This window comes from Rhizobium sp. PK7-22 (genome assembly GCF_056530405.1).
This window is the reverse complement of sequence record NZ_CP096514.1, coordinates 2,427,034-2,540,360: the sequence shown is the minus strand read 5'-3', so window position 1 is coordinate 2,540,360 and position 113,327 is coordinate 2,427,034. Positions and strand designations below refer to the sequence as shown.

108 protein-coding genes, 1 tRNA gene and 1 pseudogene (2 of these 110 only partly in view) are annotated in these 113,327 nt (G+C 63.5%); 48 read left to right on the top strand and 62 right to left on the bottom strand.

From position 1 onward, the window contains the following. A protein-coding gene (locus tag M1E10_RS17165) for an ABC transporter ATP-binding protein (RefSeq protein WP_499174021.1) crosses the window boundary here: on the bottom strand, nt 1-443 show its 5' end (the start). The gene continues 1,129 nt to the left of window position 1, outside the view; 443 of the gene's 1,572 nt are visible here — the first part of the coding sequence; the start codon lies at nt 441-443; the stop codon falls past the left edge of the window. Between the two features lie 158 nt (nt 444-601). After that, nucleotides 602-1,291, bottom strand: coding sequence for a CDP-alcohol phosphatidyltransferase family protein (gene pcsA, locus M1E10_RS17160; RefSeq protein WP_499177215.1), 690 nt, complete (start codon nt 1,289-1,291; stop codon nt 602-604). 226 nt (nt 1,292-1,517) lie between these two features. Between pcsA and M1E10_RS17155 the strand changes: the two genes are divergently transcribed. Further along, the gene (locus M1E10_RS17155; RefSeq protein ID WP_499174020.1) at nt 1,518-2,720 is read left to right on the top strand and encodes a UbiH/UbiF family hydroxylase; all 1,203 of its coding nucleotides are present in this window, start codon (nt 1,518-1,520) and stop codon (nt 2,718-2,720) included. Here M1E10_RS17155 and M1E10_RS17150 read toward each other — a convergent pair. After that, the gene (locus tag M1E10_RS17150) at nt 2,697-3,659 is read right to left on the bottom strand and encodes an AEC family transporter (RefSeq protein ID WP_499174019.1); all 963 of its coding nucleotides are present in this window, start codon (nt 3,657-3,659) and stop codon (nt 2,697-2,699) included. The genes M1E10_RS17155 and M1E10_RS17150 overlap by 24 nt on opposite strands. 42 nt (nt 3,660-3,701) lie before the next feature. Beyond that, a complete protein-coding gene (locus M1E10_RS17145; protein WP_499174018.1) occupies nt 3,702-4,451 on the bottom strand; it encodes a cytochrome c biogenesis CcdA family protein in 750 nt (249 codons plus the stop codon). Nucleotides 4,452-4,647: 196 nt separating this feature from the next. On the opposite strand from M1E10_RS17145, the gene M1E10_RS17140 reads away from it, so the two are divergent. Beyond that, a tRNA-Lys gene (locus tag M1E10_RS17140) sits at nt 4,648-4,723 on the top strand. A gap of 43 nt (nt 4,724-4,766) precedes the next feature. Here the strand turns inward: M1E10_RS17140 and M1E10_RS17135 are convergent. After that, nucleotides 4,767-5,957 carry an IS481 family transposase gene (locus M1E10_RS17135; protein ID WP_499174017.1) on the bottom strand — a complete coding sequence of 397 codons (1,191 nt, stop codon included), beginning with the start codon at nt 5,955-5,957 and terminating at the stop codon, nt 4,767-4,769. A 194-nt stretch (nt 5,958-6,151) separates the two neighbouring features. Between M1E10_RS17135 and M1E10_RS17130 the strand changes: the two genes are divergently transcribed. Together M1E10_RS17130 and M1E10_RS17125 are read left to right on the top strand one after the other, a co-directional pair. Beyond that, the gene (locus M1E10_RS17130) at nt 6,152-6,331 is read left to right on the top strand and encodes a hypothetical protein (protein WP_499174016.1); all 180 of its coding nucleotides are present in this window, start codon (nt 6,152-6,154) and stop codon (nt 6,329-6,331) included. Between the two features lie 258 nt (nt 6,332-6,589). Continuing rightward, a complete protein-coding gene (locus tag M1E10_RS17125) occupies nt 6,590-6,787 on the top strand; it encodes a hypothetical protein (protein WP_499174015.1) in 198 nt (65 codons plus the stop codon). 52 nt (nt 6,788-6,839) lie between these two features. Here M1E10_RS17125 and M1E10_RS17120 read toward each other — a convergent pair whose 3' ends face one another. Genes M1E10_RS17120 through M1E10_RS17080 form a run of 9 tightly spaced genes read right to left on the bottom strand, consistent with a single transcriptional unit; the run spans nt 6,840 to nt 16,453 of the window. Continuing rightward, a complete protein-coding gene (locus M1E10_RS17120; protein WP_499174014.1) occupies nt 6,840-7,598 on the bottom strand; it encodes a class I SAM-dependent methyltransferase in 759 nt (252 codons plus the stop codon). A gap of 2 nt (nt 7,599-7,600) precedes the next feature. Further along, nucleotides 7,601-8,635 (bottom strand): UDP-glucuronic acid decarboxylase family protein, encoded by a 1,035-nt coding sequence (locus M1E10_RS17115; RefSeq protein WP_499174013.1) that lies wholly within the window; start codon nt 8,633-8,635, stop codon nt 7,601-7,603. 12 nt (nt 8,636-8,647) lie between these two features. Continuing rightward, nucleotides 8,648-9,763: a CgeB family protein gene (locus tag M1E10_RS17110; protein ID WP_499174012.1), complete on the bottom strand. Its 1,116-nt coding sequence runs from the start codon at nt 9,761-9,763 to the stop codon at nt 8,648-8,650. Then, nucleotides 9,760-10,848, bottom strand: coding sequence for a CgeB family protein (locus M1E10_RS17105; protein ID WP_499174011.1), 1,089 nt, complete (start codon nt 10,846-10,848; stop codon nt 9,760-9,762). The genes M1E10_RS17110 and M1E10_RS17105 overlap by 4 nt, the downstream gene beginning before the upstream one ends. Beyond that, on the bottom strand, nt 10,845-11,975 hold the full coding sequence (locus tag M1E10_RS17100) for a CgeB family protein (protein WP_499174010.1): 1,131 nt from the start codon (nt 11,973-11,975) through the stop codon (nt 10,845-10,847). The genes M1E10_RS17105 and M1E10_RS17100 overlap by 4 nt, the downstream gene beginning before the upstream one ends. A 2-nt stretch (nt 11,976-11,977) precedes the next feature. Next, nucleotides 11,978-13,051, bottom strand: a complete 1,074-nt coding sequence (locus M1E10_RS17095; protein WP_499177214.1) for a glycosyltransferase family 4 protein — start codon at nt 13,049-13,051, stop codon at nt 11,978-11,980. A gap of 35 nt (nt 13,052-13,086) precedes the next feature. Next, the gene (locus M1E10_RS17090; protein ID WP_499174009.1) at nt 13,087-15,132 is read right to left on the bottom strand and encodes an NAD-dependent epimerase/dehydratase family protein; all 2,046 of its coding nucleotides are present in this window, start codon (nt 15,130-15,132) and stop codon (nt 13,087-13,089) included. Continuing rightward, complete coding sequence (locus M1E10_RS17085; RefSeq protein WP_499174008.1) at nt 15,129-16,235, bottom strand: NAD-dependent epimerase/dehydratase family protein; 1,107 nt, start codon at nt 16,233-16,235, stop codon at nt 15,129-15,131. The genes M1E10_RS17090 and M1E10_RS17085 overlap by 4 nt, the downstream gene beginning before the upstream one ends. Nucleotides 16,236-16,258: 23 nt before the next feature. After that, nucleotides 16,259-16,453, bottom strand: a complete 195-nt coding sequence (locus M1E10_RS17080; RefSeq protein ID WP_499174007.1) for a hypothetical protein — start codon at nt 16,451-16,453, stop codon at nt 16,259-16,261. A 107-nt stretch (nt 16,454-16,560) separates the two neighbouring features. On the opposite strand from M1E10_RS17080, the gene M1E10_RS17075 reads away from it, so the two are divergent. From M1E10_RS17075 to M1E10_RS17060, 4 genes are all read left to right on the top strand, one after another. Next, on the top strand, nt 16,561-17,544 hold the full coding sequence (locus M1E10_RS17075) for an MDR/zinc-dependent alcohol dehydrogenase-like family protein (RefSeq protein WP_499174006.1): 984 nt from the start codon (nt 16,561-16,563) through the stop codon (nt 17,542-17,544). Beyond that, on the top strand, nt 17,541-18,569 hold the full coding sequence (locus M1E10_RS17070; RefSeq protein WP_499174005.1) for a Gfo/Idh/MocA family protein: 1,029 nt from the start codon (nt 17,541-17,543) through the stop codon (nt 18,567-18,569). The genes M1E10_RS17075 and M1E10_RS17070 overlap by 4 nt, the downstream gene beginning before the upstream one ends. Before the next feature lie 122 nt (nt 18,570-18,691). Continuing rightward, nucleotides 18,692-18,817, top strand: a complete 126-nt coding sequence (locus tag M1E10_RS17065) for a hypothetical protein (RefSeq protein WP_268871296.1) — start codon at nt 18,692-18,694, stop codon at nt 18,815-18,817. Between the two features lie 25 nt (nt 18,818-18,842). After that, complete coding sequence (locus M1E10_RS17060) at nt 18,843-19,061, top strand: hypothetical protein (RefSeq protein WP_499174004.1); 219 nt, start codon at nt 18,843-18,845, stop codon at nt 19,059-19,061. A 29-nt stretch (nt 19,062-19,090) separates the two neighbouring features. Here the strand turns inward: M1E10_RS17060 and M1E10_RS17055 are convergent, their stop codons facing one another. Beyond that, a complete protein-coding gene (locus M1E10_RS17055) occupies nt 19,091-19,351 on the bottom strand; it encodes a DUF2171 domain-containing protein (RefSeq protein ID WP_499174003.1) in 261 nt (86 codons plus the stop codon). Between the two features lie 62 nt (nt 19,352-19,413). Further along, nucleotides 19,414-19,752, bottom strand: coding sequence for a hypothetical protein (locus M1E10_RS17050; protein WP_499174002.1), 339 nt, complete (start codon nt 19,750-19,752; stop codon nt 19,414-19,416). A 204-nt stretch (nt 19,753-19,956) separates the two neighbouring features. Between M1E10_RS17050 and M1E10_RS17045 the strand changes: the two genes are divergently transcribed. Genes M1E10_RS17045 through M1E10_RS17035 form a run of 3 tightly spaced genes read left to right on the top strand, consistent with a single transcriptional unit; the run spans nt 19,957 to nt 23,186 of the window. Continuing rightward, on the top strand, nt 19,957-21,270 hold the full coding sequence (locus tag M1E10_RS17045; RefSeq protein WP_499174001.1) for an efflux RND transporter periplasmic adaptor subunit: 1,314 nt from the start codon (nt 19,957-19,959) through the stop codon (nt 21,268-21,270). Between the two features lie 7 nt (nt 21,271-21,277). Continuing rightward, a complete protein-coding gene (locus M1E10_RS17040; protein WP_499174000.1) occupies nt 21,278-21,994 on the top strand; it encodes an ABC transporter ATP-binding protein in 717 nt (238 codons plus the stop codon). After that, nucleotides 21,984-23,186 (top strand): ABC transporter permease, encoded by a 1,203-nt coding sequence (locus M1E10_RS17035; RefSeq protein WP_499173999.1) that lies wholly within the window; start codon nt 21,984-21,986, stop codon nt 23,184-23,186. Before M1E10_RS17040 ends, M1E10_RS17035 begins: the two co-directional genes overlap by 11 nt. A 50-nt stretch (nt 23,187-23,236) precedes the next feature. On the opposite strand, the gene sufA is transcribed toward M1E10_RS17035, so the two are convergent. The 8 genes from sufA to M1E10_RS16995 all read right to left on the bottom strand — a co-directional run bounded on the left by sufA (nt 23,237) and on the right by M1E10_RS16995 (nt 30,704). Further along, nucleotides 23,237-23,629: an iron-sulfur cluster assembly accessory protein gene (gene sufA, locus M1E10_RS17030; protein WP_499173998.1), complete on the bottom strand. Its 393-nt coding sequence runs from the start codon at nt 23,627-23,629 to the stop codon at nt 23,237-23,239. A 76-nt stretch (nt 23,630-23,705) separates the two neighbouring features. After that, entirely contained in the window at nt 23,706-24,086 is a 381-nt protein-coding gene (locus M1E10_RS17025; protein ID WP_029618244.1) for an SUF system Fe-S cluster assembly protein, read from the bottom strand. A gap of 10 nt (nt 24,087-24,096) precedes the next feature. After that, a complete protein-coding gene (locus M1E10_RS17020; RefSeq protein ID WP_499173997.1) occupies nt 24,097-25,338 on the bottom strand; it encodes a cysteine desulfurase in 1,242 nt (413 codons plus the stop codon). Between the two features lies 1 nt (nt 25,339). Then, on the bottom strand, nt 25,340-26,617 hold the full coding sequence (gene sufD, locus M1E10_RS17015) for a SufB/SufD family protein (protein ID WP_499173996.1): 1,278 nt from the start codon (nt 26,615-26,617) through the stop codon (nt 25,340-25,342). A gap of 20 nt (nt 26,618-26,637) precedes the next feature. Then, entirely contained in the window at nt 26,638-27,393 is a 756-nt protein-coding gene (gene sufC, locus M1E10_RS17010; RefSeq protein WP_499173995.1) for an ABC transporter ATP-binding protein, read from the bottom strand. Between the two features lie 113 nt (nt 27,394-27,506). Then, nucleotides 27,507-27,848, bottom strand: a complete 342-nt coding sequence (locus M1E10_RS17005; RefSeq protein ID WP_499173994.1) for a GIY-YIG nuclease family protein — start codon at nt 27,846-27,848, stop codon at nt 27,507-27,509. Nucleotides 27,849-27,928: 80 nt separating this feature from the next. After that, entirely contained in the window at nt 27,929-29,398 is a 1,470-nt protein-coding gene (gene sufB, locus M1E10_RS17000) for a Fe-S cluster assembly protein SufB (RefSeq protein WP_499173993.1), read from the bottom strand. A 139-nt stretch (nt 29,399-29,537) separates the two neighbouring features. Further along, nucleotides 29,538-30,704 carry a cysteine desulfurase family protein gene (locus M1E10_RS16995; RefSeq protein ID WP_499173992.1) on the bottom strand — a complete coding sequence of 389 codons (1,167 nt, stop codon included), beginning with the start codon at nt 30,702-30,704 and terminating at the stop codon, nt 29,538-29,540. Between the two features lie 231 nt (nt 30,705-30,935). On the opposite strand from M1E10_RS16995, the pseudogene M1E10_RS16990 reads away from it, so the two are divergent. After that, nucleotides 30,936-31,614 (top strand): annotated as a pseudogene (locus M1E10_RS16990) (alpha/beta hydrolase). A 50-nt stretch (nt 31,615-31,664) separates the two neighbouring features. Here the strand turns inward: M1E10_RS16990 and M1E10_RS16985 are convergent. Beyond that, complete coding sequence (locus tag M1E10_RS16985) at nt 31,665-32,804, bottom strand: anhydro-N-acetylmuramic acid kinase (protein WP_499173991.1); 1,140 nt, start codon at nt 32,802-32,804, stop codon at nt 31,665-31,667. 93 nt (nt 32,805-32,897) lie between these two features. Here M1E10_RS16985 and tyrS point away from each other — a divergent pair, with 93 nt between their 5' ends. Continuing rightward, nucleotides 32,898-34,151, top strand: coding sequence for a tyrosine--tRNA ligase (gene tyrS / locus M1E10_RS16980; protein WP_499173990.1), 1,254 nt, complete (start codon nt 32,898-32,900; stop codon nt 34,149-34,151). A gap of 45 nt (nt 34,152-34,196) precedes the next feature. Here tyrS and M1E10_RS16975 read toward each other — a convergent pair whose 3' ends face one another. Then, nucleotides 34,197-37,586, bottom strand: a complete 3,390-nt coding sequence (locus M1E10_RS16975) for a YhdP family protein (protein WP_499173989.1) — start codon at nt 37,584-37,586, stop codon at nt 34,197-34,199. A gap of 108 nt (nt 37,587-37,694) precedes the next feature. Between M1E10_RS16975 and M1E10_RS16970 the strand changes: the two genes are divergently transcribed. The 4 genes from M1E10_RS16970 to M1E10_RS16955 all read left to right on the top strand — a co-directional run bounded on the left by M1E10_RS16970 (nt 37,695) and on the right by M1E10_RS16955 (nt 41,674). Further along, complete coding sequence (locus M1E10_RS16970; protein WP_499173988.1) at nt 37,695-38,159, top strand: peroxiredoxin; 465 nt, start codon at nt 37,695-37,697, stop codon at nt 38,157-38,159. A 98-nt stretch (nt 38,160-38,257) separates the two neighbouring features. Next, nucleotides 38,258-39,532, top strand: coding sequence for a M23 family metallopeptidase (locus M1E10_RS16965; RefSeq protein WP_499173987.1), 1,275 nt, complete (start codon nt 38,258-38,260; stop codon nt 39,530-39,532). A 189-nt stretch (nt 39,533-39,721) separates the two neighbouring features. Next, nucleotides 39,722-41,251, top strand: coding sequence for a DEAD/DEAH box helicase (locus tag M1E10_RS16960; RefSeq protein WP_499173986.1), 1,530 nt, complete (start codon nt 39,722-39,724; stop codon nt 41,249-41,251). A gap of 6 nt (nt 41,252-41,257) precedes the next feature. Next, entirely contained in the window at nt 41,258-41,674 is a 417-nt protein-coding gene (locus M1E10_RS16955) for an NUDIX hydrolase (RefSeq protein WP_499173985.1), read from the top strand. A gap of 10 nt (nt 41,675-41,684) precedes the next feature. On the opposite strand, the gene M1E10_RS16950 is transcribed toward M1E10_RS16955, so the two are convergent. From M1E10_RS16950 to M1E10_RS16920, 7 genes are read right to left on the bottom strand one after another with little or no spacing between them, the layout of a single operon-like run. Then, nucleotides 41,685-42,005 carry a TfoX/Sxy family protein gene (locus M1E10_RS16950; RefSeq protein ID WP_499173984.1) on the bottom strand — a complete coding sequence of 107 codons (321 nt, stop codon included), beginning with the start codon at nt 42,003-42,005 and terminating at the stop codon, nt 41,685-41,687. 3 nt (nt 42,006-42,008) lie between these two features. Continuing rightward, entirely contained in the window at nt 42,009-43,640 is a 1,632-nt protein-coding gene (locus tag M1E10_RS16945) for an NTP transferase domain-containing protein (protein ID WP_499173983.1), read from the bottom strand. Nucleotides 43,641-43,642: 2 nt separating this feature from the next. After that, entirely contained in the window at nt 43,643-44,338 is a 696-nt protein-coding gene (locus M1E10_RS16940; protein ID WP_499173982.1) for an XdhC family protein, read from the bottom strand. Further along, nucleotides 44,338-44,664, bottom strand: a complete 327-nt coding sequence (locus M1E10_RS16935; RefSeq protein WP_499173981.1) for an XdhC family protein — start codon at nt 44,662-44,664, stop codon at nt 44,338-44,340. The genes M1E10_RS16940 and M1E10_RS16935 overlap by 1 nt, the downstream gene beginning before the upstream one ends. Next, nucleotides 44,642-45,919 (bottom strand): vWA domain-containing protein, encoded by a 1,278-nt coding sequence (locus M1E10_RS16930; protein WP_499173980.1) that lies wholly within the window; start codon nt 45,917-45,919, stop codon nt 44,642-44,644. Before M1E10_RS16930 ends, M1E10_RS16935 begins: the two co-directional genes overlap by 23 nt. 4 nt (nt 45,920-45,923) lie before the next feature. Further along, entirely contained in the window at nt 45,924-46,853 is a 930-nt protein-coding gene (locus tag M1E10_RS16925) for an AAA family ATPase (RefSeq protein WP_499173979.1), read from the bottom strand. A gap of 19 nt (nt 46,854-46,872) precedes the next feature. Then, nucleotides 46,873-47,367 (bottom strand): flavin reductase, encoded by a 495-nt coding sequence (locus M1E10_RS16920; protein WP_499173978.1) that lies wholly within the window; start codon nt 47,365-47,367, stop codon nt 46,873-46,875. 168 nt (nt 47,368-47,535) lie between these two features. Here M1E10_RS16920 and M1E10_RS16915 point away from each other — a divergent pair, with 168 nt between their 5' ends. From M1E10_RS16915 to purB, 3 genes are all read left to right on the top strand, one after another. After that, entirely contained in the window at nt 47,536-48,612 is a 1,077-nt protein-coding gene (locus M1E10_RS16915) for a branched-chain amino acid ABC transporter substrate-binding protein (RefSeq protein ID WP_499173977.1), read from the top strand. 58 nt (nt 48,613-48,670) lie between these two features. Beyond that, nucleotides 48,671-49,336, top strand: a complete 666-nt coding sequence (gene rpe / locus M1E10_RS16910) for a ribulose-phosphate 3-epimerase (protein ID WP_499173976.1) — start codon at nt 48,671-48,673, stop codon at nt 49,334-49,336. 84 nt (nt 49,337-49,420) lie between these two features. Then, nucleotides 49,421-50,722, top strand: coding sequence for an adenylosuccinate lyase (gene purB / locus M1E10_RS16905; protein ID WP_499173975.1), 1,302 nt, complete (start codon nt 49,421-49,423; stop codon nt 50,720-50,722). Nucleotides 50,723-50,777: 55 nt separating this feature from the next. On the opposite strand, the gene M1E10_RS16900 is transcribed toward purB, so the two are convergent. After that, on the bottom strand, nt 50,778-51,581 hold the full coding sequence (locus M1E10_RS16900; RefSeq protein WP_499173974.1) for a DUF2189 domain-containing protein: 804 nt from the start codon (nt 51,579-51,581) through the stop codon (nt 50,778-50,780). 248 nt (nt 51,582-51,829) lie between these two features. Between M1E10_RS16900 and M1E10_RS16895 the strand changes: the two genes are divergently transcribed. Next, the gene (locus M1E10_RS16895; protein WP_499173973.1) at nt 51,830-52,384 is read left to right on the top strand and encodes an RBBP9/YdeN family alpha/beta hydrolase; all 555 of its coding nucleotides are present in this window, start codon (nt 51,830-51,832) and stop codon (nt 52,382-52,384) included. 78 nt (nt 52,385-52,462) lie between these two features. On the opposite strand, the gene M1E10_RS16890 is transcribed toward M1E10_RS16895, so the two are convergent. Continuing rightward, nucleotides 52,463-52,771 (bottom strand): DUF1476 domain-containing protein, encoded by a 309-nt coding sequence (locus tag M1E10_RS16890; RefSeq protein ID WP_499173972.1) that lies wholly within the window; start codon nt 52,769-52,771, stop codon nt 52,463-52,465. Between the two features lie 334 nt (nt 52,772-53,105). On the opposite strand from M1E10_RS16890, the gene purC reads away from it, so the two are divergent. From purC to M1E10_RS16835, 11 genes are all read left to right on the top strand, one after another. Continuing rightward, nucleotides 53,106-53,870, top strand: coding sequence for a phosphoribosylaminoimidazolesuccinocarboxamide synthase (gene purC / locus M1E10_RS16885; protein ID WP_029618272.1), 765 nt, complete (start codon nt 53,106-53,108; stop codon nt 53,868-53,870). 16 nt (nt 53,871-53,886) lie between these two features. After that, a complete protein-coding gene (gene purS, locus M1E10_RS16880; RefSeq protein ID WP_499173971.1) occupies nt 53,887-54,129 on the top strand; it encodes a phosphoribosylformylglycinamidine synthase subunit PurS in 243 nt (80 codons plus the stop codon). A gap of 17 nt (nt 54,130-54,146) precedes the next feature. Next, a complete protein-coding gene (locus M1E10_RS16875; protein WP_499173970.1) occupies nt 54,147-54,404 on the top strand; it encodes a hypothetical protein in 258 nt (85 codons plus the stop codon). After that, entirely contained in the window at nt 54,401-55,072 is a 672-nt protein-coding gene (gene purQ / locus M1E10_RS16870) for a phosphoribosylformylglycinamidine synthase subunit PurQ (protein ID WP_499173969.1), read from the top strand. The genes M1E10_RS16875 and purQ overlap by 4 nt, the downstream gene beginning before the upstream one ends. Nucleotides 55,073-55,127: 55 nt before the next feature. Then, nucleotides 55,128-55,526 (top strand): hypothetical protein, encoded by a 399-nt coding sequence (locus tag M1E10_RS16865; protein ID WP_499173968.1) that lies wholly within the window; start codon nt 55,128-55,130, stop codon nt 55,524-55,526. A gap of 169 nt (nt 55,527-55,695) precedes the next feature. Next, the gene (locus M1E10_RS16860; RefSeq protein ID WP_499173967.1) at nt 55,696-56,301 is read left to right on the top strand and encodes an acyloxyacyl hydrolase; all 606 of its coding nucleotides are present in this window, start codon (nt 55,696-55,698) and stop codon (nt 56,299-56,301) included. A 111-nt stretch (nt 56,302-56,412) separates the two neighbouring features. Further along, on the top strand, nt 56,413-58,620 hold the full coding sequence (gene purL, locus M1E10_RS16855; protein WP_499173966.1) for a phosphoribosylformylglycinamidine synthase subunit PurL: 2,208 nt from the start codon (nt 56,413-56,415) through the stop codon (nt 58,618-58,620). A gap of 51 nt (nt 58,621-58,671) precedes the next feature. Further along, nucleotides 58,672-59,370, top strand: a complete 699-nt coding sequence (locus tag M1E10_RS16850; protein WP_499173965.1) for a hypothetical protein — start codon at nt 58,672-58,674, stop codon at nt 59,368-59,370. A gap of 60 nt (nt 59,371-59,430) precedes the next feature. After that, nucleotides 59,431-59,664, top strand: a complete 234-nt coding sequence (locus M1E10_RS16845) for a BolA family protein (RefSeq protein WP_499173964.1) — start codon at nt 59,431-59,433, stop codon at nt 59,662-59,664. Nucleotides 59,665-59,815: 151 nt separating this feature from the next. Continuing rightward, nucleotides 59,816-60,151, top strand: a complete 336-nt coding sequence (gene grxD / locus M1E10_RS16840; protein ID WP_029618281.1) for a Grx4 family monothiol glutaredoxin — start codon at nt 59,816-59,818, stop codon at nt 60,149-60,151. Between the two features lie 119 nt (nt 60,152-60,270). Further along, complete coding sequence (locus M1E10_RS16835) at nt 60,271-61,476, top strand: multidrug effflux MFS transporter (RefSeq protein WP_499177213.1); 1,206 nt, start codon at nt 60,271-60,273, stop codon at nt 61,474-61,476. A 55-nt stretch (nt 61,477-61,531) separates the two neighbouring features. On the opposite strand, the gene M1E10_RS16830 is transcribed toward M1E10_RS16835, so the two are convergent. The 4 genes from M1E10_RS16830 to recA form a co-directional block, all read right to left on the bottom strand. Beyond that, nucleotides 61,532-62,356: an inositol monophosphatase family protein gene (locus M1E10_RS16830; RefSeq protein ID WP_499173963.1), complete on the bottom strand. Its 825-nt coding sequence runs from the start codon at nt 62,354-62,356 to the stop codon at nt 61,532-61,534. A 9-nt stretch (nt 62,357-62,365) separates the two neighbouring features. Next, on the bottom strand, nt 62,366-63,232 hold the full coding sequence (gene ttcA, locus M1E10_RS16825) for a tRNA 2-thiocytidine(32) synthetase TtcA (protein ID WP_499173962.1): 867 nt from the start codon (nt 63,230-63,232) through the stop codon (nt 62,366-62,368). 37 nt (nt 63,233-63,269) lie between these two features. Further along, the gene (alaS, locus tag M1E10_RS16820) at nt 63,270-65,933 is read right to left on the bottom strand and encodes an alanine--tRNA ligase (RefSeq protein ID WP_499173961.1); all 2,664 of its coding nucleotides are present in this window, start codon (nt 65,931-65,933) and stop codon (nt 63,270-63,272) included. A 153-nt stretch (nt 65,934-66,086) separates the two neighbouring features. Then, nucleotides 66,087-67,187 carry a recombinase RecA gene (recA, locus tag M1E10_RS16815; protein ID WP_499173960.1) on the bottom strand — a complete coding sequence of 367 codons (1,101 nt, stop codon included), beginning with the start codon at nt 67,185-67,187 and terminating at the stop codon, nt 66,087-66,089. A gap of 241 nt (nt 67,188-67,428) precedes the next feature. Between recA and M1E10_RS16810 the strand changes: the two genes are divergently transcribed. From M1E10_RS16810 to M1E10_RS16800, 3 genes are read left to right on the top strand one after another with little or no spacing between them, the layout of a single operon-like run. Then, the gene (locus tag M1E10_RS16810; protein ID WP_499173959.1) at nt 67,429-68,373 is read left to right on the top strand and encodes a carbohydrate kinase family protein; all 945 of its coding nucleotides are present in this window, start codon (nt 67,429-67,431) and stop codon (nt 68,371-68,373) included. A gap of 24 nt (nt 68,374-68,397) precedes the next feature. After that, complete coding sequence (locus M1E10_RS16805) at nt 68,398-69,339, top strand: pseudouridine-5'-phosphate glycosidase (RefSeq protein WP_499173958.1); 942 nt, start codon at nt 68,398-68,400, stop codon at nt 69,337-69,339. Between the two features lie 39 nt (nt 69,340-69,378). Then, a complete protein-coding gene (locus tag M1E10_RS16800) occupies nt 69,379-70,275 on the top strand; it encodes a DMT family transporter (RefSeq protein ID WP_499177212.1) in 897 nt (298 codons plus the stop codon). Nucleotides 70,276-70,317: 42 nt separating this feature from the next. Here the strand turns inward: M1E10_RS16800 and cckA are convergent, their stop codons facing one another. Next, nucleotides 70,318-72,906: a cell cycle histidine kinase CckA gene (gene cckA, locus M1E10_RS16795; protein ID WP_499173957.1), complete on the bottom strand. Its 2,589-nt coding sequence runs from the start codon at nt 72,904-72,906 to the stop codon at nt 70,318-70,320. Nucleotides 72,907-73,127: 221 nt separating this feature from the next. Between cckA and M1E10_RS16790 the strand changes: the two genes are divergently transcribed. Next, nucleotides 73,128-74,027 (top strand): flagellar biosynthetic protein FliO, encoded by a 900-nt coding sequence (locus M1E10_RS16790; RefSeq protein WP_499173956.1) that lies wholly within the window; start codon nt 73,128-73,130, stop codon nt 74,025-74,027. Between the two features lie 90 nt (nt 74,028-74,117). On the opposite strand, the gene dksA is transcribed toward M1E10_RS16790, so the two are convergent. After that, nucleotides 74,118-74,537, bottom strand: coding sequence for an RNA polymerase-binding protein DksA (gene dksA / locus M1E10_RS16785; RefSeq protein ID WP_499173955.1), 420 nt, complete (start codon nt 74,535-74,537; stop codon nt 74,118-74,120). 271 nt (nt 74,538-74,808) lie between these two features. On the opposite strand from dksA, the gene M1E10_RS16780 reads away from it, so the two are divergent. From M1E10_RS16780 to M1E10_RS16765, 4 genes are all read left to right on the top strand, one after another. Then, nucleotides 74,809-75,306 carry a SixA phosphatase family protein gene (locus tag M1E10_RS16780; RefSeq protein WP_499177211.1) on the top strand — a complete coding sequence of 166 codons (498 nt, stop codon included), beginning with the start codon at nt 74,809-74,811 and terminating at the stop codon, nt 75,304-75,306. 97 nt (nt 75,307-75,403) lie between these two features. After that, nucleotides 75,404-76,870: a YcjX family GTP-binding protein gene (locus M1E10_RS16775; protein ID WP_499173954.1), complete on the top strand. Its 1,467-nt coding sequence runs from the start codon at nt 75,404-75,406 to the stop codon at nt 76,868-76,870. Beyond that, nucleotides 76,867-77,940, top strand: coding sequence for a YcjF family protein (locus M1E10_RS16770; RefSeq protein ID WP_499173953.1), 1,074 nt, complete (start codon nt 76,867-76,869; stop codon nt 77,938-77,940). The genes M1E10_RS16775 and M1E10_RS16770 overlap by 4 nt, the downstream gene beginning before the upstream one ends. A gap of 108 nt (nt 77,941-78,048) precedes the next feature. Then, the gene (locus M1E10_RS16765) at nt 78,049-78,597 is read left to right on the top strand and encodes a hypothetical protein (RefSeq protein ID WP_499173952.1); all 549 of its coding nucleotides are present in this window, start codon (nt 78,049-78,051) and stop codon (nt 78,595-78,597) included. Nucleotides 78,598-78,617: 20 nt separating this feature from the next. Here the strand turns inward: M1E10_RS16765 and folK are convergent, their stop codons facing one another. Genes folK through folP form a run of 3 tightly spaced genes read right to left on the bottom strand, consistent with a single transcriptional unit; the run spans nt 78,618 to nt 80,390 of the window. Then, on the bottom strand, nt 78,618-79,124 hold the full coding sequence (folK, locus tag M1E10_RS16760; RefSeq protein ID WP_499173951.1) for a 2-amino-4-hydroxy-6-hydroxymethyldihydropteridine diphosphokinase: 507 nt from the start codon (nt 79,122-79,124) through the stop codon (nt 78,618-78,620). Between the two features lies 1 nt (nt 79,125). Next, entirely contained in the window at nt 79,126-79,494 is a 369-nt protein-coding gene (folB, locus tag M1E10_RS16755; protein ID WP_499173950.1) for a dihydroneopterin aldolase, read from the bottom strand. Beyond that, nucleotides 79,491-80,390, bottom strand: coding sequence for a dihydropteroate synthase (folP, locus tag M1E10_RS16750; RefSeq protein ID WP_499173949.1), 900 nt, complete (start codon nt 80,388-80,390; stop codon nt 79,491-79,493). The genes folB and folP overlap by 4 nt, the downstream gene beginning before the upstream one ends. Before the next feature lie 77 nt (nt 80,391-80,467). Here folP and M1E10_RS16745 point away from each other — a divergent pair, with 77 nt between their 5' ends. Next, nucleotides 80,468-81,088: a DUF922 domain-containing Zn-dependent protease gene (locus M1E10_RS16745; protein ID WP_499173948.1), complete on the top strand. Its 621-nt coding sequence runs from the start codon at nt 80,468-80,470 to the stop codon at nt 81,086-81,088. 28 nt (nt 81,089-81,116) lie between these two features. Here the strand turns inward: M1E10_RS16745 and M1E10_RS16740 are convergent, their stop codons facing one another. Together M1E10_RS16740 and M1E10_RS16735 are read right to left on the bottom strand one after the other, a co-directional pair. Continuing rightward, on the bottom strand, nt 81,117-81,437 hold the full coding sequence (locus M1E10_RS16740; RefSeq protein ID WP_029618301.1) for a 2Fe-2S iron-sulfur cluster-binding protein: 321 nt from the start codon (nt 81,435-81,437) through the stop codon (nt 81,117-81,119). A 129-nt stretch (nt 81,438-81,566) separates the two neighbouring features. Continuing rightward, nucleotides 81,567-81,947, bottom strand: a complete 381-nt coding sequence (locus M1E10_RS16735; protein WP_499173947.1) for an Hpt domain-containing protein — start codon at nt 81,945-81,947, stop codon at nt 81,567-81,569. 444 nt (nt 81,948-82,391) lie between these two features. On the opposite strand from M1E10_RS16735, the gene M1E10_RS16730 reads away from it, so the two are divergent. Beyond that, complete coding sequence (locus M1E10_RS16730) at nt 82,392-89,114, top strand: apolipoprotein A-IV repeat region-like domain-containing protein (RefSeq protein WP_499173946.1); 6,723 nt, start codon at nt 82,392-82,394, stop codon at nt 89,112-89,114. Between the two features lie 99 nt (nt 89,115-89,213). Here M1E10_RS16730 and M1E10_RS16725 read toward each other — a convergent pair whose 3' ends face one another. The 4 genes from M1E10_RS16725 to M1E10_RS16710 are packed head-to-tail and all read right to left on the bottom strand — an operon-like array spanning nt 89,214 to nt 93,221. Beyond that, nucleotides 89,214-89,828, bottom strand: a complete 615-nt coding sequence (locus M1E10_RS16725) for an ABC-type transport auxiliary lipoprotein family protein (protein WP_499173945.1) — start codon at nt 89,826-89,828, stop codon at nt 89,214-89,216. A 13-nt stretch (nt 89,829-89,841) separates the two neighbouring features. Beyond that, nucleotides 89,842-91,212: an MlaD family protein gene (locus M1E10_RS16720; protein WP_499173944.1), complete on the bottom strand. Its 1,371-nt coding sequence runs from the start codon at nt 91,210-91,212 to the stop codon at nt 89,842-89,844. Between the two features lie 4 nt (nt 91,213-91,216). Continuing rightward, complete coding sequence (locus M1E10_RS16715; RefSeq protein ID WP_499173943.1) at nt 91,217-92,044, bottom strand: ABC transporter ATP-binding protein; 828 nt, start codon at nt 92,042-92,044, stop codon at nt 91,217-91,219. A gap of 10 nt (nt 92,045-92,054) precedes the next feature. After that, nucleotides 92,055-93,221 carry an ABC transporter permease gene (locus M1E10_RS16710; protein WP_499173942.1) on the bottom strand — a complete coding sequence of 389 codons (1,167 nt, stop codon included), beginning with the start codon at nt 93,219-93,221 and terminating at the stop codon, nt 92,055-92,057. Between the two features lie 107 nt (nt 93,222-93,328). Here M1E10_RS16710 and dgcA point away from each other — a divergent pair, with 107 nt between their 5' ends. Continuing rightward, entirely contained in the window at nt 93,329-94,309 is a 981-nt protein-coding gene (dgcA, locus tag M1E10_RS16705; RefSeq protein ID WP_499173941.1) for a dipeptide epimerase, read from the top strand. On the opposite strand, the gene M1E10_RS16700 is transcribed toward dgcA, so the two are convergent. Next, nucleotides 94,261-95,478 (bottom strand): MFS transporter, encoded by a 1,218-nt coding sequence (locus M1E10_RS16700; protein WP_499173940.1) that lies wholly within the window; start codon nt 95,476-95,478, stop codon nt 94,261-94,263. The genes dgcA and M1E10_RS16700 overlap by 49 nt on opposite strands. A gap of 95 nt (nt 95,479-95,573) precedes the next feature. Continuing rightward, nucleotides 95,574-96,377 carry a UDP-2,3-diacylglucosamine diphosphatase gene (locus M1E10_RS16695; protein ID WP_499173939.1) on the bottom strand — a complete coding sequence of 268 codons (804 nt, stop codon included), beginning with the start codon at nt 96,375-96,377 and terminating at the stop codon, nt 95,574-95,576. A 216-nt stretch (nt 96,378-96,593) separates the two neighbouring features. On the opposite strand from M1E10_RS16695, the gene M1E10_RS16690 reads away from it, so the two are divergent. Further along, nucleotides 96,594-98,897 (top strand): NADP-dependent malic enzyme, encoded by a 2,304-nt coding sequence (locus M1E10_RS16690; RefSeq protein WP_499173938.1) that lies wholly within the window; start codon nt 96,594-96,596, stop codon nt 98,895-98,897. A gap of 78 nt (nt 98,898-98,975) precedes the next feature. Further along, nucleotides 98,976-99,656: a hypothetical protein gene (locus tag M1E10_RS16685; protein ID WP_499173937.1), complete on the top strand. Its 681-nt coding sequence runs from the start codon at nt 98,976-98,978 to the stop codon at nt 99,654-99,656. Nucleotides 99,657-99,659: 3 nt separating this feature from the next. On the opposite strand, the gene bluB is transcribed toward M1E10_RS16685, so the two are convergent. The 7 genes from bluB to rpiA all read right to left on the bottom strand — a co-directional run bounded on the left by bluB (nt 99,660) and on the right by rpiA (nt 106,140). After that, entirely contained in the window at nt 99,660-100,352 is a 693-nt protein-coding gene (gene bluB, locus M1E10_RS16680) for a 5,6-dimethylbenzimidazole synthase (RefSeq protein ID WP_499173936.1), read from the bottom strand. A gap of 87 nt (nt 100,353-100,439) precedes the next feature. Then, a complete protein-coding gene (locus tag M1E10_RS16675; protein WP_499173935.1) occupies nt 100,440-101,273 on the bottom strand; it encodes a TolB family protein in 834 nt (277 codons plus the stop codon). Between the two features lie 21 nt (nt 101,274-101,294). Then, the gene (locus M1E10_RS16670) at nt 101,295-101,696 is read right to left on the bottom strand and encodes a GFA family protein (protein ID WP_499173934.1); all 402 of its coding nucleotides are present in this window, start codon (nt 101,694-101,696) and stop codon (nt 101,295-101,297) included. A 158-nt stretch (nt 101,697-101,854) separates the two neighbouring features. Next, nucleotides 101,855-103,228, bottom strand: a complete 1,374-nt coding sequence (locus M1E10_RS16665) for a 3-deoxy-7-phosphoheptulonate synthase class II (protein WP_499173933.1) — start codon at nt 103,226-103,228, stop codon at nt 101,855-101,857. Between the two features lie 148 nt (nt 103,229-103,376). After that, nucleotides 103,377-104,765 carry a glutathione-disulfide reductase gene (gene gor, locus M1E10_RS16660; protein ID WP_499173932.1) on the bottom strand — a complete coding sequence of 463 codons (1,389 nt, stop codon included), beginning with the start codon at nt 104,763-104,765 and terminating at the stop codon, nt 103,377-103,379. A gap of 107 nt (nt 104,766-104,872) precedes the next feature. Then, nucleotides 104,873-105,424, bottom strand: coding sequence for a DUF2059 domain-containing protein (locus M1E10_RS16655; protein ID WP_499173931.1), 552 nt, complete (start codon nt 105,422-105,424; stop codon nt 104,873-104,875). A 20-nt stretch (nt 105,425-105,444) separates the two neighbouring features. Next, complete coding sequence (gene rpiA, locus M1E10_RS16650) at nt 105,445-106,140, bottom strand: ribose-5-phosphate isomerase A (RefSeq protein WP_499177210.1); 696 nt, start codon at nt 106,138-106,140, stop codon at nt 105,445-105,447. A gap of 133 nt (nt 106,141-106,273) precedes the next feature. Here rpiA and M1E10_RS16645 point away from each other — a divergent pair, with 133 nt between their 5' ends. Beyond that, nucleotides 106,274-106,978, top strand: a complete 705-nt coding sequence (locus M1E10_RS16645; RefSeq protein WP_499173930.1) for an HAD family hydrolase — start codon at nt 106,274-106,276, stop codon at nt 106,976-106,978. A 66-nt stretch (nt 106,979-107,044) separates the two neighbouring features. Here M1E10_RS16645 and M1E10_RS16640 read toward each other — a convergent pair whose 3' ends face one another. Beyond that, nucleotides 107,045-108,913, bottom strand: coding sequence for a L,D-transpeptidase family protein (locus M1E10_RS16640; protein ID WP_499173929.1), 1,869 nt, complete (start codon nt 108,911-108,913; stop codon nt 107,045-107,047). A gap of 394 nt (nt 108,914-109,307) precedes the next feature. On the opposite strand from M1E10_RS16640, the gene fumC reads away from it, so the two are divergent. Together fumC and M1E10_RS16630 are read left to right on the top strand one after the other, a co-directional pair. Then, nucleotides 109,308-110,699, top strand: coding sequence for a class II fumarate hydratase (gene fumC / locus M1E10_RS16635; protein ID WP_499173928.1), 1,392 nt, complete (start codon nt 109,308-109,310; stop codon nt 110,697-110,699). Nucleotides 110,700-110,970: 271 nt separating this feature from the next. Further along, the gene (locus M1E10_RS16630) at nt 110,971-112,041 is read left to right on the top strand and encodes a GGDEF domain-containing protein (RefSeq protein ID WP_499173927.1); all 1,071 of its coding nucleotides are present in this window, start codon (nt 110,971-110,973) and stop codon (nt 112,039-112,041) included. 3 nt (nt 112,042-112,044) lie between these two features. On the opposite strand, the gene M1E10_RS16625 is transcribed toward M1E10_RS16630, so the two are convergent. Both M1E10_RS16625 and M1E10_RS16620 read right to left on the bottom strand, forming a co-directional pair. After that, a complete protein-coding gene (locus tag M1E10_RS16625; protein ID WP_499173926.1) occupies nt 112,045-112,653 on the bottom strand; it encodes a pyridoxamine 5'-phosphate oxidase family protein in 609 nt (202 codons plus the stop codon). A gap of 70 nt (nt 112,654-112,723) precedes the next feature. Beyond that, a protein-coding gene (locus M1E10_RS16620) for an alpha/beta fold hydrolase (RefSeq protein ID WP_499173925.1) crosses the window boundary here: on the bottom strand, nt 112,724-113,327 show its 3' portion. 311 nt of this gene lie beyond the right edge of the window; only the last 604 of its 915 coding nucleotides appear in the window; its start codon lies off the right edge, out of view; it ends in the stop codon at nt 112,724-112,726.

The following is a 113,327-nucleotide window of genomic DNA, read 5'->3' as shown; positions in this document are numbered from 1 at the left end:
CCGACGGAAAGGTCGGCCACATGCGCCTTGGGATCGAGCGGAAGCCCGTAGACCTTCGAAAGCCTTGCGGCCTCGTCGGAAATCTTCGCCAGCGTGATCTTCGGATCCAGGGACAGGGCGATGTTTTCGGCAACCGTCAGCGCTTCAAAAAGCGAGAAATGCTGGAAGACCATTCCGATGCCGAGCGCTCGCGCCTCGCTGGGGGACGCAATGCTGACCGCGCGGCCATCCCAGAGTATATCGCCGCCGCTTGGATCGAGGATGCCGAACAGCATCTTCACCAGCGTCGATTTCCCCGCACCGTTTTCGCCGAGCAGCGCATGGATTTCCCCGGGAGCAATATCGAGATCGATGCTGGAGCAGGCGGCGAAGCTGCCGAAATACTTTGTCAGCCCACGGGCCGACAGAAGCGCATTGCTGGCTGATCCCTGCGTTACAGTCACTGAACCCCCTCGTTCATGCCGTGCCACCTTCTTCGAGGCTTGTGAGAGCACGGGCGCGTCCTGCCTGCGGGCGGCCGCCATCCGTCGGCGTCCGCTCTTGCGTCATTGATAGCGAATTTGCTGCCTCGCACAACAGGAAACATCCACCGAGGCAGGTGTCAGTCTCGCCTACCAAGGTTCGGAAACCATTGCAGGATTGCCCCGATGCAGTAGAGGTAGATGCCAGACGCCACGACGCCGTAAACGAGCCAGTCCGGCGACCTGAAGTGCAGCAGCAGCGAATAGCCGCTCAGCACGCACCAGAGGATGAATATCGCCAGATTGAGGGGCCGCAGTCGCTTGACCCGCACCGGATGCAGAAAACTGATCGGCAGAAAGGTCAGAAACACGGAGATCAGGACCACGATGAATGCGGTCATCTCGCTCGCCTGAATGACGAAAAGCGTGAAGATCACCATGTTCCAGACCACCGGAAACCCGGAGAAGAAATACTCGTCGGTCTTCATGCCCATGTCGGCATAATAGATGGCGCTGGAGACAACGATCAGGCCGGCGGCGACGAAGGACCATGGCTCGCCGATCATGCCGCTCTGGTAGAGCGCGAAAGCGGGCAGCAGGACGTAGGTGACGTAGTCGATGATGTTGTCCAGCATGTCGCCGGACCAGTTCGGCAGGACCTCCCGGACCCTCACCCTGCGGGCGATCGGGCCGTCGATGCCATCGACGAAAAGCGCAAGGCCGAGCCACCAGAACATGTCGACAAAGCGGTTCTCCCCGGCGGCGACAACGCCAAGGAAGGCCAGGAAGGATCCGGATGCCGTCAGCAGATGAACGGAGAATGCGCGCATCTCTGCGTAAGGCACTTTACGGTAGTTGAAGATTCGTCTGATCACGTGCCGTTCCCGTGCTTTTGTCTTGCCGACCTATGAGGGGAAACCGGGGCCATTGCAACCGGCTCAGCCGTTGGGCCGGCGTGCTTACGCAAGATTTACTGCCTGCGCTACCTAGTCCCATGGATAACGGCAGGGGAAGGCTCTACATAGCGCAGAACCTTTTGCCGACGAGGATTGAGACATGCAGCATTATGAAATTGCCGTGATTGGCGGTGGTCTGGCTGGATCCATCGCAGCCTTGGCCATGGCGCGGGGCGGCCGCAAGGTTCTGCTCGTCGCTCCCGGTCCGGCAAATGGCGATGAGCGCACGACGGCGCTGATGGACCAGTCCATCCGCTTCATGCAGCGTCTCGGTCTCTGGGACACGATTGCACCGAGTGCGGCTCCCCTCTCCGTCATGCAGATCATCGACGGCACCGACAGGCTGCTTCGCGCACCGACGGCGCAGTTTCGCGCTGCCGAGGTGGGGCTCTATGCCTTCGGATATAACATTCCCAACAGGGCGCTTCACGAAACGCTGCAGGCAGCGGTGGACAGCGAGGCAAACCTGACGCGGGTCAGCACGCCGCTCGCCGCCATCACTTTTTCCGATGATCAGGCGCTGCTGACGCTCGAAGACGCTGAGACCATCACCGCCTCCTTCGTGATCGGCGCCGATGGCCGCGCGTCCAAGGTGCGCGAGAGTGCCGGCATCGGCACCCGTCGCTGGGCCTACCCGCAGACGGCCGTCGTTCTCAATTTCAAGCACAGCCTGCCGCACGGCAACGTCTCCACGGAGTTCCACACCGAATCCGGTCCCTTCACCCAGGTTCCGCTGCCCGGCCAGCGGTCCAGCCTCGTCTGGGTGGTGAAGCCCCAGGAGGCGGAGCGTCTGCTGTCGCTGTCGCCGCAGGAACTGTCGGTGGAGGTGGAAACCCGCATGCAGTCAATGCTGGGGGAAGTCACCGTCGAGCCGGATCCGCAGTCCTGGCCGCTCTCCAGCCTGATTGCAGATCGCTTCGGCAAGGCACGCGTTGCGCTCGTCGGTGAAGCGGCGCACGCCTTTCCGCCGATCGGAGCCCAAGGCCTGAACCTGTCGTTGCGCGATGTCATCGAGCTCGTCGAGATCCTGACGGCCGCGCCAGATCGCGCCATTCCGTCCGACGCAGGCGACCGCTTCAACCGCCGCCGTCGCGCCGACATCATGAGCCGGACGCTCGGCGTCGATCTGCTCAACCGGTCGCTGCTTTCGGATTTCCTGCCGGTACAGATGGTGCGGGCCGCCGGCCTGCATCTGCTGACGGCCGTGCCGCCGCTTCGCAATCTGATGATGCGCGAAGGGGTGGAGCCGGGTCGCGGCCTCCGCGCCTTTGTCGGTTCGCTACGGGAAGAGATCCGGCGGTAGCAGTCCCGTCGTGATCAGATAGAGCAGCATTGGCAGCGTCACCACCGACAGTACCGTCGTGATCAGTACGGTTGCCGAGGCCCGTTCCTGCCAGACGCCATATTGCTGGCTGATGACGAAGACGTTGGTGGCCGTCGGCAGCCCCGCGAGCAGCACCGCCGAGTAGACCCAGACCGGATCGAAATCGCCCGTGAGCGACAGGACGACATAGACGGTGGCCGGCAGCAGGACCAGCTTGGCGATGACGAGATACCCGATCTCGACGGGCACGCGGTTCAGCGGCCGAAGTGCCAGCGTCACGCCCATGGCAAACAGCGCGCAAGGGGCCGCCGCCTGGGCGAGATAATCCACCAGCCGCTGACCGGCCACCGGGACCGCGACCCCGCTGGCCGCCACGACGAAACCCAATGCTGTCGAGACGATGAAGGGGTGGAGCGCCACCTTGCGCAGCACCTCGCCGGCCAGTTGAAGCGGCGGGCGCCGGTCGCCACCGGCAACAGCCATCATGGCCGGTGCGACGATGAAATGCATGGCGTTCTCAAAGCACACGATAAGGGCGACCGGCACGGCGGCGGCTTCCCCGAAGGCGAGCAGCGCCAGGCCCGGTCCCATATAGCCGATATTGCCGTAGGCGCCCGCAAAGGACTGGATCGTGGCATCGCCGAAGCTCGCGCGCCGCACAAGATAGGTAAAGCCGAAGAGAACTCCGTAGACGAGATAGGTGGCTGCGATGTCGGCGACGATGAAGTCGATCCGCGCCAAGTCCTCGATGGGCGTGCGCGACACCAGCTTGAAGAACAGCGCCGGCAGGGCCGCATAGATGATGAAGGTGTTCATCCAGCCGAGCGCTTCGGCCGGCTGCTTCGTCACCCGCGCCGCCAGATAGCCGACCAGGATGAGGCCGAAGAAGGGCAGCAGCAGTGCGACAATGTCGGCCATGGTTCTTCCCCATCAAACGCCTCGCCGGAGCGAGGGTTCGCCTTAGCCGATTTGCATCAGGATTGGAAAGGTCTGCTGGAACCAGATGGCGACGCTGCTGACGAAGCCGAAGATGAAGGCAAGCCCGGTGAGGATGAGAAGAACGCCCATGATCTTCTCGACGGCCCCGAGATGGCGCCGGAAGCGGGTGAGGAAACGCATGAAGGCACCGGAAAAGCCCGCCGCGATCCAGAAGGGCACCGCCAGGCCAAGCGAATAGATGGCCAGCAGCAGCGCCCCGTCCCCGACCGTCTCGCGCGAGGCCGCCACGCCGAGGATGGCACCCAGCACCGGGCCGATGCAGGGTGTCCAGCCGAAGGCGAAGGCAAGCCCCATGACATAGGCGCCCGAAAGCGTCGCCGGCTTGCCGCCGCCCTGAAAGCGCGCCTCGCGCGCCAGAATGCCGAGACGGAAGACGCCGAGGAAATTCAGTCCCATGATGATGATGATCAGCCCGCCGATCTTCGACAGAAGATCGAGATGCTGGCGCAGGATGACGCCGATCGTCGATGCCCCTGCCCCGAGCGCCACGAAGACGGTCGCAAATCCCAGCGTGAAGAAGACTGCGGCCGTGAGTACGGCGCGCCTGGTGTTGACGATGGCCACCGACGGCCCCTCGCCCCGGAACTGGTCGACCGAAATGCCGGCCATGTAGCAGAGGTAGGGCGGCACCAGCGGCAGCACGCAAGGCGACAGGAAGGACAGCGCCCCGGCGAGCAAAGCGCTCAACAGCGAGATTTCAGCAATCGACAACACGCAACTCCAGCTTCGGGACCGGGCGCCCTCTGCGCCTGCCTAGATCACGTGCAGGCCCTGATGCCAATCACCTTTTCGCGCTCTGGCGCCAGCGCGTCGTTCCGCCGCAATTTTCCCCTTTTTTCCGATTGACCCGGAGCGGACCTCTGCCTATGTTCCGCGCACTTCCGCAGGGGGCCTTCTCCTGCCTTGGGAGAGCGTAGCTCAGCTGGTAGAGCAACGGACTTTTAATCTGTTGGTCGTGGGTTCGAGTCCCACCGCTCTCACCATCATCCCCCTGTACAGCCCGGAGACATTGGTAACAGCTTGTACCTAAGACATGGGTGACAACCTCGTGCCGAACGGGTTGTCGATGGTCTGCAAGGTTCTCTGTTCCAGGTCGATGTAACCCAAATCATAGTGCATGAAGCTGACGAGCCAAATGCCGTCGTCGACCTCCTTGATGCCTAGCCTCTGACCGGCGAGTACGGTGGAGAGGTTGATCTTCTTTCGTGCCATACAGATGCGTCCGCAGGCGGTGACGAGGACGTCCCTGTCGTGGAAGGGGTATTCGACGTCTGGCAGGCCTTCATAGGCTCTCGACGAGGGCGTATAGAGCTCGGCGGGTGTTTTCATGCCGATAGCCTCATGGGGGCGTTCCTCGTTGAACTCGCTGACGAATTGGTCGAAGCGGTCCTGCTGTTGCAGGGCGTTCATGCCCGGCGGACGCGCCGTCTCCTGCTTCAGGGTGCGGTGCATGCGCTCGTGGCGGCCGTTCTGTTGTGGGTGACCGGGTTTGATGCGCTCGATCGCAATGCCGAGCCGCAGCCACCACACCGACAGCTTCGACAGGTTGTAGAGCCCGTTGGGGCTGGCGAAGGGCAGGCCGTTGTCGCTCCTGATGGCGGCTGGCAGGCCGCGCTCCCGGAACAGGCTGACAAAGGTCTCGATGACTGCAGCCTCCTTCGTGCTCTCAAGGGCTTCGCAGCAGAGGATCATGCGCGAGGCCTGGTCCGTTACCGTCAAGGGGTAACAGTATCGGCCGTCGCCAAGCTTGAACTCTCCCTTGAAGTCGGCGCACCACAGATCGTTGGACAGGGCGGCCTGCGACAGCGCCGTGCCTGCCGCCTTGTTCGCCGTTCGCCTCTTGCGGGCGCGGCTCACGAGGCCGTGCCGGTCGAGCACCGCATGCACCGTAGACTTCGCCGGAATGCGCATGTCGCCGGCCAGCTTCCTGACCAGGAGCTCTCTAATCTTGCGGGCGCCCCAATGCGGCTTGTTGCGTTTGGTCTCGACGATCAACTGCTCGATCTGGGCGGGCAACTGGTTGGCGTAGCGCACCGGGCGGCGCGAGCGGTCGGTGAGCGCCTCCAGCCCTTCCTGCCGATAGCGATCCCAGATCTTGTAGCCAGTCTTGCGCGATATGCCAAACTGGCGGCACACATCGCTCATGCCTTCTCCATCGAGAAGACGAGCCACGAAGCGTAGACGTTCTTCCATCACCGAACACTCTCTCCACGGCATCAACACCTCCCGCAAAGCGAAAAGTGTTACCCATGTGTCCGGTACAAAACGTCACCTATGTCTCGGGTCACTCACCCACAAGCCCCAAAAGCCTCCTGTCCAAGTCTCCCGCAGCGAATCGGTTGTTCACTCCGCCTATTGACTTTCCTCGCTCCCTATGAGAACAAAAAGAGAACAAGTGAAGCGAGGCATCGATGAACCGCACCGAGGAAGTCATTGAACGGGCCATGGCCGCCGTTGCCGCGTCGCGGGCACGGCGCGAGCGGCAGGAGCGCGAGCGCACCCAGGCGTTCGAGCGAATCCAGATCGCCATGCTCAAGCGGCCGACAATTCCGAAAGGGATCCAGATCCAGATGCGGCTCGACCTGCATTGATGCTGCGACCGGATGCTCCGGCTTTTCGCATGCTGCGGATATCGCTGCTCGGGACGCGCCGCAGCGCTCTTCCGTCTCTGACCGAGGCATTGGTGGCATGGAACATTGCGACCGGAAAGCCGTTGTATTTCCGCGCTTACCCTTCCCGAGCGCCGGAACGCGCGGCATCATCTTTTTCTCGATGTGGCTTGCAACCCCGCCGCGCGTTCCACCCCTCATTCATCCTCAATTCAGGTCCCGCCGGTCATGATCGATGTCATGTCAAACCGTTCGCACAGGCACGACCCCGTCGATCCGATCGAACTCGCAATGCTTCAGCGGGTCTTCGACAGCATCTGCACGACCCGGAGCCTTTCCAAGAGCAGTCCGGATGCAGAACAGATGGCGGCGGTACTGGTCGATCTCTTCGCACATGGCATCCGCAGCGAGCATCATCTGACGACCATGGTCGGATAGCCGGACCCTCGTCCGGAAACTTCCCTCCAAGCGCGGAAGGAACGAGCTTGCTTCAGCCCGCCACGAAGGACGGCGGCTCGACTGCGTAATGGCGCTGGCCGCGCCCGAGAAGATAGACTTCGGGTTCCGGGTTTTCGCGGATCACGAAGCCGGAGCTGCGCAGCATCGCTTCCATCGCCGGCTTGTTGGGAAGAAACCAGTTGGTCGGGTCGCTCGCATAGCGCTCTTCGACGAAGAACAGCTTTGGATAGTCAGGCTGGCCGAAGATCGCCTGTTCTGAGAAATCGTAGTTCTCCTGCAGGTCCGGGATGCTTTCGGCGCCGCGCTGCAGGCATTGAAACAGCATCGTGTCATCGACCACATGCTCGTAGAGAAGGTCGAGCGCCAGCAGCGGGTGGCGCAGGTGGTAGAGAACGCCCATGAAGATCACCAGATCGAAGCGTTCCTTCAGCTTCGGCACCTCGTAGACCGACATCTGACGATACTCGATGTCCAGTCCCTCGTGCTCCGCGGCGAATTTCGCCTGATTGAGGTAGTGCGGATCGGAATCGATCCCAACCACCCGGCCGGCGTTTCGCCGCTTCATTTCCATCGTGTAGAAGCCGGCGTTGCAGCCGATGTCGAGAACGCTTCGCCCTTCGAGGTCATCGGGAACGATGTGCTTGAACCCCTGCCATTTGAAGCTTGGATAGTCCCCAAGGAAATGTTCCGGCGCCGTCTGAACGCCGCCGATCCGCATGTTCTGGAACCAGGGACCCAGTCGTTCGATCTGCTGCCTCAGGTCTTTCCCGCGATTGCTCTGTGCGTCCATACTCAGACCCTCATGCTCGTGTGTGCTGTTGCTGTGTTCTCCGTCATGGTCGCCGGACCTCCTGCCTCCGATGGCAGGCTGCCGGCAAACCAGTCGACCGTCTGCTGCAGGCCCTCTGTCAGAGGCACGGCAGGCTCCCAGTCCAGAAGCTCCTTTGCGCGCGAAATGTCAGGGCGTCGGCGCTGCGGATCGTCCATGGGCAGGGGATGCTGAACGAGCCCGCCCGCGCTGGGCACCATTTCCAGCACCATTTTGGCCAGTTCATTGATGGTGAACTCACCGGGATTGCCGAGATTGACGGGAGCGTCCGGATTGGGCGAGACCATCATCAGCCTGATCAGCCCCTCGACGAGGTCGCTGACATAGCAGAAGGACCGGGTCTGTTCGCCAGTGCCATAGATGGTCATGGGCCTGCCGGACAATGCCTGCACGATCAGGTTGGAGACGATGCGGCCGTCGTTCGGCTGCATGCGCGGACCGTAGGTGTTGAAGATACGGGCGACACGGGCATCGACGCGGCCCATCCTCAGAAGGTCGAAGCAAAGGGCCTCGGCTGCCCGCTTGCCCTCGTCGTAACAGGCCCGGGGGCCGGTGCAATTAACATTTCCACGGTAGTCCTCGCGCTGGGGGTGCTGCTCCGGATCGCCGTAGACCTCGCTGGTGGAGGCCTGCAGGAAGGAGGCGCCCTGCTCTTCGGCAAGCGTCAGGAGGTTGCCGGTTCCCACGACGCAGGTCATCATCGTATGCATCGGATCGGCCTGGTACTGCGGCGGGGAAGCAGCGCATGCGAGATTGTAGATGTAGTCGATCGGCTCCTCGGAGACGAGCTTGTCGCAGATGTCCTGCTCGATCATCTTGAAGCCGGGGTGGTTCATCAGCGGCCGGACGTTGGTCTCCGACCCCGTCAGATAGCTGTCGACGCAGATCACCCGATGTCCGCGCGCCAGCAGTGCGTCGCAGAGGTGAGAGCCGACAAAGCCGGCTCCGCCTGCCACCAGCGCCGTTCCCGACTGTTTTGAACCCGTCCTTTGGAGCATGTGTATTTTCCTCTATGCCGAAATGCGGTGTTGGCCGGGTTGTTCCACCCTCGCCTGCGGCTGCAGCGCCAGAAGCGCCGCCACCAGGTCCTGTGCCCGGGCAAGCCCCGTATGATCCGCCAGCACACGGCTGCGGGCGTTGGCCGCAAGTTCCTGTCGCCGGCTGTCGTCGATCTGCGACAGCGCCGCCACCACGTCATCTGTGCCATCGGCAATGATGATCGCCTCTCCGTCCGGCAAGAGTTCGGCGAGGCCGCGCCAGTGGTCGCTGATGATCGGCGTTGCGCAGGCGGCGGCTTCAAACAGGCGAACACTCGGCGACCACCCGGCCGCGATCATGTCGGCACGCGTGACGTTGAGGGTAAAGCGCTGGCGGCTGTAGAAGGAGGCATGCTCGGCCGGCGGCAGATGATCGATGCGATCGACGTTCTGCGGCCAGTCAATGTCTCCCGGATACTGCGGGCCGGCGACGACGAACCGCTTGTCCGGCAGCCGGCGGGCGACGTCGATCAACAGCCGTTCCACCGTCGGCTGACGATCAAGGCTGTAGGTGCCGAGGTAGCCGAGGTCCCATTGGTGCGGCTCGCCGGTATTGCCGTAGCGATCGGCGTCGACGGAGCAATAGAGCGCAACGGCAGCGCGGGAGCCGTAATTCTTCTCCAGCCGATCCAGCACTTCGCCGCCTGAAAATGAAAAGTAGGCGTCAAACTGCGGGATCTGCCGCCGTGCCAGGTATTCCTCGTCACCCGCGTCGAGCTTTGCAAGCGTCACTGGCGTGTCGATGTCGTAGAAGCAGAGGCGCTGCGGCGAAAGCGCCGCCACCGCGTCGATGACCGCAACGCCCTCTGGCACATAGGAGCCGATGATGACCGCATCCGCCTGCCGGATACGATCGGCATGGCTGGCGATCAGGCCGTCGATGCTGGCGTAATATTGCAGATCGCAGAAATCCGGGTTCGGCAGATCGCGTTGGCTGGCATACCAGGGCACATCCCGCTCGAGAAACAGGACACGATGCCCCCGCTCGTGAAGTCCGCGCAAGAGCGCGCGAAAGGTGGTCGCGTGCCCATTGCCCCAGGAGGAGGAAAGCGACAGGCCGAGAATGACGATATCCAGAGGCTTGCTCATTCCGCGGCCTCCCTCTTTTGCGCATGGCTCGTGAAGAGTGCATCCACGGCCTCGGCACGGTGGGCATAGGTGTGCTCCCCGAGAACACGCTGCAGCGCGGCGCGTCCGATGTTGTCGGCCCGTTCGTCGGTCAATCCGGCCAGGATGTCGGCCACGTCCTGGCCGTCACGGGCCACCAGGACTTCCTCGTCGGGCTTGAGGAAGAGCTCGATGCCCTCCCAGTGATCGGTGATCAGGCAACCGCCGGCGCCAGCCGCCTCGAAGACCCGGGTAGCGGGCGAAAAACCGTTCTCCGCCATGCTGGCCCGTGAAATATTGAGCACCGCCTTGGGCGTGACGTTGAAGGCATTGTGATCCCGCGTCGAGACATGGCCGATGTAGTTGATGTTGTTCGACATCGGTTTGTCCTGCCAGCCGGAGCCGCCCAGCAGGAACGTCTGGCCGGGAAGGCGCGATGCGGGCTCCAGGAAGAAATGTTCGACGCGAGCCTCGCGATCCGGCAGCCGGTTGCCGAGAAAGCCGAGATCGGCTCCGAAGCGCCGGTCTGCCGCCACCGGATGATGCGTCTGCGGATCGAGCGCATTGTAGACCGGGATGCAGTCCCTCGCCCCGATGGCGCGGTAGGCATCGACCACGGGATCGCCGCCGCCGTAGGTCAATACCAGGTCCAACTGTTCCAGGGCATGGCGCAGCGGGTGATCGGGAGCACTGCGAACCTCCGCCAGCGTGGCAGGAGCGTCGACGTCCCAGAAGATCTTCAGCGCGTCGCTGCTCGCGTTGCGCAGGACTTCCGCCAGCAGCAGGTCGTCCTCGAACCCGACTCCGCTCGCCTTGACCACGACATCGGCTCCGCCGGCCTGCGCGGTGACCGCCTTCAGGGCCTCGACCGTACCCTCGTAGACGACGACCTTGCACCAGTCCGGCGGGTCCATGTCGCGGTTCTTCTGGCGGTCGTAGACGTCGGGCTCATAGAAGGTGATGTCGTAGCCCTTCTCGGCCAGCGCCCGCAGGAGACCCCGATAGTAGGTTGCGGCGCCGTTCCAGTAGGCGGACACGAGGCTTGAACCGTAAAAGGCGATCTTCATTCTGCTGCCTCCGCTGTTTCGAGCTTGTGCACCACGCGCTGCGTGCCGCATTCGCCGAGCACCGCGAGAAGTTCATCGACGCGGTGTCGGCAGGTATGGCGCGACCTCACCGTTTCCAGACCCGATATGGCGAGTTCCCGCGCCATCTGGGGATCGGCAAGGATCTGCTTCAGGCGGTCCTTCATCTCGTCGCCATTGCGCGCAACCAGAAAGTCGGTGCCCGGTCGGAAGAGCTGTTCGGCATCGTCCCATGGCGCGGAGATCAGCGGGATGCCGCAGGCCAATGCCTCGAAGACGCGGATCGTTGGAATACCCGGCAGGTTCTCGACATAGGGCCGGCGCGGGATGTGCATCGTCACCCTGTGCTCAGCAAAGGCACGTGGCGCATCGGCATTGGCGATCCAGCCGCCATAGCGGATGCCGGCATTCTCCAGCGCCGCCAGCGCCGTGTCGGGATAACGGACGCCGCGCACGGTCGCGTCCAACCCCAGATCCTTAGCGGGCCGCACCAGGAACTCCGCGATCTCAGCCGTGCGTTCATCATCGCCCCAGTTGCCGATCCAGATGAGGTCTCCGGTCTTCTCCACTTCCGGCATCGGCTTGAAGAGCGACATGTCCGCGGCTTCATGCCAGGTAAAGACATTGCGCCCCCACCCGGCCTTCAGGTAGCGCTCGCGCAGCGTCTCGCCAAAAGCCAGCACCCCGTCGTAGTCGGCAAGATCAAGTCCTTCGATGTCGTCCTGCGCGGAAACGGCGCGGTGATGGGTGTCGTGAAAGAGCAGCGTGAAGTTCGCCCCGGCCCGACGGATCCGACCGATCTGCTCGACCAGCGAGGGCTCGGTCCACTCATGGACGATCACCACGTCGGCGTCGGAAAGCGCCGCACCGTGATCGAAATCCTGCCCATAAACCTCAGACTGGAGATCAGGGAACGTTGCGTGGAAGCGGTCGATTGCCCCCTCTCCCTGGTCGCGCACCAGATTGTCGCGGCTCCAGGCTCCTTCCGGCTCAAGGGCTAGCGCCTCATGGCCGCGGCGGATGAGATCTCGCATCACGCCGCGCAGGAAATGGGCGTTGCCGTGATTCCAGTCGGAGACCAGGGAATGGGTATAGAAGATGAAACGCATGTCTACTCCGCAGCCTTCAGGGTTATGCTTCGGTTGGCCAGTTGCTCGTAAATTGCGGTCATGGCTCTCGCCTGGGCAGAGATGGTGAAGCGCAACGAGCGCTCGTAGGCCTTCACCGCCAGTGTCGCCCTCAGACCCGCGTCCGCGGACAGCCGCGACATGGCAGACCGGAAGGCCTCAGGATCGCGCGGATCAGCAAACAGCGCGCAGCCATCCCAGAGCTCCCGATAGGTCGGAATGTCGGAAAGGACGAGAGCCGCGCCCGCGCGAGCCGCCTCCAGCGGTGCCAGCCCGAAGGGTTCATAGATCGACGGCGACACAACGATCTTTGCCTCTCTCATCAGGGCGACCGTCTCGTCGTGGGTGAGCTCCCCCTGGTGGGAAGCGTGGACAATGGGCAGATGCTGACCGCTCGGTCCGGCGTTCGAACCGGCCATGATGAGCGGCCACTCCAAGGAATGCGCCGCCGCATCGAGAACCGCACCGTTCTTTCCGTCGTCCCACCAGCGTCCGGCGGCAAAAATCATGTCCCGCTTGTCCGTCAGCTCGTTCTCGATCCGGCTGCCGTTATGGACGACCTGAAGATTCGGAATCGGTCCGTAGGCCTGCTCGAGCATCTCCGCATGGCTGCGGCTGGGAGATACGACCGCATCGGCGCGTCGGAAGCCTGACCGATTGAGATCAAGCTGCCATTCCCAGGCCTCGGGTACGCGCGACTGCCGGACGCTTGCAAACCAGGTGACGACGCAGGAATGCGAAACGGTGAGGACCGGAATATCCGTCTCCAGACCTGCGACCTGGGACGGCAGGTTCAGATGGAGCAGGTCCGCCCGCTCCCGCCGGCCCAGATCCGCGATGATCGAGGGCAATCCGGAGAGGGCTTCAGGGTTTTCGACAAGCCAATCAAGCGGAGCGTCCAGAACCAGAAGGCGACCGATCGAGTGGGCTTCTCGGACCTTCTGCTCTGTGGGCGCAGGCCCCAGACAGACGAAAACGGTCTCGACACCGAAGCCCTTTAGCTCGGTGGCGAGATCCATTGCATAGCGCCATACGCCGCCAATGGCATCCACGGTCATCAACAGCAGCAGGCCCGTCAGGGATGGCGCCGGTATCACGCCGGAACCCTCCTTTTGTCGCTGAGGCTCGGCTCTCCGCCGAAGCGATTCTCCACGAGCCACTCCGCCAGATGGCGCATGCCATCGCGCCAGCGCACCTTGGCCTGCCAGCCGAGTTCGCTTTCGAGCTTGCGGGTATCAGCGACGAAGAAGGCCTGGTCACCGGCACGCCAAGGCCCGAACGCCGTCTGCAACGGACGCCCGGTGAGCTTCTCGATTTCGCGCAGGACGCCAAGAAGACTTACGGAGTTGTGAGGGCCCCCACCGAGGTTGAAGACGCTGCCCTTCAGACCATCGATCGAGGCCAGGACGGCGCGGTAGGCAGCAACGGCATCATCGACGTGAAGGATGTCACGGACCTGCTTGCCGTCGCCGTAGACCGAGATCTCCTCTCCGGCGAGCGCGCGGATCAGGAAGTGGGCAACCCATCCCTGATCCTCGGTGCCGAACTGCCGCGGACCGTAGATGCAACTCATCCTGAGGACGGCGCTGGGGATCCCGTAGGACTTGGCGTAGTCGATGACATACTGATCGGCGACCCCCTTGGAGCACCCATAGGGCGTGCAGAAGGAAAGCGGTCGCTGCTCGTCGATGCCATGCGCGCGGACCGCCTCGTCTGCGGGAATGTAGCGGTCGTCGAGCTCCAGCATCGCGATGTCTTCGAGCGCGCCGTAGACCTTGTTGGTGCTGGCAAAGATGACCGGCGCATTCGTGTCCGCCTTGCGGACGGACTCCAGCACATTCACCGTGCCGCGGGCATTGGCCTCGAAGTCGTCAATCGGATGCGCCAGGCTGGTGGTGACCGCGGTCTGGGCGGCCAGATGAAAGACGGCCTTGGCATCCGTGAAGGCATCCTCGATCCCGCGCATGTCGCGAATGTCGGCAAGATAGGGATGAACCCGGTCGCCATAGCGATCCCGGAGCCATGCGAGGTTCTGGTCGACGCCGGGACGTCCCAGGTTGTCAAGTATGACAACATCCTCGCCGTCCTTCAGGAAGCTGTCAGCGAGATTTGAGCCGATGAAGCCGCTGCCGCCGGTGATGACGATCGGGGCCGCGCCATTGGCGATGTTGGGGGTGGGAAGAGCGGTCACCTCGCGGACGCGATCGACACCGCCCTCCATCAGCAAGCGCGCCAGCAGCTTGGGTTGCCGGTCGTGGGTCACCGCGCCGAGATGATAATGTCTTGGATCGAACCAGAGGCCCTCCTGGACAGCAATATCGGGCGGAACGTCTGCCCATGAATACCAATAGATGCGGTCGGCAGGCACATCGAGGGCATGGGAGAAGCGGCGCACCTGCTCGGTCTCGTCCTTGCGCCAGGTGGAATATCCGGTTTCTGTCACCCAGATTTCGGTTTGAGGGTTGTAGCGATCCAGAATGCGGCGCATCTCGCCGAGATGCATGTCCCAGCCGCCCCAGCTGCCCTCCTCGCTGTCCCAGGTGCCGGGAAATCCGTGGAAGCCGACCGCATCGACAACGCCCAGGACGCCGCGCTCTCCCATCAGGTTCAGCCAGAAGGGGTCGAAGGGGCACGGCCCGCCGAGTACCGGCTTGAAGCCGCGCTGCTGCGCCCAGTATGCAGCGCCACCCACCATTTCGCAGAACAGCTGAAAATCGCCGTCCTCGCGCCAGTCCCAGTCGAGCAGGTTATTCGGCTCGTTCCACAACTCGATGTGACGGAAGTGCTGGCCGTAGCGCGTCAGCACATGGTCGATGAAATCGGCATAGGACTTCAGGTCCTGCGGCGCGCCTGAGGACCGTCCCGTGCGGGACATCGACGGCGGTGTGTAATGCACGCATGGGAGAAGATCTATCTGCGAGCCGAGCTTGGGAATGAGCCAGTCGAACCACTCCTCGCCGCCCGGCGCCAGATATTCGGCCCAGGAGAGATGGGTTCGAAGATGGCTTGCACCGCTCGCCAGGATGGAAGGGAAGATCTCTTCGGTGCGCTCGTATTCTCCCGGACGAAACCATTCGACGAAGCCGAACTGCTTCTTCGCTGCTATTTTCTCAGAGGCTGCAGATCCGGATATCTTCATGATACAAGGCCCCGCTCTTCCAGGTGGCGGCGCATTTCCGCACCGCGATCGACGGCACCGGTCGTACGCACCCATTCGACGAAGGGTCCAAGGGAATTCTCGAGCTTGTACTGGGGCTTGAAGCCCAGCAGGTCGCGGGCCTTGGAGATGTCTGCAAAGCAGTTACGGATATCGCCGGAGCGGGCCTTGTGCATGATTTCGGGCTTGATCTCCGGCACGCCCATGGCGTCCGCAAGCAGGTTTGCCACCTCTTCCACCGTATAGGCCTGTCCGCTGCCGATATTGATGACATGGCCGTTGGCGCTCGGCTGCTCCAGCGCGAGCCGGAAGGCACGGGCGACATCACGGACATGCACGAAATCGCGACGCTGCTGACCGTCCTCAAAAATCGTCGGCGGCTGCCCGTTGGCAAGCCGAGACGCGAAATTGGCAAGCACGCCGGTATAGGGATTGGAGAGCGCCTGCCCCGCGCCGAAGACGTTGAAAAGGCGAAGCGCTACAGCCTCAACGTTGTAGGCTTCGCCAAAGATCAGCACCTGCTTTTCCTGAGCGTATTTCGTCAGCGCGTAGATCGACGCCAGGTCGACGGGCTTGTCCTCGTCGGTCGCCATCGGTGTGAGCGTCTCGCCGTTTGGATCCATCGGCTCCCAGCGCCCCTGCTTCACCTGTTCCGGCTTACGGCGGATGAAACCGGTCGTCGTGCCGCCGTCGGTAGCATACAGCCCCTCTCCGTAGACGCTCATGGAGGATGCAACGACGATGCGCCGGATCGGCAGACCGATCATCGCCTCCAGGAGGACTGCCGTCCCGAGATCATTGCCGCCGACATAGCGGGCGATTTCATACATTGACTGGCCGACGCCGACTTCGGCAGCTAGATGGATCACACCGTCGATGCCGACGAGTGCCTGGCTGACCGCTTCCTTGTCACGCACGTCGGCGCGGATGACTTCGGCCTGCTCGGGAACCTCGGCTTCGGCGTCCGCGTGAACCTGCTCGATCATCGCGTCGAGGATACGGACCTGGTAGCCCGCCGCAAGAAGCTCTTCGGCCACGTGGCGGCCGATAAAGCCACAGCCGCCGGTTACAAGAATTGTCGACATTCTGATTACTCTTTGCTGGAACATCACTGTAATGTGAGCTTCGAACAGCGGCCCCGACCAAAAGTTCCTTCTTCAACAACATCTTTGTCATCAATGTCTTCATCAACAACCGATGCGCTGTAAGCGGGAACCCGTTGATGGGGATCACTGTTTAATCGACGGAATAAAATGCAAAGTATCGCCCACGGTTCCCGGCACCCAGCGAGCTTCTTCTTCATCTTCTTCAGGAACTCTCCGGCAGGTCCATAGTTAGCGTCCAGAGCTGCCTGTCGTTGGCGAGAGGGCAGCCGGTTCCAGACGATGGAGAAATTTCAGGATGAATGTGATGACGATGCCGGATGCTGGCCTCATGATGGATGCCGCCATCATCACCGGACCCGGTACGATGGTAACCGAGACCCTGCCCCTTCCCGAACCCAGTTTAGGACAAGTTAGGATAAGGCTCGAAGGTTGCGGCGTATGCGCGTCCAATCTGACGCCCTGGGCGGGGCCGGAGTGGATGCAGTTCCCGACCGAGCCCGGCGGGCTCGGGCATGAAGGCTGGGGCGTTGTCGACGCCGTGGGTGAGGACGTCCAGGGCTTGAAGCTCGGCGACCGCGTTGCCGCCCTCTCCTTTCACGCCTATGCGACCCACGACGTGGCGGATGCCGACAAGGTCGTGCTTCTTCCCGCCGCGCTGGCCGGGCAGCCGTTTCCCGGCGAACCGCTCGGCTGCGCCATGAACATCTTTCGCCGCAGCGAGATCAAGGCCGGGCAGACGGTCGCCATCATCGGCATCGGCTTTCTCGGGGCGCTGCTGACGCAGCTTGCTACATCGGCGGGCGCACGCGTGATCGCCATCTCGCGCCGACCCTATTCGCTCGACGTCGCGCAGCAGATGGGTGCGGCACACCGTATTCCCATGGAGGATCACTGGCAGATCATCGAGGAGGTGAAGGCGCTCACCGGCGAAACGATGTGCGACTGCGTCATCGAAGCAGTCGGCAAGCAGTGGCCGCTCGATCTCGCCGCCGAACTGACCCGGGAACGCGGACGGCTGGTCGTCGCTGGTTATCACCAGGACGGTGCGCGGCAGGTCAACATGCAGCTCTGGAACTGGCGCGGCATCGAGGTCATCAATGCCCATGAGCGCGACCCCGCAGAATACATCCGCGGCATCCGTGACGCGGTCGATGCGGTCGTGGCCGGACGGCTCGACCCCTCCTCGCTCTACACGCACAGCTTTCCTCTGGAGCGGCTCGACGCGGCGCTGGATGCGACCCGCGATCGCCCGGACGGATTTCTCAAGGCTCTGGTGACCTACAAATGAACGAGATGATTGCAGATCTTGAGCTCCCTGCGACCACCAAACCGGCGCGGCTGGGTTTCCTCGGCGTCGGCTGGATTGGTCGCCACCGCATGGAGGCGATTCTCGCCTCAGGTGCAGCCGAGGCTGTTGCGGTTGCGGATCCCTCCCCGGACATGGCTGAGGAGGCGCAAAAGCTTGCTCCCGGCGCCAAGGTGGTCGGCGGCCTGGAGGAACTTCTGGCGCTGGATCTGGACGGCGTGGTGATCGCGACGCCAAGCGCACAACATGCAGCACAATCGATCCAGGCACTGGAGGCCGGCGTTGCCGTCTTCTGCCAGAAGCCGCTTGGCCGCAATGCGGGTGAAGTCGAAGCAGTGGTTGCCGCCGCACGCGGCGCAGACCGCCTGCTCGGGGTCGATCTGTCCTACCGCCACACCGAAGGCATGCGTCAGATCCGCAGCCTGCTGAAGACCGGAGAGCTTGGCGAGGTGTTCGCCGTGGATCTGGTGTTCCACAACGCCTATGGCCCCGACAAGCCCTGGTTCTATGACAAGACGCTGTCCGGTGGCGGCTGCGTCATGGACCTTGGCATCCACCTGGCGGATCTGGCTCTCTGGTCGCTGGACTTCCCCGAAGTGGCGAAGGTCACCTCGCAACTCTTTCATCAGGGACAGCGGATCAGCGGGACGGCCGAACAGGTCGAGGATTTCGCGACGGCCACCATCGAGCTTTCGACCGGCACCGTGGTGCGCCTGACCTGTTCCTGGCGCCTGCAGGCCGGCTGCGATGCGATCATCGGCGCAACCTTCTATGGCACCGCTGGTGGGGCCCAAATGACCAATACGCAAGGGTCTTTCTACGACTTCACGGCCGAGCGGTTCCACGGCACGAGCCGCGAACTGCTGATAGATCCACCTGACGACTGGGGTGGCCGCGCGGCAGCAGATTGGGCAGAACGGTTGCGGTCCGGCGGGCGGTATGACGCTGCCTGCGAGGCATTCATCACGACAGCCGAGGTGATCGACCGCATCTATCAGGCCGGATGAGTTTCCTGGACGACCACGAGGTCCCATCCCTATGACGACCGTGTCGATAGGTAATGAATGCATGGCAGCATCCCAGGAACCACTTCGCAGACTGCGTGTTATGTGGGCTTAAGGAGTTTCACATGCGGATCATCTTCGTCGTTATGCTTGCCTCGGTCTTGAGTATTCTTGCGTTCAAATATGTGGACCGGTCGATCGGAGAGTCCGACCTGATGGCCTCTCCAATGGAGATGTCTGCCGAGAACTAATGACGCTGGGCTGGAGAGCACATCCATGACCGGTGCAGGAGGATCAGCGATGAACCAAAGAGAAATCATACTGACATTCGTGCTGGCGATGGCTATCTACGTGGTGACTGTATTCCTGTGGCCTTCGAGCATCGGCGCTCTTGACAAGACTGCGCGGCTTGCAGGCCCTCCGGCGGAGACGGCCTTTCTTCTGGAGAGGTTCGGCGTGCCGTCGCCTGACCAAGAGACCACCCGGATTGAATGAAAAATGCCCCGCACTGCGGGGCATTTTTGTCAGAAGACGGTATTGCCGCTTTCTTCTTCCTCGTGCATCACGGCGACGTCGCCATTGGCGCTGAGCCTGACATTGTCACCTTCGATGTCCGCCACCAGATCGAGCGGAATGAAATGGTGATGGCCTTTGTGGTGGCCTTCGCCGGCGTCTGCCTTGGTCAGCTTGATGCGGCCATTCTCGACGCGATCGACCGTCCCGATGGGGACGCCGTCAGCTCCGATGACCTTCGCGTGTTCCTTGATGAGTCCTGAATCAATCATGTGGATCTCCTTTCGCACGGATTAAACGTACGAGGAGATGATTGGATGCAGGTTGATCTGTATCACTCGTGAATTTCGTAGGAACCCATCTTGCACAGGTTCTGCGTGTCTTCGGTGGTGTCCAGATCGGAGTCTTCGGAAAACTCGAACCGCATGTCGTACTCGCAGACGCTGCGTCCATCGGCGATGGTGATTTCAATGCTGTCGCCGGGGCTGAGGACGTCCTGTCCGAAGACATCATCTTCCCACTGATCGACCCCGGTCGGAGACGTGTAGAAACGCTCAAGGGTGGAGCTGGTAGAATTGGTCAGTTTGAAGACGAGATCTTCTGCCTGGGATGTAACTGCAGATGCCAAGAGGGCCGCCAGTGTGGTGACGGCAGCAACAGTAAGCTTGTTCACGTGAGAGTCTCCTGCCCATGATCGGACACTGTTCCATAGCAGGAAGCAAGACACTGGCAAGCTCCCGCGACCAAGGACTTAGCCCGTGTCGGACCTTTAGTTACAGAAGTTTAAGTTGGATTTGCCGCGGCCGCATGCGATGGCAGACCCCATGGGACGACAGCCCACTTGATCTGGCGCAGAGGCCATCCGATCTCAGACGCTATGGTAACTGTCGAAAGAGGAAAAAGCCAAGTGAAAGCCGAGACCGACATTGCCAGCAAGCAGGCAGGCAGCGTTCCAGATCTTGCCGCCATTCTCACCGATCAGGGTCGCAAGCCACGAGGGCGCAAGCTCAAGTTTGCCGTGCTGGCCCTTCTTCTGCTGGGCGCCGCGGCCGGGGGATACATCTACCTGCAGGGTGACGGTGCGACCTTCGACTACACGACACAGCCCGTACAGCGCGGCAACCTGCAGGTGATCGTCACGGCGACCGGCTCGGTCCAGCCGACGGATCAGGTCGATATCTCCAGCGAGCAGTCAGGCACGATCCGCGCCGTCAACGTTACCTATAATTCGACCGTCACCTCCGGCGAAGTTCTTGCGGAACTGGACACAAGCCGGCTCCAGGCAGATCTGGAGAATGCTCGCGCGCAGCTGGCCTCCGCTCGCGCCAACTTGTTGAAGGCCGATACCGATGTCGCCTCGACGAAGACAACCCTCGACAGGCTGACGGCACTTGCCGACCGTAACGTCACGAGCCAGCAGGATCTCGACGCCGCGCGCTATGCCCAGGATTCGGCGATCGCCTCCCGGGCCGTGGCAGAAGCTTCGGTCCAATCCGCAGAGGCGAGCCTTCGCCTCGCCGAAGTCAATCTCGGCAAGGCCAAAATTGTCTCTCCGATCGACGGCGTCATCCTGACGCGCGGTGCCGAGCCGGGCCAGACGGTCGCTTCCTCCCTGAATGCTCCCGTCCTCTTCACGATTGCCGGCGATCTGCGGCGGATGGAGCTGCAGGTCGCCGTCGACGAGGCGGATGTCGGCCAGGTCCAGGAAGGGCAATCGGCCACCTTTTCCGTCGATGCCTATCCGGAGCGATCCTTCCCCGCCACAATTCAGACGGTGCGTTTTGCCTCCGAGACCGTTTCCAACGTCGTGACCTACAAGGCCATCCTCACCGTCGACAACGACGACTTGCTGCTGCGTCCCGGCATGACGGCGACCGCCGATGTGGTGGTAGAGTCGGTCGAGGACGCCCTGCTTGTCCCCAATGCTGCCCTACGCTACTCACCACCCGCCGCGGCGGGCCGCAGCAGCGGCAGCGTTCTGACGCGTCTGTTCCGGGCGCCGAGAATGGGCGGCAATCGCCAAGCGGCCGGTGATAGCGCGAACCGCGGCGTCTGGGTCCTGCGCAATGGCATCCCCGAGCGCGTCGCTCTCCAGACAGGTCCCTCCGACGGTCAGTCCACGGTCGTGCGCGAGGGAGAGCTCAAGGAAGGCGACCTGGTGATCAGCGACGCCACGGCCCGCAATGGCTGAGGCTCCCATGGCTCCGGCCCCCCTCATCGAGTTTCGTCAGGTATCCAAATTCTACGGAAGCGGGGAAGCCACGATCCGGGCTCTCGATCGGGTTGATCTCTCGATCGAAGCCGGCGAGTTTGTCGCCATCATGGGACCGTCGGGTTCGGGCAAATCGACCTCGATGAATGTCATCGGCGGCCTCGATGTCCCCTCGTCCGGCGAATACCTGTTCCAGGGCATCCCGACCACCAACTTCAACCGGACGCAGCTGACGCTGCTGCGCCGTCACATGCTCGGCTTCGTCTTTCAAGGTTTCAACCTGCTGGCGCGCACCTCGGCCGTCGAGAACGTCGAGCTGCCGCTGGTCTATCGCGGCATGGCGGTGAGCGAACGCCGGGAGCGCGCAAAGCTCGCGCTCGAACAGGTGGGCCTCAAGGGCCGCGAAGGTCATACGACTCAGGAGCTGTCGGGTGGCCAGCAGCAGCGCGTGGCGATCGCCCGCGCCATCGTCACCGACCCCGCAGTCCTTCTCGCCGACGAGCCGACCGGCAATCTCGACACCAAGACCAGCCGCGAAATCATGGAGCTGATCTCGCGGCTCAACCGGGAGAACGGCATCACCGTCATCATGGTCACCCATGAGGAAGACATTGCCGCCTATGGCCGACGGCTTCTGCGGTTCGTCGACGGGCGACTGGCCGGCGACGAGGTTCAGGCAAGGGAGCCGGCACATGTTCTTTGAGACAGCAAAGCTTGCCTGGCGCGCGATCAGCCGCAATCTGCTGCGCTCCTTCCTGACGGTGCTCGGCGTGGTGATCGGGGTCGCGGCAGTCATCGCCATGGTGACGATCGGCAATGGCACAACGGCGCAGGTTCAATCGGAACTGGCGCGTCTCGGCACCAACACCCTTTTCGTGCGCCCTGGACAATGGGGACCCGGCCGCGCCAGCACGGAAGCCAAGCGTTTCGAGGACCGCGACGTGGAGGCCATGCGCGACCAGATCGCCGGCCTTCGCGCCGTCGCACCGATGAACCGCGGATCCGCGACCGTCATCGCCGGCGGCGAGAACCGGTCGTCGAGCGTCATCGGCACCACCAACGACTATCTCATCGCCCAGGACTGGGACCTTGCCGCCGGCCGCACCTTCCTGCCTGGGGAGGAACGCGGCCAGGCCGCCTGCATCGTCGGCGAGACGGTGCGGCGCGAACTCTTCGGCGCGGCCGATCCGGTCGGTCAGACGATCCGGGTCAGCAATATCTCCTGCCCGGTGGTCGGGCTTCTCTCGGCCAAGGGCCAGTCCGGCATGGGCGACGACCAGGACGACACGGTGATCATGCCGCTGAAGCTGCACCAGCGGCGCATCGGCGGCACGAACACCATCTCCAGCATCATCCTCTCGGCGCAGGACGGGGTATCGACGGCCAAGGTGCAGTCCGATGTGGAAAGCCTGCTGCGGGAGCGCCGGCGCATCGGCATCGGTCGCGACGACGACTTCTCGGTCGCCGACATGTCGCAGATGGCCGCTGCCATGACCGGCACCACGACGCTCCTGACGGGACTGCTCGGCGCGGTGGCCGCCGTCAGCCTGCTCGTCGGCGGCATCGGCATCATGAACATCATGCTGGTCTCGGTGACGGAGCGGACGCGGGAGATCGGCATCCGGCTTGCGATCGGCGCCCTCGAACGCCAGGTGCTGACGCAGTTCCTCGTCGAGGCCGTGATGCTGTCGATCTTCGGCGGCGTGGCCGGCATCCTGACCGGGCTCTCGCTGGCCTATGGCGTCGTGTCGCTCTTGAACGTGCCCTTCGTGACGAGCCCGATGATCATCTTCGTGGCCTTCGCATTCTCGGCCATCATCGGCGTCGTCTTCGGCTATTTCCCGGCCCGGCGTGCGGCACAGCTCAACCCGATCGACGCGCTCCGCCACGAATAGCCGGAGCACGCGCTAAGACAAAGATCACGGGATGAGGAGTGCGGTTGCGATCAGCCAGCGTGCGACTGCGCGTCGCGCTGCTTGGCAAGTGCCGCGAGATCGGCCGGCTTCAATTCGACGGATTCGCCGCAGCCGCATGCGGAGGTCTGGTTCGGGTTCACGAAGATAAAGCCGGAGCGCATCTTGCTCATCTCGAAATCCATCTGCGTGCCGAGGAGATAGAGGACGGCGGACGGCTCGATCCAGACCCTGGCGCCTGCATGCTCGATGAGGTCGTCCTTGGCGTTCGGCTCGGTCACCAGGTCGATAGTGTATTCCATGCCGGCGCAGCCGCCCTTCTTGATGCCGACGCGCACGCCCTTCGCATCCGGTCCGGAATTGCCGACGATCGCGTTGACGCGCTCGGCGGCGGCTTCGGTCATGGTCATTACTGCAAAGCCCATCGGCTCATGCTCCTTCTACAGCCGGGTTCAAGGCCCGGTGTTGTTGGACTGAATGTAAGGGCAGCCCGTAAACGGATCAATACCAGCCGACGGCGACCTGCGCCTCTTCGGACATACGCTCCGGTGTCCACGGCGGATCGAAGGTCATCTCGACCTCGACACCGGAGACGCCCTCGACGGCGCCAACGGCATTTTCCACCCAGCCCGGCATCTCGCCTGCAACGGGGCAGCCAGGGGCCGTCAGCGTCATGGCGATCTTGACCATGCGGTCGTCCTCGATGTCGATCTTGTAGATCAGGCCAAGTTCGAAGATATCCGACGGGATCTCGGGATCGTAGACGGTCTTCAGGGCGGCGATGATGTCATCGCTCAGACGCGCCAGTTCCTCCTGCGGAATCGACGACTGGACGATCCCCTCGCGGGCGTCCCATTTCAGTTCGCTGTCTTCCACGGCCATGGCAATATCCTCAGGCAAAGAATGTACGGGCATAGTCGAGCGCATCTGCAAGTGCGTCAACCTCGGCACGCGTATTGTACATGCCGAACGATGCACGGCATGTGGATGTGACACCGAAGCGCTTCAAGAGCGGCATGGCGCAATGGGTGCCGGCGCGGACGGCAACGCCGCGGCGGTCGATCACCATGGAAACGTCGTGGGCATGGATGCCGGCAAGCTCGAAGGAGAAGATGGCGCCCTTGCCGGGTGCATTGCCGATGATCCGGAGCGAGTTGATGGCCCGCAGCCGTTCCTCCGCATAGGCAGCCAGATCGGCCTCGTGCCTGGCGATCGCGTCGCGTCCGATCTTGTCCATGTAGTCCAATGCGTAGCCAAGCCCGATCGCCTGCACGATCGGCGGCGTGCCCGCCTCGAAGCGGTGCGGCGGATCATTGTAGGTGACGCCTTCCTCGGAGACGTCGACGATCATCTCGCCGCCTCCCTGGAAGGGACGCATCTCCTTCAGCCGGTCCATCTTGCCGTAGAGAACGCCGATCCCGGATGGTCCGTAAAGCTTGTGCCCGGTCATCACATACCAGTCGCAGTCGATGTCCTGCACGTCGACCGACATGTGGACTGCGCCCTGGCTGCCGTCGATCAGAACCGGAATGCCGCGCTCGTGCGCGATCCGGCAGACTTCCTTCACCGGCACCACGGTACCGAGCGCATTCGACATGTGCGTGATCGCGACGAGCTTGGTCTTTTCCGTCAGGCTCTTCTCGAACGCTTCGATGTGGAAGGCGCCGTCCTCGTCGACCGGGACCCAGACCAGCTTGGCGCCCTGCCGTTCGCGGATGAAATGCCATGGCACGATATTGGAGTGGTGCTCCATGATGGTGATGACGATCTCGTCGTCCTCGCCGATCTTCGGCATGCCCCAGCCGTAGGCGACGGTGTTGATCGCCTCCGTCGAGGATTTGGTGAAGACGATCTCGTCGACCGATCCGGCGTTCAGGAAGCGGCGCACAGTCTCGCGGGACGCCTCATAGGCATCGGTCGCGGCATTCGAGAGGAAATGCAGGCCGCGATGGACGTTGGCATATCCACTGGAATAGGTGTCGGAGATGGCGTCAATCACCACCTGCGGCTTCTGGGCCGAGGCGCCATTGTCCAGATACACTAGCGGCTTGCCATAGACCTCGCGCGACAGGATCGGAAAATCCCGCCGGATGGCTTCTACGTCGTAATCGGTCGCTGGTGTGATCTGGTCCATGTCAGGCGTGCTTTTCCAGCCAAGCCGAGATGATGCCTTCCAGCGCCTCGACCAGCTTTTCATCTTCGAGTTCTTCGACGACCTCGGCCACGAAGGCGTTGACCAGCATCGCGCGCGCCTTGTTTTCCGGGATCCCGCGCGACGTCAGGTAGTAGAGATGATTGCCGTCGATGTCCGACACCGTGGCGCCATGGCCGCAGATGACGTCGTCGGCAAAGATCTCCAGTTCCGGCTTGACCGAAAACTCGCCGTCGTCAGTCAGGAGCAGCGTGTTGCAGGCCATCTTGGCGTCGGTCTTCTGGGCATCCGGTGCGACCCGGATCATTCCCTGGAAAACGCCCCGGGCGCGGTCGAAGACGACGTTGCGGAAGATCTCGGTGGAATTGGTGTTCGGCACATTGTGGCCGAGCACCAGGGTCACGTCCGTGTGGGTCTCGCCGCCGAGCAGGTTGACGCCGCGAAGCGTCAGCTCGCTGCCTTCGCCGTCCACATCGATGCGCAGTTCCTGGCGCACCAGCTTGCCACCGGCATTGATGACGAAGAGCCTCAGCTTGGAATTGGTCCCGAATTTGACCCGGATCTGGCCGAGATGCGTGTCCTCCGCCCCTTGCTCCTGCAGGATGATCCAGACGGCCTCAGCCCCCTCTTCCAGGGTGATGTCGCTGATGCTGGAGACCAGGGCAGCCTCACCCGTTATCGAGCGGTGGCGCTCGATAACGGTCGCCCTGGAGCCGGCGCCGAAGGTGACCGGAAAGCGGGTGTGAACCTGCCCTGCCCCATGCAGCGCCTGCAGTTCGATCGGAGCATCAACGGTGACCCCAGCGGGAACGGCGATGCTGTAGCCGTCGCGAACAAGGCTGCCGTTGATCTTGCCGATCGCGTCATCCTTGTCGAGCGCTGCAAGACCCGCTGCCGCCGTGCCGTTGATGAGGCTTTCGGCGTAAGAAGCGATCCCCAGGCCCTCGATCGAGGCTGCCGCATCTGCAGCACCTTGCAGCACCGGCAGCACCTGGGCGCCCTCGACGAGAGGAGCAATGGTGACGAGCGAAGGGGCCGCCACCAGGGGTGCCGGAACGTTGCGCAGCAGTGTGCGCAGGTCCGTATAGTGCCAGGCTTCGACGCGGCGCGTCGGCAGGCCGGCGATCTTGATGTCGTTGAGCAGCCGATCGCGCGTGCCGGTAACGGCGCCGTCGCCCGGCAGGTCGCCGACCTGCGCGGTGTAGGCTTCCACCAGAGCCGTTTCGGCCGGTGTCAGGCGAATGGGCGTGTGAATGTTCATGTCTACGTCCTTTCCGGGAATCAGGCTGCTTTCCCGATGATGTCGGCGTAGCCGTTGGCTTCCAGCTCGAGCGCCAGATCCTTGTCGCCGGACCGGATGACCTGGCCCTTGTAGAGAACGTGGACGGTGTCCGGAACGATGTATTCGAGCAGGCGCTGGTAGTGGGTAATGACGATCACGGCACGATCCGGGGACTTCAGCGCGTTGACGCCGTCGGCGACGATCTTCAGCGCATCGATGTCGAGGCCGGAATCGGTCTCGTCGAGAATGCAGAGCTTCGGCTCGAGCAGTGCCATCTGCAGAATTTCGGCACGCTTCTTTTCACCGCCGGAAAAGCCGACGTTGAGCGGACGGCGCAGCATGGCCGGGTCGATCTTCAGTTCGGCAGCAGCTTCCTTGACGCGGCGGATGAAGTCCGGCGTCGTCAGTTCCTCTTCGCCGCGCGCCTTGCGCTGCTCGTTCATCGCCACCTTCAAGAACTGCATGGTCGCGACGCCGGGAATTTCTACCGGATACTGGAAGGCCAGGAAGATGCCCTTGGAGGCACGCTCGGCCGGATCGAGCTCGAGAATGCTCTCGCCGTTGTAGAGGATCTCGCCTTCGGTGACCTCGTAGTCCTCGCGGCCGGACAGGATGTAGGACAACGTCGATTTTCCGGAGCCATTCGGCCCCATGATGGCAGCGACTTCGCCGGCCCTGACCGTCAGGTTCAGGCCCCGAATGATTTCAGTGCCGTCTTCGGCAATGCGGGCATGAAGATTGCGAATTTCAAGCATGTTGTGTTCCTGTCCATCGAGCGGCACCACGGCCGCCTGTCGTTACTTTTTGCGCCGTTCAGCGCCTTCTCATTCCGTCATCCTCGGGCTTGTCCCGAGGATCTATTGCGGTGTCAGTTGTAGTCAGACCATTGCGGCGTGCTCGGTTGCGGTACGTAGATGTTCTCGATTTCATCGATACGCTCATAGAGATCCAGCCAAGTCGGGTTCAACCCTTCGATCAGCTTGATCTTCCAATCCCGCAAATAGCGCTTCAGCGATTTCTCGCGCTGGATCGCCAGGACGATGTTCGGATGCAACTCGAACCACACCAAAAGCTTCGCATTGTATCTGGACGTAAAACCCTTCCTCACTTCATTCCGGTGTTCCCAAACGCGCCCCTGCAGGTCGCTGGTCACGCCGACGTAGATTACTCCGCGCGGCTTGTCCGACATCATGTAGACGAAGCCGGACATCGCGGATCAGCCCTTCCGCCGGTAGATCCTCGGGACAAGCCCGAGGATGACGACCACCGCCGGCTGAGCGCGCCGTCTCATCAGCCCACGCTTCCTTCGAGCGAAATCCCGATCAGCTTCTGGGCTTCGACGGCAAATTCCATCGGCAGTTCCTGGATGACGTCCTTGACGAAGCCGTTGACGATGAGGGCGATGGCTTCCTCTTCGGGGATGCCGCGCTGCATGACGTAGAACTTCTGGTCGTCGGAGATCTTCGAGGTGGTCGCCTCGTGCTCCACCTGGGCGGACGCGTTCTTGACCTCGATGTAGGGCACAGTGTGAGCGCCGCACTTGTCGCCGATCAGGAGCGAATCGCAGTTGGTGAAGTTGCGCGCATTCTCAGCCCGGCGGTGGATCGAGACCTGGCCACGATAGGTGTTGTTGGAGCGCCCGGCCGAGATCCCCTTGGAGATGATGCGGCTCGAGGTGTTCTTGCCGAGGTGGATCATCTTCGTGCCCGAGTCGATCTGTTGATAGCCGTTCGACACGGCGATCGAGTAGAACTCGCCGCGGCTGTCGTCGCCGCGCAGGATGCAGCTCGGATACTTCCAGGTGATCGCCGAACCGGTCTCGACCTGGGTCCATGAGATCTTCGAGCGGTGACCGCGGCAATCGCCGCGCTTGGTGACGAAGTTGTAGATGCCGCCCTTGCCCTGGGCATCGCCCGGGTACCAGTTCTGAACCGTGGAGTATTTGATCTCGGCGTCGTCGAGAGCGACGAGTTCGACGACCGCAGCATGCAACTGGTTCTCGTCGCGCTGCGGTGCCGTGCAGCCTTCGAGATAGGAGACGTAGGCGCCTTCCTCGGCGATGATCAGGGTCCGTTCGAACTGGCCCGTGTTCTTCTCGTTGATGCGGAAGTAGGTCGACAGCTCCATCGGGCAGCGAACGCCCTTCGGCACGAAGACGAAGGAACCGTCGGTGAAAACGGCCGCATTCAGCGTTGCATAGTAGTTGTCGGTGGTCGGAACGACTGAGCCAAGATACTGCTTGATCAGGTCCGGGTGCTCGCGGATCGCCTCGGAGATCGACATGAAGATCACGCCGGCCTTCTGCAGTTCCTTCTTGAAGGTCGTGACGACGGACACCGAATCGAAGACGGCATCGACGGCGACGCGCGGCTTCTGGACGCCGGCGAGCATTTCCTGCTCCTGCAGCGGAATGCCGAGCTTCTCGTAGACCCGCAGCAGCTCCGGATCGACCTCCTCAAGGGACGTCGGCCCAGTCATGTTCTTCGGCGCGGCATAATAATAGAGCTCGTTGAAGTCGATCTTCGGATAATCGACGCGCGCCCAAGTTGGCTCTTCCATCGTCAGCCAGCGCTGATAGGCGTCGAGGCGCCACGCCAGCATCCAGTCCGGCTCCTGCTTCTTGGCCGAGATGAAGCGGATGATGTCTTCGGACAGACCCTTGGGGGCCTTGTCCACTTCGATGATCGTCTCGAAGCCGTATTTGTACTGGTCGACATCGATCTGGCGGACCTGATCGATCGTTTCCTGCACCGCAGCCATGGTGTTCTCCAACTCTCGCCGGCAGTCAGGCCGGCACCTCTTTTTTCGGACGGACGTTCCGCCGGTATGTAGGGGCCAAAAGGCGCTTTTCACACCTTCGGGCAAGCGGAAAATTGTCTTTCCGCAGGTTTATTGCCGCTTACGCGGCTTCTCCGGCCGAACGACGCCGGCCGGAAATTCTCTTGAACGCCGCCAGTGCGGCGTCGATGTCTGCCGAAGTCGTCGTCGGGCCGATGGAAATGCGCAGCGCACCGAGATCGGCGTCGAAGCCCATGGCCGTCAGCACGTGGCTCTGGCCGACCTTGCCGGACGAGCAGGCCGAGCCAGCCGACAGCGCCACGCCCTCGATATCGAAGGCGATCTGGCCGGTCTCGGATTTCAGCCCCGGAAGGGTGAAGAAACAGGTGTTGCCCACTCGCTCCACATCTCGCCCGTGGATGATCACGTCCGGTGCCAGGGCAGCCATTCCAGCTTCCAGCGCATCTCGCATCCCTCCAAGCCGGAAATGATTGGCACCCATATCCTCAAGTGGTGCCTCAGCAGCAGCCCCGAAGCCAATGATTCCATGGTAGTTCTCTGTACCAGAGCGATGCCCCTTTTCTTGCCCGCCACCGCGGATCAAGGCAGCTGGCAACAAAGCCTCGCCGCGCGAGATCAGGGCGCCGACGCCTTTAGGGCCGCCGATCTTGTGGGACGAGACAATCATGAAATCGGCGTCGAGCGCTGCGATATCGACCGGAATTCGACCCACCGCCTGCACCGCGTCGACGATCAACAGACCGCCGAAGTGGTGAACGAGGCGCGCCGCCTCCGCCACGGGCTGGACGATGCCCGTTTCATTGTTGACCAGCATCAGCGCCACAAGGGGCAGACCCTCGGCGCGATCATGCGCCGCCAGTGCGGCTTCCAGCATCTGGAGATCGAGGATACCCTGGCGGGTCACGGAGATCTCCGACACCTGCTCGGGCGTAAAGCGTCCGCCTTCGCGCACTGCCGGATGCTCGATGGCCGAGACATAGAGATGGCTGACGAGAAGCGGCGCCCGCCCCATTCGAAAATCCGGGGTCAGGACGTGGTTTGCCGCTTCCGTTGCGCCGCTTGTGAAGATGACATGGGCAGGCTCGGCAGCGACCAGAGCAGCGACCTGCCGGCGGGCCTTGTCGATACCGGCACGTGCCGCACGTCCCTCGGCATGTACCGACGAGGCATTGCCGGGCATGGCGAAGGCATCGACCATGGCCAGACGCGCCGGCTCGCAAAGCGGCGCGGTCGCATTCCAGTCCATGTAGACGCGTGTACCTACCATTGCCCGGCCTGCATTCCTTCCTAGATAGCCATCAAGTTCCATGCCATGGGTGCAAGCCGCATTTTCCTTGAATTTTCGAACGGCCTTGCCTTATGAGACATCAGCCGGGTCGCCAAGCGGCCCCTCAAAAGTTTCGAATGGTTCTAAACTGAGTTTTAGAAAAGCTGACCGACTTCGTCAAGTCTCGACTTGGCACTCAGTGAGCAACCTGAACATCTGACCGGAGTACCGATGCCCGAAGTCATCTTCAACGGCCCCGCTGGCCGCCTCGAGGGGCGATATCAGCCCTCCAAAGAAAAAAAACGCCCCGATCGCCATCATCCTGCATCCGCACCCGCAGTTCGGCGGCACGATGAACAATCAGATCGTCTACCAGCTTTTCTATATGTTCCAGAAGCGCGGCTTCACGACGCTTCGCTTCAACTTCCGCGGCATCGGCCGCAGCCAGGGCGAATTCGACCATGGCGCCGGTGAACTCTCGGACGCGGCCTCCGCGCTCGACTGGGTCCAAAGCCTGCATCCGGATTCGAAGAGCTGCTGGGTTGCCGGCTATTCGTTCGGCTCCTGGATCGGCATGCAGCTTCTGATGCGCCGCCCCGAGATCGAAGGCTTCATGTCGATCGCGCCGCAACCGAACACCTATGACTTCTCGTTCCTGGCACCCTGCCCTTCGTCCGGCCTGATCATTCACGGCAATGCCGACAGGGTCGCGCCCGAAAAGGATGTGGTGGGACTGGTGGAGAAGCTGAAGACCCAGAAGGGCATCCTGATCACCCATCGCACGATGGAAGGCGCCAACCACTTCTTCAACGGCCAGGTCGATGCCCTGATGGCCGAATGCGAGGACTATCTGGACCGCCGCCTCGAAGGCGAACTGGTCCCCGAGCCGGCTGCCAAGCGGATCCGCTGAGCTTAATCGAACAATCGAGGCGGTGACGTCCGTCGCCGCCTCGCTGCCCCTCAGACAGACTGCCCCGTTTTGCTCGGATAACTGATGCGGCCTCCAGAGATGGGCATGGCGACGCCGGTTGTGCCGGGGAACGTCAAAGGCAGGCCCTGCATCGAGCGCACCGCCAGGTAGGCCCAGGCCTCCGCTTCCATGGCATCGCCGTCCAGCTTGACTTCCTCGGCCGAGACCACCCTTGCTCCGCACGCTCCCGCAAGTGTTGCGAGATCCGCCATAAGAACGGTATTCAACCGCCCCCCTCCGCCAATGACAAAGAGCCCCGGCGCTTCCGGGAGGTGACCAGACGACCTGATGATCGCGGCTGCCGCCACATAGGCGAGCGTGCGTGCGCCATCCGCAAGCTCTGCCTGATCGCCGCGCAGCGGCAGGAAGTCGTTTCGGTCCAGCGACCGGCGCGTCTTTGCGGTGAAGAACGGCTGCGACAGATAGCTTTCGGCCAGCTCGGCAATCACCTGCCCTTCCGATCCGATCATACCCCCCTGATCGAAGGGGATACCCGCCTGCGCCTCTACCCATTGATCGATCAGGGTATTTCCGGGACCGCCGTCGAAAGCCGTCAGCACGCCGTCCCGACCGATGAAGGTGAGGTTGGAGATGCCGCCGATATTGACGAAACAGACCGGGCGCTCCGGCACATCGAGCCCCTCGGCAAGTGCCGCATGATAGGCCGGGACCAGAGGCGCGCCCTGCCCGCCATGCACCATGTCGTTAGCGCGCATGTCCGACACCACGGCAATACCGGTCAGATCAGCCAGCAGTTGTCCGTCCCCCAGCTGGACGGTCAAAGCCTCGTCCGGGCGGTGCAGCACCGTCTGCCCGTGGAAGCCGACGGCGTCGATATCGGATGACGACAGTCCGTTCTGCTCAAGGAATTTGCCGATGGCGACGGCGTGCCGCTCCGTCAGTTCCCGTTCAACAACCGCAAGAATACCTAGCCGTTCCGTCCGCTCGCGGATCGCGGTGGCATCCTGAAGCGCCTGCTTCAATCTCTCGCGGAAAGCCGGTTCGTAGGCAACGCCCAGAAAGGCGCCGCGCTGCACAAGACCTTGCCCGTCGGTGCGCACCAGAGCCACGTCGATGCCATCCATCGACGTCCCGCTCATCAATCCGATTGCCGTTTTCATTCCGTCCATTGATGACACTCAGAATCAATTTTGAAGTGATTAAGGTCAGAAACAGTGCTAGACGCCGCCTCGCAAATGAAAACACATCCACAGAGATAAGAGATGTCCAGGTTCAAGTCCGATTTCCTCCGTACGCTCGACGAGCGCGGCTTCATCCACCAGATCTCCGACGAGGCAGGTCTCGACGCGTTGTTCGCCAAGGAAACGGTAACCGCCTATATCGGCTATGATCCGACGGCGTCGAGCCTGCATGTCGGGCATCTCACCCAGATCATGATGCTGCACTGGATGCAACAGACCGGCCACCAGCCGATCTCGCTGATGGGCGGCGGCACCGGCATGGTCGGCGACCCCTCCTTCAAGGAGGAGGCGCGCAAGCTGATGACGGTCGACATGATCGAGGACAACATCACCTCGCTGAAGCATGTCTTCGCCAACTACCTCGATTACGACCGCCAGCCCAATCCGGCGCTGATGATCAACAACGCCGACTGGCTGCGCCCGCTCAACTATCTCGAATTCCTGCGCGACGTCGGGCGGCATTTCTCGGTCAACCGGATGCTGTCCTTCGACAGCGTCAAGACGCGGCTTGATCGGGAGCAGTCCCTGTCGTTCCTGGAATTCAACTACATGATCCTTCAGGCTTATGACTTCGTCGAGCTCTCCCAGCGCTACGGTTGCCGGCTGCAGATGGGCGGCTCCGACCAGTGGGGCAATATCATCAACGGCATCGACCTCGGTCACCGGATGGGGACGCCACAGCTCTATGCGCTGACCTCGCCGCTCTTGACCACCTCGTCAGGCGCCAAGATGGGCAAGTCGGCGTCGGGCGCGATCTGGCTGAACAAGGACCTGCTGCCGGTCTATGACTTCTGGCAGTACTGGCGCAACACCGAAGACGCCGATGTCATCCGGTTCGCCAAGCTGTTCACGACCCTGCCGATGGCGGAGATCGAGAAGCTTTCGAAGCTCGACGGCTCGGAGATCAACGAAGCAAAGAAGATCCTGGCAACGGAAGTCACCGCCATCCTGCATGGCCGCCAGGCCGCCGAAGAGGCCGCCGAGACGGCGCGCCGGACGTTCGAGGAGGGTTCGCTTTCCGACAACCTGCCGTCGATCGACGTGCCGCAGGCGGAGCTGGAAGCGGGCCTCGGACTGCTGTCGCTGATCGTGCGGGCAGGCCTTGCCGCGTCGAATGGTGAGGCGCGTCGCCATGTCCAGGGCGGTGGCGTGCGGATCAATGACGAAGCGGTCACCGACGAGCGCATGACCGTCGGTGATGGTCAGCTGATGGCTGATGGCGTCATCAAGCTGTCGCTCGGCAAGAAGAAGCACATCCTCGTGCGGCCCTCCTGAACCTTCGAACGACTTGCCTTCCAATAGGCCCGGTCACAGCCGGGCCTATTGGAACTCGAAGATCTGCCGGAAGATGCCGGGTGCGATGATCGACAGCGGGTTGATCGTCAGGCGGGGCTGATCGAACGGCCCCTCCATCTTGAAGGTGATGCCGAGCAGCCCCCTGTCGCGTCCGTTGCCAAGGATCACCCCGATGATCGGCAGTTCCGCAAACAGCCGGTTCAGGCCGTAGGCCGGCATGAACGTTCCGGTCATGTCCATGTTGCCGCGCGAATCGCGCAGGATGCCCTGGAAGCTTGCGCCGATCTGCTCCCCGCGGACGATGCCGTTCTCTACCGACAGTGCGCCCCCCTGGTATACGACCCGTGCGAAGCCACGTTGAAATTTGGCCGAACTCACGTCGATGTCCCGCTTGACCGCCGCGTTCAGGCTTTTCTGCTGCTCACCCACCGGCGTCGACACGAGCGACTGCAGCCGCTCCTCGTTCATCAACGCGAAATTGCGCAGGTCCAGCGAACCGCTCCAGACATTGTCGCGCTGCGGCCTGAGGCTCACGTTGAGCAGTCCCCCCTGGATTCGGTCGTAGAGATTTGCAAAGCGCGCCACCGCGCCGGCATCACCGCTGGTCAGGGAGATGATCTGCGACTGGTTCATGCGGCTGACGACGGGCGCGCCGCTTTGGGTGACGGCAGAGAAGTCAGCCTTGGAGATCGTGCCGTTGCGCGTCTCAAACAGCATCGTGACGTTCGCGAGCCGCTCGTCGCCGAAGCCGACCATCTGGCCGAGCTCGGCCTTGATCGTCGCGCTTCCGTCACCGCCGCCGCCCGACGCTCCTCCAGAGCGCAGGCGCGTCAGTATCGGGCGCATGTCCGCCGAAGCACCCGAGATGGAGACGTCGAAGCCGCCTTTTGTCTGATTCAGAGACGCCCGGAAGTCGTCGCCTGGCGAGAGCTGAACGCGCGACAGTTGCGCCGACTGAAGCTGCCCGCCAGCGAGCGTCATTTCGCCCTGGGCCCCGAATCCGTCCCCATCCAGACGAAAACTGCTGATGCTTTCCTGTGTGCCATCGCTCGCGATCTCGAAGTCGGCTTTCGTCGGGATACCATTGCCCTTGGTCCAGCCGATCCAGGGCACCGAAAGGGTCGAGCGGGTCAGGTCGAGGGAGACGCTCTGCCGGGTATCGTCAACACGGGTGATCTGCGCCTCGATCGTGCCATCGACGACGTCGGACAGACCCGGAACGAGCTTCTCGCGCTGCTGGTTGTCCAGGCTCGCCTTGATGATCCGCTCCTTGGGAACCGTCGACGATTTGCCGATCGGCTCGACCAGAGTCACCTCCGCGGGCACGCCGTCGATGGCGGCCTTGGCCGTCAGTCGGGCGGCCTTCCTGTCGACGTTCAACAGGCCGTTGACATCGCTGATCTGGTGACCGGAAAATGGCGGTCCGACGTCGACGTCGGCCAGTTCGATTTCGGCGCTCCAGTCGGGCTCCGGCGGGTTCTGGTCGGCGATCAGCCCCAGACGCGCCTTGACCCTGGCCGTGGCAGTTCCGCCGAAATCATCCGGCTTGAACTCGGTTTCCTTCAGCGCGTTCAGTGGACGGAAATTGGCCAGTTCGGCAACGGCATTGGCATCCCCGGACACCTGGATGGCAAGATCAGCCATCAGCGGCTTTGTATAGGTCGACGCGACGGTAAACTCACCATCGGCCACCTTTACCGATCGTCCTGACGGGAGATAGGAGGCGCCGCTTTCGATCTCCACTTTCAACAATTCGCCCTTCAGATCGAAGTTGGCATCCAGATCGCGCAGCGGCGGAATGTCGCCGGGCAAATTCAGCCGGGCGTCCTGGATATCGAAGGCAATGCGCAATTCATTGGCATCGAGATCCAGCGGATGGCCGGGCCCCTTCATCTTGCCGGCAGGAATGAACACGGCGATAGACCCATTGATGGCAGTGCCGCCGTAGATGTTTTCCAGCACCCATGTCCGAGGCTTGTTGGCCATCCAGAAGGGCCAGAATTGCTTGATCCCTGCCACTTCCATCGTCGGGAGTTGTCCGCCGAAGCTGATCTCCGGCGACGCGTCTCCCAGCTGGATCTTCAGCGAACCGGCCATTGAGCCCAGTGGGCTCGACAGCAGCATGTCGTTCACCTGCAGCTGACGGTCGGCCGACAGGTAGCGTCCCGAAGCCCTCAGGTCGAAGACGGCCGGCGCTTCACCGGAACCTGCCGCCGTCGCCTTCCCGCCGCTGACCAGCAGGCTAAGCCCGAATCCCGGCCGGGCATCTGCGGGGTCGAGCCGGTTGAGGTCGACCACGGCTCCGTTGAGCGGAAGGACGGTGGTTCCGAAGCGCACCTCCGAATCCAGGATCTCGAGAGAATTCTTGCCGAAGTCATAGGTCGCCTTGATCAACCCGCCGGAAAGCTCCTGGGCCAGGCCGTCGAAATAGAAGAGCCCGGTGGAGGGCCGCAGCGTCGCCTTGATTGAGGGCGTCGTCGATTCACGCGCCCGCACCGCCTCGACATCGAGATCGATCGTCCCCTGCACCCCATCACGGGGTGCCCCGTCGTCAGCCCGCCGCAGGAGAAAGGGCGTCGTTTCCAGTCCGGTCAAGGTGGCCTTCAGCGATGAGGAGACACCCTCGATCACGGCAGCGGTGGCCTGCAGCCGCGCTGGTTGTCCATCGAGCGCGACGTCGCCGATCACGGAGATCTCGCCCGGAGCGGTGCGGGTGAGGTCAAGGCCCGCCACTTCCAGCGCAATCGGCTTGCGCCCCGGCGCGGCAGGCATGAGTACCTCGATCCCCGCCAGGCTGATCGTGTTGGTGCCGGTGCGCTCCATCAGTCCACGCGCTTCGTCGAGACGTTGAAACGCCTGCTCGAGAACCGCCGGTAGAGCATCGACACGCACCTTTGCCAGCGCCATCGGATCCCCGGGCGGCAGAGCACCTGTATCGAGCTGGATGCCATTGGCTTCCATATGCCGGATGGAGATACGGCCCGCGGCAAGGGCAAGCGGATCGATCGCCATCCTGAGGGCGGTAGCCCGTGTCAGGTGCTGTCCCGACGCCTGTTCGACGATGTTCACGTCGCGCGCTTCGAGGGCGAGGCGAAAATCCGAATCGAAGCGGATGGCGGCGGAGCCCACCGTGGCCGTGTATCGCGGGCCGAGCGCGTTGTTCAGCGCATCGTTTGCCCGTGCCGACAGCGCACCGTCGACGGCACCGCCCTCGATGGCAAAAAACGCGCTTGCGACCGCCGCCAGAACCAGAAACGTCATGATCGTCAACATGCGCCAGAGCCTGCGCATGCGCGTACGCGGCAGCGGACAGTGAACGATCATCGGGTCTTCGGCCTGCGCCGAAGGCAAGGTGTGCAGCGGCGTAAATTCATTCCTGCCGAAGCTGACCTTTTCGCCGCGAATTTCCGCCATTCCTGAATAAACTCGCCTCTGGTGCGCCAATGATCTGGTCTGCGGCCAAATCAGTATACATGATTTGCGGCCTCATCCTTCAACATACTGGCGAAAGAAAGGACTACCATGACCGAATTGAAAGCTGGCGACGCTGCTCCCGCATTCACCTTGCCCACGGCGGGAAACGGATCGGTCGCCCTGGGCGACCTGAAGGGCCAGAACGTCGTTCTCTATTTCTACCCGAAGGACGATACGAGCGGCTGCACGACTGAGGCGCTTGCCTTCACCGAGCTGCTGCCGCAGTTTTCAGACGCCGGAGCCACTATCATCGGCGTCTCGCCCGACACGGTATCCAAACATGACAAGTTTGCCGCCAAATATGGCCTGAAGATCATTCTCGCCTCGGACGAAGACAATGCCGCGGCCCTCGCCTATGGCGTCTGGAAGGAGAAAAGCATGTACGGACGCACCTACATGGGGATTGAGCGTTCGACCTTTCTGATCGGGCCTGACGGCCGGCTGCTGGCTGTCTGGCCGAAGGTAAAAGTGGCCGGGCATGCGCAAGAGGTCCTGGCCGCCCTCACGAAGTGACAGGAGGTATTTTTCCGGGTCGCGAGAAAGGCTCCATTAACCTTAACCGGGTGTAATCCCCTGATCGAATACCAAGCGGAATCGGTCAGGGGACGATATTGACGCAGCCGGGAGACAGAAGAGGATTTGCTCAGAAGCGGCCCGAGCATGTCGTGATCCTCGCCAAAGGCGACAAGATCCGCCACATGACCTTCCGCCCCTGGATGGTTGGTGTGACGGTGTGCTTGATCGCGGTCCTCTCGATTGGCTATCTCGCTGCGACCGCCTATCTCTTTTTTCGCGACGATCTGATCCGTGTCGCCATCGCGCGGCAGTCTCACATCCAGCAGGAATACGAGGATCGGATAGCGGCGTTGCGCACACAGCTGGACAGCGTGACGTCGCGACACCTCATGGACCAGCAGGTCTTGCAGCAGAAGGTCGAGAAACTGCTGGAGCAGCAGGATGCCCTCTTTTCCCGCCATGGAAAGCTTGGTCCGCTCCTGGAACGCGCCCAGGAATCTGGCCTGATGCCTGCAGGCACTGACAATCCCGGCGGCAAAGATCCAGAGCGCCAGGCATCGGTCGGCGGTGGCGCACAGGCCATCGACGCCCTGCTGGGCACCCCGGGAGAGGCAAGTGCGCCCGGCCTCGCCTATGCTCCATTGCGTGAAAGCAAGGCGGAACGGGCTGACCTCATGTTCTCCAAGGTCGATTCGTCGCTCAGGGATATCGAGCAGGAGCAACTGGCGAAGATTGCCGGCCTCACGGTGGATGCGTCACAGACGGCCGATGCGATCGCCAGCATTCTGAAGAGGACCGGCGTCAATATCGATGCCCTCACCCCATCGAGCGTGGAAGGATTGGGCGGGCCGCTTCTGGAGCCGGAGACCGCCGTTGCAGCCTTCAACGATTCGGTAAACGACCTGGATGCGGCGCTCAGCCGTCTCGAAGCAGTTCGCGAAACCGCAAAGGCCCTGCCCTATGGCAATCCAGCGCCCGGACGAGCGGTGACGAGCCGTTATGGCAACCGGTTGGATCCTTTCCTGGGCAGGCTTGCTCTGCACGCCGGCATCGATTTTCGGGCCAGCACGGGCGAGAAAGTCTTCAGTGCCGGCGCGGGTAAAGTCGTGGCAGCGGAATTCTCGGGCGGTTACGGTAACATGGTAGAGATTGACCACGGCTACGGGATCACCACACGCTACGGACATCTTTCGCGCATCCTCGTCTCAGTGGGCGAGGCGGTTGCTGCAGGCGACGTGATCGGCAGGGCCGGATCGACAGGTCGGTCAACAGGTCCGCACGTTCATTATGAAGTCCGGCGCGATGGTCGCGCCGTTGACCCGGCCCACTTCCTGAACGCCGGCATGAAACTCGGCACCTATCTCCGCTAACCGTCTTGAAATAACGATTTTTGAAGAAACGCCTCCGCCTTGCCCCATTGTTCACCACCTGGCGGCAAAGGAGGCTGGGTTTCCTTGACTTTGCAGCAGTTTCCTCCTATTTGGCAGCCAACTGTCGGGCACACACTCTGCGCCGACGCTTGAGTTCTATGTAGAACCGGAACGGATACAGATTTCCCTTTGACAACATTCGCTGATCTTGGCCTGAGCCAGAAAGTCCTCTCTGCTGTCACCGACGCGGGTTATACTATACCCACGCCTATCCAGGCGGGCGCCATTCCCGTCGCGCTGCAGCGCCGTGACATTTGCGGCATCGCCCAGACCGGCACAGGCAAGACAGCATCTTTCGTGTTGCCGATGCTCACGCTGCTGGAAAAGGGTCGCGCCCGGGCGCGCATGCCGCGCACGCTGATCCTCGAGCCGACTCGAGAGCTCGCCGCCCAGGTCGCCGAGAATTTCGAGAAGTACGGCAAGAACCACAAGCTCAACGTCGCGCTGCTGATCGGCGGCGTCTCGTTCGACGAACAGAACCGCAAGCTGGAACGCGGCGCCGACGTGCTGATCTGCACCCCTGGCCGCCTGCTTGACCATTGCGAACGCGGCAAATTGCTGATGACCGGCGTCGAGATTCTCGTCATCGACGAAGCCGACCGCATGCTCGACATGGGCTTCATCCCGGATATCGAGCGGATCGCCAAGATGATCCCCTTTACGCGCCAGACGCTGTTCTTCTCGGCGACCATGCCGCCGGAGATCCAGAAGCTGGCCGATCGCTTCCTGCAGAACCCTGAACGCATCGAAGTGTCGCTGCCGTCCTCGACGGCGACCACCGTGACGCAGCGCCTCGTCGCCGCGCACAACAAGGACTACGAGAAGCGCTCTACGCTTCGCGATGTCATCAAGGCCCAGGACGACCTGAAGAACGCCATCATCTTCTGCAACCGCAAGAAGGATGTCGCAGACCTGTTCCGTTCGCTGGAGCGTCACGGCTTTTCCGTCGGCGCCCTGCACGGCGACATGGACCAGCGTTCGCGCACCACCATGCTGCAGAGCTTCCGTGACGGTGAGATCCAGCTACTGGTGGCGTCCGACGTTGCCGCGCGCGGGCTCGACCTGCCGGACGTCGGCCATGTGTTCAATTTCGACGTGCCGATCCATGCGGAAGACTATGTCCACCGCATCGGCCGCACTGGTCGCGCCGGTCGCTCCGGCAAGGCCTTCACGCTGGTGACACGTTCGGACACTAAGTATCTGGATGCGATCGAGAAGCTGATCGACAAGAAGATCGAGTGGCTGGACGGCGACATCGCGGCATTGCCGGCGCCCATGGAAAGCCAGGAGAGCGGCGATCGTGCTCGCAAGGGTCGTGGCGGCGGCCGCGACAAAGAACGCAGCAGCGGCAGCAGCCGAGGCAGACGAAGCGAGGCCGCCCCGAAGGCGCCAATCGAAGTCGAGATCGAGACACAGGAAGAAGTCGTCGTGGAAGCAATTGCGGAAAATGTCGTTCCCGAGCGTGAGCGCAAGTCTGATCGGCGCCCTGCGGCTCCTGCTCGCAACGTCCGCCAGCCGAACCCGAACCCTGCCAATGACGACCGTCGCGAACGGCGCAGCCGACACCGCGACCAGGACGACGGCGGCCCGACCCCGGTCGGCTTCGGCGATGACATCCCAGCCTTCATGCTGATCGTTGCAAGCGCCGGCAAGGTCTGATCTTCCGTGTCTGCCAAGCCGGGCATTGATTTTCCGGGTGTCGGCGCCGGTCTTCTGATCCGGCGCCAAGACGGCAAGGTACTGCTCTACCGGCGTCTCAACGCGCCTGAAGCCGGCCACTGGAATATCGTGGGCGGCAAGGTCGACCTCATGGAAACGGCCGCCGATGCGGCAAGGCGCGAGGCCGAAGAGGAAACCGGGCTGCGCATCGGGCGCGTCGAATTCCTCTGCTCGGCCGAAGGCATCATTGCGGCCGACGGCCAGCATTGGATCTCCTTCATCTACACGACGACCGATTTTTCCGGCGACCCGCAGCTGACGGAACCGGACAAGCTCAGCGACTTCGGCTGGTTTTCACCGGAAGCTCCACCTGCACCGCTGTCGACCTTCACGCGGTCCGCCTTTGCGGCACTGAAAGCCTGATAGTTGCTCTTCACTTCTGCGCGCGGACCGCAGCCTCATGGGCAAGCCGCAGCCATTTGACCATTTCTTCGGGATCATCGAGCGCTTCGTCCGGTATGCTCCAGTAGGGCATGGCGACTGGCTTTCCCTTCTTGCTCTCGTAGGACCATTGACGCGCGCCGGCTGATTGGAAATCCGGGGCCGTGACGCCATCCGCCTTCAGCAGGATCTCCCCGGAAACCTCCAGCGCCAGGATCAGGCCGTTGTGGTAGATGCCCTTGCCGCCGAACATGCGGCGGATCGAGACGGGTCCGAGCGGCTCGAACATCTCCTCGATTGCGGCATTGTCCATCCTCTACTCCTTCAGGATTCCACCCGCGGCCGTTACCGCATCCGGCGTGTCGACATCCAGATGCGCTGCCGGCCCGATGTCGATCTCGACGATCGGAAATCCGGAGCTTTCGATTATGGCCCGCGCGCCGACATCACCCTCCAGCTTTCGCACCGCCCCGAAGGTCGCCCGGGGCAGAATGATCGGGTTGCCGCGCTTGCCCTGGTAGGCCGCCCGCACGATCGCATGCCCGTCGGCTTCCCGGAAGGCCTGGACGAGCTGGTCGATGTGCGTCGTCGTGACGCCCGGCATGTCGGCCAGCATCACCAGGACGCCATCGCAGCCACCATGCTCGGGCGCGGAAAAGCCGCAGACCAGCGAACTGCCGAGCCCGGTCGGATAGTCGGGATTGAACCGGAACGTCAGGTCGAGATCGCTCAAAGCCGCCTCGATCTCGTCGCGGCGGTGGCCGCTGACGACGACGACCGGCTCGGCCTGTGACGCCTGCAGGATCTCAGCACTCCTGCGCACCAGCGGGACGCCCTGAAACTCGGCCAGCAGCTTGTGCGGACCTCCCTCTCCCATCCTGCGCGCCTGCCCGGCGGCCAGAAGCAGGCCGCCGACGCGCAGCGCGCTGGGTGGCCGGTCCGCGGCCTCGCGCGGCAGCGGTCGGCTGGCGATCTCCATCAACAGGCCTCCCACGCCCATGCCGGTGATATCGTGACTCGTCGGCCGTTCGCCGGCAAGGATGCGGTTCAGGATCCAGTCGAAGCCGTTTTCCTTCGGCGAGCGGGCGCAGCCAGGCGCGCCGATGACCGGCACATCGTCGACCTGCCCCAGAACCAGAAGGTTGCCGGGATCGACGGGCATGCCGACGTGCTCGACCGTGCCGCCGGCAGCGCGGATCGCCGCAGGGATGACATCCTGCGGGTCGGCAACAGCCGATGCGCCGAAGACGATCATCAGATCGAGCCGCTCCGGGCGGGCCAGACCCTCCACGAGTGCCTCGGTCAGTCGGTCCAGGTCATGGGGAATGCGTAGTTCCTCGATCAGCCGGCTTTCCGACGGATCCAGCCGACGCTGCAGAAGCTTCGCTGTCCGGTCCATGACCGACGTCTTCAGCGCCGGGAGTTCGGTTGCGATCAGCAGCACCTTGCATGGCCTGAAGGGGCTGACGGAAAAGGCCTTCCGACCTCTGAGCAGGTCTACCGCGGCTTCCACCGTCGCACCGGGCACAGCCAGCGGAATGATCTTGACCGTGGCCACCATGTCGCCGGCCTGTACCGGTGCGTGATCGGCGAGCGTCGCGAGGGTGATGGCTTGATCGACCCGGTTCAGCGCATCGACGACATCGCGGTCGACGACGAAGAGACCGCTCGCCGTGGCATGGACATTGACCCGTCCCGTCGCCGCCTCCGACAGACGGAGGGCGTCGCGCGAGAAGGCTGCGGCAATGGCTGCCGCCGCCTCGTCCTCCAGCAGATCGCCGTCCTCAAGCCGAACGACCGTGACCTGCTCGGCCCCGGCAGCGGCCAGCGTTTCGATATGCGCGGCGCTTAGAACCGTGCCCTTGGCGATGCGCCCACTCGGCAGGCGGATGCTGTGGACGAGCACGCATCCCATCGCTTCCTCGATCCCGACGTTGCAAAATTGCATTGTCACTCCGTGGTGACGATGTCGCGCAGCCGGTAGGCCTGCACGATCTGTGCCAGGATCGCCACCGCGATCTCCGGCGGTGTCGCAGCCCCGATGTCGAGACCAATCGGTGCGGCGATCCGGGCAATCGCGGCGTCGCTCAGGCCCTGTTCCTGCAGCCGGGCGATGCGTTTGGCGTGCGTCTTGCGGCTGCCCAGGGCGCCGACGTAGAAGCAGCCCTTGCGGAGCGCGTCGGCGATCGGGAAGTCATCGATCTTTGGATCGTGGGTAACGGCAACGAGAGCGCTATAGGCATCGAGCGGCCGGGCTGCCAGGACGTCTTCGGGCCAGTCGGCGGTCAGGTCGACATCGGCAAACCGCTCTGGCGTCGCAAAAGCCGTCCGTGGGTCGATGATCGCCATGTCATATCCGGCCACGGGCGCCAGCCGCGCCAGGGCCTGGCTGATGTGGACTGCGCCGATCACCACGATCCGCGGCGGCGGCAGATAGACGTTGAGGAAGAGATTGCGGCCGGCGACATCGACGGTACCGGCCTTGCCGGACCGGAAGGCTGCAGCGACATGATCGCCGAGGCTGCCGGCGACCACCTCCCCCTCGCGAATGACGCGCGAACCTCCGGCGTCGACGTCGGTCACCAGTACGGCGGCGTGCCGCCCCCTGCGTGCGGCATTGAGAGTGCGCAGCGATTCGGTATCCATCAGCCAAGCCTTTCCACGTAGACGCGGATCGTGCCGCCACAGGACAATCCGACCCGCCAGGCGGTCTCGTCCGCGACCCCGAATTCCAGCATCTTCGGCTCGCCGCTGCCGATGACCTCCTGAGCCTCGGCGATCACCGATCCCTCGACGCATCCTCCGGAGACGGAGCCCTCGAAGTTTCCGTTTTCATCAATCACGAGGTGACTGCCGGCGGCCCTCGGCGCCGATCCCCAAGTGTCGATGACGGTTGCAATGGCCACGGCCCGACCCTGCGACCGCCATGCCTCGGCGACCTGCAACGGGTCAAGCGGATCGAGATCGCTCATGGACGGAACTCCTGGAGAGAAAGCGGCGCGGGTCTGCCGCGGAAGAGATATGTTCGTTCAAGGCGGATGCAAGGTCCGCGACGGACTGGAGATTGTGGACAGGCCGCAGCTCGTGCACATGCGGAAGCATCGCCTGGACCCCGCGCGCACGGGGCTCGAAGCCGTCGAACCTCAGGAGCGGGTTGAGCCAGATCAGCCGCCGGCAGGACCGGTGCAGGCGTGCAACCTCCTTTTCCAGTTCCTCGACACCCTCCCGTTCAAGCCCGTCGGTGATCAGCAGCACGATGGCGCCCTGCCCCAGGACACGTCTTGCCCACAGCCGGTTGAAGTCCGCCAGCGCTGCGCCGATCCGGGTTCCACCTGACCAGTCTGCCACTGCCTCGGAGCAGGCGGACAGCGCCTCGTCGGGATCGCGGCGGCGCATCTGGCGGGTCACGTTCGTCAGCCGGGTGCCGAAGAGAAAGGTTTGCACCCGGGTCCGCTTCTCCGTCAGGGCATGCAGGAAGTGCAGAAAGATCCGGGTGTATTGATGCATGGAGCCGGAAATGTCGGCCAACACGACGAGCGGCGGCGGCGCTTGGCGGCGCTGCCGGAAGCGGGGCAGCATGAGGTCGCTGCCGCTTCGCATGGCGCATCGCATGGTGGCGCGCGGATCAATGCGACCGGGCTTCGCCGATGGCTTCCAGCGCCGCGTCGACGCTTCGTCCAACGGCATCACGAGGCGGGCAATCTCCCGCCGCGCCATGGCGAGTTCCGCGGCACTCATCTGCGCGAAATCTATCCGCTTGAACAGCTCCCGCGCGGACGCCGTCAGCCTCGCATCCACATCGATCTCCGGCGCAGCCTGTGACGTCGTCTGCGGCGCCTTTTCGGCCGTCAGTGCATCGGCAACACGGTTATGCCCGGGACGCGGCTTCTCCCGCTCGCGGTTGTCGGCGGCCTTCGGCGACATCAGCGCGATCATCTTGCCGACGAGGTCGCGCGAGCGCCAGAAGAGGTCGAAAGCCTCGTCGAACACCGCCTGGTCCTCGCGACGCTGCAGGAAGACGGCCGACAAGGCGGCATGAAACTCCTCGCGGGAGCCGATACCTATGGCTTTGACCGCCGCTATGGCATCGACACTCGCTCCCGTCCCTGTCCTGATGCCGGCGCGGCGAAGCACTCGGGAAAAATGGACGAGGTTGTCGGCAAGCCGCCCGTCACCATGTCCCTCTGCGGGAAAAACGTAGCCGTCGCCGGAACCGGTCTCCTGCATCGCCCTATCCTGCTGCCTGAAGGTCCGCCTTCACCTCGGACAGGACCCGCTCGCCCTCGCCGCCCATGATGCGCGCAATATCGTCCTGATATTTCAACAGCGTTCCCAGCGTATCGGCAATCGTTTCCGGATCGAGCGCGATCCGGTCGAGTTCGGTGAGAGCGGTCGCCCAGTCGATGGTCTCCGCAACGCCGGGGCTCTTGAAAAGATCGAGCGTGCGCAGCTTCTGCACATAGGCGACCACCTGCTGCGACAGCGCCGCATTGCAGCCGGGCACCTTGCGGCGAATGATCTCCAGTTCCTGCGCCGCATTCGGGTAATCCACCCAGTGATAGAGGCAGCGGCGCTTCAGCGCGTCGTGGATCTCGCGGGTGCGGTTGGTGGTGATGATCACGATCGGCGGCTCTTTGGCCTTGATCGTTCCCAGTTCGGGAATGGTCACCTGGAAATCCGACAGAACTTCCAGCAGGAAGGCCTCGAAGGCCTCGTCGGTGCGGTCCAGTTCGTCGATGAGGAAAACAGGGGCCGCCATGCCGGGCTGCCCGAGCGCCTGCAAAACCGGACGGCGGATCAGGTGGCGCTCGGAGAAAATATCGGTTTCCAGCCGCTCTCGATCATGAATGCCGGTGGCCTCCGCGAGGCGGATCTCCAGCATCTGCGCCGCGTAGTTCCATTCGTAGACGGCCGAGGAGACATCAAGGCCCTCGTAGCACTGTAGCCGGATCAGCGGACGGCCGAGCGCCCTGGACAGCGTCTTGGCGATTTCGGTCTTGCCGACCCCCGCTTCGCCTTCGAGAAACAGAGGCCGCCGCATGCGTAGCGAGAGAAAGATCACCGTCGCCAGCCGCCGGTCAGCCAGGTAATCCTGTAGCTCGAGAAGCTCCACCGTCTCGTCGATGGAACTCGGGATCGATCTTGCGATGTCGTCTGTCATGCCGCCTCCTGGCGCCAATCTAGAGCGTCCGGAACCCGCGGTCCAGATAGATGAGAGGCGGGCTTGGCGGGCCGAGGCGCATGTCGACAACCTCGCCGAACAGAACCAGGTGGCTCGCCACGGGCTTTACGTCGGTGACGCGGCAGTCGAAGGCGACCATCGCATCGGAAAGGATCGGCGCGCCGGTCGCCAGCGTCTGCCAGTCGGCGCCGGCAAAGCGGTCGTCTGCCGTCAGACCGCCCATTCCGGCAAAGCCTGCGGCCAGCGACTGGTGATGAGAGGCCAGCGCGTTGAGGGCAAACACGCCGCTTTTCAGGAAGATCTCGTTGTTCGGGTTGCTGCGGTTGAGGCAGACGAGCAGGCTTGGCGGATCGTCGGACACGGAACAGGCCGCGGTGACCGTGACGCCCCGCTTTACCCCGTCATGCTCCGTCGTCACCACCTGCACGTGACCTGCGTACCGCGCCATCCCGTCCCGATAGGCTATGGGATCGACCTGCTGCTTTTGCGTCAAAAACCTCTCCGTGGCACGCCGGTGTTGCCTTCAACGGATATGGATAAACCGGCTCGGCTTGTCTACGCCCTGATGGCGAATTTGGATTGTGTGCTCCCCTGGCCGATTCTCTTTGACGCCCGCGAGCAGGAGTCTAAATGTGTTCCACAAAGGAGAAACACCGGAAACATGTCACGCACCTGGTCCCTCGCGGCGACTGTCGCGCTTCCCCTGCTTTTCCCGCCGCTTGCCGCATCCGCGGCCACTATCGGCGTGGTGGCGCCGACGTCCGGCCCCTACTCTCTTCTCGGCGCCCAGGTGATTGCCGGAGCAAGAGCTGCTGCGGAAGCGACCGGCGACACGATCGTCGAGATCGCCGAGGATTGCGAAGCCGATGTGCCGACAGCCGTTGCCCCACAGCTGGTCGAGGCTGGCGTTGCCGCCGCCATCGGCTTTCTCTGCGGCGAGACCCTGATCGGCGCCCTGCCGCAGCTGGCGACGGCCGGCATCCCCGTCATCACCCTCTCCGTCCGCTCCAGGATCCTCATGGAGGACGCCCTTCGCGAGGACTGGCCGCTCTTTCGGCTTTCGCCGGCCGATGGCGACGAGGCCGAACGGATCAGCGAGATCATTCTGGAGCGATGGAGCGCCGAACCGATCGCGCTGATCGACGACGGCACGATCTACGGCCGGGAACTCACCAGCAGCATCCGCCGCCAGATCGAAAGCAGCGGGCTGACACCGGTCTTCGTCGACACCTACCGGCCCGGCCAGGAGCAGCAACTCGCGCTCGTGCGCAGGCTGGCGCAGGCGGGCGCGAGACGGATCGTCATCGGCGGCGACCGCAACGATGCCGCCATCATTGCCCGCGACGCCGCCCAGGAGAACGTCCCCCTTCAGATCCTCGGTGGCGATACGATGCGCGCCGCCGATCGTCCGGTTCCCTTGCCCGACGGCGCCATGGCGGTGTCCCTGCCTGACTATTCCGCCCTGCCTTCCGCAGCGGATGCCGTAACGACGCTCAGCGGACGCGGCGTCGTGCCGGAGGGGTACGCCCTGCCCGCCTATGCGGCGGTCCAGATCGTCGGTCAGGCCGTCTCTGCGGGTGGCTTACAGCCACTGGCGGATGTCCTTCTGGCAACGGAGTTCCAGAGCGCGATCGGCCCGGTGGACTTCGACGAGCATCACGAACTCGCCGGCAATCCTCTCCGCCTGCAGGAATGGCGGGGGGATCAGTTCGTCGTCATCGACGTGCCCACCGAATGATTGTTCCAACGGTGGTGCGGTGCTACAGGGCCACCAAGATGACAGGAGTTTAGACCTCATGACGCTGCCCATCCGTATCGCGCCTTCCATCCTCGCCGCCGATTTTGCCAAGCTCGGGCAGGAAGTCCGCGACGTGACCGACGCGGGTGCCGACTGGATTCACCTCGACGTCATGGACGGGCACTTCGTCCCAAACATTTCCTACGGTCCGGACGTCATCAAGGCGTTGCGCCCGCACACGGCAGCCTTCTTCGACTGCCATTTGATGATCACGCCCGCCGACCTTTACCTGGAAGCCTTCGCCAAGGCCGGTTGCGATGGTATTACGGTACACGCAGAGTCCGGCCCGCACCTGCATCGCTCGCTGCAGACCATCCGCAACCTCGGCAAGAAGGTCGGTGTGACGCTCAATCCCGCGACCCCGCTGTCGGTGATCGAGAACGTCCTCGACGACATCGACCTGATCCTGATCATGAGCGTCAACCCGGGCTTCGGCGGGCAGAAGTTCATTCCGGCGATGGTAGACAAGATTGCGGCCGCGAAGGCGATGATCGGCGACCGCCCCATCGAACTCGAGGTGGACGGCGGCATCACCGCAGAGACGATCGGCGCGGCAACCGCGGCCGGTGCCAATGTCTTCGTTGCAGGGTCCGCCGTCTTCCAGGGCAATAGCGTGGAAAGCTATCGGCAGCGCATCAATGCACTTCGTTCCGCCGCCGGATAGACCGCGCGCGACATGACATTGAGCTTTGTGCCGCTTCTTGATAAAGCGGCCTCAACTCCTTGTATCGATGGAAGGCTTAAGCCCATGATCCCCCGTTATTCGCGGCCCGAGATGGTTTCAATCTGGTCGCAGGAAACCAAGTATCGCATCTGGTTCGAGATCGAGGCTCATGCCTGCGACGCGCTGGCCGCGATCGGCGTCATCCCGAAGTCGGCCGCCGAGACGATCTGGGAAAAGGGCGGCTCGGCGACCTTCGACGTCGACCGCATCGACGAGATCGAGGCGGTCACCAAGCACGACGTCATCGCCTTCCTGACGCATCTTGCCGAGTTCGTCGGCCCGGACAGCCGCTTCATCCACCAGGGCATGACGTCGTCGGACGTCCTCGACACCTGCTTCAATGTACAGCTGGTGCGCGCCACCGACCTGCTGCTCGCCGGCATGGACAAGCTGCTGGAGGCGCTGAAGCGGCGTGCCTACGAGCACAAGGACACCATCACCATCGGCCGCAGCCATGGCATCCATGCCGAACCGACGACATTCGGCATCAAGCTCGCGCTCGCCTATGCGGAATTCGACCGCAACAAGACCCGCCTGATGGCCGCCCGCGAAGAGGTCGCCACCTGCGCCATCTCCGGCGCCGTCGGTACGTTCGCCAACATCGATCCGCGGGTCGAGGAACATGTCGCCGCGGCCATGGGCCTGAAGGCCGAGCCGGTGTCGACGCAGGTCATTCCGCGCGACCGCCACGCGATGTTCTTCTCGACGCTTGCCGTCATCGCCTCCTCGGTCGAGCGCCTCTCCATCGAGATCCGTCATCTGCAGCGCACCGAGGTGCTGGAGGCGGAGGAATATTTCTCGCCGGGCCAGAAGGGCTCGTCCGCCATGCCGCACAAGCGCAATCCGGTGCTCACCGAGAACCTGACGGGCCTCGCCCGCATGGTGCGCTCCTACGCGCTGCCGGCCATGGAGAACGTGGCGCTCTGGCACGAGCGGGATATTTCCCATTCGTCGGTCGAGCGAATGATCGGCCCGGATGCCACCGTGACGCTCGACTTCGCGCTGGCACGGCTGACCACGGTCATCGACAAGCTGCTGGTCTATCCGGACACCATGATGAAGAACATGAACAAGTTCCGCGGACTTGTTCACAGCCAGCGCGTCCTGCTGGCGCTGACGCAGGCGGGCCTGTCGCGCGAAGACAGCTACCGTCTGGTCCAGCGCAACGCGATGAAGGTCTGGGAAGAGGGCAAGGACTTCCTCGAGGAGCTGCTGGCCGACGAAGAGGTTCGTGCAGCACTGCCGGAAGAGGAAATCCGCGAGAAGTTTGACCTCGCCTACCACACCAAGCACGTCGACACGATCTTCAACCGCGTCTTCGGCTGAGCAGGCTCCACGCACACCGGCGCCGCCATGACTGCGGCGGCGCCTCACATGTCCGCTACCGGATCTCTGGAGCAACCAGCTTGCGGTAGAGATGCCAGGTCGAATGGCCGAGGATCGGCATCACGACCACGAGGCCCGCTAAGATCGGGATCGTGCCGATCGCCAGCAGCGCCGCCACGATCAGTCCCCACAGGGCAACCGGCAGCGGGTTGGCCAGCGTTGCCCGGACACTCGCATCCACGGCGGCGGCGGCTCCCACGTCACGGTCGAGCAGCAAGGGGAATGCCACGACCGTCGTCGCCAGTACGATCACCGCAAAGACGAAGCCGGCGAGATTTCCCCAGAGCATCATCTGCCGCCCTTCCTGCGTCGTCAGGACGTCGGACAAGAAAGCCGAGAGCGACGCCGGCGCCGCTTCCCCGAAGTGGGACGTGTAGATCGCCTGGGCAACCAGCAGCCAGACCGTGAAGAGTGCCAGCAGCATGAGGCCGACGGCGAGAATGGACGGCAGCGCCGGCGATCGGAACACCTCCAAAGCGTCTCGCCACGAAGGGTTCTCGCCCCGCTCCTCGCGGCGGCTGATCTCGTAGAGGCCGAGGGCCGCCAGCGGCCCCAGCAGTGCAAAACCCGACATCAGCGGGAAGAGCAGCGGCAGCAGGTTTGCACCGGCGCTCCAGACGGCCAGGAAGATACCGGCGATCGGGTAGATCAGGCACAGGAAGGCATAGTGCGACGGTCTTCGGTTGAAATCGGCAATCCCGAGTCTCAACGCGTCGCTCACGTCGCTTACGTCTATCCTGCGGACGACCGGGCGGACGAGCCGGCTCTCGGCACCGGCGATGACATGAAATCCAGCCATGGCATTCTCCTCATCGGCTGACTGCATCGCCTTATCCGGAAGGTCCGGACGTTGGGGCTACGCAGCGGCGGCTTTGGCCGCCTGGGCAAAAGCAGAGTGAAGTTCGGCAGGTTCGGGCGGCGGTCGCGGCATCGGTTCAATGGACGCGTAATGCTCACGGCAGCGGCACGCCTGATACTACCGAATTTCGGCACAACTGTCGCGTCTTTCCTTGACATCCGCCGCTCGGTTTCTCAAATCCGCACATCATGAAAGTATCAGACGCCGAAATCCTCATCATCCCCGGTTACACCAACTCCGGACCCGAACACTGGCAGAGTCGATGGGAAGCAAAGCTTTCCTCGGCGCGCCGCGTCGAGCAGGCGGAATGGTCGAAACCCGTGCGGGAAGACTGGGTCACAAGGATTGCAGAAGAGGTCAATGCGGCCACGCGCCCGGTGGTGCTGGTCGCGCATTCCCTCGGCATTCCTTCGGTCGTGCATGCGGTGCCGCTGTTTCGGAAAAAGGTTGCCGGCGCATTCTTCGTCGCCCCGCCCGAGGTGGACAATCCGGCCATTCGCCCGCGCCACCTGATGAGCTTCGGGCCCTACCCGCGTGATCCCCTGCCGTTCCCGACGATGATCGTCGCCAGCCGAAACGATCCCTTCGGCTCCTACGAGCACGCCGACGAGATCGCCAGTGCCTGGGGATCGCTTGTGGTCGATGCCGGCGAATCGGGCCACATCAACGCCGAGGCCGGCTTCGGACCCTGGCCGGAAGGGACCATGGTCTTTGCCCAGTTCCTGTCACGGCTGCAGCCCTAGTCGCACCGACGCGGCGGCAACGAAAAAGCCCGCGCCGAAAGACGCGGGCTCATCAGGTCGTCTCAAGCTGCAGGCTCGTTACCGGGCAAGCTCGGCAACAGCGTCCTGCAGGAAGGCGAACATCTTCTGGCGGATTTCCTCATCGGAGACCGAAACGCCGGCAGCGTCCAGATCGCCGCGCAGCTTGCGGAAGACGTCCTCGTCGCCGGCCTCTTCGAAGTCCGCCTCGACGACTTCCGCCGCGTAGGCTTCCGCATCGCGGCCCAGCAGGCCGGCGGCCCAGCGGCCAAGCGACTTGTTGCGGCGAACGAGGGCCTTGAATTTCTGCTCCTCGTCGAGCGCAAACTTGTTTTCAAATACCCGTTCGCGATCGCTCATGCTGGTCATGTCAAATTCTCCCGCTGTCCATTCGTGATGGGATCATAGAGCAAAATGGATGTGGATGCGCAATGCGCTTTGTCAAACTTCCGTGCTCCCGGCGTGTCATGAGGGCGCAGTCGTCCCCGCGATTCCTGCCCTCACCGCTCCAGCGCGGTCGCCGACGAAAGGGCATGACGCTATCGCCGCAGCATCCTGTATAGTCGACAGGTATGATTCTGCGCTCGCCTGTCCCTCGCCGTCCAGGGACCGTTGTCATTGTGAAATCCGTTCTTTTCCTTTATGGGACCGCTCAACCGATATTCCACTGCGCCCCAAGGGCGCCAACAACGAGACATTCAATATGAACCGTCGCCGCCGTATCTACGAAGGCAAGGCCAAGATCCTTTATGAAGGCCCCGAGCCCGGTACACTGATCCAGTTCTTCAAAGACGATGCAACCGCCTTCAACAAGAAGAAGCACGATGTCATCGACGGCAAGGGCGTGTTGAACAACCGTATCTCGGAATACGTCTTCACGCATCTGAACAAGATCGGCATCCCGACCCACTTCATCCGCCGCCTCAACATGCGCGAGCAGCTGATCAAGGAAGTCGAGATGATCCCGCTGGAGATCGTCGTTCGCAACGTCGCCGCCGGCTCGCTCTCCACCCGCCTCGGCATCGAGGAAGGGACCGTCCTTCCCCGGTCGATCATCGAGTTCTACTACAAGTCGGACCAGCTCAACGATCCGATGGTCTCCGAAGAGCACATCACTGCCTTCGGCTGGGCCAATCCGGCTGAGCTCGACGACATCATGGCGCTCGCCATCCGCGTCAACGACTTCCTGTCAGGCCTCTTCCTTGGCGTCGGCATCCAGCTCGTCGACTTCAAGATCGAGTGCGGCCGCCTCTACGAAGGCGACATGATGCGGATCATCCTCGCCGACGAGATTTCGCCGGACAGCTGCCGTCTCTGGGACATCGAGACCAAGGAAAAGATGGACAAGGACCGTTTCCGTCGCGATTTGGGCGGACTGGTCGAAGCCTATTCGGAAGTGGCCCGCAGGCTTGGCATCATCAACGAGAACGAACCGCTCCGTGGCACCGGCCCGGTACTGGTGAAGTAAGGACAAGGGGACTGAAGTGATCAAGGCACGGGTAACGGTAACGTTGAAGAACGGCGTTCTCGATCCGCAAGGCAAGGCGATCGAGGGCGCGCTGTCCAGCCTCGGTTTCGAGGGCGTCGGCCATGTCCGTCAGGGCAAGGTCTTCGACATCGAAGTGGACGGCGCCGACAAGGCCAAGGCCGAATCGGACATCAAGGCGATGTGCGAGAAGCTGCTGGCGAACACGGTGATCGAGAACTATACTGTCGCCATCGACTGACTGTTGCGGAGCCGGTGATGGCGGAAGTGACGAACGAGCTGATGTATGAACTGCTGAAGAAGCTGAATGTCCGATTCGACAGGGTCGATGCTTCCATCGGTGAGTTGCGTGCCGAAACCAACAGCTTGCGTGGCACCATGATCGCCATCCAGCAGGACATCCATAACATCTACACGACGCTCTCCAGGCACGAAACACGCCTGGACCGTATCGAAAATCGACTGGAGCTGCGGGAGCTCCAGGAAGCCCAATCAAGGTTTGAGCCACACCCATGAAATCTGCCGTTGTCCAGCTTCCCGGCCTCAATCGCGACCGCGACATGGTCGATGCCCTGACCAAGATCTCCGGCCAGGCCCCCGTCACCGTCTGGCAGACGGAGACCGAGATCCCCGATGTCGACCTGATTGTCATTCCTGGCGGCTTCTCCTACGGCGACTATCTGCGCTGCGGCGCCATTGCCGCGCGGATGCCGGTGATGCAGGCCATTCGCGAAAAGGCGGAACAGGGCGTCAAGGTGCTGGGTGTCTGCAACGGCTTTCAGATCCTGGTGGAGGCGGGACTTCTGCCGGGCGCCCTGATGCGCAACACCTCGCTGCGCTTCGTCTGCAAGGAAGTGCTGCTGGAAGTGGTCAACGCCGATACGGATTTCACCCGCGCCTATGGGCAGGGCCAGGTCATCCGCTGCCCGGTCGCGCACCATGACGGCAACTACTTCGTCGACGACGCCACCCTTGCGACCATGGAAGACAAGCGTCAGATCGTCTTCCGCTATGCCGGCGGCACAAATCCGAATGGCTCGCTCAGCGACATCGCGGGCGTCATCAATGCGAGAGGCAACGTCCTCGGCATGATGCCGCATCCGGAAAATCTCATCGAAGCTGCCCATGGCGGCACTGACGGGCGTGCTCTTTTCGCCTCCGCGCTGGATGTGATCGCCGCCTAACCTCAACCCGCAAGCGACGCCGGACGTGCGGCGAACAGCATCCAGGAAACATTTAATGGCGTTTACTCGCATCAGCCGCGGTCCCGTGGGGCTTGCCGCAGCGGCAGCCCTTTTGTCCGCTTGCCAATCCGCTCCGGTTTCGGCTCCTGCCCCCAACCGAACCGCCCTGGCAACGATGGAGCGCGTGGCGCTGAGCGCGAATGCCTGCTGGTTCAAATCGGGCGACCCGATGTTTGCGGCCTACCGGCTTGCGCCTGAGCTCAATTCGTTCTCCGGCCGCCCCCGCATTCTGGCGGTCCCGCGCAACAGCCCCGAATCGCGCCCAGCCCTTGTCGTTCAGGCAGAAGGCAGCCCCGCCAAGGTGGATGCCTTCGGACCGATGATGGCAGGCGCATCCGGCGAGCGGATCCGACGCGACGTCCTGAAATGGCAGTCCGGCGGCTCCGGCTGCTGATCTCCCTGCGTAGAAACGTTGTGGATTTGTCACGCCGACGCGTAGTAATTCTCCACGTCAACCACGCCCATTGCACGACCCAGATCTGTCAGCCTAGTTTCAGTATAGTTGCGACTCGGGGTTCGCGATAAGGTGTCCGCTTGCCCGGACAGGGGGCTTCTATACGGTCATGAGACATTTTATTTCCGCAGCAGTCATTTCCTTCTTGTTCTTCTCCACGTCCTCGTTCGCTGCAGATCCTGCCTCACCGGCATTGCCGGCGGAAGCTGCCACGCCGCTACTGCAGCCAGGCACCATCTTTGACGAGGTTCGGTTCGGCGTTCTCACATCCGTTGATAATTCCGGAGTAAACGAGGAAGACGGCCAGTTCATCACGGGCATGTTCCTCTTCGACCCATGGGGGCACAGGGAGGCTCAAGGCTTCGACCGGCTTCTTCGCCCGCGCATCCATGTCGGCGGCACGGTCGCCACCGAGGATGAAGCCAATCAGGTCTACGCCGGATTGTCCTGGACGGCGCACCTCACTGAGCAGTTCTTTCTGGAGCTCGGCTTCGGCGGAACGGTGCATGACGGTGATCTCGATGCCAATGACGTCGGCGACCATCCTAAGCTTGGCTGTCGCACCCTCTTTCACGAGTATGTCGCGGCCGGCTTGAACGTCACCGAGAGGTGGAGCGTGATTGCCCACATCGAGCATTCTTCCCATGCCAACCTCTGCGACGGTCCCAACAACGGCCTCTCGCGTGCCGGCGTCATGGTCGGATACAAGTTCTAGAGCTCGAACAAGAGGCGGCCGGAACCCGACGTGGCGGGAATTTTCCTGTCGCACCTTTGGCCTGCTTAGGCTAAAGAGACCGAAAAACGACGCCCTCAGCCAGAGTAGATCATGAACATTCCGAACCGTATCGCGATCACGCCCGAACTCGTTGCTTCGCACGGCCTGAAGCCCGAAGAATACCAGCGTATCCTGGACCTGATCGGGCGCGAACCGAGTTTTACAGAGCTCGGCATCTTCTCGGCAATGTGGAACGAGCATTGCTCGTACAAGTCTTCCAAACGCTGGCTGCGGACGCTGCCGACGACGGGCCCGCGCGTCATCCAGGGCCCGGGCGAAAATGCCGGCGTGGTCGACATCGATGATGGCGACGTCGTTGTGTTCAAGATGGAAAGCCACAACCACCCTTCTTACATCGAGCCCTATCAGGGTGCGGCGACCGGCGTCGGCGGCATCCTGCGCGACGTCTTCACCATGGGTGCCCGCCCGATCGCCGCGATGAATGCATTGCGCTTCGGCGCACCGGATCATCCGAAGACCAGGCATCTGGTCTCCGGCGTGGTGGCCGGTGTGGGTGGCTACGGCAATTCCTTCGGCGTGCCGACCGTCGGCGGCGAGGTGGAATTCGACGAGCGCTACAACGGCAATATCCTCGTCAATGCATTTGCAGCGGGCCTGGCGAAATCCGATGGGATCTTCCTGTCTGAGGCCAAGGGCGTGGGACTGCCGGTGGTCTATCTCGGGGCAAAGACCGGCCGCGACGGCGTCGGCGGCGCGACCATGGCCTCTGCCGAATTCGACGAATCGATCGAGGAAAAGCGTCCGACGGTGCAGGTCGGCGACCCCTTTACCGAAAAATGCCTGCTGGAAGCCTGCCTCGAACTGATGAAGACCGGCGCGGTGATCGCCATCCAGGACATGGGTGCGGCCGGCCTCACCTGCTCGGCCGTCGAAATGGGCGCCAAGGGCGATCTCGGCATCGAGCTCGATCTCGACAAGGTCCCCGTCCGCGAGGAGCGGATGACCGCCTATGAGATGATGCTGTCGGAAAGCCAGGAGCGGATGCTCATGGTGCTGGAGCCATCGAAGGAAGATGTCGCCAAGGCCATCTTCGTCAAATGGGGCCTCGACTTCGCCATCGTCGGCAAGACGACCGACGACCTGCGTTTTCGCGTGCTGCATCAGGGCGAGGAAGTCGCCAATCTGCCGATCAAGGAGCTCGGCGACGAGGCTCCTGAATACGACCGTCCGTGGGTGGCAACCGTCCCCCGCGCCCCGCTTGCCGCATCGGATGTGGCGGAGCCAGAGGACTATAACGCTGCGCTGCTGACACTCGTCGGATCGCCCAACCAGTCCAGCCGTCGCTGGGTCTGGGAGCAATATGACACCATCATCCAGGGCAACTCCCTGCAGCGCCCCGGCGGCGATGCGGGCGTGGTGCGTGTCGAAGGGCACCGCAGCAAGGCGCTGGCCTTCTCGTCCGACGTGACGCCGCGCTATGTGGAAGCTGATCCTTTCGAAGGCGGCAAGCAGGCGGTTGCCGAATGCTGGCGCAACATCACCGCTACAGGTGCCGAACCGCTGGCGGCGACCGACAACCTGAACTTCGGAAATCCTGAAAAGCCGGAAATCATGGGCCAGCTGGTCGGCGCGATCCAGGGCATCGGGGAGGCCTGCAAGGCACTCGACTTCCCGATCGTGTCCGGAAATGTCTCGCTCTACAACGAGACCAACGGCATGGCGATCCTGCCGACACCGACAATCGCTGGCGTTGGACTGCTTCCTGACTGGTCGAAGATGGCGCGCATCGGCGGAATGCAGGATGGCGACGAGCTGATCATGATCGGCGTCGACGGCAGCCACCTGGGGCAGTCGATCTACCTGCGCGACGTCTTGGGTTCCAGTGAAGGTCCTCCACCTAACGTCGATCTCACAGCCGAACGCCGCCATGGCGATTTCGTCCGCGGCATGATCCGCAACGGTCATGTCACGGCTTGCCACGATCTTTCGTCCGGCGGGCTGGTACTGGCGCTGGCGGAAATGGCGATGGCCGCCACCAAGGGTATCTCGGTTACCCTCTCCGACCAGCGGGGACCGGCGCATGCCCTGCTCTATGGCGAGGACCAGGCCCGTTACATCATCGCAGTGCCGACCGATCTTGCCGACTTTCTCGGTGCCAGTGCCGAAAGTGCCGGCGTGCCGTTCCGTCGGCTTGGATCCGTCGGGGGCGATCGGCTCCTGGTGGATGATCTCGTCAGCATCGCCGTCGTTGATCTGGTCAATGCCAGCGAAAGTTGGTTTCCTGCCTTTATGTCGTAGCATTTGCCCCCTAGTGAGCCACGTTTTTTCGGCTCTCTAGGATAAAATGGCATGTTGAAATTCCTGCTGGCTTGGCTCACCTCCGATGGGCCGCGTTGGTATTATAAGCGGATCTGGCTGCACGCCCTGCTGCTAGCTCTTGGTCTCACTGCGTTGATCTCGGTATCAAGCAGCGCGTTGGGACTGTCACGGTCCGAAATATTCGCGGAAAATGCGGCGCATGAGATGGCTCAATCGATCCTTCTCGCGTTCGCCGTCGTTATCGGTTGTTTTGCCGCCATTCGGTGCGGCGGTGTCAGCCGCTATGCCGCGCTCGTCACGACCTTGATCAGCTACATTGGCTTCGTTCGTGAAACGCCGGCTTGCCGGGGAGACATCGTGCACTTCTGCATGAGCTCTGATACCCACGGCACCCTGATTGCCATCGGCGTGGTTCTCATCCTTGTCGCGACGCTTGTGGTGGAGCTGCTTGCCCGGGGAACGGTGCTGAAGGCAATCCACCCGCGCGTGTCATGGCCGCTTGCATTGGTGGCCGTGTTGATCGCGGGAAGCCAGATCTCCGATGGACTGCACCTGGTGGTACTGGAAGAGACACTGGAGCTTTGCGGCTACGCAGTGTTGCTGCTAGGAGCGGCTTGGCTCTGGCTTGCGCCGTCAGTGCCGCATGGCGTCTATGTCGAGGTAGACCGCTGGCAGGCACCGGATAGTGGATCATCCCACCGGGTCCGGCCAGACCCTTTGACCAGATAACGCCTTTGAGGCAATGTCGAACAGCACCAAAAGACATATGTTTGACAGAAGGAAGACACGATGCCCATGAGCCCCGGCGACATTGAAGACATGATCAAGTCCGGCATACCGGGCGCCAGGGTGACAATCCGCGACCTTGCCGGCGACGGCGACCACTACGCAGCAGAGGTCGTTGCGGAAGCATTCCGGGGCAAGAGCCGGGTGCAGCAGCACCAGATGGTCTACGAGGCGCTCAAGGGCAACATGGGCGGTGTGCTGCACGCTCTGGCGCTTCAAACTTCGGCGCCCGAATAGCCCGAAATCGAAAGCGCCTGCTCCGGCCGCCGTCAAACCATCAGCGAAATTGATCCTCGAAACGCGCCGCGGCGCTGGATATTCGGCGATCACATGCTATCTAAGCGGTTAGTAATCTGGACCTTGAACCCGGATGTATAAGGATATCGACATGAGCGGAATCAACGAATTCATCGACAACGAGGTGAAAACCAACGATGTCGTGGTCTTCATGAAGGGTACGCCGCAGTTCCCGCAGTGTGGCTTCTCCGGCCAGGTTGTGCAGATCCTTGATTACCTGGGTCTCGACTACAAGGGCGTCAACGTCCTCGCCGATCAGGAGATTCGCCAGGGTATCAAGGACTATTCCAACTGGCCGACCATACCGCAGCTCTACGTCAAGGGCGAGTTCGTCGGCGGATGCGACATCATCCGCGAGATGTTCCAGTCCGGCGAACTGCAGAGCCACCTGACGGAGAAGGGCATCACCGTTCGCGGCGCGGCCTGAGGAAGACCTTTCGTACCTGATTTTTATTTCAAAGGCGCCGCGTTCCGGCGCCTTCTTATTTCTTTGGGAAACTCATCGTGACCGAGCATTCAAAAGCCACCGCCGCCCGCCTCGGCGGAATGGGCAAGGTTGAATTCATTGCATTGATGGCGGCACTGATGGCGCTGAACGCGCTGGCCATCGACATCATGTTGCCGGGACTGCAGCAGATTGGCGCGGCTCTTGGCGTCGAAGACGAAAATCAGCGGCAGTTCGTCGTCTCCGCCTATCTCTTCGGCTTCGGCCTGGCGCAGCTCGCCTACGGCCCGATTTCGGACCGGTTTGGCCGCAGGAAGCCGATGCTTTTCGGTCTTGTCGTCTACGTGCTGGCCTCGCTCGCCGCCGTCGCCGTTCCAACGTTTGCAGGCCTGCTGGCGCTTCGTTTCATCCAGGGTATCGGCTCTGCCGCCATGCGCGTCATTACCATCTCGATCGTCCGCGACGTCTATGGCGGCCGGGCGATGGCGGAAGTCATGTCGCTGATCATGATGGTCTTCATGGTCGTCCCGGTGATCGCACCGGGCACCGGCCAAGTCATCCTGTTCTTCGGCGACTGGCACCTGATCTTCCTCTTCATGGCGGTCATCGCCATCGCCATCGGCATCTGGATGTACATCAGGATCCCCGAGACGCTGAAGCCCGAGGATGTCCGGCCCTTCACCCTGCGGTCGGTTCTGGACGGCTTCCGAATCGTGCTGACGAACCGTCTGGCGCTCTGTTATGCGATCGCCAGCATGTTTATCTTCGGCGCCCTGTTCGGATTCATCAATTCGGCCCAACAGGTCTACGTCGGCATCTATGAGCTCGGCGCCTGGTTTGCCCTGGCGTTCGCGGCGATCGGCGCTCTGATGGCGGTGTCGTCCTTCGTGAATGCCACCTTCGTCGGCCGTTTCGGAATGCGCCGCCTGTCCCATGCCTCGCTGCTCGGCTTCATCGCGATCACCTTCCTGTGGCTGATCGTGCAGTACTTCGGACCGCAACCCATGCCATTCCCGCTGTTTCTGACCTTCTTCGGGCTGGCCATGTTTCAGTTCGGCTGGATCGGCTCGAACTTCAATTCGCTGGCCATGGAGCCGCTTGGCCATGTGGCGGGAACCGCATCCTCCGTCCTCGGCTTCATGGGAACGCTCGGCGGCGCTCTGATCGGCGCCATGATCGGGCAGGCCTTCAATGGCACGGCGCTGCCGATGGTCACCGGCTTTTTCGCCGTTTCCATCATCGGTCTGATCTTCGTGCTGATCGGGGAGCGCGGTCGCCTGTTCCGGTCTCAGAACCCTCCCGTCTGAGGATTGCTGCGAAGCGACAGACAAAGAAGCGGCCCTCGGGCCGCTTCTTCTCGTTCTAATGCTGGAGGATTTCCCGGCGCAGGATGTTCCAGCTCTCCTCGTCGGTCGCAACGAGAAGACCGCCTTCCACATGATGGGGGAGATAGGCTGAACCGTCGAAGCGGGCGACATAGCCGCCGGCTTCCTGTGCAATCAGGGTGCCGGCCAGATGGTCCCAGGGCATCAGCTTGTTGTACATCGCAAAATGGACGTGACCGCCGGCAAAGGTCCGGTACTCGTGGGCCGCGCAGCGATAGCTCGCGACGAAGCGCACCTTGGCGAGATTGGCAAGAACCCGCTCGCGCACCTCTCCGTAGAAATAGCCGGCCGATGCCATGCCCACCATGGAGCCGATCGGCGCCGGCCCGGCGACCGACAGGCGGATCGCCTCCCCGTCCGGGCGCCGCAGGTAGGCGCCTGCACCCTTCTCGGCAATCACCCAGTCGTCGCCCATCGGGTCATAGATGATCCCGGCGACCGTCTCGCCCTTCCAGACCACGGATGCCATGACGCCGAAGGCCGGTATGCCTGAGGCGAAATTGAAGGTTCCGTCGATCGGATCCACCACCACCGCCAATTCCGCCGATGCGAGCTTGCTCAGAAGGTCAGGATCTGCCGCAACCGACTCCTCGCCGATGAACAGGGCGTCCGGTGCGATTGCTTCCATCGCGTTGCGGATGAAGCGCTCGGCCGCTTCGTCCGCCTCCGTCACCAGGTCCGTCGGCTCGCTCTTGGAGCGGACATCACCCGCCCCGAGCCGGCGAAACCGTGGCAGCACTTCCGCCTTTGCAGCCAGGCGCAGGCAATCGGCGAGCTTGAGGACGTCGAGCGGCAGGGTCATGTGGAGCACTCAGGATCGGTTGTTGGCTGAAAGGCCGGAGAAATCGAAGAGGGCGGGGTCGAGCAGATGCGACGGGTTGACGTGCGAAAGCGCGCGCAGCATCGCCTCCTTGCGGCCCGGCATGCGGGTCTCGATGTCGGCGAGCATGGTCTTCATCGCATTGCGCTGGAGACCGTCCTGCGAGCCGCAGAGGTCGCAGGGGATGATGGGGAAGGCCATGGCGGTGGAAAACCGCGCCAGGTCGTCCTCGGCGCAGTAGGCGAGTGGCCGCAGCACGAAGAGGTCGCCCTCGTCGTTGAGCAGCTTTGCCGGCATGGCGGCAAGTCGACCGCCGTGGAAGAAGTTCATGAAGAAGGTCTCGAGGATGTCCTCGCGATGGTGGCCCAGCACGAGCGCGTCGCAACCTTCCTCGCGGGCAACACGGTAGAGATTGCCGCGCCGCAGCCGCGAACAGAGCGCGCAATAGGTGGCGCCCTCCGGCACCTTTTCTTTCACGATCGAATAGGTGTCGCGGTATTCGATGCGGTGCTTGATGCCGATCGACGAGAGATATTCGGGCAGCACGTGCTTGGGGAAGTTGGGCTGCCCCTGATCGAGGTTGCAGGCGATCAGTTCCACCGGCAGCAGGCCCCGCCATTGCAGGTCCATCAGGATGGCCAGCAGCGAATAGGAATCCTTGCCGCCGGAGACACCGATCAGCCAGCGCTTCTGGTCCTTCAACATCTGGAAGTCGTCGAGCGCCTGGCGGACCTGCCGCAGCAGACGCTTTCTCAGCTTGTTGAAAGCGACCGACTGGGGTGCATCGGCAAAGAGCGAGGGACGCAGCCCCTCGCCTTCCAGATCCAGCGTATCGTCTATCGGGCCAACCAGTCCCATGCCATCTCCTAGCGTTCCTGGCGGTCCGCGCCCCTGATCAGGCGCCGAGCGCTTCTGCGACGGCATCGACGGCCGCCTGCGCCTTCGTGCCATCCGGTCCGCCGGCCTGCGCCATGTCCGGACGGCCACCGCCACCCTTGCCGCCGAGCGCCAGCGAGGCGATGCGCACGAGGTCGACGGCGCTGAAGCGGTCCGTCAGGTCCTGCGTCACGGCCACGACGGCACTGGCCTTGCCGTCGGCGGAGACGCCGATGAGGCTGACGATGCCGGAACCGAGGGTGGCCTTGCTGTCGTCGGCCAGTCCCTTGAGGTCCTTGGCGTCTATGCCTTCCAGCACCTTGCCGAGATACTTGATGCCGGAGACCTCGCGGATGTCGCTCGCGCCGCCGTCCTGGGTGGCGCCGCCCATGGCAAGGCGCCGCTTGGCGTCGCCAAGCTCGCGCTCCAGCTTGCGGCGCTCGTCCATCAGCGCCTCGACACGCGATACGACCTCGGCCGGCTGCACCTTGAGGGTGGAGGCCAGCGTCTTCACCCGCTCGTCCTGTTCGGACAGATAGGCAAGGGCGGCAGCTCCGGTCACCGCTTCGACGCGACGCACGCCGGCGCCGACGGCGCTTTCGGAGAGCACCCGGACGAGGCCGATGTCACCGGTCGCATTCACATGCGTACCGCCGCAGAGTTCGATGGAATAGGCCTTGCCGGCCTTGTCACCATCCGTGGACACGCCCATCGACACGACGCGAACCTCGTCACCGTATTTTTCGCCGAACAGCGCCATGGCACCTTCCGCGATGGCATCGTCGACGCTCATAAGCCGCGTCGTCACCGGGGCATTCTGCAGCACGATGGCGTTGGCCATCTCCTCGACCCTCTGCATTTCCTCCACCGTCAGCGGCTTCGGGTGCGAGATGTCGAAGCGCAGGCGTTCGGGCGCCACCAGCGAGCCCTTCTGGGCGACATGCGTGCCCAGCACCTCGCGCAGGGCCTCATGCAGCAGGTGCGTGGCGGAGTGGTTGGAGCGCAGGCGCGAGCGACGGGCGTGATCGACCGTCAGTGCGACCGGTTCGTTCGTCTTCAACGTGCCGGAGACGACCTTGGCGATATGAACGAAGACGCCCTCGCCCTTCTTCTGGGTGTCGGTCACCTCGAGGCGGGCATGGTCGGTGCTGATCACACCGGTGTCGCCCATCTGGCCACCCGACTCGCCGTAGAACGGCGTCTGGCTGACGACCACCTGGACCGTCTCGCCGGCACTGACCGAATCGACCACGGCGCCGTCGCGCACGAGCGCCTGCACCACGCCTTCCGCCGATTCGGTGTCATAGCCGAGAAATTCGGTGGCGCCGTGCTTCTCGCGCAGCTCGAACCAGATCGTCTCCGTCGCCGTGTCGCCGGACCCGGCCCAATGGGAGCGGGCTTCGGCCTTCTGGCGCTGCATGGCATCATTGAAGCTGGTGAGATCGACGCCGATATTGCGGGCGCGCAGCGCGTCCTGCGTGAGGTCGAGCGGGAAGCCATAGGTGTCGTAGAGCTTGAAGGCGGTCTCGCCGTCGAGGCTATCGCCTTCGGAGAGATCGGCGGTGGCGTCGGAGAGCAGCGTCAGGCCGCGGTCCAGCGTCTTGCGGAAGCGGGTTTCCTCGAGCTTCAGCGTTTCGGACGTCAGCGCCTCGGCGCGCACGAGTTCCGGATAGGCGCGGCCCATCTCCTGCACCAGCGTCGGCAGCAGCGTGTACATCAGCGGCTCGCGGGCGCCGAGAAGCTGCATGTGGCGCATGGCGCGGCGCATGATGCGACGCAGCACATAGCCGCGGCCTTCGTTGGAGGGCAGCACGCCGTCGGCGATCAGGAAGGCGGACGAGCGCAGATGGTCGGCGATGACGCGGAAGCTTGCCGCCTGGTCGCCTTCCGCCTTCACACCGATAACCTCTTCGGTTGCGCCGATCAGCGTCTTGAACAGGTCGGTCTCGAAGACGCTCGAAACGCCCTGCAGGATGCAGGCCATGCGCTCCAGACCCATGCCGGTATCGATCGACGGGCGCGGCAGCGGCGTGCGCTCGCCCGGCGCCGTCTGGTCGAACTGCATGAAGACGAGGTTCCAGAACTCCAGGAAGCGGTCGCCATCCTCTTCCGGCGTGCCGGGCGGTCCGCCCCAGACATGCTCGCCCTGGTCGATGAAGATTTCCGAGCAAGGGCCGCAGGGGCCGGTGTCGCCCATCTGCCAGAAGTTGTCGGAGGTCGGGATGCGGATGATCCTGTCGTCGGAAAAGCCGGCGATCTTCTTCCACAGGTCGGCCGCTTCCTCGTCCTCGGAATAGACGGTCACAAGCAGACGGTGCTTGGGCAGGTCGAAACCCTTGGTGACGAGGTCCCAGGCGTATTCGATCGCCTGTTCCTTGAAGTAGTCGCCGAAGGAGAAGTTTCCGAGCATCTCGAAGAAGGTCAGGTGCCGGGCGGTGTAGCCGACATTGTCCAGATCGTTGTGCTTGCCGCCGGCGCGCACGCATTTCTGCGAGGTCGTGGCGGTGGAATAGGGGCGGCTTTCCAGGCCCGTGAAGACGTTCTTGAACTGCACCATGCCGGCGTTGGTGAACATCAGCGTCGGGTCGTTGCGCGGCACGAGAGGGCTCGAGGACACCACCTCGTGGCCGTTCTTGCGATAGTAGTCGAGGAAGGTCGACCGGATGTCATTCACGCCGCTCATGCTACGCCCTTTGTTCCGCCGAATGCGGATCCGTCACTGAAAACCACTGGCTTTTATCGCCCGTGCCGGTGACTGTCCAGCCAAACGCGGAACCGGCCGCGCATCTTTCCAGATGGCGGCCGGCCAGAACGTGCAAACGATGAGAGACTGGCCCTAGTTTTCGGCCGCCTCATCTGCGTCATCGCCACCATCACCCGCATCCGGGCCGGTGTTCTGCAGAAAACGGTCGGCAATCAGGCCGGCGTTCTGGCGCAGTGACAGCTCGATCTCGCGGGCCATCTCCGGGTTGTCACGCAGGAAGGTCTTGGCGTTCTCACGCCCCTGCCCGAGCCGCTGGCTGTTGTAGGAGAACCAGGCACCGGCCTTCTCGACGATGCCTGCCTTGACGCCAAGATCGACCAGTTCGCCGGTCTTCGAGACACCTTCGCCGTACATGATGTCGAACTCGACCTGCTTGAAGGGCGGCGCCATCTTGTTCTTGACGACCTTGACGCGCGTCTGGTTGCCGACGACCTCTTCGCGCTCCTTCACAGCGCCGATGCGGCGGATGTCGAGGCGAACGGAGGCATAGAACTTCAGCGCGTTGCCGCCGGTGGTGGTTTCCGGCGAACCGAACATGACGCCGATCTTCATGCGGATCTGGTTGATGAAGATGACCATGGTGTTGGAACGCGAGATCGAGGCGGTCAGCTTGCGCAGCGCCTGGCTCATCAGGCGCGCCTGAAGGCCCGGCAGGCTGTCGCCCATCTCGCCTTCGATTTCTGCGCGCGGCGTCAGGGCCGCAACCGAATCGATGACCAGCACGTCGATGGCGCCGGAGCGCACCAGCGTATCGGTGATCTCGAGCGCCTGCTCGCCGGTGTCGGGCTGCGAGATCAAAAGGTTCTGGAGGTCGACGCCGAGCTTGCGGGCATAGACCGGATCGAGCGCGTGCTCGGCGTCGACGAAGGCGCAGATGCCGCCCTTCTTCTGGGCTTCGGCAATGGTCTGCAGGGCCAGCGTCGTCTTGCCCGAGCTTTCCGGACCGTAAATCTCGATGATGCGTCCCTTCGGCAGGCCGCCGATGCCCAGGGCGATGTCGAGGCTGAGGGAGCCGGTGGAGACCGTCTCGACTTCAACCACGCTATCGTTCGCGCCGAGCTTCATGATCGAGCCCTTGCCGAAGGATCTCTCGATCTGCGAAAGTGCTGCGTCCAGCGCCTTGCTCTTGTCCACTGTTTTATCCTCTACGAGCCGCAACGAATTTTGTGCCATCTGATCCACCTTTAGGTTATTGACGCCCGGCAGGCAACGAAGCAGCCGATAAAGATTATGTACCCTTTTTGTTCTCATTGTGCAAGAGGTCGTCCTTCAGTTGATTTGTCTTCGTTTTCCGGGCCAAGTTCGCAATCCGTTCACGCCTCTGCCGGTGTGGATAAAGCATTGATCATCTCCCCCTCGTGTTTGGCGAGAAGCTTCGAATCGGACCCGCTATGACGCCCGCAAAGGCAACCCCATGAGCCGGCGCATTCTCGTCCTCGGTGGCGCCCATCTCGATCGCCGCGGGCGGATTTCCGGTGACACCGCCATGGGGGCCAGCAATCCGGGCGCCTGGTTCGAGGAGATCGGCGGCGGCGCCTTCAACGTCGCCCGCAACCTCGCGCTGCTCGGCCATCAGGTCACCATGGTCTCGCCGCGCGGCGGCGACGTGACGGCGGACAAGATCGCCGCTGCCGCGGAGGCCACCGGCGTCATCGATCGTCCCTTCGTCTTTCTCGACCGGGCAACACCGAGCTATACCGCGATCCTTGAACGCGACGGCAATCTCGTCGTGGCGCTCGCCGACATGGATCTCTACCGCCTGTTCAGCCCGCGGCGCCTGCAGGTGCGCGCGCTGCGACAGTCCATCGAAGAAGCGGAGCTGATCGTCTGCGACGCCAACCTTCCGGCAGAGACTCTGACGGCGCTTTGCGCGGCGGCCAGCCGGGCCGGCGTTCCGGTTGCCGGCATCGCCATTTCCCCCGCCAAGGTCATCCGCTTTTCCGCATCACTCGGCGCCCTCGGCTATCTGTTCATGAACGCGGCAGAGGCTGCCGCCCTGTGCGGCACCCAGGCGGCCACGGCCGCGACCTGGCCGGAGCATCTGCGGCGCAAGGGGCTGAAGGCGGGCGTGGTGACGGACGGTGGCCGCGAGCTGTCGGTCTACGACGCCACCGAAAGCCTGACTATGGCGCCGCCACCGCTCACCTATACCGCCGATGTCACCGGTGCCGGCGATGCTCTTGCGGCAGGGACGCTCGACGCGCTGCTGCGCCACAAGGGGCTGTCGGAGGCGATCCGCTCCGGCATCGCCGCGTCGCGGATCACGCTGCGCTCGCCGCATGCGGTGGCGCCCGACCTCACGCCCGATGCCTTGGACTATGAAACGACCCTTGTCGGGGCGCCGCAAAAGGTGTTCTGAGAGGCGATCATTCCGGAGACAGACATGACCCAGACCGTCACGACACAGACTGCCACCTCTGCCCTGCCCATCGTCTTCTCGCGCGAGGTCGAACAGGCCCGCGCCGCCGGCCTGCCGCTGGTGGCGCTCGAATCGACCATCATCACCCATGGCATGCCCTATCCCGGCAACATCGAGATGGCCCGCAGCGTCGAGGCGATCATCCGCAATGGCGGCGCCGTGCCGGCAACGATCGCCGTGCTGAACGGTACGCTGCATGTCGGTCTGGAAGAGGACGAACTCGAGCAGCTTGCCCAGGCGAAGAACGTCATGAAGCTCTCCCGGGCCGACTTCGCCTTTGCCTTGGCGACCGGCCGCACCGGCGCCACCACGGTCGCCGCCACGATGATTGCCGCGGCTCTCGCGGGCATCCGCGTGTTTGCGACCGGCGGCATTGGCGGCGTCCACCGCGGTGCCGAAGAGAGCTTCGACATCTCCGCTGATCTCGAGGAACTGGCCAAGACGGACGTCATCGTCGTCTGCGCCGGCGCCAAGGCGATTCTCGACATCCCCAAGACGCTGGAGGTCCTGGAGACGCGCGGCGTGCCGGTGGTGACCTATGGATCGACGGATTTTCCCGCCTTCTGGTCGCGCGTCTCCGGCCTGCCGAGCCCCCTCTCCGTCGATTCGGCCAAGGAGATCGCCAGGTTCGAGACCGCCCGCCAGGCGCTCGGCGTGCGCGGCGGCATTCTCGTGGCCAATCCCGTTCCGGCAGAGGACGAGATTTCGCGGGACGAGATGGAGGGCTACATCCAGATCGCCCTCAAGGCGGCAGCCGAGCAGCATGTGGCGGCAAAGGCCGTCACGCCCTTCCTGCTCGACCACATCTTCCACCAGACCGGCGGGCGCAGCCTGAAGACGAATATTGCGCTGGTGGAGAACAATGCTCGACTTGCGGCCGGGATCGCTGTCGCGCTCGCGGTCTAACGCGCGCGCCGCTCACCCTCGTCGGTTTTCCGGAGTAAGATCTTGCCTGCCATTCAGACCATCGTGCGGGCGCCAGAGCACCGTACAGCCCTTGCTGCCCTGGTGCTCGGCGGCATCGCCATCGGCGCTTCGCCGATTTTCGTGCGGCTGTCGGAGGTCGGGCCGATCTCCACCGGCTTCTGGCGCCTGGCACTGGCGCTGATCCCTTTGTCGCTGTGGAGCCTGCTGCGGCCCCAGGTGGACCCGAAGGTGGCGATCACCCGCCGCGACTGGCCGCTGCTCGTCCTGCCGGGCTTGGCGCTCGCCATCGATCTCGTGGCCTGGCACCTGTCGCTGCACATGACATCGGTCGCCAATGCCACGCTTCTGGCCAATCTGGCGCCTGTGTTCGTGACGCTGATCGGCTTCCTGCTGTTTCGGACGGCAGTGACCCGGATCTTCCTCCTCGGTCTCGGGCTTGCCATCGCCGGCGTCATCACGCTGAAGGGCGGCCCGGCTGCCCTGGGGGACGGCAATCTTGCAGGCGACGCCATCGCCACGCTCGCCGCCGTCTTCTACGCCTGCTACATCCTGGCGATCGGCCGGCTGCGCAGCCGCTTCGACACGGTGCGGATCATGATCTGGTCGACGGCCACGGCCGCTGCGGCGATCCTGCCCTTCGCGCTCTATTTCGAGGGCAATATCTTGCCCCCCAGCCTCTACGGCTGGGCGATCCTCTTCGGCCTTGCCTTCATCAGCCATGCCGGCGGACAGGTGGCGATCACCTATGCCCTGGCCTTCCTGCCGGCCGCCTTCTCGTCGCTGACGCTCTTGCTGCAGCCGGTGGTGGCGGCGATCCTCGCCTGGTTCATTCTGGCGGAAGCCATCGGTCCGCTGCAGGCGATCGGCGGCGCCATCGTGCTTGCGGGAATTCTCGTCGCCCGCCGCGGCGGCTAGAGATCTATAGCAATCGCCGCCCGAGCGGGCGGCGAGCTTGTCTCAGTTGTCCAGCATTTCCCGCACCGCGACCGCCAGCTGCTTCAGCGAGAAGGGTTTTGGCAGGAAGCCGAACTTGGCATCCGCCGGCAGGTTGCGGGCAAAGGCATCTTCCGCATAGCCCGAGACGAAGATGAACTTCATGTCCGGATAGGTCTTGCGCAGCTCTCCCAGAAGCGTCGGGCCATCCATCTCGGGCATCACGACGTCGGACACGACGATGTCGACCTTGCCCTCGAGCTCTTCCATGATTTCCAGCGCCTCGACGCCGGAGCCGGCCTCGTGGACGGTGTAGCCACGGGTCTCCAGCATCCGCTTGCCGCCGCGGCGCACCGCTTCCTCGTCCTCGACGAGCAGCACGACGGCGGAATTGCCGGTGAGATCGACAGGTTCCTTGGAGGCCAGCGCTTCGGCCGGCGGTGCGGCGTCCGGCGTCGGCTGCATTTCCTGCAGAACCAGTGCCTCCGGGATGTGGCGCGGCAGGAACAGGCGGAAGGTCGTTCCGCGGCCAACTTCCGATTCGGGATAGATGTGACCGCCCGACTGCTTGACGATGCCATAGACCATCGACAGGCCTAGGCCGGTACCCTTGCCCACTTCCTTGGTGGTGAAGAAGGGTTCGAAGATCTTGTCCATGATCTCCGGCGGAATGCCGGTGCCGCTGTCGGACACCTCCACCATGACGAAATCCTCTTCCGGCAGATCGGCCTGCGGGAAGTTGACCGTGTCGCTGGCGTCGACGTTGCGGGTCTTGATCAGCAGCGTGCCGCCCTGCGGCATGGCATCGCGCGCGTTGACGCAGAGATTGATCAGCACCTGCTCGAACTGCGACAGGTCGGTGCGCACGGTCCAGAGGTCGCGGCCGTAATCCACCTCCAGCTTCACATTGGTTCCGGAAATCAGCCGGTCGACCAGCATGCGCAGGTCACCGACGACATCGGTCAGGTTGAGCACCACCGGCCGCATCGTCTGCTTGCGCGAGAAGGCCAGCAGCTGGCGGACGAGGACTGCGGCGCGGTTGGCGTTGCGCTTGATCTCCATCAGGTCCGCGAAGCTTGCATCCGAAGGGCGCGCCTGGAGAAGCAAATGATCGGACGACAGCAGGATCGCCGTCAAGACGTTGTTGAAGTCGTGGGCAATACCGCCCGCCAGCGTGCCGACCGCGTTCATCTTCTGCGTCTGCGCCATCTGCGTCTCGAGCGCCTTCTGCTCGGTCGTCTCCACGGCGTAGACGATTGCCGCTTCCTCCGGCGCCTCGTCGCTCTCGTCGATGACGGCGTTGACGTAGAAGCGGACATAACGGCTGTCGTCGCCCGGATGGCGGCAGTCGATCGGAGCAATGTCGCCCTGGCGGTCGGTCGCCGCCGCCAGCGCCTGCATCAGCTGCGGGCGCGCCGTCTCGTGGACAATGGCTTCCAGATGGGCGCCGGCATCGACCTCGTCGCGCGACACGACGCCGGCAAAGAGGCGCAGGAAGGGCGCATTGATGCGCAGGATCTTGCCTTCGCCATCGACCGAGGCAATCGCCATCGGCGTGTTGTTGAAGAAGCGGGTGAAGCGCATGGCGGACGCCGACTGGTCGCCCTCGCCGCCCTTCGGACGGTTCAGCACGATGGTGCGGCTCTCCCCCGGCGCGCCGTCGCGCATTGAGGTCACGGAGTGGACGAGCCGCACCGGCAGGCTCTGGCCATTGGTGCGGCGAAGGTCGAGGTCGAGCGTTTCCGTGCGCTTCAGGCCCGGCGCCGCCTGCACCGACTGGATCAGCGCCATGCCTTCGCCGGCCACGAAATCGGCAATCGTCATCGACCGCGGCACGAACTTCGTGAGGTCGAGGCCAAGCCATTCGGCAAGCGTCGCATTGATATAGAAGACCTCACCCTTGCGCCCTGCCGAGAAGAAGCCGGCTGGCGCGTGATCGAGGTAGTCGATGGCGTTCTGCAGTTCCCGGAAGAAGCGCTCCTGGTCGTCCCGCTCCGAGGTGATGTCGGTCAGCTGCCAGATGTCGAGCTGATTGCTCGCGCTCTTTCCGGGCCGCAGGTGACGGGCCTTCAGCCGGTACCAGTGCGCGCCCGAACTGTTGCTCGCGCCGCGACCAAGCGGCTGGGCGAGGCGGAACTCCTCGTGGCCCTCGCGCCCTTCGCGAAGTCCGTTGGTCAGGCGATAGAGCGCCTCACTCGATTCGCGGTTGCGCGACAGAAGCGGTTCCAGCGCCTGCACATTGCTGCCCTTGCTGGCGCCCGTCAGGCGGCCGTAGGCGGCATTGGCATAGACAATCCGGCCGCGGGAATCCGTGACGAGGATGCCGTCCGGATGCGTTCCCAGGTAACCGCGTGCCAGCTCGTCCGAACGGGACTGCGGCATGACCTCGACGAAGCCGATGATCGACGACACCATGAAGAAGATGCCGACCATGGCCAGAACGCCGAGCAGCCCGAGCACGATCTCGTTGTCCAATGCCTGCTGGAAAAAGACGAAGGCGATAGCCACGCCGATCAGCACCAGGGCTAGCAGGAGGATCCGGATCACGGTTCCACCCCGCGCTCCGCGGTCGACCAGGGGCTCCTCGTAGTTGCCCTGCTGCAACCTCGTCATCAAGTCCTCGCTATTCGGCCGACCGAAGAAGGCACAACTCTGGAAACTGTCGGCAAACCGCCGCGATTCTTTCTTAGCAAGTTGCGGTTGATGCAAAAAGCGCCGAAGTGCAGAAAACCCGGGATAGCGACGCCTAAGCTTCCGCGATCCGGGTCCGCATCTTGCCGCGGTCAAAAAAAAGCGCACTTCTACCCGGGACAATCTCGCAGGAGCACTGAACGATGATCGATGGATTGATGGGCGAATATGGCCTTCGGCTGGTGATCGCGGTCGTCGGCGTCGGCGTCGGCTTTGTCTGCCTGATCGGCGTCCTCTGGCTCCTGCGTGGGCGCCGGGGTCCCTCGCCCTTCATCCGCGGCGGCCGCAACCGTCAACCACGCCTGCAGGTGCTCGATGCGGCAGCCGTGGACGCGCGCCGACGCCTGGTGCTGGTTCGCCGCGATGACGTCGAACATCTGATCATGATCGGGGGGCCGACCGACATCGTCATCGAAAGCGGAATCTCGGCACCTTCGGATACATCAGCGGAACCGACTGTCGCGGCGCAGCCCCGTCCGCGTGCGCAACGCGAACCGGTCCAGCCACCATCGCCGGCAGCGCCTGCGGCGGACCCTGTGCGGGAACGGGCGACGTTCGCCGGCCCCGCACTCGAGGCCCAGGCCGCAGTCAGGCAGCCGCCGCCCGTGGCTGTTGCACCCAAACCTGCGGCTCTACCGGTATCCCGGGCGCCTTCGACCGAACCACCAATTGCCGCACCACCAAAGGCCCCGCTGCCTGTCGAGACCAGGGACGTCCGTCAGGAACCGGCGCTGACGGAAGCAGCCGACATTCTGGATGCAGCCCGAGGCCGCGTGTTCCAGGGACCGACACAGCCGGTACGCCCTGTCCCGGCCAATCCCGTCGTGTCGGACGTGGCGCCGACGAAGTCGTTTGGGAGCGATTTCGAACGTATCCTCGAGGAGGAAATGGCGATCAATCTTGCCGCCGGGGAGACTGCGCCTCAGGCATTTGCCGCTCCGGCCGGGGATAAGCCGCGCGTCACCGGCGCCACACCCGAGCCGTCTTTGCAGGACGAAATGGCTCGCATCTTCGGGGAGATGTCGGTGACGCGCGACAAGTAGCGTTGCGGCTCAGCACCACGGGTGCGCCACCGATCAAAAAAATGGCGCGGCAATGCCGCGCCTCGAAAATCACCTGGAGCCGCTTTCCGCCTATTCGTCGCGGTAGACCTTTTCCCGACGCTCGTGACGCTCCTGCGCCTCGATCGAGAGGGTCGCGATGGGGCGGGCGTCGAGACGCTTCAGCCCGATCGGTTCGCCCGTCTCTTCGCAATAGCCGTAGGTGCCGTCCTCCAACCGCTGCAGAGCAGAATCGATCTTTCCGATCAGCTTGCGCTGCCGGTCGCGAGCGCGCAGCTCGATGGCCCTGTCGGTTTCGGAAGATGCCCTGTCGGCAAGGTCGGGGTGGTTGGCGCTTTCCTCGGCGAGATGACCAAGCGTCTCGCGCGCCTCCCGCAGGATGTCATTCCGCCAGGCGACAAGCTTGGCCCGGAAGTACGCCTTCTGGTTCGCGTTCATGAACTCGTCGTTTTCCGACAGAACATAATTGCTAAGATCGATCTTCTCACTCAACGCGATTCTCCCGAAGAACATCTCAAGGCGCGCTCTATATCCCATTCAACCACGCCGGTTCAAGCCCGTTGGACATGAGAAAACCATTTTTAAACCTGTCACAATATTAGGCTAAAGGGCTACAAATTCATCTTTATTCTAGGCTTGCGCCCTTATCGGCACTGGCCTGGCAGCCCATGGGCCCCTTTGCGCTGTGACGATGGTCATGGTTGACGGACCGGCCGGCAAAGAGCTACGCATCCGGCCAGCGCATTCCTTCGGCAGCAGAATGATGAACTCCAGTTTTCCATCCCGAATCTATCTGCTCCGCCATGCGAAATCCGGTTGGCCGCAGCCTGGCGAACGCGATTTCGATCGCCCCCTCGATGGCGAAGGCTTTGCGGAAGCGGAGCTCGTCGCCGAAAAGGCCGCCGACAGAGGTTATCATCCCGGGCGGGTCATCAGCTCCACTGCCGTGCGCTGCCGCCAGACGGCCGAGGCCGTTCGCCGCGCCATCGACGAAGAGCTGGATCTCATGTTCGTCGACGATCTCTACAACGCGCCGGTCGACGTCTATCTTGAACTCCTATCGTCCAATGTCGGCGCCGGGTCGCTGATGCTGATCGGCCACAATCCGACCATCGAAGAGGCCATGGAGCGCCTGATCGGCGCCGACGAGACGGCTGGAGCCATCCCCATGGGGTACCCGACGGCCGGCCTTGCGGTTCTCGATGGCCCTGGCGAGCCGGCAAGCCGCCATTGGCGTCTCGTGGATTTTCTCACGGCCTGACTGCGGGGCCTCGGGAGGCTGCCGACCTGGCCGCCGAAAGCACTTCTTTTCAGCTACCCCTGGTGAGCCTATATAGGCCGAAAAGAAGGATCCCGCCTTGCCGCCCTCCCTCACCAGCTTCACGGACGATGCCCGCATTGCCATCGACAACCTCGCCGACCGCGCCGCCGGCCTGGTTCACCCGACGGTGCGGCTTGGCGTCACCGGCCTGTCGCGCGCCGGCAAGACGGTGTTCATTTCCTCCCTCGTCCACAACCTCCTGAACGGCGGACGCCTGCCGCTGTTCGAGCCGGTGCGGTCGGGACGAGTGTCGGCGATCCGGCTCGAGCCGCAGCCGGACGACGCCATCCCCCGCTTCCAGTACGAGGACCATATTCAGGCGCTGGTGCGTGATCGTGTCTGGCCCGACTCGACGCGCGCCATCTCCGAACTGCGCATCACCCTGGACTACCAGAGCGCCAGCGGCTGGAGCCGCATGTTTTCGGCGGGACGGCTGTCGATCGACATCGTCGACTATCCGGGCGAATGGCTGCTGGACCTTCCGCTGCTGGCACAGGACTACCGGACCTTCAGCGACAACACGGTGACGCTTGCGCGCACCGGCATCCGTGCAGAGCTGGCGCGGGAGTGGCTGGCACTCTGCGCCAGCATCGATCCGGATGGTCCGGCCGACGAGATGACGGCACGGCGGCTGGCAGAGGCCTTCGCCACCTATCTCAAGGCCTGCAAGTCGGACGAGAGGTCGCTGTCGACCCTTCCCCCCGGCCGTTTCCTGATGCCGGGTGATCTGGACGGTTCTCCCGCCCTCACCTTCGCGCCGCTTCCGAACCTCTCCGCCGAACGGGCTCCGAAAGGATCGCTGCGAGCGATGATGGAGCGCCGCTACGAGGCATATAAATCGGTCGTGGTGAAGCCGTTCTTTCGGGATCATTTCGCCCGCATCGACCGGCAGATCGTCCTGATCGACGCCTTGCAGGCAATCAACAGGGGGCAGGAAGCCGTGCAGGATCTGGAGAGGGCCCTGTCGGACGTGCTGGCCTGCTTCCGTCCGGGCAACAACAGCCTGCTGTCCTCCCTCCTCGGTCGGCGCATCGACAAGGTGCTCGTGGCCGCGACCAAGGCCGACCATATCCACCACGAGAGCCACGAGGCGCTGGAGAAGGTGACGGCCCGCCTCGTCGACCGCGCCATGCACCGGATCGGCATGTCCGGCGCGGGTATCGACGTGATGGCCATCGCATCTGTCAGGGCGACGCGCGAGGCGACGGTAAACGAAGGGGGGCAGGCCCTCCCCGTCATCGTCGGCACCCCGATGCCCGGAGAGCGGATCGGCACGGAAACATTCGACGGCAACCGCAAGACGGCCATCTTCCCCGGCGACCTGCCGAAGGACCCCGAACTGTTCTTCAAGGGCCTCGGCAACGGAGCCGACATGCCGGAGATCAACTTCGTCCGCTTCCGGCCACCGGCCGTGGAAGAGGCCGGCGGCGGCATCCGGCTCTCGGTGCCGCACATCCGCCTCGACCGCGCCATGCAGTTCCTGTTTGGAGATCGCCTCGCATGACCTCCTCCGACACCCCATCCGGTCGCGGCACGCGTCGGCCCGGCGCCTATGATGTCGGCGATGATCGCCAGCCTCAGACGGTCCAGACGGCTGCCCGTCCGCCGCGCAGCTTCGACGACGGCATGATGCTGACACCGCAGGAGCAGGATCCCTTCCTGTCGCCACCGGAACTCGAACCGGATGCCATTCCCGTCGCCGTGCCGCGCCGTCGGAAAGGCTTTTCCTTCGCGAACCTTGCTCTTGCAGCCTTCGGCACCTTCCTGTCGCTTGCCTTCGGGCTCTGGGCCGACGGCGTGGTGCGTGACCTGTTTTCCCGCAACGACTGGCTCGGCTACGCGGCACTGACCGCGCTTGCCGTCGGACTTCTCGCCATCTTGGTTGTTGTCGCGCGCGAGGTGGCCGGTCTGCTGCGCCTGTCTGCCGTGCAGAGCCTCAAGGCGGAAGCCGAGGCGGCCGCAGCGGCTCCTCTGCCGGGCAGCGCACGGGCCGTGGTCGCCACCCTGACGACGCTGCTGTCGCATCGCGCCGAGACGGCCAAGGGGCGTGCCGTCCTCGACGCCACGAAGGACGAGATCATCGACGGCCCGCAGCTGCTTGATCTTGCGGAGAAGGAACTGCTGTCGCCGCTCGACCGCCAGGCCAGGGCGCTGATTCTCAATGCCTCGAAGCGGGTCTCCGTGGTGACGGCCATCAGCCCGCGGGCGATCGTCGATCTGGCCTATGTCGTCTTCGAAGTCTCGCGCCTCATCCGGGCCATGGCAGAGCTCTACGGCGGCAGACCCGGGCGTCTCGGCCTGCTGCGGCTGATGCGCGACGTCATCGGCCATCTGGCCGTCACCGGCTCGATTGCCGTCGGCGACGGACTGGCGCAGCAGGTTCTGGGGCACGGGCTGGCGGCAAGGCTTTCCAAGCGGCTGGGCGAAGGCGTCATCAACGGCCTCCTGACGGCGCGCATCGGCATTGCCGCCATGGATCTGTGCCGGCCGCTGCCCTTCCGCGCCGTCAGACGCCCCGGAATCGGCGATTTCCTATCCGACATCGCTTCGGTCGGAAGTAGCAGGAGCGACTAATATTCCACGCGTGGATCCATAGTTCCGGGGCCATGGTTACCAGTCATTAACCAGTTTCACCGTACCCTTGCGGCTCGAAACGGCTCTTGATTGGCCAAGGAATCATCCATGAACCTGCGCATATTCTCCCTGTTCGGCGTGATCGCCGTCGCCCTTGGCGCCACCTCCGCCATGGCTCCCGAAGCAACCGCTGCTCCCCGAGACAAGGCCTTCTTCCAGCAGGTCGCCGGCACCTGGAAGGGTCCGGGCGAGATCGTCGCCGGGAAATACAAGGGCACCAAATTCAACTGCAACCTGATCGGCGAACCGACGCCGAGCGGCGAGACGGGCATCAAGCTCGACGGCACCTGCCGCGTCGGTGTCTTCAAGCAGCCGATGTCGGCCGTGATCACCCAGAACGGCAAGGGTTATCAGGGCCAGTTCCTCGACGGGGCCGAAGGCAAGGGCCTCGACATCATCTCCGGTGCGGTCAATGGCGACAAGGTCGTCGTCGGCATCAACCGCGCCCAGTTGAACGGCGCCATGGTGGCCAGCCTGCGCGGCGCCAATACCATGAACATCACGATCTCCGTGAAGGTGGAGGAGGAGATGGTCCCCGTCATCGGCCTGACGCTGGACCGCGATCTCGATTCGCTTGCCGTCGGTTCGATCGACTGATCTCTGCGTGGCGGCGAGAGCTAGGTCTCTCGCCACCAGTCACGATTGTCCGTCGCCAGGCGGATACCCGCCTGGTCCGCCCTTTTCAGCCACTCCGCAACCGTCTGACCATCGACCACAAGGTCCGCCGCGATCTCGCTGAGCGGCATCAGCACGAAGGCACGCATCGTCATGCGCGGATGCGGCAGTTGCAGGCGGCCGGTCTCCTGCGCCAGCGTGCCATAGGTCAGGATATCGATGTCGATGGTGCGCGGTCCCCAGCGCTCGACGCGCTCGCGCTTCATGTCGCGCTCGATGTCGAGGCAGAGGTCGAGCAAGGCTTCGGGTGCCAGGGAGGTGCCTATCAGCGCGCAGCAGTTGAAGAAGTCGGCCTGGTCGGTCTTGCCCCAGGGCGGAGTCTTGTAGAGACGCGAGACCAAAAGTACCCGGCAGTCCGGATGCTGGTCGAGTTGCCGCAGCGCGAACCCCATCGCCGCCGGCGGATCGCCGATATTGCCGCCGAGGCCGAGGGATGCGGTGAAGTTCATGTCAGGCTGGACGGTATGCAACCTGCACCTCGGCATGATCGAGAACACCCTGAACCGGCGCACTGGGCTTGCGCACGGTGATCTCGACGTGGCGGATCTGGGCAAACTGGGCGCAAAGCGCCTTGGCGATGTCGAAGGCGAGCGTCTCGATCAGCTTGCGCTGCTGCCCCGTCACCACCCGTTCGATCAAGGTGAACGCCACGCCGTAGTCGACGGTCTGCTCCACCAGATCCGTTTCCAGCACATCGCCGGCCTCGACCTCCATGGTGGCATCGACGAAGAAGCGCTGTCCAAGGGCATTCTCCTGCTCCAGGACGCCGTGCCGCGCGAAGAAGGCGCAGTTCTTGAGGGTGATCGTGTAGGTGGTCATTGTGTGTTCCCGCCGTTTCTGGAAGCTGCCGCGATGACGGCATCGGCCATGGCCAGCGCATCCTGGCTGGCGGCCACATCGTGGACACGAAAGATCGATGCACCGGCAAGCCGCAACATGGCCGTGGTGGCTGCCGTGGCAATATCGCGATCGGCGGCCACGTCATGGCCGGTGACCGACCCGAGGAACCGTTTTCGCGACGTCCCCACCAGCCATGGAAGCCCGAGCACGTGCAGCTCGTCGAACCGGGCCATGAGCTCGAGATTCTCTTCGGCATTCTTGGCAAAGCCGAAGCCCGGATCAAGGACAAGGCTGTCGCGCCCGACGCCGGCGTCACGGGCAATCGCGAGGGATTGCCCGAAGAAATCCAGCTGATCGGCAATCAGGTCAGCCTTTCGCCGTCCATCACGGCCCCGACCCGTGTGCATGATGCAGAGCCCGGCACCGCTTTCGGCCGCCACCTGGGCGATCTCCGGCTCCCGCTGCAGTCCATGGACGTCGTTGATAATGTGGGCGCCCGCCGCCACCGCCAGCCTCGCCGTCTCAGCCCTGTAGGTGTCGATGGAAATCAAGGCATCGGTTTCGCGAGAGAGCCGTTCGATCACTGGAAGAACGCGGTCCTGCTCCTGCGCCGCACTCACCTCGTCGGCGCCCGGGCGGGTCGATTCGCCGCCGATATCCAGGATCGACGCCCCCTTTTCCACACAGGACAGGGCAAAGATGATGGCCTGGGCGCTGTCCACTAAGCGGCCCCCATCGGAGAAGGAATCCGGCGTCACATTGACAATGGCCATGATATGGCCGCGGTTGCCCAGTTCAAGGTTGCGCGAGCGGACCTGCCACACGATAGTGCCGTCCGTCGCGGTCGAGGCGGCCTTTGTCCAGGAGTAACGCAAATTTTTGTGCCTTCTTGTTGCGCTGCCGACGCCTATGCCGCAAGCTCCTCCAAAGTTCAACGTCTGCAGGCTGAAGAATGCCCCTGATTAAAAGATTCCGCTGCCTGCTCGGCGGAACTGTCGCTGTGTGCCTGGCGGCCACTATGGCCCACGCCGATCCCCGGATCACCAAGACATACGGTTACTTCAGCATCGGCGGACGCACGGCCGAAGATCTGGACAGCGAACTGGAGCGCCGCGGCCCCCTTACCCAGACCACGGGCCATCGCCACCCTGGCGCGACCGAGATCAGCTTCGGCGGGGAAGTCACCTATGTGGAGCGCAGCGGCCGCTGCTCCGTCGGGGCGGCAAAGGTCACTCTCAAGACGCATATCATCCTGCCGCGCTGGAGCAACCGCCGCCGTGCGGATCAGGACCTTCGCTTCATCTGGGATACCTTATCCTCCGACATCAAGCGGCATGAGGAGCGGCATGCCGAAATCGCGCGCAACTATGCGCGCAATCTGGAGCAGGAACTCCAGAACCTCCGGCCGGCGTCCAACTGCGAAGACTTGGAAGAGGTCGTCGGCGCCACGACACGGCGCGTACTGGAATCGCACGACCGGGATCAGCTCCGTTTCGATCGGGTGGAATCGACGAATTTCGACAGCCGACTGATGCGCCTCCTGCGATACCGCCAGCAGCAGAACGGCGGCTGAGGGCACCTTAAAGACGTTTGCCCGCCAACTAGGCCTGGCGTTCGGGCACGTTGACGACAAGCCCGTCGAGCGCATCGGTCATCTTGATCTGACAGGACAGTCTTGAGGTCGGCTTCACTTCATAGGCGAAGTCGAGCATGTCCTCCTCCATCGGAGACGGCGGTCCGACCCTTTCGGACCAGGCGTCGTCGACATAGACGTGACAGGTGGCGCAGGCGCAGGCGCCGCCGCATTCGGCTTCGATGCCCGGCACGGAGTTGCGCACGGCATTCTCCATTACGGTCGATCCGTTGGCAGCATCCAGGTCAAAGCGCGTTCCGTCGAAGGCGACGATGGTGATTTTCGTCATGGTATGGAGATCCGGTCAGTCTGATGCGAGGGAGGATCTGTCATACGACAAATCCCGGAGCCCGCAAGACATAGGGTGCGCCTGCCCGGGCGGCAATGCCGCCGCGGGGTTTGTCTTTCGGCGCGTTTGTCAGCGGCAGAGCTTGAGGACGAAGTTCTCGGTGTCCAGGACGGCAGCGCCGAGATTGGCCATCGCCGCCGCTTCAGCGCCGTTCGCTTCCAGGCGAGCTGCAGCATCGGCGACCTTGAAGGCACCCACGCCGCTCGCCGCACCTTGCAGCCGGTGGGCGGCCGCAACGATGACAGCAGTATCGCCGTTTGCAATCTCGCGCAGTGCCTGACGCGCCTGCCGCACGAAGGCCTGCAGGGCCTCGATCTCGCGGCTCTTGTCACCCAGGGTCTGCGTCGCGAGGTGGACGAGGTCGATGGGTCGAGACTGCGAGGGAGACAGGCCACGCAGGGTGACGGGGGCTTCGAACGCGATACTGAGAGCAGCCATGAGACGTGCCATTCCTTTGAACTTGATTGTCACGATGGTGACGGAAGGCCCGCTCTATCCCGTTAAATTCCGGCACAAACGCGGCCGGAATCTCTGGCTATGGTTAATTTCGCCTAAGTCGCCTGATTTACAGCCGTTTCGGAGCGTTTTATGGTTTAAATTCTGTTAACAAGGGTTTGCTCTGCGGGCCCCGGCAGGGGCCGCGAATTGTTATGGCACGACAGATGTGCCACTACAGTACGATTGGATGGACAGGAGTCCGCTCCTATCATCCTCGATGGCGCGCTGGTAAGCTTTCCTTATCATCCGTTTGCAAGAACGCCATCCAACTGATTGTAATTGGATTCCAAATGTCATGACGGCACGAGGAATCCGGCAGGCATGATTTCCGGGCAGGTCGATGGCGGTTGATCAGCGGGGAAATAGCCGGGCGAGTCCGTAACGAGGCGTAACCGCATGGCAAAGAACACCACGAGTGAAACGGTCGATGAAACGGCCTTCCAGGCTCTGGAAGATGCTCTGAAGATCGATTTCAATGACGAGCAAGATGCCCGTCGCAGGTCCGCGCCCCATGCCTCGGAGACCAGAGTGTCTGACACACCCAAGCAGCGTTCTTCAACCGCACGGCAGGAAAACCCTGCCCAGCCGCCCCGCCCCCAGGCATCGGGCGAGCCCCTGGCGCGCGCACCTGCGTTCGAACCCGCAAACGACGGCAGCCGACGCAACACGCTGAACATGCTGAAATCGCTGGAAGGCGGCACGATGCGTGCATCGCTGCGCAACGCCGCGATCGTTTCCGCGCTCTGGGCAGTCGGCGGCCTTGGCCTCGCCCAGCTACTCTACGGCAGCGCGCTCTGGCAGATGGGATCCGTCGCCGGTCTGATTTCGGCACCCGGAATCGTTGCGATCGTCGTCGGGATCATCGTGCCGATCCTGCTGTTCTTTGCCTTCGCGATCATGATGGCGCGGGCGCAGGACCTGCGCAATGCCGCACGCTCCATGGCGGAAGTGGCGCTTCGCCTTTCCGAACCGGAAACCGTTGCCGCTGAACGCATCATGACCGTCGGCCAGGCGGTTCGCCGTGAAGTCTCGGCCATGAACGAAGGTATCGAACGGACGATCGCTAGGGCGACCGAGCTCGAGACGCTGGTGCATTCCGAGGTCAATGCGCTGGAGCGCAGCTATACGGACAACGAACTGCGGGTCCGCGGTCTCGTTCACGAGCTCGGCTCGGAACGCGACGCGATCGTCAACCATGCGGAACGCATCCGCTCATCGATCGTGGGCGCTCACGAGCAGCTCAAGGAAGAGCTTTCGCTCGCAACGGAAGAAATCTCGATCCGCCTGGCGACGTCCGGAGAAGCCTTCGCGTCGATGATCGATACGCGCGCGGCAGCGCTGACCGACAGGACGAATGCCGCAGGCGAAGCCCTCGGCTCGCTGCTGTCGGCCAAGGCTCAGGATCTCGTCGACACGCTCAGTTCGTCTGGCTTTGCGCTTGCGACCGAGTTTGACGAGCGCCTCCAGACTCTGACGTCAACGCTTGCCGAACGCGGTGAAGCCCTTCTCGGAGAATTCGAGACGCGCGCCTCGACGCTCGATGCCAATACCGAGCGGTTGAACGCAGCGCTCGCCGATCGGACACGGCAGCTGAACGAGACACTGGTGGCCCGCACGCGCGAGATCACCGAGGGTCTCGCGGAAGGCGAACGCAGCATCACCGGATCGCTGGACGCCGTGCTGGCGTCGCTGAACCAGTCGCTGGACGACAAGGGCACCTCCTTCCGCCGCAATCTCCAGTCCGCCGCAGACGACGCTGTCATGGACCTCGACCTGCGCACCGGGCTCTTCGAAGAGCGGCTGCAGGCGACCGTCGGGCAGCTCAGCGCGACCTTCGACGAGGGGCTCACCGAGTTTGCCACCGCCTTCGACCAACGCGCTGGCAGCCTCGACAGCAAGCTGATGGAAAGCCTCGCCCGCATCAACGAGACGGTGGCAGGTGGCTCCGAGTCCATCGAGGGCATCCTGAGCACAAGCATCGAGCGAATCGGCGCGGCAATGACCGACCAGTCGCTGTCGCTGGCGACCACGCTTGGTACCGGCCAGGAAGTGCTGGATTCTATGCTTGAGAGCCGCACGCGCGAGCTTGGCGATGCGCTTGCCGCACGCACCAGCGAAATCACCAGCGCCTTCGGCAACACCCATGAAAACCTCGATGCGGTTCTGGCCGGCCGCAGCAGCCTGCTGATCGGCGCGCTGACGGAGAGCCAGAAGCAGTTCGACCGGACCCTGGGCGAGCGCTCGGGCGCCGTCATCGAAGCGCTGGACGGTGGGCAGCAACGCTTCGTGGAGGCTCTCGACCAGCGGAGAGCGGCGATTGAAACCGCCGTCTCCGACGCGCCCGAACGTCTAGCTCTGTTGCTCGACGAGCGTGCCTCCACCATTGCCCGCCACCTTGAGGATGGCGAGCAGCGCATCGCCGATGGCTTCGACCGTCGCGTCGCGACTCTCGGCCAGACGCTGTCGTCGAACGGCGACAGGATCGGCGAACTCCTCGACGACAAGACAATGGACATCAGCACGGCGCTGGCGCTCGGTGAAGATCGCATCTCCGGCATCCTGGCCGGTCTTGCCGAAACACCGGAGCGCATCACCACCGCGCTCGACGAGCGCGCCGCCGTCTTTGCCCGTCACATTGAGGACGGCGAAAAGCGGATCGGCGAAGATCTCGACCGTCGCGTCACGGCCATTGCGCAGACGCTGTCGTCGAACGGCGACCGTCTCGGAGAACTCTTCGACGACAAGACGATGGACATCAGCACCACGTTCGCGCTTGGCGAAGACCGGATCTCGGGCATCCTCGGCACACTTGCCGAGACGCCGGAGCGTGTCGCGACCGTGCTCGACGAACGTGCCGCCGTCCTTGCCGAGACGCTCTCGACGAACGGCCAACGTCTCGGGGAACTACTCGACGACAAGACGATGGAGATCAGCACCGCCTTTGCGCTTGGCGAAGACCGGATCTCCGGTATCCTCGGCAACCTTGCCGACACGCCGGAGCGTGTCTCCAGCGTCCTCGACGAACGCGCCACAACCATCGTGCGTCACATCGAGGAAGGCGAACAGCGCCTCGGCGACAGTGTCGATCGACGGGTTGCAGGCCTCACCGAAGCCCTTAATGCCAACGGTGACCGGATCGGGGAACTCCTCGACGACAAGACGATGGAGATCAGCACCGCCTTTGCCCTTGGCGAAGATCGGATCGCCGGGATCCTCAGCAATCTTGCCGACACCCCGGAGCGTCTCTCCAGCGTACTCGACGAACGCGCCAGCGCAATCGCGCAGCATATCGAACAGGGCGAAGCGCGCCTCGGTAAAACCCTCGATGAGCGCGTTGCCGGCTTTGCGCAGATCGTTGCTGCCAACGGCGACAAGATCGGCGAGATCCTCGACGACAAGACGATGGAACTCAGCACCGCCTTTGCCCTTGGGGAAGACCGGATCTCCGGAATCCTGAGCGGCGTCGCAGACACGCCTGAGCGGCTGTCTGCCGTTCTCGATGAACGGGCGGCAGCGATCCTGCGGCACATCGAAGACGGCGGGCAGCGCCTCGGCGAAAGCCTCGACGAGCGAGTTGCGGACTTTGCGCAGATCGTCTCGTCCAATGGCGACAGGATCGGCGAACTTCTCGACGACAAGGCCCTCGAGCTCAGCACATCGTTCGCCCTGGGCGAAGACCGTCTGGCCGGCATGCTGGACGAACGGACAGAGAAGCTCGTTGCCAGCGCGTCCGACGCCGGCAACCGGATCGAGGCCTCGGTTGGCCAGGTTTCTGAGCGCATCGAGACGGTTCTCGGCGACGGCGCCAGCCGGCTTGAGAGCAACCTAGCAACCGGCACGGACCGGATCGAGTCCACGCTCGGCCAGGGCCATGAGCGTGTCGCCGAGACGCTGTCTTCCATGCACGCGCAATTTGCCGGCACGGTCACCGCTGCCAACCAGCAGCTGGAAGAGACCCTCGGCTCCAACTACGATCGCCTGCGCAAGACGCTCGAGACGCGTGGTGACATGATCTCGGTCGCCCTCACCCAGGCCCACGAGCAGATCGTCGACCTGATGTCCGACCAGGTCACGACCATCGGCACGACGATCGCCACGAGCGCCGGCCTGCTGGAAATGTCGCTGGAGCTGCAGCAGGAAGAGTTCCGCGCCGCCATCGATGGCGCCGGTGGTGACCTGGAGCAGCGTCTCAGCTCCACCGCCGGCAGCATCGCCGCCAAGCTGAACGACGCAGCGCAGGAAATCACCCGCTCTGCCGACGAGTTCTCCGGCCGCATCGAATTTACCGTCGGCAGTGTCGCCGCCGCCCTAAACGACAGCGGCAGCAAGATCGAAACCACGTTCGGCGGCCTGGAAGGCCGGATCCGCGACGAATTGGCGGGCGTCACTGAGCTGGTCGACGGCGCGGGACGCAATCTGGGCGATACCCTCTCCCAACGCACCGCAGATCTCGAGCGCGTCAGCACAGACGCCCACGACCGCATTGCCGGCACACTGGATGCCGGCACCGCGCGCCTCGACGAGCGCCTCTCGACCATGGACCGCGCCCTGACGATCGGCCTCGACAATGTGTCGCGGACCATCGAGGGCAAGGCTGCAGGTCTTGCCGCAACGCTGCGGGAAGCCGTTTCCTCTGCCGCCGAGGGCATGGACAGCGAAGCCATGCGCTCTGCCGAGATGCTCACGCGCGCCGGTGCCGAGTTCACGGATGAACTCTCCAATCGCAACGCCGAGTTCACCCGCTCCATCGAGGAGCGTTCGAACGAGATCGTCGCACGGATCTCCGAAACCCAGAGCCGCCTTGCAGGCCAGGCCGCCACGGTTGCGCAAGCATTCTCCGAGGCCGGCAATTCCATCGTCAACAAGGTGGCCGAGGCTGATTCTCTCGTCAAACGCCAGGTGACTGCGATCTCGCAGGCGCTGGGCGACGCCGAGCAGGCGCTGGAGGCCCGCGGTGGCGCCCTGCGCGGTACGCTGTCGAACACCGCCGCCGAACTGCAGGCGGCCATGGACAACGTCGACAAGGCGCTTGCTGCCCGCGGCGATGCGATCCGCTCGGCGCTCGACAGCCGCGCGCGCGACCTGAACTCCATGCTGGCCAGCCGGACGACGGAACTGTCCCGGCTCATCGAGGAGCAGGCCAGGCCGGTCGTCGAGGAGTATGCCGTCGCCAGCCGCACCGCCGCCGACCAGATTGCCGTGGCTGCGCAGGAGGGCACCGACCGCCTCGCCGCCGCCGTCAACGAGAGCGCCGGCCGGATCCGCAACGAGAACAATGCACTCGTCGACGCCATCGCGTCGCGGACCAACGAGGCCCTGTCGGCGCTCACCCAGCGCGCGGAGAATACGGCCGGCGCCATCCTGGCCGTCGAACGCGGCCTGACGGGCAACGTCAATGCCCTGATCGACCGGCTGGCGGAAAGCAATTCCGGCATCACCGACATCGTCGAACGGGCGACCCGCAACATCACGTCCGCAGCCGATCAGGCATCGGCACGCCTCGCCGGTGTCGACGAGAAGCTCGATGCCACCGCCAACCGCTTCCACGAGTCGGCAAGCCACGCGGCAGACATGGTGTCGGGCTCGAGCCGTCTCCTGGAAAACAACATCGACCGCCTTGCCAGCATATCCGGACAGACGCTCAATCAGGTCGGCGGCATCGTCGGGCGCTTCGATGAACATTCCAAGGTGCTTGCCCAGGCATCGGAACTCTTGGGTGCAGCCCAGTCCAACCTCGCCAACACGCTGGGCGAGCGTCAGAACGCGCTCCGCAGCCTGTCGATCGGACTGGTCAAGCAGTCGGAAGAGATCGAGGCGACGATGCGCAACCTGACGACGCTGGTGGAAGGCTCGTTCGAGCGTGCCGGCGAGCGGTCCTCCCAGGTTGCCTCGCATCTGCGCGAAAGCCTGCACGGCGCCTTCGCAGACATCGGCCGCACGCTTGGCGAAACGCAGCAGCGAGCCGACATTACGGCACAGGCAATGCGCGATGCACTGATGGGCGCCGGCGAAGAAGCCAATCGCGCCATCGACCAGACCATGTCGAACGCCGAGAACCGCGCCAAGGGTCTTTCAGAGCGTATCCGCGGCAGTGTTGAAAGTTCGTTTGGCGATGTCGAACGGATGCTCGGCGAAGCCGCCGACCGGTCTGACAGTGCCGCCTCCCACCTGCGCGAGACGCTGCGCCAGTCGGTGGAAGAGGCCGTCGGACGCTTCGCAGGCGCAACCGATGAAATCCGCCGCTCGGCCAACGAGATCCGCGAAGAACTCGACAGCACCCGCTCCGAACTGAAGCGCGGCGCCTTCGATCTTCCCGAAGAAGCCAAGGAGAGTGCAGCAGCCATGCGGCGTGCGGTCTCCGAGCAGATCAAGGCGCTTCAGGACCTCTCGCAGCTCGTCGGTCGCTCGTCCCAGCAACTGGAGGTCTCGCAGCCTGCTCCGGCGCGTGCGCAGGCTCCAGCGCCGGCACCTGCGCCTGCGCCAGCACCACGGCCGCAGCCGGTCGCAGCCCTGCCGCAGCAGCCGCCGGCTGCTGCTCCACGCAGCGACTTGCTGTCATCGCCCCTGCGCGGCTCGATCAATGTCGATCGCCCGGCACAGCCATTGCAGCCGCGCCCTTCCGAACCTTCGGCAGGACGACGGGATGAGGGTGGTTGGATCAGCGACCTCCTGCGCGGCGCGTCCGAAGGCGCAGAGGCACCGGCTCGCCAGGCACAGCCGCGCCAGCCCGAACAGCAGGCTCCGCGCGGCAATGGCGACAACCGCAATCCTCGGCACATGGTGGAATCGCTGAACTCGCTGTCGGTGGACATCGCGCGCGCCATCGATCATGACGCCTCGGTGGACCTCTGGCGCCGCTATCAGCGCGGCGAGCGGGATGTCTTCACCCGCCGCCTCTACACGCTGAAGGGTCAGCAGACCTTCGACGAGATCAAGCGCAAGTACGAACGCGAGCCGGAATTCCGCACCGCCGTCGACCGCTACATTGCCGACTTCGAGAAGCTGCTCAACGATGTCGCCCGCACCGATCGCGACAAGTCGGTCACCCAGAGCTACCTGACCTCCGATACCGGCAAGGTCTATACCATGCTGGCGCATGCGGCTGGGCGCTTCAACTGAAGCCATGCCCCTGCTGACCGAGCAAACGAAAATGGCCGCCCCAAGGGCGGCCATTTTCGTTTGGGATGTGCGTGTGTCGCGCCGACAGGCCCGAGGCTGCTACATGGACTGCAGCGACCAGTCGACGATCTCTGCGCCGACGGCGGCGAAAGCCGTGTTGAGAGCCGCCACGAAGTCGCGGTTCTCGGTTCCCGAGACCGGCACGCTTGCCCGGAACGCGCGCTGGGCACGGACGGTGCCGTTGCGGTCGTTGAGGACCTTCACGAAGATCTCGACATTGGCGACATCGGCGCCGCTGGTATCGACTTCAAAGGCGCGGATCTCGGTCACCACCTGGTAGTCGATCGCCAGGCCCTGCCCCGGCTGACCAACGCCGGCAAGCCGACCGCTGTTCTCGAAGGCTGCCGCAAGCTTGGCCTGCACCATGCGCGGCAGGTTGTCTCCCCACTGCGATTCCGCCAGATACTGGATCTCCGACGGCGACACCCGGACCACGACCTGGTCGCTCGCGATCGACTTCAGTGCCGTCGGCTCGGGTACCAGGATCTGCCGACCGCGCGCGGAGGGTCCCGTGCTGGAGGGTGTGATGGAAAGATCGAAGGTGTCATTGTTCGCCTTCGTGCCGCAGCCAGCCGCCAAAGCGGCGACCATCGGCAGCACCATCAGCGCGGCGGGGCGAAGCGGGCCCGTCTTGAAGAACGTCAAACCTGTCATGAGTATATAGTCCCTATCGCCGCGTTCTGCCGTCATATTGTTTGACCGTCTCGCCACCGAAGATCAGGCGCTGCGGGTTCTCATCGAAATTGGTGATCGTGCTGTCGAGGCTGCGGACGGTGCGCCGCGTGTCTTCCACCAGAGTCTGAATGTCGCGCAGGCCGGAGGCCGAGAAGCGCTGCAGGCTGTCTGCAATCGGACCCACGCGACCATTGATGTTGTCGGCGACCGTGCGGAAGGACTGCAACGTCCTGCTGGCTTCCGCAAACAGCGATTCGGAGTCATCGCCCGAAAGCATGGTGTCGACCTTGGCGAGGATGCCGTCAACGCGGGTCGACGCGTTGTTGAGCTTCTGCGCCAACTCCGTGAAATCGTTGATCGCCCGGTTGATGTCGTCGCGCTGGCCGGCGACCCCGTCGACGACCTCGCGGGCCGATGAAAGCGCACTGCGTGCGTCCTCGCTGGCCGCCGTCAAATTGTTCACCGCCGTCCCGACGTTCTGCGGGTTGATGGCGGCCATCAGGGTGTCGGCGCGTTGAACTACGGACCGCGCATCTGTCGTCACCTGCTGGAAGCTCGAGGATGCCGACCGGATGTTCTGGGCGATCTCGTCGAGATTGTCGGAGGCATTGGCGACATTGAGGCTGACGCGTTCGGCATTGGTGACGACCGCGTTGATCTTGTCCGCGTCAACCGCACGCACCAGTTCCTCAGCCGCAGCAAGCGTGGAGTCGACGCGCTGCGACACGCCCGTGAACGTCACGGAGAGCGCCGACATGCTTTCCAGGAAGTCGTCGATCGCACCTGCATTGCTGCTGAGCGATGCGGAGAAGACCTCGGCGTTGCGGATCGTCTGCGTCAGGGGACCGCGTGCATCCGCCACGAAGCCCTGCAGATCGCCAATCGCGTCATTGGCGCGCTCTAGGATCTTATCGGCGGTCGCCAAAAGGTTGGTGACGCTCGACTGATCGGCAATCAGCACCGCCGGACGGCCGGTATCGATCGCCTGCCGAAGGATGCTCTCTTCGCCCTTGTTGCCGCCGGAGAGCTCGATATAGGCAGCCCCCGTCAGGCCCTGCACTTCCAGCACCGCCTTGGTGGACGGGAAGACGGGCGCGTCGGCGCGCACTTCTGTGAAGGCGATCGAATACTGTGGGTCGTCCGGGTCGATGGAGAGGTTGCGCACCGAGCCGACCGGGATGCCGTTGAAGCGCACCGGCGAGCCGACCGAAAGGCCGTTTGCGGAGCCCGGGATACGGATTGCCAGCTCGGCCACCGGTCCACCGCGGCCCGACTGGGCCATCCAGTAGACGAAACCGAATGCGGCGGCGATCACCAGCAAGGTGAAGAACCCGACGATTGCGTAATTTGCTTTGGTTTCCATGGCCTCAGTCACTCTGTGCAAGTTGCGGAGCGTCCTGCTCCGTGGTCACCACGGAACGGGCCCGCTTGCCGCGGAAATAGGATTGAACCCACGGATCGTCGAAGGCGAACATATCTTCCAGCGTGCCTTCCACCAATACCCGCTTCTGTCCCAGCACGGCAATACGGTCGCAAACTGAAAACAGGCTGTCGAGATCGTGGGTTACCATGTAGACCGTCAGCCCGAGGGTATCTCGCAGCCGGGCGATCAGCATGTCGAATTCGGCCGCGCCGATCGGGTCGAGACCCGAGGTCGGCTCGTCGAGGAAGACAAGGTCCGGATCGAGCGCCAGTGCCCTTGCGAGTGCCGCGCGCTTGATCATGCCCCCGGACAGTTCCGAGGGATACTTGTCCGCCGCTTCCGGTGCGAGACCCACCATCTCGATCTTCAGATAGGCCAGTTCGTCCATCAGCGATTGCGGCAGGTCGAGATATTCGCGCATCGGCAGCTGGATGTTTTCCTTGACGGTCAGCGAAGAAAACAGCGCGCCGTGCTGGAAAAGCACGCCAAGCCTTGTGTCGAGAGCAACCCTCTGCTCGTCGGTTGCCTCGTCGTAGTCCGTCCCGAGGATCTTGATGCTGCCGGCGCGCCGCGGCAGGAGCCGCAGCACCGTGCGCATCAGGACCGATTTGCCGGTGCCCGAAGCGCCGACGAAACCGAGGATCTCGCCGCGATAGATATCGAGGTTGAGGTTGTCGAGCACGATGGTGGAGCCGAAGCCCACCGTCAGGTCGTGCACCGACAGGACAATCTGTCTTTCTTTCTGGGCTGCATCTTTTTGTGTTCCCGCCACGCGGTCGCTCCTAGAAATCGATCGCTGAGTAGAAGATGGCGAAGAAGGAATCCATGACGATCACGGCGAAGATCGACTTCACCACCGAGGCCGTCACGTGCTTGCCGAGCGACTCGGCACTGCCGCCGACCTTCATACCCTCGACTGCGGCGACGATGCCGATGGCGAGCGCCATGAAGGGCGCCTTGATCATGCCGGATGCCACCGAAGAATGGTCGACCGCCTCATGAAGACGTGCCAGGAAGGTCTCGAAGGTGATACCGGAATAGGTCCAGGTGACGACGGCGGCGCCGTAAAGTGCCGCGAAGTTGGCGATAATCGTCAGGAGTGGCAGAACGATGGTCAAAGCCACCAGTCTGGGAAAGATCAGCACGCCGACCGGGTTCAGCCCGATTACCGTCAGTGCGTCGATTTCCTCGCGCATCTTCATCGAGCCGATCTCGGCGGTGATCGCGCTGCCGGACCGGCCGGCGATCATGATTGCCGTCAGAAGCACGCCGACCTCGCGCAGCTGCAGGATGCCCACGAGGTCGACGACGAAGATCTCGGCGCCGAAATAGCGAAGCTGGAACGCACCCTGCTGGGCGATGATCGCCCCGATCAAGAAGGACATCAGCGCGATGATAGGCACGGCGCGGACGCCCATGTGGTCGATCTGGTTGACCACGGAGGCTGGCGAGATACCGCCGCCCTTGCCAAACTTCATCTGCGCGCCCCGGACCGCCGATCCGAGGATGTGCATGGCCGAGACCATGTCGCCGGCAATATCGGTAACGGCGCGTCCGAACGGCGTGAAGGCTCGCTCGAACAGCGAGGCCCGGGGGCCTGTTGCAGCCGCCGGCCTTGGCGCCCTTTCCGGAAGAACGCCGATCAGCTCGTCGATGTTGGCGGCGGCTCCCACCAGCGCCACATCGCGCCCCTGTGACTGCTTGGCGGTGATCAGGCGCCGAATCAGCCAGGCGCCAGACGTGTCCATCGCCTCGACGCCGGCAAGATCGATTTCGACCCGGCCCTGACCGGCGCTTTTCTCGATCTCGTCCAGCGTTGCCAGAACCTTGGAAATGCTGTGGTTGCGCCAATCGCCACGGGCGAAGAATCGTTCCCCATCGCCCCCGGGCGTCTGTTCGGCAGCCATTTCGGCGGCCCGGGTGTCGGCGTTCAATGCTGGCACTGGCATCTTTCGTGATTTGGGCAAACTGTGCGAAGCCGGCTCATTTGATCACGGGCGTCAAACGGCAATATAGACAGCTGCACGGGAATTACCACGAGAGGACGTTCAAAAGCATGAGCCGTAACCTTGAAGCCACAATCGAGACATTTCCTATCGCCGGGCTTTTCACCATCTCGCGCGGATCGAAGACCGAGGCGGAAGTCGTGACCTGCACGATCCGGGCGGATGGCCTGATCGGCCGCGGCGAATGCGTGCCCTACAGGCGCTACGGTGAAACGGTTGAAGGCGTGCTCGGTGATGTCCGCTCGGTCTGCGAAGCGATTTCCTCCGGTGCCGACCGCACCAGACTGCAGCAGCTCCTGAAACCTGGCGCCGCTCGCAATGCCGTCGACTGCGCGCTCTGGGATCTCGAGGCAAAGCAGGCGGGGCAGCCCGTGTCGGCACTTCTCGGCATCACGTCCCGCCCGCTGACCACCGCCTTCACGCTGTCGCTGGGCGAACCGGAGGCAATGGCTGCCGAGGCGACCGGACATGCGCACCGGCCGTTGCTCAAGGTGAAGCTCGGAACGGCTGACGACGAGGCCCGCATGCGGGCCGTCCGGCAGGCGGCGCCGCAGTCTGCCATCATCATCGACGCCAACGAAGGGTGGACGGACCGTAACCTCGAGCGCCACCTGACGATTGCGGAAGAGCTCGGCGTCTCGCTGATCGAGCAGCCGCTTCCGGCCGGTCGCGACGAGATGCTGGCGCGGGTGCACCGGGTCGTTCCGATCTGCGCCGACGAAAGCGTCCACGCGACGGAAGATCTGGAGGCGCTGCGCAACCGCTATGATGCCGTCAACATCAAGCTCGACAAGACCGGCGGCCTGACCGAGGGCCTGCGCATGAAGGCGGAGGCAAGGCGACTCGGCTTCCAGGTGATGGTCGGCTGCATGGTCGGCACCTCGCTGGCGATGGCGCCGGCCGTCCTGCTGGCCCAGGACGTGGAGTATGCCGATCTCGACGGACCGCTGCTCCTGGCCCGCGACCGCCAGCCAGGACTGCGCTATGAGGGCTCGACCGTCTTCCCGCCCACGGCCGATCTCTGGGGCTGAAGCCTGGCGGCCAGAATGATGGTGGCGAGACCAACAAGCGCGGCAATCGACATAGCCGGGAAACTTGCGGCGCCATAGTGTTTGTAGAGAACGCCGGACAGGAGTGTCGCCAGCGCCAGGAAGGCGCCGTTGTAGAAGAAGTAGATGCCCTGCATCGAGGACTCCTGCTCCTCCTGCACCATTTCCACCAGCTTGTGCTGCACCCCGATGTGCAGGAAGGTGAAGGTGAAGGCGTGCATCGACTGCAGCGCCAGATAGCCGGCAAAGCCGAGCGGCAAGGGAAAGAGCATCCAGCGGAGAACGCCGACCGCGCAGCCGAGCCGCATCATCGTCCAGGGCGTCAGCCGCCGGGCGATGATGCCGGAGGCGAAGAAGACGACAATCTCGGCGATCACCGCAGTGCTCCAGAGGATGCCGATTTCCGTTCCCGAAAAACCCTGCTCCTGCCAGTGGATGGCCCCGAAGGCGTAGAACATGGCGTGGCCGGCCTGGGCGATGCAGGCGCCGATCATCAGCAGGTGCAGGTCGAGCCGCCCCCATGCGCCCCAGGCGCGGCGCCTGCCCCGCGGTTCCGCCTCCGGGCCCTGCCGCTTGCGCCCCAGCCGCGGGGCAACATGGGCGGCCACGAGGGTGAAGGCGAAGGACAGTGCCGCGACAAGCGGCAGGATGCCGCCGCCCCAGAGCCCGATCAACTGCCCCATCAGCAGGCTCATGACGACGAAGCCGACGGAACCCCAGACCCGCAGCGAACCATATTGAAAGCCCCAGCGCCGCACTCCGCTCACCGCGATGGAATCGACGACAGGCACATAGGCCGCAAAGACTGCCGACTGCAGGCTGTAGATGATCAGCACCGGCCAGAAACCGGTCGCGACGAAGAGCGCGATGGCGGTCAGCAGCGACAGTCCGCCGGACCAGTAGAGAACATTGGCGCGCTCCTGCAGCCGATCGGCGATGGCGCCGACCACGGGTGCCGCGATGATCCTGACGATCATCGGCAGGGCGAGAATCACGCCGATCTCCACATCGCTGAACCGCAGCGAATCGAGCCAGACCGGGAAATACGGAAGGATGATGCCATTCACCCCGATCGGGGCGGCATAGGCCAAAGCGCATCGCAGTTGAAAGTGCCGGGGCGGCGGCGGTTCATGGGAATTGGCTGGCGTCACGGGAGCAACTGGATCCGGAGGGGTCGATCGGATCTATCATGCACCCTGCCCGCAGCCTATGGCACATTTGCCATGGGCAGGCACAATCGCCGCACTCAAGCGGCCTGCATGTCCTCGAGAACCTCGTCCTCGATCTGATGCAGCGTCGTCACGGCGGCAGGCTTCTGCCAGGTGATCATCTCCATCGTGCCGTCCTGCCGCTCGACCACTGCCGTGCAGCTTTCAACCCAGTCGCCGGTGTTGATGTAGCGGATGCCGTCGATGTCCTCGATGACCGCGTGGTGGATATGGCCGCAGATGACGCCGTCGACGCCGCTCTTGCGGGCTTCCTCGGCGACTACATGCTGAAACTCACCGATGAAATTGACCGCCTGCTTCACCTGCAGCTTGGCCCATGCAGAAAACGACCAGTAGGGCATTCCAAGCCGGCGGCGGATGGCGGCGAGCACCACGTTGAGGGCGATTGCCGCGTCATAGGCCCAGTCGCCGAGGTAGGCGAGCAGGCGCGCGTTGCGCACCACCACATCGAATTCGTCGCCATGCAGGACGAGATATTTCTTGCCGTCGGCGGCCTCGTGGATGATGCGGTCGGCCACTTCGATGCCACCGAAGTGCATGCCCGGGAAATCGCGCAGGAACTCGTCGTGATTGCCGGGGATATAGACGATGCGGCAGCCCTTGCGCGCCTTGCGCAGCAGTTTCTGCACGATGTCGTTGCAACCTTGCGGCCAGTGCCAGCTTCGCTTCAGCCGCCAGCCGTCGACGATATCGCCGACCAGGACGATCGTGTCTGCCTCGTGGTGACGCAGAAAATCGAGCAGAAGATCCGTCTGGGCGGCCTTGGAGCCGAGATGCACGTCGGAGATGAAGATCGTCCGGAAATGCCTGCTGTTCGCCATCACGGTCACTAGGTCCCCTGTTGTCTAACACTGCCGCAGCCCTTCCAAAATCAGACTCGTGTTTCAGGAGCATGACAATCGGGCTTGGAGCCGACCGGGACCTTGGCGCTGCCATGCCTCCCAAGGAAATTCTGCTGTTCCCGGGGCCCGATTGTTGTAAGGAGGACACTCAGACAGACACTCGACTAAAGACGAATAATCGGAGGCGCTCAGGGCATGCAGGACAAGGCGAACGAAGACGGCACCAACAAGTCCGGAGATCTCGACGAGCAGGCCCTGTTCTTCCACCGCTATCCGCGACCGGGCAAGCTGGAGATCCAGCCGACCAAGCCGCTCGGCAACCAGCGCGACCTGGCACTCGCCTATTCGCCGGGCGTCGCCGCGCCCTGCCTTGCGATTCGCGATGACCCCAATACCGCTGCCGACTACACCGGGCGCGCCAACCTCGTCGCGGTGATCTCCAACGGCACTGCGGTGCTCGGCCTCGGCAACATCGGCCCGCTCGCCTCCAAGCCGGTGATGGAGGGCAAGGCGGTGCTCTTCAAGAAGTTCGCCGCCATCGACGTCTTCGACATCGAGATCGACGCCAATAGCATCGACGAGATGGTCTCGACCATTTCGGCACTCGAACCCACCTTCGGCGGCATCAACCTCGAAGACATCAAGGCCCCGGAATGTTTCGAGGTCGAGCGCCAGCTGCGCGCGAAGATGAACATCCCGGTCTTCCACGACGACCAGCACGGCACGGCAATCATCGTCGCGGCCGCCATCCTCAACGGCCTGGAACTGGCCGGCAAGACGCTCTCGGACGTCAAGATCGTCGCCTCCGGTGCCGGTGCCGCGGCGCTCGCCTGCCTCAACCTTCTCGTCCTGCTCGGCGCCCGCAAGGAGAACATCTGGGTCCACGACATCGAGGGTCTCGTCTATCTCGGTCGTGAGACGCTGATGGACCAGTGGAAGGCCATCTACTGCCAGGACAGCGAGAAGCGCAGCCTGGCCGAAAGCATCGACGGCGCCGACGTCTTTCTCGGACTGTCGGCCGCTGGCGTCCTGAAGCCGGAACTGCTGGCCAAGATGGCCGACAAGCCGCTGATCATGGCGCTCGCCAACCCGACGCCGGAGATCATGCCGGAACTGGCGCGCGCTGCACGCCCCGACGCGATGATCTGCACCGGCCGCTCCGACTTCCCGAACCAGGTGAACAACGTCCTCTGCTTCCCCTATATTTTCAGGGGTGCCCTGGACTGCGGCGCCCGCACCATCAACGAAGAAATGAAGATGGCGGCGGTCAAGGCGATCGCCGCACTCGCCCGCGAGGAGGTCTCCGACGTTGCCGCGCGCGCCTATTCCGGCGAGACGCCGATCTTCGGTCCCGACTACCTGATCCCCTCGCCGTTCGACCCGCGGCTGATCCTGCGCATCGCGCCGGCCGTCGCGCGTGCTGCCGCCGAGAGCGGCGTCGCAGGACGCCCAATCCAGGACTTCGACGCCTACATGGACCAGTTGAACCGCTTCGTCTGGCGGTCCGGCTTCATCATGAAGCCGATCTTCAACGCTGCGAAGAATGCCGAGAAGAACCGCGTCATCTTTGCCGAGGGCGAGGATGAGCGGGTGCTGCGGGCCGCCCAGGTCCTGCTCGAAGACAAGACCGCCCGGCCGATCCTGATCGGCCGCCCGAGCGTCATCGAGGCCCGGCTGAAGCGCTTCGGCATCCGCATTCGGCCCGACGTCGATTTCGAGGTCGTCAACCCGGAAGACGATCCGCGCTACCGTGACTATGTCGACGACTACTTCGCACTGGTCGGACGTGCCGGCGTCAATCCGGAGGCGGCCCGCACGATCGTGCGCACCAACACCACCGTGATCGGCGCGCTTGCCGTCAAGCGCGGCGAGGCCGATGCGCTGGTCTGCGGCGTGGAAGGCCGCTACGACCGCCATCTGCGCGACGTCAACCAGATCATCGGCAAGCGGGACGGCGTCTGCGCCTTCTCCGGCATGAGCCTCCTGATCTCGCAGCGCGGCGCGATGTTCTTCACCGACACCTTCGTGACCTACAATCCGACGGCTGCGGAGATTGCGGAGATGACGATCCTGGCGGCGGAGGCCATCCAGCGTTTCGGCATCGTCCCGAAAGCTGCGCTCGTCAGTCACTCGAACTTCGGTTCGCGCGATTCCGAAAGCGCCCGCAAGATGCGCGAGGCGCTTGCGCTCGTGCGCCAGCGCGCGCCGGACCTCGAGGTCGATGGCGAAATGCAGGGCGGTTCGGCTCTGTCCGAACCATTGCGCAAGCGGGCCATGCCCGACAGCACGCTGACCGGCGAGGCGAACCTGCTGGTGTTCCCCAATCTCGACGCGGCAAACATCTCGCTTGGCGTCGTCCGCAACATGCTGGATGCGCTGCATGTCGGACCGATCCTGCTCGGCACGGCGCTGCCGGCCCACATCCTGTCGCCGTCCGTTACCTCCCGCGGCGTCGTCAACATGGCGGCGCTCGCAGTCGTGGAGGCTTCCAACCCCTGACGGTTCCAAAATTATGATAATCTCAACGGGTGGGTCCGATGATGGCGGGCCTGCAGACCGATCCACCCGGAGACGTTCATGAACACGCGCCTTGTCGCTGCCGCCCTGCTCGTCGTGCTACCCGGCGCGGCCGCGGCCGATCAGACGAGCCTCTGCCAGTCGCTCTACCGGCGGCTCGCCTCTGTGCCGACGGTGATCGGCAGCACGGCCGAGGTTCGCCGTCAGGCAGACGCTTTGCGCGAGCTGGACGACGAGATCCGCTATCTGCGCACGGAGATGCGCCGCTCCGGCTGCGGTTCGGGCAGCATCGTCTCCTTCGGACGGTCGGACGACGCCTGTTTCGAGATCACGGACGGGCTTCGCCGCGCGCAGGCTGCGCGCGAGACCATTCGGTCACGCCAGGCGTCCGGCTCGATCGTGCGGCCCAGCGGCGAGCGCAATGCGATCCTTGCCTCCATCGAGGCCAATCAGTGCCGCGATATTGCCACCGTGCCGCTGTCGGCTACCGTCGATCCAGGGGCAGACACTCCGGCCGTCACCACTCCGAAGCTCCCGCCGCCGTCCGGATCGAGCATCACGAGGATTTCACCCAAGCAACCGCCGGCAAGGACGGCCGCCGCGCCACCGCCACCACCGCCGGTCGAACGTCCCTATGAGCCCTCAAGCCAGGTCCGCAGCGTCGGCCCCACTTTCCTGCCCGACGACAGTGCGATCGATCTCGCCAACCCGGCAGCCGAGGGTGCGCAGTCGCGGCAATGACGGCTAGCGATTGCCCCAGCGGTCGCGAAAAACGAGCTCGTCCAGCGGCAGACGCTGACGCCAGCCCTTGGCCGCCAGTTCCGGCTGGTCGTAGAGCTCGCTGACATAGCCGAGGCAGAGCCAAGCGACGATCTCGACACGCTCTGGGATACCCAGCAGCGCCCGCACGTCGCGGTCGTGGAAGATGCTGACCCAGCCGACGCCGACCCCTTCCGCCCGCGCCGCAAGCCACAGGTTCTGGACGGCACAGACGGTGGAATAGACATCCATCCGCGGGTTGTGCGTGCGCCCCAGCACCACGGGGCCGGCACGGTCCGGATCACAGGTGACGCAGATGCTGAGCGGCGCCTTGCGGATGCCCTCCAGCTTGAGGCTGCGGTAGAGCGCCTGTCGCTCGTCCGAAAACAGCGCCGCCGCCTCCTCGTTGGCCTGCGAGAATGCGTCCCATGCGCCCTGCAGGACAGTCTGATCGCGGATCAACAGGAAGTTCCAGGGCTGCATGAAGCCGACCGAGGGCGCCGCATGGGCCGCCCCCAGCAACCGCTCGACGAGATCATCCGGCAGGGGGTCCGGCAGGAACTGGTCGCGAACGTCGCGGCGCGTCTCGATCGCCTTATAGACGGCGGTGCGTTCTTCGGCGGAAAACGGCGAAGCCGCCACCAGGCCTTGCGGTTCAGCAACAGGATCAGGTCGCATCGTCAATCCCCCTCGCATCGGCAGGCACGATCGGCCGGCGCCTGACGTACCACCCATGCCTCAGCGGCGACGGTGGGGCAAGCCTGTTCAGGCCATGGGGACGTATCGCACATAGGCGAACCGTTGACCGTCGGGTGCCCAGTTCGGCGAATTCATCGTCCCCTGCCCGCCGAAGATCTCGAACAGTGTCTCGGCATTGCCGCCGTCGGTGTCCATCAGCCGGATCCGGACATGCTGGTCGCGCGGATGGTCGAAGACCTCGCCGTCATAGGAGAGCACGATCAACCTGTCACCATGCGGTGACGGATGCGGAAACCAGTCGCCGTAGGGGCTGTCGGTAATCCGTTCGGACTCCCCACCCTCCGCCGGCACCCGCCAGATCTGCATGCGGCCGCTGCGGCTGGAGTTGAAATAGATCCAGCGGCCGTCGGCGGAATAGTCGGGGCCATCGTTGCGGCCCTCGCCGAAGGTCAGCCGCCTTTCTTCGCCGCCGTCGGTGCCGATGGTGTAGATGTCGAAGAGGTCGTTACGGATGCCGCAATAGGCGAAGTGTTGACCGTCCGGCGACCAGCCGTGCCAGTAGGACGGCAGGTTCGGCGTCACGAGCCGTGGCGCGCCGCCTGCAGCCGGCAGGATGTAGATCGCCGACTTGCCGAACTCGACCTTGTCGGAAACCGCCATCCATTCCCCGTCGGGCGAGAGGCCGTGGTCATTGTTGCAGCGGGTGGCAAAGCCGGTATCCACTGGCTCCGGCAAGGATTGGCCGTCAAGCATCAACCGATACATCCGGCCCTCGCTGTTGAGGAGCAGGTAGCGGCCGCAGGGCGACCAGTTCGGCGCCTCGAACAGTGCCTCCGTCTGGAAGACGGTCTGGCTTTCCCGCGTGCGAAGATCGTAGATCTCGATGGAGCTGCGTGGCATGGAGCGCCCGCCTTCTGCTGTTCAGGGCCCACCCTGCGGATAGCGGGGCAAACCGTCGTTCGGCAGATCGTAGAAGTCCGGCTTGTCGTCGCAATAGATGTGATAGCCCATCGTCAGCCCGCTCGGCTGGTCGAAGGCACCGGCGAGGATCGAGATCTTGTCGCTGCCCTCAGCCTGCCAGAAGAGCGCCGAGCCACATGTGGAGCAAAAGCCGCGGCGCGCGCTGTCGCTGGCGCGGTACCAGGCGAGTGTCGCCTCCTCCAGCATCTGAAACTTTTCCAGCGGGACATCGGTCGCCGCGTAGAAGAGCCCGGTCTGTCGACGGCACTGCGAACAGTGACATCCGATCACCGCGCGCAGTTCACCGCGCGTCTCGAATCTTACCGCGCCGCACAGGCAGCCCCCGAAATTGTGCCGATCCATCGTCTGCCTCCCGATCTGTTCGGTGACCAAACTAGAGCCGATGCGCCTGTCGTCAAATGCATTCGGCTGACGCTGAGCGTCAAGGAAACTATGCTCCGCGCCAACGAAAAATGGGCCGGCAAAGCCGACCCATCTCTCTTTTCTCGAGGCGTAAGCGATCAGCCGTTGACGACCATCCGCTTCTCGTCGCGGCCGCTCTTCATCCGCTCGGCGAGCAGGAAGGCCAGCTCCAGCGCCTGGTCGGCGTTGAGGCGCGGGTCGCAATGGGTGTGGTAGCGATCCTGCAGATCGCCGGCCGAGACGGCGCGGGCACCGCCTGTGCATTCCGTCACGTCCTTGCCGGTCATCTCGATGTGGATGCCGCCCGGATGCGTGCCTTCGGCGCGGTGGATCTGGAAGAAGCTTTCCACCTCCGACAGGATCCGGTCGAAGGGCCGGGTCTTGTAGTTGTTGAGCGTGATCGTGTTGCCATGCATCGGATCGCAGGACCAGACGACCTTGCGGCCTTCCCGCTCGACGGCGCGGATCAGCTTCGGCAGGTGGTCGGCGACCTTGTCGTGACCGAAGCGGCAGATCAGCGTCAGTCTTCCGGCTTCGTTTGCCGGGTTCAGCGTATCGATCAGTTGCAGCAGGTCGTCCGGCTGCAGCGAGGGGCCGCACTTCAGGCCGATCGGGTTCTTGATGCCACGGCAGTATTCCACATGGGCGTGATCGAGCTGGCGCGTCCGGTCACCGATCCAGATCATGTGGCCGGAGGTGGCGTACCAGTCGCCGGACGTCGAATCGACGCGGGTCAGCGCCTCCTCGTAACCGAGCAGCAGCGCCTCGTGGCTGGTGAAGAAATCGGTCTCGCGCAGGCTCGGGTTGTTCTCGGCGTTGATGCCGACGGCCTTCATGAAGTCCATCGTCTCGCTGATGCGGTCGGCGAGCTTCTTGTAACGCTCGCCCTGGGGGCTGTCCTTGACGAAGCCGAGCATCCACTGGTGGACGTTCTCGAGGTTGGCATAGCCGCCCATCGCGAAAGCGCGCAGCAGGTTCAGCGTCGCGGCCGACTGGCGGTAGGCCATCATCTGCCGCTCGGGATTGGGTACCCGCGACTCCTCGTTGAAGTCAATGCCGTTGATGATGTCGCCGCGATAGCTCGGAAGCTCGACGTCGCCGATCTTTTCGATGTTGGATGAACGCGGCTTGGCGAACTGGCCGGCAATGCGGCCAACCTTCACCACCGGCTGCTGCGCACCGAAGGTCAGGACCACGGCCATCTGCAGGAAGGCGCGGAAGAAGTCGCGGATGTTGTCGGCGCCATGCTCCATGAAGCTCTCGGCGCAGTCGCCGCCCTGCATCAGGAAGCCATTGCCTTCGGCGACGTTGGCGAGGTGCTTCTTCAGTCGGCGGGCCTCGCCGGCAAACACGAGCGGCGGAAAGCTGGCAAGTTGGGCCTCGGTTGCAGCCAATGCCGCCGCATCCGGATAATCCGGAACCTGCTGGATCGGTTTCTGCCGCCACGTGCTCGGGGTCCAGTTCTGTACCATGTCGCTCACCTGTTCTCGTCCCGGCGTCACTTCCCGGGCTTCCGTTCTTCATTTTGCGGCGGCTTATAAACCTTCCGCCCGGGCTTGCCTAGTATCATGGCGGAGCAAGCGGCACTGACTTCGGCCGACCTGACATTCCCTCTGGCAGCTAGATCCGCTCGCCGCCGCGTATACGGTAGGAGGGCTGGTACATGGTCACCAGCTCTTCGGAGGCCGTCGGATGCACCGCCATGGTGCGGTCGAAGTCGTCCTTCGTGCAGCCGGCCTTCAGCGTGATACCGAGCAGCTGCGCCATCTCGCCCGCGTCTTGGCCGAGAATATGGGCGCCGACCACCCTGCGGCTCGCCGCATCGACGATCAGCTTCATGATCATCTTCTCGCTCCGGCCGGACAAGGTCGCCTTCATCGGCCGGAACTCGGCGCGGTAGACCTCGATTTCCGGATACTTCCTGCAGGCCGCCTCTTCCGACAGCCCGACGGTGCCGATCTCCGGCTGCGAGAAGACTGCCGTGGCAATCAGGTCATGATCAGGCTTGGTCGGATTGTTGCGGAACTCGGTCTGGATGAAGCACATCGCCTCATGGATGGCGACCGGCGTCAGCTGGACCCGGTCGGTGACGTCGCCGAGCGCGTGGATGTGGGCGACGCTGGTGCGCGAATACTCGTCGACGACGATGGCGCCCTTTTCGTCCACCTCGACGCCAGCGGCTTCCAATCCCAGACCTTGCGTGTTCGGGTCGCGGCCAAGGGCCAGCATCACGGCGTCGACGGCCAGCCTCTGTCCTTCGAGCGTGCGCGCGATCAGACCGCCGGCCGGCGCCTGCTGCACCTCCTGGATGACGTCGGTGCAGATGATGCGGATGCCCTTCTCCTCCATCGCCCTGTGCAGCCCCTGGCGCATGTCGATGTCGAAGCGCGACAGGATCTCCTTGCCGCGGTAGATCAGCGTCGTGTCGACGCCCAGGCCATGGAAGATGTTGGCGAATTCCACGGCGATATAGCCGCCACCTGCGATCAGGATCGACCGCGGCAGTTCCGGCAGGTCGAACGCCTCATTGGAGGTGATGCAGAGTTCGTGTCCGGGCAGAGCCGCATGCGGATTGGCCGAACCGCCCGTGGCGATCAGGATGCGCTCCGCCGTCACCGTCTGGCCGGTCTTCACCAGCCGGATCGTATGGGCGTCGACGAGTTCGGCGCGGGTCTCCAGAACTTCTGTGCCGGCATTCTCCAATCCCCGGCGGTAGAGCCCTTCGAGGCGGGAAATCTCGCGGTCCTTGGCGGCGACCAGCTTCTTCCAGTCGAAGCTCGCCTCCCCCACCTGCCATCCAAAGCCGGCGGCATCCTCGAAGTGTTCGGGGAACTGAGAGGCGTAGACGAAGAGCTTCTTGGGCACGCAGCCGCGGATGACGCAGGTTCCGCCGAAGCGATATTCCTCGGCGATGGCCACGCGCTTGCCGAGCGAACCAGCAAGCCGCGCCGCGCGTACGCCGCCGGAGCCTCCACCGATCACGAAAAGGTCGTAGTCGAATGCGGTCATGGGAGGCTCCTTATCGAGACGATGGATCTCCGCCATATAAGGACACGGCTTGAAAAGCAAAAGCCCGGATCGCTCCGGGCTTGCTGAAAGGGGAAATCGCCGCGCAGTTACGGCTGTGCCGGTGCTCCGATTTCGGCAGTCGGAGCCGCGACCGCATCGGCATCGATGATCGTGCGCAGCTTCTCGGAGCTCTGGTTGGTCAGATCGCGCGAGATGCCGTTCGCCCAGATCTCTGCAGCCTTCGTCAGCTCACGTGCGACCAGCGGGCCGGTGGAGAGAAGCTTCTTGCCGGCTTCGGTCGCGTAGAAGGCGGAGATGGCCTTCAGTTCTTCCGGGGTGAAAGCCTTGGCATAGATCGTCGCGGCTTCGCGTTCCAGGTCGGCACGACGTGCGGCGAGTGCGAGCGCTTCCTCGTCGACGACGCGGGAAATCTCTTCCTGGAAATTCGGGGAGCCCTGAATGAACTGGGCCTTGAGGCGCTCGGCAAGTCCCGGCAGGATGTTGTCGTAGCGATTGGTCGCGTTGATGGCGGCGATCGCCTGGCGGGCGGCGTTCAAATGATCTTCGGAGATCTCCTGCGCGCGGGCCGGCATCGAAACACTGGCTGCGACGAGGACGGCAAGAGCGGTAGCGCGCCCGAGAACGGCGAAATTGATCATGGAAATAGTGCTCCTGTCTTTCATTGTGCCTTCAGCGTCCGCGCACCCGCCTCACCGGCGATGATGGCAAAGGACGCCAGATTGATGAACAGCCCGTGTTCGACAACACCCGGTATGGAATTCAGTCGGTTCGCGAGTGCCTCTGCATCAGGAATACGGCCAAAAGATGCGTCCAGTATGTGGTGTCCGCCGTCGGTTGTGAAGGGGTCCTCACCCGAGCTGCGGAGCTTGATGTCGCCGCTCAATCCAAGCTCGCCGGCCGCCCGCTCCACCGCGATTTGCGTGGCCATCAGACCGAAAGCGTTCACCTCGATCGGCAGCGGAAAGGCGCCAAGCGTATCCACCAGTTTGGTTTCGTCCGCAATGACAATCATCTGCCGCGATGCGGCCGCAACGATCTTCTCGCGAAGCAAGGCGCCGCCGCCGCCCTTGATCAGCCGCAGCTGCGAGTCCAGTTCGTCGGCGCCGTCGATCGTCAGGTCGAGTTCCGGCAGTTCGTCCAGTGACTTCAACGGCACGCCGAGATCGAGGCACAGGCGTGCCGTGCGCTCCGATGTCGGCACGCCCTGCACCTGCAGTCCTTCGGCAACCTGTTCCGCCAGCAAGCGAACGAATTCATCGGCTGTGGACCCGGTACCGATACCGAGCCGCATGCCGTCCTCGACGTAGGCCAGGGCTGCCTGCGCAGCCTTTATCTTCATTTCCCGGGCGTCCATGCGCCAGAAGCTCCCCGCTGTTTCGCCGAAGCTGTTTACACGCCTGTCCGAAGGAGGGAAAGTCCCTACGATTTGCATTTGGCCGCCCACCGCCCTAAGCCGACCCATCTGCAATTCATACCGCGAGGCATTCATGACGGCTCCCCTGGTGATCTTCGATCTGGACGGCACGCTGATCGATACGGCGCCCGACCTCGTTGCCAGTCTGAACCATACGATCGCCGCCGCCGATCTGGCGCCGGTGACCTATGAGGATCTGACCCATCTTGTCGGCCAAGGCGCGCGGGTGATGATCCGCCGCGCCTTCGAGCTGCGCGGCAGGTCGGTCGAGGATCTCGATGTCGAGCCGCTGCTGGCGCGCTTTCTGGCCTATTACAAGCGCGAGATGCCGGGGGCGAGCAAGCCTTATCCCGGCGTTGTGGAGGCCCTCGACCGCCTGACGGGAGCCGGCATGGCGATTGCCGTCTGCACCAACAAGCTGGAGGAGCTGGCGGTGCCCCTGATGGACGCGCTTGGCCTTGCCGATCGCTTCCGCGTGATGACCTGTGGCGACACCTTCCCGGTCAGGAAACCGGACGCCCGGCACATTCTCGGCACGATCGAACGCGCCGGCGGCGACCCTTCCAACAGCGTCATGATCGGCGACAGCATCAACGACATCCTGGCGGCGCGCAACGCCGGCGTGCCCTCGATTGCGGTCACCTTCGGCTATTCCGACGTGCCGGTCGCCACCCTCGACCCGGGTCATGTCATCGACCGGTTCTCGGAACTGACGGTGGACCTGGTGGAGGGCCTGATCGAACGCCACCGGTTTGCCGCCGCCGTCCCGGCACAGTGATGGAGCGGCCATAGAATGAAAAAGGCGGCCCGCGAGCCGCCTTTTTCTGTTTTTGGTGCGCAGCGCTTAGGAGGCGCGCGCCTGGCTGGTTGCTGCCAGCGCCTTCAGCGTTGCCGAATCGCGGTCGTAGACGTCGCCGAAATATTCGACCACGCCGTCCTTGTTCGGCCAAGCGGTGAAATAGGCCACATAGACCGGGATCTTCGCCGCAACCTTCTCGCCGGAATTCTTGCCCTGGGCGATCCTCGCGCCAACTTCCTGCTCGGTGATGCCGAGCACGGCCGCCGCCATCTTGCGCGGCTCGGCAAGGCGGACGCAGCCATGGCTGAGGGCGCGATTGTCGCGCTGGAAGAAGCTTTTCGAGGGCGTGTCGTGCATGTAGATGGCGTGTTCATTGGGGAACAGGATCTTCAGTTCGCCCAACGCGTTGTCGCTGGACGGTGGCTGGCGGACGGAAATCGCCTGGGTCGAACCGTACCAGTTGACGCTCGACGACGAAACCGGCTGGCCCTTGACCTCGACCTGATAGCCCATCCGATCGAGATAGGATGGATCCTGGCGCAGATGCGGCAGCATCTCGTTGATGATGATCGACTGCGGCACGCCCCAATATGGGTTGAACTCGACCGTCTCGATCTGGTCCTGGAAGAAATACGTCTGGTTGGCCTTGGAGCCGACGACGACGCGCATCGAGAACTGCTCGGCGCCCTTGTCGTGATAGGAAGCCCGGAAGGCGGGCTGGTTGATGAAGACATAGCGGTCGCCAAGGTCGGCCGGTAGCCAGCGCGCCTGCTCCATGGCAACGACGAGCTTGTCGATCTTGGAGTCAAGGCTGTCGCCAACGATGGCTCGCACGGTGGCAGGGCCAACCACGCCATCCGACTTCAAGCCGGCCTCCTCCTGGAATGCCATCACCAGCTCGACGAGCTCGGGCGTGTAGTCAGTGCCTTGCTGGTAGGCGGCGAAGGTCGCGGAATGGGTCTCTCTCAACGCTTCCGATCCGTTCTTGCGGATCGCCGCCACCAGGTTTGCCACCTCCGGGCTGCTCTTGCCGGGCTTCAGCAGCAGGTTTTCGGGAAGTGCGATGTGCTGCTGCTCTTTTCCCTGCTCCGCGCGAAGCTCGGCAAGCTCCGTCTTCAGCGCCAGGAAATGCGCGCCCTGTGGCGCCAGGCCTTCGAGATAGGCCGCGGCATTGTCGTCGGACTTCGCGAACGGCAGGACGAAGGAGAGCTTGACGTCCTTGCGCTTGAAATCGTGGTAGCCGGAAATCCGGTTGGGATCGATGCGACCGCGCACCATGTCCTGCGCAAAGGTCAGCGCCTTGGCCGAAAGCGCCAGCTCGAACTGCATCAGCGCCCGTTCGTGCGCGTCCGCCCCCATGGCCACGGCGTCGCTCGCCTGCGCCGAGACGGGCTGGACACTGGCCGTCATCAGCTCCGGAGCGTCAACCTGGTAGTCGGCGGGAACGAGACCGTAGTCGCCGGCCCGCTTGAAGAGTGCCAGCACGTCGCGCGCCTTGGCGCTGACGTCGCCGGCGGCAATCCAGATCGACGCGGTATTCTTGCCGTAGAAGGCTTCGAGCGCCGTCGCGATATCGGCAGGGGCCGAAACCGTCGCGTCGGCGAGGAAACGCTCAGGGCCGGTGGCGCTGGCGGAAGCAAATCCCGCAGTCTTGACAGCCCGCGCCGCATCCGGCTTGTAGACGTTGTACTTCGGACCGGCCACCTGGGGCAGAGGCTGGGGATCTACGTCGCGCGGCTCAGCAGCCTGACGGTAGGTCCGCACGCCCGGCAAGTCGTTGCGCGCCGGCTCCCGGCCGGGGCCGCCGCGAATGATATCCATCAGGGTGATGGCATGCGCCGGCGCCGTACCGGCTGCGAGCGTGGAAACGGCGGAAACGAGAGCCAGTGCAATCGAAGTTCGTTTGAATGTCATGTTGAATATTATCCCCGTCGATTGATTTGGCCATTCACCGGACTGGCTCACGCTGTAGCGGATCGCGTGGTGGATGAAAAGGAAGAGGCCCTTCGAACGCGACGGCAACCGCCGCGTCACGCCAAGCCCGATCCGCGCTCACAAGGTTAAGAAACCATTCGTTAATTTTTTGTTCATCATCTGCAATTGCGGCCGTATCAGTCACTGGACAGGCCCGGGAAATCGGTGCGCGTGCCATAAAAGCCACGTCGCCTCTGATCCCCCCTGCCGAGGGGCCCACAAATCCGTATTTGCCACCACCCGACGATGGTATAGAAAGCCGTCGTCGGCCTTGCGCGTCGGCGATTTGTTGAATAACTCCGGCACGACTATTGCGCGCAACAGAGGCAAAGACATGGCATCGACCCGCTCCGAATCCGACACCTTTGGCCCGATCGAGGTCGCAAGCGACCGTTATTGGGGAGCCCAGGCCCAGCGCTCGCTCGGCAACTTCAAGATCGGCTGGGAGAAGCAGCCGGTTGCAGTGATCCGGGCACTCGGGATCGTCAAGCAGGCTGCCGCCCGCGCCAACATGGATCTGGCCGGCCTCGACAAGGACCTCGGCCAGGCGATCGTGGACGCCGCCCAGGAAGTCATCGACGGCAAGCTCAACGAGCATTTCCCGCTGGTGGTCTGGCAGACGGGCTCGGGCACGCAGTCGAACATGAACGCCAACGAGGTGATCTCGAACCGCGCCATCGAAGTGCTCGGCGGCACCATGGGCTCCAAGAAGCCGGTGCATCCGAACGACCACGTCAACATGAGCCAGTCGTCGAACGACACCTATCCGACGGCGATGCATATTGCCTGCGCCGAGGAGATCGTCCGCCATCTCGTGCCGTCGCTGACGCATCTGCACGCGGCCCTCGACGCCAAGGCGAAGGCGTTCGCCCACATCATCAAGATCGGCCGCACTCATACGCAGGACGCCACGCCCCTGACGCTTGGCCAGGAATTCTCCGGCTACGCCGCCCAGGTCGCCTCGGCGATCAAGCGCATCGAACTGACCCTGCCCGGCCTCTACGAGCTCGCCCAGGGCGGAACCGCCGTCGGCACCGGCCTGAATGCGCCGGTCGGTTTCGACAGGAAGGTCGCCGAGGAGATCGCCACGATCACCGGCCTCCCCTTCGTCACAGCGCCCAACAAGTTCGAGGCGCTGGCTGCCCATGACGCCATGGTTTTTGCCCATGGCGCGATCAATGCCGCAGCAGCGGCCCTCTTCAAGATCGCCAACGACATCCGCTTCCTCGGCTCCGGCCCGCGCGCCGGTCTCGGCGAATTGTCGCTGCCGGAAAACGAGCCTGGCTCTTCGATCATGCCGGGCAAGGTCAATCCGACCCAGTCGGAAGCCCTGACGCAGGTCTGCGCCCATATCTTTGGTAACAATGCCGCCATCACCTTCGCCGGCAGCCAGGGGCACTTCGAGCTCAACGTCTACAATCCGATGATGGCCTACAATTTCCTGCAGTCCGTGCAGTTGCTCGGCGATGCCGCCGTCTCCTTCACCGACAACTGCGTCACCGGGATCGAGGCGCGCGAGGACAACATCCGCAAGGGCGTCGAGAACTCGCTGATGCTGGTGACCGCCCTCAACGGTAAGCTCGGCTACGACACCTGCGCCAAGATCGCCAAGACGGCGCACAAGAACGGCACGACGTTGCGTGAAGAGGCAGTCGGCGGCGGCTATCTGACGAACGAGGAGTTCGATCACTATGTCCGGCCCGAAAACATGATCGGACCCCGTTAACCCGATCTTCAAGGTTGCACGGTCGGGACGGTCGGCAGAGGGAATTTTTCATCCTGTGGTTGCCGCCGTCCCTGCCTCGATCTCTGGATGCGCTACGAGCGTCCGTCATCATCTATCTGATTATGCTGCACATTCTCAAAAAATGTGAAGTGGAACGCTCAACGGATCGAGTATTTCGTGCTTCGGGCGCAGTTCCCGCCCTTAATTCTTTTCCAATATTTCTCATATAATTTTGCACTAAAGCAGATCATGTGAATCTATGGAGGGCTCGATGACCGCGGCTAGCGCGCCGAAGGCGCATGCGACAGATGTCGTCAGTCAGATCGTCTATGCCCTGAGGACGATGGGTGTCTCCCCAATCCCCCGGAACTACCAGCTGTTCTACGAGGCCTACATCGGTGCCAACGGGGCGTTGACCCAACGGCTGGCCGCTATGGGCAATTATGCCAGCCAGGAGGATCTGGATGCCTTGGCTTCGGAATTCCTCGGGACGCACCATGTCGAGGTCATCGAACGGGTGCATGGCAAGCTGATCGGTGAACTTGAGGGCTTGCTGACCCTGCTTCGCCAGGAGCAGCGTGCCATGGAAAGCTACACGAAGCTGCTGGGAGAAACCGCCGCCCGCATCAATTCCAAGGCCAGCATTTCCTCCGACATCGTTCGCAGCGCCATCAGCCTTCTCACAGACGCAACCGGCGGCCAGATGGCCCATGGGGAGCGGACGGTGGAGACGATGACGGAGCATTCGCAGGAGATGGACGAGGTCCGCCGCGAACTCGACGAGTACAAGCGGATCGCCAATACCGATTCCCTGACCAGGCTTTCCAACCGCCGCGCCTTCGACGAGAAGCTTGCAGGGCTCTACGACGCCGCCGGCAATCTTCCGGTCGCCGCGCTGGTGCTTGCAGACATCGACAATTTCAAGAAGATCAACGACAGCTTCGGCCATCCGGTGGGCGACAAGATCCTTGCCACCGTCGCCTCCGTCATCCGCGCCAACGTCCGCAAGGATCTCTTCGTGGCACGCACCGGCGGAGAGGAATTCGCCATCATCGTCGAGGGCAACACCGCCGACGAGGTCATGGTGATCTGCGAACGCATTCGCTGCGCGCTCGAAACCCGTAGCTTCCGCAACTCGCGCTCGGGCGTTCAATATGGCCCGATCACCATTTCGCTCGGCTATTCCATGGGCTCGCAGGCGGATGATGCCAGCGGGCTCTACGCCAACGCCGACATTGCCCTCTACCATGCCAAGCACGCGGGCCGGAACCGGAGCGTCTTCTTCGATGAGGCGATGCGCAACGACTATGCCGGCAAGAACTGGCTGATCTACCGGGGCTGAGCCCTACCACATGGTCGCGGCGGCGCGCGCCGGCCATTCCCGGTCGTAGCTCTCCTGATCGAAGTCGGCCTTTGCCGCCTTCAGAAGCTGTCCGGGTGTGGGCAGGCTCGAGGCTTCCACGAAGCGCTCCGGGTCCCACAGCCCCGCACGCATGATGGCGCGGGCGCACTGGAAATAGACCTCTCCGATGGTGATCACCGTAACGCTGCGCGGATGGCGAGCGTCCACCTCGAAGCTTTCCAGCAGGCTTGGCTCCACGGAGATGACGGCGCGGCCGTTGACGCGCATGGCGGTTGTCGAGCCGGGAATGAGAAACATCAGGGCCACACGGGGGTCGCGGACGATATTGAGAAGCGAATCGATCCGGTTGTTGCCCCGCCAGTCCGGCAACAGCAGCGTCGCATTGTCCTGGATGCGGACGCAGCTGCCGGCGTCGCCGCGCGGCGAGCAGTCGAGCCCCTCCGGGCCCACCGTCGCCAGCGCCATAAAGGGCGAGGCCTCGATCATGCGCCGGTATTCCGGCGTCAGCGTCCTGGTGACCTTGGCCATGGATGCTTCCGACGCATCCGCGTAGATCTGCTGCAGTTCTTCGATGGTCCGGATGATTGTCATGATGCCCTCGTCGCGGTCTCTTTGCTCGCGCCGTGCGACACTAGAATGACAAGAGGTGCAGGACAACGCCTCACGCCGCCGAGCTGCGGCTCCCTTCCACCGGCTCATCCGTCAGAAAGCCGCGGATCGTTTCGATGACCTCCGGGGCGCTGATGATGCGGCGATGACCGAGGCCGTTGGCCCAGTGGATCCGGGCCGACGGCACAGAGGCATAGCGACGGGCATGGTCGGCATCGACCTCCTTGTCGTCTTCGGCATGCACCACGAGGAGCGGCGTGCCGAGTCGGTCTGCCACCTTGACCGTGTCGAAGTCCGCGATCCTGGCGCCGGCAACCTCCTCGGCATGCCGTATCAGTCCGTGCTTGACGGCTGCATTCAGTCGGAGCTGCCGCGCGAACCCGTCGAAGAGCCATTCGATGCGGGTCGGCGCCCCGATCACCACCAGGCGCCGGGGCGAAATCCGGCCTGCCTCCCGCATCACCCCGCCGGCCGCCAGCATCAGGCTGGCGCCGCCGAAGGAATGGCCGACGGCACCATCGAAGGGTCCGAACCGACGCTCCGCCTCCACCATGGCGTCGACCGCCATCCGCATGTGCAGTCCCCGGCCGCTCGATTGCCCGTGGCCGGGGAAATCGAGAACGATCACCTCCGCGCCGTCAGCAGAAAGCCCCTGC

Excerpts from the sequence above, each read along its gene's own strand:
- pcsA (WP_499177215.1), bottom strand. The coding sequence starts at position 1,291 with ATGCGCGCATTCTCCGTTCATCTGCTGACGGCATCCGGATCCTTCCTG.
- M1E10_RS17155 (WP_499174020.1), top strand. The coding sequence starts at position 1,518 with ATGCAGCATTATGAAATTGCCGTGATTGGCGGTGGTCTGGCTGGATCC.
- M1E10_RS17150 (WP_499174019.1), bottom strand. The coding sequence starts at position 3,659 with ATGGCCGACATTGTCGCACTGCTGCTGCCCTTCTTCGGCCTCATCCTG.
- M1E10_RS17135 (WP_499174017.1), bottom strand. The coding sequence starts at position 5,957 with ATGCCGTGGAGAGAGTGTTCGGTGATGGAAGAACGTCTACGCTTCGTG.
- M1E10_RS17130 (WP_499174016.1), top strand. The coding sequence starts at position 6,152 with ATGAACCGCACCGAGGAAGTCATTGAACGGGCCATGGCCGCCGTTGCC.
- M1E10_RS17125 (WP_499174015.1), top strand. The coding sequence starts at position 6,590 with ATGTCAAACCGTTCGCACAGGCACGACCCCGTCGATCCGATCGAACTC.
- M1E10_RS17120 (WP_499174014.1), bottom strand. The coding sequence starts at position 7,598 with ATGGACGCACAGAGCAATCGCGGGAAAGACCTGAGGCAGCAGATCGAA.
- M1E10_RS17115 (WP_499174013.1), bottom strand. The coding sequence starts at position 8,635 with ATGCTCCAAAGGACGGGTTCAAAACAGTCGGGAACGGCGCTGGTGGCA.
- M1E10_RS17110 (WP_499174012.1), bottom strand. The coding sequence starts at position 9,763 with ATGAGCAAGCCTCTGGATATCGTCATTCTCGGCCTGTCGCTTTCCTCC.
- M1E10_RS17105 (WP_499174011.1), bottom strand. The coding sequence starts at position 10,848 with ATGAAGATCGCCTTTTACGGTTCAAGCCTCGTGTCCGCCTACTGGAAC.
- M1E10_RS17100 (WP_499174010.1), bottom strand. The coding sequence starts at position 11,975 with ATGCGTTTCATCTTCTATACCCATTCCCTGGTCTCCGACTGGAATCAC.
- M1E10_RS17095 (WP_499177214.1), bottom strand. The coding sequence starts at position 13,051 with ATGACCGTGGATGCCATTGGCGGCGTATGGCGCTATGCAATGGATCTC.
- M1E10_RS17090 (WP_499174009.1), bottom strand. The coding sequence starts at position 15,132 with ATGAAGATATCCGGATCTGCAGCCTCTGAGAAAATAGCAGCGAAGAAG.
- M1E10_RS17085 (WP_499174008.1), bottom strand. The coding sequence starts at position 16,235 with ATGTCGACAATTCTTGTAACCGGCGGCTGTGGCTTTATCGGCCGCCAC.
- M1E10_RS17080 (WP_499174007.1), bottom strand. The coding sequence starts at position 16,453 with ATGAAGAAGAAGCTCGCTGGGTGCCGGGAACCGTGGGCGATACTTTGC.
- M1E10_RS17075 (WP_499174006.1), top strand. The coding sequence starts at position 16,561 with ATGACGATGCCGGATGCTGGCCTCATGATGGATGCCGCCATCATCACC.
- M1E10_RS17070 (WP_499174005.1), top strand. The coding sequence starts at position 17,541 with ATGAACGAGATGATTGCAGATCTTGAGCTCCCTGCGACCACCAAACCG.
- M1E10_RS17065 (WP_268871296.1), top strand. The coding sequence starts at position 18,692 with ATGCGGATCATCTTCGTCGTTATGCTTGCCTCGGTCTTGAGTATTCTT.
- M1E10_RS17060 (WP_499174004.1), top strand. The coding sequence starts at position 18,843 with ATGACCGGTGCAGGAGGATCAGCGATGAACCAAAGAGAAATCATACTG.
- M1E10_RS17055 (WP_499174003.1), bottom strand. The coding sequence starts at position 19,351 with ATGATTGATTCAGGACTCATCAAGGAACACGCGAAGGTCATCGGAGCT.
- M1E10_RS17045 (WP_499174001.1), top strand. The coding sequence starts at position 19,957 with ATGGTAACTGTCGAAAGAGGAAAAAGCCAAGTGAAAGCCGAGACCGAC.
- M1E10_RS17040 (WP_499174000.1), top strand. The coding sequence starts at position 21,278 with ATGGCTCCGGCCCCCCTCATCGAGTTTCGTCAGGTATCCAAATTCTAC.
- M1E10_RS17035 (WP_499173999.1), top strand. The coding sequence starts at position 21,984 with ATGTTCTTTGAGACAGCAAAGCTTGCCTGGCGCGCGATCAGCCGCAAT.
- sufA (WP_499173998.1), bottom strand. The coding sequence starts at position 23,629 with ATGGGCTTTGCAGTAATGACCATGACCGAAGCCGCCGCCGAGCGCGTC.
- M1E10_RS17025 (WP_029618244.1), bottom strand. The coding sequence starts at position 24,086 with ATGGCCGTGGAAGACAGCGAACTGAAATGGGACGCCCGCGAGGGGATC.
- M1E10_RS17020 (WP_499173997.1), bottom strand. The coding sequence starts at position 25,338 with ATGGACCAGATCACACCAGCGACCGATTACGACGTAGAAGCCATCCGG.
- sufD (WP_499173996.1), bottom strand. The coding sequence starts at position 26,617 with ATGAACATTCACACGCCCATTCGCCTGACACCGGCCGAAACGGCTCTG.
- sufC (WP_499173995.1), bottom strand. The coding sequence starts at position 27,393 with ATGCTTGAAATTCGCAATCTTCATGCCCGCATTGCCGAAGACGGCACT.
- M1E10_RS17005 (WP_499173994.1), bottom strand. The coding sequence starts at position 27,848 with ATGTCCGGCTTCGTCTACATGATGTCGGACAAGCCGCGCGGAGTAATC.
- sufB (WP_499173993.1), bottom strand. The coding sequence starts at position 29,398 with ATGGCTGCGGTGCAGGAAACGATCGATCAGGTCCGCCAGATCGATGTC.
- M1E10_RS16995 (WP_499173992.1), bottom strand. The coding sequence starts at position 30,704 with ATGGTAGGTACACGCGTCTACATGGACTGGAATGCGACCGCGCCGCTT.
- M1E10_RS16985 (WP_499173991.1), bottom strand. The coding sequence starts at position 32,804 with ATGGACGGAATGAAAACGGCAATCGGATTGATGAGCGGGACGTCGATG.
- tyrS (WP_499173990.1), top strand. The coding sequence starts at position 32,898 with ATGTCCAGGTTCAAGTCCGATTTCCTCCGTACGCTCGACGAGCGCGGC.
- M1E10_RS16975 (WP_499173989.1), bottom strand. The coding sequence starts at position 37,586 with ATGGCGGAAATTCGCGGCGAAAAGGTCAGCTTCGGCAGGAATGAATTT.
- M1E10_RS16970 (WP_499173988.1), top strand. The coding sequence starts at position 37,695 with ATGACCGAATTGAAAGCTGGCGACGCTGCTCCCGCATTCACCTTGCCC.
- M1E10_RS16950 (WP_499173984.1), bottom strand. The coding sequence starts at position 42,005 with ATGGACAATGCCGCAATCGAGGAGATGTTCGAGCCGCTCGGACCCGTC.
- M1E10_RS16945 (WP_499173983.1), bottom strand. The coding sequence starts at position 43,640 with ATGCAATTTTGCAACGTCGGGATCGAGGAAGCGATGGGATGCGTGCTC.
- M1E10_RS16940 (WP_499173982.1), bottom strand. The coding sequence starts at position 44,338 with ATGGATACCGAATCGCTGCGCACTCTCAATGCCGCACGCAGGGGGCGG.
- M1E10_RS16935 (WP_499173981.1), bottom strand. The coding sequence starts at position 44,664 with ATGAGCGATCTCGATCCGCTTGACCCGTTGCAGGTCGCCGAGGCATGG.
- M1E10_RS16930 (WP_499173980.1), bottom strand. The coding sequence starts at position 45,919 with ATGCAGGAGACCGGTTCCGGCGACGGCTACGTTTTTCCCGCAGAGGGA.
- M1E10_RS16925 (WP_499173979.1), bottom strand. The coding sequence starts at position 46,853 with ATGACAGACGACATCGCAAGATCGATCCCGAGTTCCATCGACGAGACG.
- M1E10_RS16915 (WP_499173977.1), top strand. The coding sequence starts at position 47,536 with ATGTCACGCACCTGGTCCCTCGCGGCGACTGTCGCGCTTCCCCTGCTT.
- rpe (WP_499173976.1), top strand. The coding sequence starts at position 48,671 with ATGACGCTGCCCATCCGTATCGCGCCTTCCATCCTCGCCGCCGATTTT.
- purB (WP_499173975.1), top strand. The coding sequence starts at position 49,421 with ATGATCCCCCGTTATTCGCGGCCCGAGATGGTTTCAATCTGGTCGCAG.
- M1E10_RS16900 (WP_499173974.1), bottom strand. The coding sequence starts at position 51,581 with ATGGCTGGATTTCATGTCATCGCCGGTGCCGAGAGCCGGCTCGTCCGC.
- M1E10_RS16895 (WP_499173973.1), top strand. The coding sequence starts at position 51,830 with ATGAAAGTATCAGACGCCGAAATCCTCATCATCCCCGGTTACACCAAC.
- M1E10_RS16890 (WP_499173972.1), bottom strand. The coding sequence starts at position 52,771 with ATGACCAGCATGAGCGATCGCGAACGGGTATTTGAAAACAAGTTTGCG.
- purC (WP_029618272.1), top strand. The coding sequence starts at position 53,106 with ATGAACCGTCGCCGCCGTATCTACGAAGGCAAGGCCAAGATCCTTTAT.
- M1E10_RS16875 (WP_499173970.1), top strand. The coding sequence starts at position 54,147 with ATGGCGGAAGTGACGAACGAGCTGATGTATGAACTGCTGAAGAAGCTG.
- purQ (WP_499173969.1), top strand. The coding sequence starts at position 54,401 with ATGAAATCTGCCGTTGTCCAGCTTCCCGGCCTCAATCGCGACCGCGAC.
- M1E10_RS16865 (WP_499173968.1), top strand. The coding sequence starts at position 55,128 with ATGGCGTTTACTCGCATCAGCCGCGGTCCCGTGGGGCTTGCCGCAGCG.
- M1E10_RS16860 (WP_499173967.1), top strand. The coding sequence starts at position 55,696 with ATGAGACATTTTATTTCCGCAGCAGTCATTTCCTTCTTGTTCTTCTCC.
- purL (WP_499173966.1), top strand. The coding sequence starts at position 56,413 with ATGAACATTCCGAACCGTATCGCGATCACGCCCGAACTCGTTGCTTCG.
- M1E10_RS16850 (WP_499173965.1), top strand. The coding sequence starts at position 58,672 with ATGTTGAAATTCCTGCTGGCTTGGCTCACCTCCGATGGGCCGCGTTGG.
- M1E10_RS16845 (WP_499173964.1), top strand. The coding sequence starts at position 59,431 with ATGCCCATGAGCCCCGGCGACATTGAAGACATGATCAAGTCCGGCATA.
- grxD (WP_029618281.1), top strand. The coding sequence starts at position 59,816 with ATGAGCGGAATCAACGAATTCATCGACAACGAGGTGAAAACCAACGAT.
- M1E10_RS16835 (WP_499177213.1), top strand. The coding sequence starts at position 60,271 with ATGGGCAAGGTTGAATTCATTGCATTGATGGCGGCACTGATGGCGCTG.
- M1E10_RS16830 (WP_499173963.1), bottom strand. The coding sequence starts at position 62,356 with ATGACCCTGCCGCTCGACGTCCTCAAGCTCGCCGATTGCCTGCGCCTG.
- ttcA (WP_499173962.1), bottom strand. The coding sequence starts at position 63,232 with ATGGGACTGGTTGGCCCGATAGACGATACGCTGGATCTGGAAGGCGAG.
- alaS (WP_499173961.1), bottom strand. The coding sequence starts at position 65,933 with ATGAGCGGCGTGAATGACATCCGGTCGACCTTCCTCGACTACTATCGC.
- recA (WP_499173960.1), bottom strand. The coding sequence starts at position 67,187 with ATGGCACAAAATTCGTTGCGGCTCGTAGAGGATAAAACAGTGGACAAG.
- M1E10_RS16810 (WP_499173959.1), top strand. The coding sequence starts at position 67,429 with ATGAGCCGGCGCATTCTCGTCCTCGGTGGCGCCCATCTCGATCGCCGC.
- M1E10_RS16805 (WP_499173958.1), top strand. The coding sequence starts at position 68,398 with ATGACCCAGACCGTCACGACACAGACTGCCACCTCTGCCCTGCCCATC.
- cckA (WP_499173957.1), bottom strand. The coding sequence starts at position 72,906 with ATGACGAGGTTGCAGCAGGGCAACTACGAGGAGCCCCTGGTCGACCGC.
- M1E10_RS16790 (WP_499173956.1), top strand. The coding sequence starts at position 73,128 with ATGATCGATGGATTGATGGGCGAATATGGCCTTCGGCTGGTGATCGCG.
- M1E10_RS16780 (WP_499177211.1), top strand. The coding sequence starts at position 74,809 with ATGAACTCCAGTTTTCCATCCCGAATCTATCTGCTCCGCCATGCGAAA.
- M1E10_RS16770 (WP_499173953.1), top strand. The coding sequence starts at position 76,867 with ATGACCTCCTCCGACACCCCATCCGGTCGCGGCACGCGTCGGCCCGGC.
- M1E10_RS16765 (WP_499173952.1), top strand. The coding sequence starts at position 78,049 with ATGAACCTGCGCATATTCTCCCTGTTCGGCGTGATCGCCGTCGCCCTT.
- folK (WP_499173951.1), bottom strand. The coding sequence starts at position 79,124 with ATGAACTTCACCGCATCCCTCGGCCTCGGCGGCAATATCGGCGATCCG.
- folB (WP_499173950.1), bottom strand. The coding sequence starts at position 79,494 with ATGACCACCTACACGATCACCCTCAAGAACTGCGCCTTCTTCGCGCGG.
- M1E10_RS16745 (WP_499173948.1), top strand. The coding sequence starts at position 80,468 with ATGCCCCTGATTAAAAGATTCCGCTGCCTGCTCGGCGGAACTGTCGCT.
- M1E10_RS16740 (WP_029618301.1), bottom strand. The coding sequence starts at position 81,437 with ATGACGAAAATCACCATCGTCGCCTTCGACGGAACGCGCTTTGACCTG.
- M1E10_RS16735 (WP_499173947.1), bottom strand. The coding sequence starts at position 81,947 with ATGGCACGTCTCATGGCTGCTCTCAGTATCGCGTTCGAAGCCCCCGTC.
- M1E10_RS16730 (WP_499173946.1), top strand. The coding sequence starts at position 82,392 with ATGGCAAAGAACACCACGAGTGAAACGGTCGATGAAACGGCCTTCCAG.
- M1E10_RS16725 (WP_499173945.1), bottom strand. The coding sequence starts at position 89,828 with ATGACAGGTTTGACGTTCTTCAAGACGGGCCCGCTTCGCCCCGCCGCG.
- M1E10_RS16720 (WP_499173944.1), bottom strand. The coding sequence starts at position 91,212 with ATGGAAACCAAAGCAAATTACGCAATCGTCGGGTTCTTCACCTTGCTG.
- M1E10_RS16710 (WP_499173942.1), bottom strand. The coding sequence starts at position 93,221 with ATGCCAGTGCCAGCATTGAACGCCGACACCCGGGCCGCCGAAATGGCT.
- dgcA (WP_499173941.1), top strand. The coding sequence starts at position 93,329 with ATGAGCCGTAACCTTGAAGCCACAATCGAGACATTTCCTATCGCCGGG.
- M1E10_RS16695 (WP_499173939.1), bottom strand. The coding sequence starts at position 96,377 with ATGGCGAACAGCAGGCATTTCCGGACGATCTTCATCTCCGACGTGCAT.
- M1E10_RS16690 (WP_499173938.1), top strand. The coding sequence starts at position 96,594 with ATGCAGGACAAGGCGAACGAAGACGGCACCAACAAGTCCGGAGATCTC.
- M1E10_RS16685 (WP_499173937.1), top strand. The coding sequence starts at position 98,976 with ATGAACACGCGCCTTGTCGCTGCCGCCCTGCTCGTCGTGCTACCCGGC.
- bluB (WP_499173936.1), bottom strand. The coding sequence starts at position 100,352 with ATGCGACCTGATCCTGTTGCTGAACCGCAAGGCCTGGTGGCGGCTTCG.
- M1E10_RS16675 (WP_499173935.1), bottom strand. The coding sequence starts at position 101,273 with ATGCCACGCAGCTCCATCGAGATCTACGATCTTCGCACGCGGGAAAGC.
- M1E10_RS16670 (WP_499173934.1), bottom strand. The coding sequence starts at position 101,696 with ATGGATCGGCACAATTTCGGGGGCTGCCTGTGCGGCGCGGTAAGATTC.
- M1E10_RS16665 (WP_499173933.1), bottom strand. The coding sequence starts at position 103,228 with ATGGTACAGAACTGGACCCCGAGCACGTGGCGGCAGAAACCGATCCAG.
- gor (WP_499173932.1), bottom strand. The coding sequence starts at position 104,765 with ATGACCGCATTCGACTACGACCTTTTCGTGATCGGTGGAGGCTCCGGC.
- M1E10_RS16655 (WP_499173931.1), bottom strand. The coding sequence starts at position 105,424 with ATGATCAATTTCGCCGTTCTCGGGCGCGCTACCGCTCTTGCCGTCCTC.
- rpiA (WP_499177210.1), bottom strand. The coding sequence starts at position 106,140 with ATGGACGCCCGGGAAATGAAGATAAAGGCTGCGCAGGCAGCCCTGGCC.
- M1E10_RS16645 (WP_499173930.1), top strand. The coding sequence starts at position 106,274 with ATGACGGCTCCCCTGGTGATCTTCGATCTGGACGGCACGCTGATCGAT.
- M1E10_RS16640 (WP_499173929.1), bottom strand. The coding sequence starts at position 108,913 with ATGACATTCAAACGAACTTCGATTGCACTGGCTCTCGTTTCCGCCGTT.
- fumC (WP_499173928.1), top strand. The coding sequence starts at position 109,308 with ATGGCATCGACCCGCTCCGAATCCGACACCTTTGGCCCGATCGAGGTC.
- M1E10_RS16630 (WP_499173927.1), top strand. The coding sequence starts at position 110,971 with ATGACCGCGGCTAGCGCGCCGAAGGCGCATGCGACAGATGTCGTCAGT.
- M1E10_RS16625 (WP_499173926.1), bottom strand. The coding sequence starts at position 112,653 with ATGACAATCATCCGGACCATCGAAGAACTGCAGCAGATCTACGCGGAT.